This is a genomic window from Algoriphagus sp. SE2 (assembly GCF_039563885.1).
GTDB lineage: Bacteria > Bacteroidota > Bacteroidia > Cytophagales > Cyclobacteriaceae > Algoriphagus.
In genome coordinates, this window is record NZ_JBCLWJ010000003.1 from 288,358 (window position 1) to 403,700 (window position 115,343).

General features: G+C 37.0%; 95 protein-coding genes (2 of these 95 only partly in view). 35 read left to right on the forward strand and 60 right to left on the reverse strand.

The window, feature by feature from the left end; genetic code table 11:
• Together ftsH and rsfS are read right to left on the reverse strand one after the other, a co-directional pair.
• Positions 1 to 1,386 carry the 5' portion of an ATP-dependent zinc metalloprotease FtsH gene (gene ftsH / locus AAGF08_RS05320; protein WP_343510055.1) on the reverse strand. The gene continues 681 nt to the left of window position 1, outside the view, so the window shows 1,386 of its 2,067 coding nt (coding positions 1-1,386); it begins with the start codon at positions 1,384 to 1,386; the stop codon falls past the left edge of the window.
• A 65-nt stretch (positions 1,387 to 1,451) separates the two neighbouring features.
• A complete protein-coding gene (rsfS, locus tag AAGF08_RS05325) occupies positions 1,452 to 1,799 on the reverse strand; it encodes a ribosome silencing factor (protein ID WP_343510057.1) in 348 nt (115 codons plus the stop codon).
• Between the two features lie 59 nt (positions 1,800 to 1,858).
• On the opposite strand from rsfS, the gene AAGF08_RS05330 reads away from it, so the two are divergent.
• Together AAGF08_RS05330 and ahcY are read left to right on the forward strand one after the other, a co-directional pair.
• The gene (locus AAGF08_RS05330) at positions 1,859 to 2,620 is read left to right on the forward strand and encodes a biotin--[acetyl-CoA-carboxylase] ligase (protein ID WP_343510058.1); all 762 of its coding nucleotides are present in this window, start codon (positions 1,859 to 1,861) and stop codon (positions 2,618 to 2,620) included.
• 81 nt (positions 2,621 to 2,701) lie between these two features.
• A complete protein-coding gene (gene ahcY / locus AAGF08_RS05335; protein ID WP_343510059.1) occupies positions 2,702 to 4,021 on the forward strand; it encodes an adenosylhomocysteinase in 1,320 nt (439 codons plus the stop codon).
• Between the two features lie 46 nt (positions 4,022 to 4,067).
• Here ahcY and AAGF08_RS05340 read toward each other — a convergent pair whose 3' ends face one another.
• A complete protein-coding gene (locus AAGF08_RS05340) occupies positions 4,068 to 4,868 on the reverse strand; it encodes a hypothetical protein (protein ID WP_343510060.1) in 801 nt (266 codons plus the stop codon).
• Between the two features lie 102 nt (positions 4,869 to 4,970).
• Between AAGF08_RS05340 and AAGF08_RS05345 the strand changes: the two genes are divergently transcribed.
• On the forward strand, positions 4,971 to 5,843 hold the full coding sequence (locus AAGF08_RS05345) for an SDR family oxidoreductase (protein WP_343510061.1): 873 nt from the start codon (positions 4,971 to 4,973) through the stop codon (positions 5,841 to 5,843).
• A gap of 69 nt (positions 5,844 to 5,912) precedes the next feature.
• Here AAGF08_RS05345 and AAGF08_RS05350 read toward each other — a convergent pair whose 3' ends face one another.
• Positions 5,913 to 6,986: a PAS domain-containing protein gene (locus AAGF08_RS05350; RefSeq protein WP_343510063.1), complete on the reverse strand. Its 1,074-nt coding sequence runs from the start codon at positions 6,984 to 6,986 to the stop codon at positions 5,913 to 5,915.
• Between the two features lie 44 nt (positions 6,987 to 7,030).
• Between AAGF08_RS05350 and AAGF08_RS05355 the strand changes: the two genes are divergently transcribed.
• The 3 genes from AAGF08_RS05355 to AAGF08_RS05365 are packed head-to-tail and all read left to right on the forward strand — an operon-like array spanning position 7,031 to position 9,450.
• Entirely contained in the window at positions 7,031 to 7,651 is a 621-nt protein-coding gene (locus tag AAGF08_RS05355; RefSeq protein WP_343510064.1) for an HD domain-containing protein, read from the forward strand.
• A 52-nt stretch (positions 7,652 to 7,703) separates the two neighbouring features.
• Positions 7,704 to 8,432, forward strand: a complete 729-nt coding sequence (locus AAGF08_RS05360) for a DUF2092 domain-containing protein (protein ID WP_343510065.1) — start codon at positions 7,704 to 7,706, stop codon at positions 8,430 to 8,432.
• A gap of 19 nt (positions 8,433 to 8,451) precedes the next feature.
• A complete protein-coding gene (locus tag AAGF08_RS05365; protein ID WP_343510066.1) occupies positions 8,452 to 9,450 on the forward strand; it encodes a DUF6515 family protein in 999 nt (332 codons plus the stop codon).
• Between the two features lie 40 nt (positions 9,451 to 9,490).
• On the opposite strand, the gene AAGF08_RS05370 is transcribed toward AAGF08_RS05365, so the two are convergent.
• Positions 9,491 to 9,988, reverse strand: coding sequence for a DUF4494 domain-containing protein (locus AAGF08_RS05370; protein WP_343510067.1), 498 nt, complete (start codon positions 9,986 to 9,988; stop codon positions 9,491 to 9,493).
• Positions 9,989 to 10,205: 217 nt separating this feature from the next.
• Between AAGF08_RS05370 and AAGF08_RS05375 the strand changes: the two genes are divergently transcribed.
• Complete coding sequence (locus tag AAGF08_RS05375; protein ID WP_343510068.1) at positions 10,206 to 12,491, forward strand: patatin-like phospholipase family protein; 2,286 nt, start codon at positions 10,206 to 10,208, stop codon at positions 12,489 to 12,491.
• Here AAGF08_RS05375 and AAGF08_RS05380 read toward each other — a convergent pair.
• On the reverse strand, positions 12,485 to 12,964 hold the full coding sequence (locus tag AAGF08_RS05380; RefSeq protein ID WP_343510070.1) for an Mpo1-like protein: 480 nt from the start codon (positions 12,962 to 12,964) through the stop codon (positions 12,485 to 12,487). The genes AAGF08_RS05375 and AAGF08_RS05380 overlap by 7 nt on opposite strands.
• A gap of 76 nt (positions 12,965 to 13,040) precedes the next feature.
• Here AAGF08_RS05380 and AAGF08_RS05385 point away from each other — a divergent pair, with 76 nt between their 5' ends.
• The 3 genes from AAGF08_RS05385 to AAGF08_RS05395 are packed head-to-tail and all read left to right on the forward strand — an operon-like array spanning position 13,041 to position 16,276.
• Positions 13,041 to 14,168: an FAD-binding oxidoreductase gene (locus AAGF08_RS05385; RefSeq protein WP_343510071.1), complete on the forward strand. Its 1,128-nt coding sequence runs from the start codon at positions 13,041 to 13,043 to the stop codon at positions 14,166 to 14,168.
• A 51-nt stretch (positions 14,169 to 14,219) separates the two neighbouring features.
• Positions 14,220 to 15,677 carry a Na+/H+ antiporter NhaC gene (gene nhaC, locus AAGF08_RS05390; RefSeq protein ID WP_343510072.1) on the forward strand — a complete coding sequence of 486 codons (1,458 nt, stop codon included), beginning with the start codon at positions 14,220 to 14,222 and terminating at the stop codon, positions 15,675 to 15,677.
• Positions 15,674 to 16,276: a 3'-5' exonuclease gene (locus tag AAGF08_RS05395; RefSeq protein WP_343510073.1), complete on the forward strand. Its 603-nt coding sequence runs from the start codon at positions 15,674 to 15,676 to the stop codon at positions 16,274 to 16,276. The genes nhaC and AAGF08_RS05395 overlap by 4 nt, the downstream gene beginning before the upstream one ends.
• Here the strand turns inward: AAGF08_RS05395 and AAGF08_RS05400 are convergent.
• Positions 16,269 to 16,880 carry a YigZ family protein gene (locus AAGF08_RS05400; RefSeq protein ID WP_343510074.1) on the reverse strand — a complete coding sequence of 204 codons (612 nt, stop codon included), beginning with the start codon at positions 16,878 to 16,880 and terminating at the stop codon, positions 16,269 to 16,271. The genes AAGF08_RS05395 and AAGF08_RS05400 overlap by 8 nt on opposite strands.
• A 116-nt stretch (positions 16,881 to 16,996) precedes the next feature.
• Here AAGF08_RS05400 and AAGF08_RS05405 point away from each other — a divergent pair, with 116 nt between their 5' ends.
• From AAGF08_RS05405 to AAGF08_RS05415, 3 genes are read left to right on the forward strand one after another with little or no spacing between them, the layout of a single operon-like run.
• On the forward strand, positions 16,997 to 17,422 hold the full coding sequence (locus tag AAGF08_RS05405; RefSeq protein WP_343510075.1) for an FdtA/QdtA family cupin domain-containing protein: 426 nt from the start codon (positions 16,997 to 16,999) through the stop codon (positions 17,420 to 17,422).
• The gene (locus AAGF08_RS05410; protein ID WP_343510076.1) at positions 17,394 to 18,326 is read left to right on the forward strand and encodes a hypothetical protein; all 933 of its coding nucleotides are present in this window, start codon (positions 17,394 to 17,396) and stop codon (positions 18,324 to 18,326) included. Before AAGF08_RS05405 ends, AAGF08_RS05410 begins: the two co-directional genes overlap by 29 nt.
• Entirely contained in the window at positions 18,323 to 19,273 is a 951-nt protein-coding gene (locus tag AAGF08_RS05415; protein ID WP_343510077.1) for a glycosyltransferase, read from the forward strand. The genes AAGF08_RS05410 and AAGF08_RS05415 overlap by 4 nt, the downstream gene beginning before the upstream one ends.
• Here AAGF08_RS05415 and AAGF08_RS05420 read toward each other — a convergent pair whose 3' ends face one another.
• Genes AAGF08_RS05420 through AAGF08_RS05440 form a run of 5 tightly spaced genes read right to left on the reverse strand, consistent with a single transcriptional unit; the run spans position 19,274 to position 26,349 of the window.
• Positions 19,274 to 20,545, reverse strand: a complete 1,272-nt coding sequence (locus tag AAGF08_RS05420; protein WP_343510079.1) for an insulinase family protein — start codon at positions 20,543 to 20,545, stop codon at positions 19,274 to 19,276.
• Positions 20,545 to 21,759: a type IX secretion system outer membrane channel protein PorV gene (porV, locus tag AAGF08_RS05425; protein ID WP_343510080.1), complete on the reverse strand. Its 1,215-nt coding sequence runs from the start codon at positions 21,757 to 21,759 to the stop codon at positions 20,545 to 20,547. Before porV ends, AAGF08_RS05420 begins: the two co-directional genes overlap by 1 nt.
• The gene (gene porU, locus AAGF08_RS05430) at positions 21,756 to 25,010 is read right to left on the reverse strand and encodes a type IX secretion system sortase PorU (RefSeq protein WP_343510081.1); all 3,255 of its coding nucleotides are present in this window, start codon (positions 25,008 to 25,010) and stop codon (positions 21,756 to 21,758) included. Before porU ends, porV begins: the two co-directional genes overlap by 4 nt.
• Positions 25,007 to 25,699, reverse strand: a complete 693-nt coding sequence (gene pssA, locus AAGF08_RS05435; RefSeq protein ID WP_343510082.1) for a CDP-diacylglycerol--serine O-phosphatidyltransferase — start codon at positions 25,697 to 25,699, stop codon at positions 25,007 to 25,009. The genes porU and pssA overlap by 4 nt, the downstream gene beginning before the upstream one ends.
• A complete protein-coding gene (locus AAGF08_RS05440) occupies positions 25,696 to 26,349 on the reverse strand; it encodes an MBL fold metallo-hydrolase (protein ID WP_343510083.1) in 654 nt (217 codons plus the stop codon). Before AAGF08_RS05440 ends, pssA begins: the two co-directional genes overlap by 4 nt.
• A gap of 55 nt (positions 26,350 to 26,404) precedes the next feature.
• Here AAGF08_RS05440 and AAGF08_RS05445 point away from each other — a divergent pair, with 55 nt between their 5' ends.
• Genes AAGF08_RS05445 through AAGF08_RS05455 form a run of 3 tightly spaced genes read left to right on the forward strand, consistent with a single transcriptional unit; the run spans position 26,405 to position 31,658 of the window.
• Positions 26,405 to 27,451, forward strand: a complete 1,047-nt coding sequence (locus tag AAGF08_RS05445) for an FAD-dependent oxidoreductase (RefSeq protein WP_343510084.1) — start codon at positions 26,405 to 26,407, stop codon at positions 27,449 to 27,451.
• A 22-nt stretch (positions 27,452 to 27,473) separates the two neighbouring features.
• The gene (locus tag AAGF08_RS05450; RefSeq protein WP_343510085.1) at positions 27,474 to 30,761 is read left to right on the forward strand and encodes a biopolymer transporter Tol; all 3,288 of its coding nucleotides are present in this window, start codon (positions 27,474 to 27,476) and stop codon (positions 30,759 to 30,761) included.
• A 15-nt stretch (positions 30,762 to 30,776) separates the two neighbouring features.
• Positions 30,777 to 31,658 (forward strand): YicC/YloC family endoribonuclease, encoded by an 882-nt coding sequence (locus AAGF08_RS05455; RefSeq protein WP_343510086.1) that lies wholly within the window; start codon positions 30,777 to 30,779, stop codon positions 31,656 to 31,658.
• 26 nt (positions 31,659 to 31,684) lie between these two features.
• Here AAGF08_RS05455 and AAGF08_RS05460 read toward each other — a convergent pair whose 3' ends face one another.
• The 17 genes from AAGF08_RS05460 to AAGF08_RS05540 all read right to left on the reverse strand — a co-directional run bounded on the left by AAGF08_RS05460 (position 31,685) and on the right by AAGF08_RS05540 (position 56,346).
• Positions 31,685 to 33,253, reverse strand: coding sequence for a D-aminoacylase (locus AAGF08_RS05460; RefSeq protein ID WP_343510087.1), 1,569 nt, complete (start codon positions 33,251 to 33,253; stop codon positions 31,685 to 31,687).
• 102 nt (positions 33,254 to 33,355) lie between these two features.
• Positions 33,356 to 34,027 (reverse strand): TonB family protein, encoded by a 672-nt coding sequence (locus AAGF08_RS05465; protein WP_343510088.1) that lies wholly within the window; start codon positions 34,025 to 34,027, stop codon positions 33,356 to 33,358.
• Between the two features lie 158 nt (positions 34,028 to 34,185).
• On the reverse strand, positions 34,186 to 34,860 hold the full coding sequence (locus AAGF08_RS05470; protein WP_343510089.1) for a TonB family protein: 675 nt from the start codon (positions 34,858 to 34,860) through the stop codon (positions 34,186 to 34,188).
• A 67-nt stretch (positions 34,861 to 34,927) separates the two neighbouring features.
• Complete coding sequence (locus tag AAGF08_RS05475; RefSeq protein WP_343510090.1) at positions 34,928 to 35,299, reverse strand: VanZ family protein; 372 nt, start codon at positions 35,297 to 35,299, stop codon at positions 34,928 to 34,930.
• An 11-nt stretch (positions 35,300 to 35,310) separates the two neighbouring features.
• Positions 35,311 to 35,685 (reverse strand): glycine cleavage system protein GcvH, encoded by a 375-nt coding sequence (gene gcvH, locus AAGF08_RS05480; RefSeq protein ID WP_343510091.1) that lies wholly within the window; start codon positions 35,683 to 35,685, stop codon positions 35,311 to 35,313.
• A gap of 55 nt (positions 35,686 to 35,740) precedes the next feature.
• A complete protein-coding gene (gene sprA / locus AAGF08_RS05485; protein WP_343510092.1) occupies positions 35,741 to 42,709 on the reverse strand; it encodes a cell surface protein SprA in 6,969 nt (2,322 codons plus the stop codon).
• Positions 42,710 to 42,886: 177 nt separating this feature from the next.
• Positions 42,887 to 43,486 carry a Holliday junction branch migration protein RuvA gene (ruvA, locus tag AAGF08_RS05490; protein WP_343510093.1) on the reverse strand — a complete coding sequence of 200 codons (600 nt, stop codon included), beginning with the start codon at positions 43,484 to 43,486 and terminating at the stop codon, positions 42,887 to 42,889.
• Complete coding sequence (locus tag AAGF08_RS05495; protein WP_343510094.1) at positions 43,483 to 45,753, reverse strand: NADP-dependent malic enzyme; 2,271 nt, start codon at positions 45,751 to 45,753, stop codon at positions 43,483 to 43,485. The genes ruvA and AAGF08_RS05495 overlap by 4 nt, the downstream gene beginning before the upstream one ends.
• Positions 45,754 to 45,775: 22 nt before the next feature.
• Positions 45,776 to 46,873, reverse strand: coding sequence for a DUF4837 family protein (locus AAGF08_RS05500; protein WP_343510095.1), 1,098 nt, complete (start codon positions 46,871 to 46,873; stop codon positions 45,776 to 45,778).
• 121 nt (positions 46,874 to 46,994) lie between these two features.
• On the reverse strand, positions 46,995 to 48,392 hold the full coding sequence (locus AAGF08_RS05505; protein ID WP_343510096.1) for a LysM peptidoglycan-binding domain-containing protein: 1,398 nt from the start codon (positions 48,390 to 48,392) through the stop codon (positions 46,995 to 46,997).
• A gap of 14 nt (positions 48,393 to 48,406) precedes the next feature.
• Positions 48,407 to 49,834: an Asp-tRNA(Asn)/Glu-tRNA(Gln) amidotransferase subunit GatA gene (gatA, locus tag AAGF08_RS05510; RefSeq protein WP_343510097.1), complete on the reverse strand. Its 1,428-nt coding sequence runs from the start codon at positions 49,832 to 49,834 to the stop codon at positions 48,407 to 48,409.
• Positions 49,835 to 49,852: 18 nt separating this feature from the next.
• The gene (tatA, locus tag AAGF08_RS05515; RefSeq protein WP_184492828.1) at positions 49,853 to 50,050 is read right to left on the reverse strand and encodes a twin-arginine translocase TatA/TatE family subunit; all 198 of its coding nucleotides are present in this window, start codon (positions 50,048 to 50,050) and stop codon (positions 49,853 to 49,855) included.
• 110 nt (positions 50,051 to 50,160) lie between these two features.
• Positions 50,161 to 51,408 carry a peptidoglycan DD-metalloendopeptidase family protein gene (locus AAGF08_RS05520; RefSeq protein ID WP_343510098.1) on the reverse strand — a complete coding sequence of 416 codons (1,248 nt, stop codon included), beginning with the start codon at positions 51,406 to 51,408 and terminating at the stop codon, positions 50,161 to 50,163.
• A gap of 5 nt (positions 51,409 to 51,413) precedes the next feature.
• Positions 51,414 to 52,154 carry a DUF4292 domain-containing protein gene (locus AAGF08_RS05525; RefSeq protein WP_343510099.1) on the reverse strand — a complete coding sequence of 247 codons (741 nt, stop codon included), beginning with the start codon at positions 52,152 to 52,154 and terminating at the stop codon, positions 51,414 to 51,416.
• On the reverse strand, positions 52,147 to 53,874 hold the full coding sequence (locus AAGF08_RS05530) for a tetratricopeptide repeat protein (RefSeq protein WP_343510100.1): 1,728 nt from the start codon (positions 53,872 to 53,874) through the stop codon (positions 52,147 to 52,149). Before AAGF08_RS05530 ends, AAGF08_RS05525 begins: the two co-directional genes overlap by 8 nt.
• A gap of 162 nt (positions 53,875 to 54,036) precedes the next feature.
• A complete protein-coding gene (locus tag AAGF08_RS05535; protein WP_343510101.1) occupies positions 54,037 to 55,545 on the reverse strand; it encodes a polysaccharide biosynthesis C-terminal domain-containing protein in 1,509 nt (502 codons plus the stop codon).
• A 15-nt stretch (positions 55,546 to 55,560) separates the two neighbouring features.
• Positions 55,561 to 56,346 carry an enoyl-CoA hydratase-related protein gene (locus AAGF08_RS05540; RefSeq protein WP_343510102.1) on the reverse strand — a complete coding sequence of 262 codons (786 nt, stop codon included), beginning with the start codon at positions 56,344 to 56,346 and terminating at the stop codon, positions 55,561 to 55,563.
• A gap of 213 nt (positions 56,347 to 56,559) precedes the next feature.
• On the opposite strand from AAGF08_RS05540, the gene AAGF08_RS05545 reads away from it, so the two are divergent.
• Together AAGF08_RS05545 and AAGF08_RS05550 are read left to right on the forward strand one after the other, a co-directional pair.
• A complete protein-coding gene (locus AAGF08_RS05545) occupies positions 56,560 to 58,014 on the forward strand; it encodes an NADP-dependent isocitrate dehydrogenase (RefSeq protein WP_343510103.1) in 1,455 nt (484 codons plus the stop codon).
• Between the two features lie 106 nt (positions 58,015 to 58,120).
• The gene (locus AAGF08_RS05550; protein ID WP_343510104.1) at positions 58,121 to 59,410 is read left to right on the forward strand and encodes a glycosyltransferase family 4 protein; all 1,290 of its coding nucleotides are present in this window, start codon (positions 58,121 to 58,123) and stop codon (positions 59,408 to 59,410) included.
• Positions 59,411 to 59,472: 62 nt separating this feature from the next.
• On the opposite strand, the gene AAGF08_RS05555 is transcribed toward AAGF08_RS05550, so the two are convergent.
• Positions 59,473 to 59,649, reverse strand: a complete 177-nt coding sequence (locus tag AAGF08_RS05555) for a hypothetical protein (RefSeq protein WP_343510105.1) — start codon at positions 59,647 to 59,649, stop codon at positions 59,473 to 59,475.
• Between the two features lie 11 nt (positions 59,650 to 59,660).
• Positions 59,661 to 60,503 (reverse strand): VOC family protein, encoded by an 843-nt coding sequence (locus AAGF08_RS05560; protein WP_343510106.1) that lies wholly within the window; start codon positions 60,501 to 60,503, stop codon positions 59,661 to 59,663.
• Positions 60,504 to 60,666: 163 nt separating this feature from the next.
• On the opposite strand from AAGF08_RS05560, the gene AAGF08_RS05565 reads away from it, so the two are divergent.
• The 7 genes from AAGF08_RS05565 (at position 60,667) to AAGF08_RS05595 (ending at position 68,851) form a co-directional block, all read left to right on the forward strand.
• Complete coding sequence (locus tag AAGF08_RS05565; RefSeq protein WP_343510107.1) at positions 60,667 to 61,806, forward strand: DUF819 family protein; 1,140 nt, start codon at positions 60,667 to 60,669, stop codon at positions 61,804 to 61,806.
• A 532-nt stretch (positions 61,807 to 62,338) separates the two neighbouring features.
• A complete protein-coding gene (locus AAGF08_RS05570; RefSeq protein ID WP_343510108.1) occupies positions 62,339 to 63,277 on the forward strand; it encodes an RraA family protein in 939 nt (312 codons plus the stop codon).
• Positions 63,278 to 63,302: 25 nt separating this feature from the next.
• Entirely contained in the window at positions 63,303 to 64,580 is a 1,278-nt protein-coding gene (locus AAGF08_RS05575) for a mandelate racemase/muconate lactonizing enzyme family protein (RefSeq protein WP_343510109.1), read from the forward strand.
• A 90-nt stretch (positions 64,581 to 64,670) separates the two neighbouring features.
• On the forward strand, positions 64,671 to 65,597 hold the full coding sequence (locus AAGF08_RS05580; protein ID WP_343510201.1) for an RraA family protein: 927 nt from the start codon (positions 64,671 to 64,673) through the stop codon (positions 65,595 to 65,597).
• Positions 65,598 to 65,692: 95 nt separating this feature from the next.
• A complete protein-coding gene (locus AAGF08_RS05585; protein ID WP_343510110.1) occupies positions 65,693 to 67,177 on the forward strand; it encodes a mandelate racemase/muconate lactonizing enzyme family protein in 1,485 nt (494 codons plus the stop codon).
• 95 nt (positions 67,178 to 67,272) lie between these two features.
• Complete coding sequence (locus AAGF08_RS05590) at positions 67,273 to 68,358, forward strand: bile acid:sodium symporter family protein (RefSeq protein ID WP_343510111.1); 1,086 nt, start codon at positions 67,273 to 67,275, stop codon at positions 68,356 to 68,358.
• A 70-nt stretch (positions 68,359 to 68,428) separates the two neighbouring features.
• On the forward strand, positions 68,429 to 68,851 hold the full coding sequence (locus AAGF08_RS05595) for a nuclear transport factor 2 family protein (protein ID WP_343510112.1): 423 nt from the start codon (positions 68,429 to 68,431) through the stop codon (positions 68,849 to 68,851).
• 27 nt (positions 68,852 to 68,878) lie between these two features.
• On the opposite strand, the gene AAGF08_RS05600 is transcribed toward AAGF08_RS05595, so the two are convergent.
• The 6 genes from AAGF08_RS05600 to AAGF08_RS05625 all read right to left on the reverse strand — a co-directional run bounded on the left by AAGF08_RS05600 (position 68,879) and on the right by AAGF08_RS05625 (position 76,282).
• Entirely contained in the window at positions 68,879 to 69,586 is a 708-nt protein-coding gene (locus tag AAGF08_RS05600) for a class I SAM-dependent methyltransferase (protein ID WP_343510113.1), read from the reverse strand.
• A gap of 39 nt (positions 69,587 to 69,625) precedes the next feature.
• Positions 69,626 to 70,492, reverse strand: a complete 867-nt coding sequence (locus AAGF08_RS05605; RefSeq protein ID WP_343510114.1) for a cation diffusion facilitator family transporter — start codon at positions 70,490 to 70,492, stop codon at positions 69,626 to 69,628.
• A 115-nt stretch (positions 70,493 to 70,607) separates the two neighbouring features.
• Entirely contained in the window at positions 70,608 to 71,909 is a 1,302-nt protein-coding gene (locus AAGF08_RS05610; RefSeq protein WP_343510115.1) for an APC family permease, read from the reverse strand.
• Positions 71,910 to 72,014: 105 nt separating this feature from the next.
• Entirely contained in the window at positions 72,015 to 73,781 is a 1,767-nt protein-coding gene (locus tag AAGF08_RS05615; RefSeq protein WP_343510116.1) for an arylsulfatase, read from the reverse strand.
• A 58-nt stretch (positions 73,782 to 73,839) separates the two neighbouring features.
• Positions 73,840 to 74,973 (reverse strand): DEAD/DEAH box helicase, encoded by a 1,134-nt coding sequence (locus AAGF08_RS05620; protein ID WP_343510117.1) that lies wholly within the window; start codon positions 74,971 to 74,973, stop codon positions 73,840 to 73,842.
• A gap of 73 nt (positions 74,974 to 75,046) precedes the next feature.
• Positions 75,047 to 76,282, reverse strand: a complete 1,236-nt coding sequence (locus tag AAGF08_RS05625) for a multidrug effflux MFS transporter (RefSeq protein WP_343510119.1) — start codon at positions 76,280 to 76,282, stop codon at positions 75,047 to 75,049.
• Positions 76,283 to 76,693: 411 nt separating this feature from the next.
• Here AAGF08_RS05625 and AAGF08_RS05630 point away from each other — a divergent pair, with 411 nt between their 5' ends.
• The 3 genes from AAGF08_RS05630 to AAGF08_RS05640 are packed head-to-tail and all read left to right on the forward strand — an operon-like array spanning position 76,694 to position 81,169.
• Complete coding sequence (locus AAGF08_RS05630; RefSeq protein ID WP_343510120.1) at positions 76,694 to 79,237, forward strand: c-type cytochrome; 2,544 nt, start codon at positions 76,694 to 76,696, stop codon at positions 79,235 to 79,237.
• 23 nt (positions 79,238 to 79,260) lie between these two features.
• Positions 79,261 to 80,352, forward strand: coding sequence for a sugar phosphate isomerase/epimerase (locus tag AAGF08_RS05635; RefSeq protein WP_343510121.1), 1,092 nt, complete (start codon positions 79,261 to 79,263; stop codon positions 80,350 to 80,352).
• Positions 80,353 to 80,377: 25 nt separating this feature from the next.
• Positions 80,378 to 81,169: a glucose 1-dehydrogenase gene (locus AAGF08_RS05640; protein WP_343510122.1), complete on the forward strand. Its 792-nt coding sequence runs from the start codon at positions 80,378 to 80,380 to the stop codon at positions 81,167 to 81,169.
• A gap of 1 nt (position 81,170) precedes the next feature.
• Here AAGF08_RS05640 and AAGF08_RS05645 read toward each other — a convergent pair whose 3' ends face one another.
• The 4 genes from AAGF08_RS05645 to AAGF08_RS05660 form a co-directional block, all read right to left on the reverse strand.
• Positions 81,171 to 81,704, reverse strand: a complete 534-nt coding sequence (locus tag AAGF08_RS05645; RefSeq protein ID WP_343510123.1) for a dihydrofolate reductase family protein — start codon at positions 81,702 to 81,704, stop codon at positions 81,171 to 81,173.
• 78 nt (positions 81,705 to 81,782) lie between these two features.
• On the reverse strand, positions 81,783 to 82,436 hold the full coding sequence (locus tag AAGF08_RS05650) for an SGNH/GDSL hydrolase family protein (RefSeq protein WP_343510124.1): 654 nt from the start codon (positions 82,434 to 82,436) through the stop codon (positions 81,783 to 81,785).
• A gap of 63 nt (positions 82,437 to 82,499) precedes the next feature.
• The gene (locus tag AAGF08_RS05655; protein WP_343510125.1) at positions 82,500 to 84,188 is read right to left on the reverse strand and encodes a DUF2207 domain-containing protein; all 1,689 of its coding nucleotides are present in this window, start codon (positions 84,186 to 84,188) and stop codon (positions 82,500 to 82,502) included.
• A 52-nt stretch (positions 84,189 to 84,240) separates the two neighbouring features.
• Positions 84,241 to 84,804: a LemA family protein gene (locus AAGF08_RS05660; RefSeq protein WP_343510126.1), complete on the reverse strand. Its 564-nt coding sequence runs from the start codon at positions 84,802 to 84,804 to the stop codon at positions 84,241 to 84,243.
• Positions 84,805 to 85,234: 430 nt separating this feature from the next.
• On the opposite strand from AAGF08_RS05660, the gene katG reads away from it, so the two are divergent.
• A complete protein-coding gene (gene katG, locus AAGF08_RS05665) occupies positions 85,235 to 87,487 on the forward strand; it encodes a catalase/peroxidase HPI (RefSeq protein WP_343510127.1) in 2,253 nt (750 codons plus the stop codon).
• Between the two features lie 74 nt (positions 87,488 to 87,561).
• On the opposite strand, the gene AAGF08_RS05670 is transcribed toward katG, so the two are convergent.
• Both AAGF08_RS05670 and AAGF08_RS05675 read right to left on the reverse strand, forming a co-directional pair.
• Positions 87,562 to 88,350, reverse strand: coding sequence for a polysaccharide deacetylase family protein (locus tag AAGF08_RS05670; protein ID WP_343510129.1), 789 nt, complete (start codon positions 88,348 to 88,350; stop codon positions 87,562 to 87,564).
• 25 nt (positions 88,351 to 88,375) lie between these two features.
• Positions 88,376 to 89,707, reverse strand: a complete 1,332-nt coding sequence (locus AAGF08_RS05675) for a GntP family permease (protein ID WP_343510130.1) — start codon at positions 89,705 to 89,707, stop codon at positions 88,376 to 88,378.
• 252 nt (positions 89,708 to 89,959) lie between these two features.
• On the opposite strand from AAGF08_RS05675, the gene AAGF08_RS05680 reads away from it, so the two are divergent.
• Positions 89,960 to 91,996: a family 20 glycosylhydrolase gene (locus AAGF08_RS05680; RefSeq protein ID WP_343510131.1), complete on the forward strand. Its 2,037-nt coding sequence runs from the start codon at positions 89,960 to 89,962 to the stop codon at positions 91,994 to 91,996.
• Positions 91,997 to 92,085: 89 nt separating this feature from the next.
• Positions 92,086 to 92,961, forward strand: coding sequence for a DUF808 domain-containing protein (locus tag AAGF08_RS05685; RefSeq protein ID WP_343510132.1), 876 nt, complete (start codon positions 92,086 to 92,088; stop codon positions 92,959 to 92,961).
• Between the two features lie 21 nt (positions 92,962 to 92,982).
• Here the strand turns inward: AAGF08_RS05685 and AAGF08_RS05690 are convergent, their stop codons facing one another.
• The 12 genes from AAGF08_RS05690 to AAGF08_RS05745 all read right to left on the reverse strand — a co-directional run bounded on the left by AAGF08_RS05690 (position 92,983) and on the right by AAGF08_RS05745 (position 106,370).
• Positions 92,983 to 94,527, reverse strand: a complete 1,545-nt coding sequence (locus AAGF08_RS05690; RefSeq protein WP_343510133.1) for an alpha/beta hydrolase — start codon at positions 94,525 to 94,527, stop codon at positions 92,983 to 92,985.
• Positions 94,528 to 94,619: 92 nt separating this feature from the next.
• Positions 94,620 to 95,096: an acyl-CoA thioesterase gene (locus AAGF08_RS05695; protein WP_343510134.1), complete on the reverse strand. Its 477-nt coding sequence runs from the start codon at positions 95,094 to 95,096 to the stop codon at positions 94,620 to 94,622.
• A 268-nt stretch (positions 95,097 to 95,364) separates the two neighbouring features.
• Positions 95,365 to 96,297 carry an SGNH/GDSL hydrolase family protein gene (locus tag AAGF08_RS05700; RefSeq protein WP_343510135.1) on the reverse strand — a complete coding sequence of 311 codons (933 nt, stop codon included), beginning with the start codon at positions 96,295 to 96,297 and terminating at the stop codon, positions 95,365 to 95,367.
• A 3-nt stretch (positions 96,298 to 96,300) separates the two neighbouring features.
• Positions 96,301 to 96,756: a DUF4440 domain-containing protein gene (locus tag AAGF08_RS05705; RefSeq protein ID WP_343510137.1), complete on the reverse strand. Its 456-nt coding sequence runs from the start codon at positions 96,754 to 96,756 to the stop codon at positions 96,301 to 96,303.
• An 83-nt stretch (positions 96,757 to 96,839) separates the two neighbouring features.
• A complete protein-coding gene (locus tag AAGF08_RS05710) occupies positions 96,840 to 98,399 on the reverse strand; it encodes a M81 family metallopeptidase (RefSeq protein ID WP_343510138.1) in 1,560 nt (519 codons plus the stop codon).
• Between the two features lie 149 nt (positions 98,400 to 98,548).
• Positions 98,549 to 98,890 (reverse strand): L-rhamnose mutarotase, encoded by a 342-nt coding sequence (locus AAGF08_RS05715; RefSeq protein WP_343510139.1) that lies wholly within the window; start codon positions 98,888 to 98,890, stop codon positions 98,549 to 98,551.
• 12 nt (positions 98,891 to 98,902) lie between these two features.
• On the reverse strand, positions 98,903 to 99,718 hold the full coding sequence (locus tag AAGF08_RS05720) for a sugar phosphate isomerase/epimerase family protein (protein WP_343510140.1): 816 nt from the start codon (positions 99,716 to 99,718) through the stop codon (positions 98,903 to 98,905).
• 1 nt (position 99,719) lies between these two features.
• Positions 99,720 to 100,742, reverse strand: coding sequence for a zinc-binding alcohol dehydrogenase family protein (locus AAGF08_RS05725; protein ID WP_343510142.1), 1,023 nt, complete (start codon positions 100,740 to 100,742; stop codon positions 99,720 to 99,722).
• Between the two features lie 11 nt (positions 100,743 to 100,753).
• Positions 100,754 to 101,686 carry an aldo/keto reductase gene (locus AAGF08_RS05730; protein ID WP_343510143.1) on the reverse strand — a complete coding sequence of 311 codons (933 nt, stop codon included), beginning with the start codon at positions 101,684 to 101,686 and terminating at the stop codon, positions 100,754 to 100,756.
• An 18-nt stretch (positions 101,687 to 101,704) separates the two neighbouring features.
• Positions 101,705 to 103,297 (reverse strand): sulfatase, encoded by a 1,593-nt coding sequence (locus tag AAGF08_RS05735; protein ID WP_343510144.1) that lies wholly within the window; start codon positions 103,295 to 103,297, stop codon positions 101,705 to 101,707.
• 79 nt (positions 103,298 to 103,376) lie between these two features.
• Positions 103,377 to 104,108 carry a peptidylprolyl isomerase gene (locus tag AAGF08_RS05740; protein ID WP_343510145.1) on the reverse strand — a complete coding sequence of 244 codons (732 nt, stop codon included), beginning with the start codon at positions 104,106 to 104,108 and terminating at the stop codon, positions 103,377 to 103,379.
• Between the two features lie 24 nt (positions 104,109 to 104,132).
• Positions 104,133 to 106,370: an FdhF/YdeP family oxidoreductase gene (locus AAGF08_RS05745; protein WP_343510147.1), complete on the reverse strand. Its 2,238-nt coding sequence runs from the start codon at positions 106,368 to 106,370 to the stop codon at positions 104,133 to 104,135.
• 254 nt (positions 106,371 to 106,624) lie between these two features.
• On the opposite strand from AAGF08_RS05745, the gene AAGF08_RS05750 reads away from it, so the two are divergent.
• Positions 106,625 to 107,161 (forward strand): pyridoxamine 5'-phosphate oxidase family protein, encoded by a 537-nt coding sequence (locus tag AAGF08_RS05750; protein WP_343510148.1) that lies wholly within the window; start codon positions 106,625 to 106,627, stop codon positions 107,159 to 107,161.
• A 90-nt stretch (positions 107,162 to 107,251) separates the two neighbouring features.
• Here AAGF08_RS05750 and AAGF08_RS05755 read toward each other — a convergent pair whose 3' ends face one another.
• The 4 genes from AAGF08_RS05755 to AAGF08_RS05770 all read right to left on the reverse strand — a co-directional run bounded on the left by AAGF08_RS05755 (position 107,252) and on the right by AAGF08_RS05770 (position 110,668).
• Positions 107,252 to 108,058, reverse strand: a complete 807-nt coding sequence (locus AAGF08_RS05755; RefSeq protein ID WP_343510149.1) for a metallophosphoesterase — start codon at positions 108,056 to 108,058, stop codon at positions 107,252 to 107,254.
• 173 nt (positions 108,059 to 108,231) lie between these two features.
• Positions 108,232 to 109,188, reverse strand: coding sequence for an NAD(P)-dependent alcohol dehydrogenase (locus AAGF08_RS05760; protein WP_343510150.1), 957 nt, complete (start codon positions 109,186 to 109,188; stop codon positions 108,232 to 108,234).
• Positions 109,189 to 109,317: 129 nt separating this feature from the next.
• Positions 109,318 to 110,145, reverse strand: coding sequence for a class I SAM-dependent methyltransferase (locus AAGF08_RS05765; protein ID WP_343510151.1), 828 nt, complete (start codon positions 110,143 to 110,145; stop codon positions 109,318 to 109,320).
• A gap of 10 nt (positions 110,146 to 110,155) precedes the next feature.
• A complete protein-coding gene (locus AAGF08_RS05770; protein WP_343510152.1) occupies positions 110,156 to 110,668 on the reverse strand; it encodes an OsmC family protein in 513 nt (170 codons plus the stop codon).
• Between the two features lie 369 nt (positions 110,669 to 111,037).
• Here AAGF08_RS05770 and AAGF08_RS05775 point away from each other — a divergent pair, with 369 nt between their 5' ends.
• Positions 111,038 to 111,592 (forward strand): DUF2911 domain-containing protein, encoded by a 555-nt coding sequence (locus tag AAGF08_RS05775; protein ID WP_343510153.1) that lies wholly within the window; start codon positions 111,038 to 111,040, stop codon positions 111,590 to 111,592.
• A gap of 7 nt (positions 111,593 to 111,599) precedes the next feature.
• Here the strand turns inward: AAGF08_RS05775 and AAGF08_RS05780 are convergent, their stop codons facing one another.
• Positions 111,600 to 112,886 (reverse strand): acetylxylan esterase, encoded by a 1,287-nt coding sequence (locus tag AAGF08_RS05780; protein WP_343510154.1) that lies wholly within the window; start codon positions 112,884 to 112,886, stop codon positions 111,600 to 111,602.
• A 346-nt stretch (positions 112,887 to 113,232) separates the two neighbouring features.
• Between AAGF08_RS05780 and AAGF08_RS05785 the strand changes: the two genes are divergently transcribed.
• Both AAGF08_RS05785 and AAGF08_RS05790 read left to right on the forward strand, forming a co-directional pair.
• Positions 113,233 to 113,862: a hypothetical protein gene (locus AAGF08_RS05785; RefSeq protein WP_343510155.1), complete on the forward strand. Its 630-nt coding sequence runs from the start codon at positions 113,233 to 113,235 to the stop codon at positions 113,860 to 113,862.
• 364 nt (positions 113,863 to 114,226) lie between these two features.
• Positions 114,227 to 115,343, forward strand: the 5' portion of a protein-coding gene (locus tag AAGF08_RS05790) for a dicarboxylate/amino acid:cation symporter (protein WP_343510156.1). It continues 65 nt past the right edge of the window; 1,117 of the gene's 1,182 nt are visible here — the first part of the coding sequence; the start codon lies at positions 114,227 to 114,229; the stop codon falls past the right edge of the window.

Below are 115,343 nucleotides of genomic sequence, written 5' to 3' on the forward strand. Positions count from 1 at the left end.
ATGGTAGGCAACAATTTTCTTCTCCTCTGGGGAAATAATTTTATTTCTTTTTTCAAGCCCTCCAATAGTCCTATCGATAGCATCCTGAAAATCCTGCATATCAACCGCAGTTTTATTTCTTCTTGCGGCAATCAGGGCAGCTTCATTGCAAACATTGGCGATTTCTGCACCAGCAAATCCCGGAGTTTGGGCAGCAAGTTTTTTAGGGTCGATATCTGGACTTGTTTTTATAGGTTTCAAATGAACTTTGAAAATTGCCTCTCTACCAATGATATCTGGTTTATCAATTGAGATTTGTCTATCAAATCGACCAGCTCTAAGAAGGGCACTATCCAAAACGTCTGGTCTGTTGGTAGCAGCAAGTACAATGACTCCTGAATCTGTACCAAAGCCATCCATTTCTACCAATAATGAGTTCAGCGTATTTTCTCTTTCGTCATTTGATCCGGGCATCTGCCCTTTTCCTCTTGATCTACCGATAGCATCAATTTCATCTATAAAAATGATACAAGGTGCTTTTTCTTTAGCTTGCTTAAATAAGTCTCTTACTCTGGCGGCACCAACTCCAACGAACATTTCTACAAAGTCAGAACCTGACAAGGTAAAGAATGGTACTCCCGCTTCACCAGCAACTGCTTTTGCGAGCAAAGTTTTACCAGTTCCCGGAGGTCCTACTAAAAGAGCACCTTTAGGAATTTTACCACCTAGCTTGGTGAATTTCCCAGGGTTCTTAAGAAATTCTACAATCTCTTGAATTTCTTCCTTTGCTTCATCAAGACCTGCCACATTGTCAAAAGTAATTTTAACTTTATTTTCTGCGTCAAATAATTGAGCTTTTGATTTACCGACATTAAAAATTTGACCTCCTGGACCAGATGGCCCTGCCATTCTTCTCATCATAAACCAGAAAAAGACAAATAGCAGGATTAAAAATCCAAAACTACTGAAATAGCTGGTCCAATTTTCTTCTGTAGAAACTTCTAAATCTATTCTATTCTCTGGGTCTGCTTGCTCTTTAAGCGTGTCAAAATCGTTTGCGAATTTATCTACCGATGCAACTTGAAAAGAATAATGAGGTCCGGATGGGTTGAAAAAGGTTGAATTTGATTCTAACTCATTTTTATATTTTGGTTCAGATAAGGCAGAGGGCTTAAGAGTAATATCCACTCTCTCCATATTCTTGACCATCACGACTTTAGATACATCGCCCGCCATGTACATGTCTTCAAACTTCTTTTGAGTAATGTCAATTACTGATGACCTCTGTTGTATCCAAGTTAGGCCTAAAAGCACTAGCACAGCAGCAATGATCAACCAGAGTTGAAAATTCGGCTTTTGTTGAGGTGCTTTTGGGATAAATTTTTTGTTTTTATTTTTTTCGCTCATCGCTAAATTTGTAATTCGGTAAACTTATTGTAAAACGGAATTGCTCGGGTAAAGTTTGTGACAGTTTAGCCAATTCGGGTGACTTTTGCATCTCCCCACAAATCTTCGAGTCCATAAAACTCCCGTTTGTCTTTAAGAAAGATGTGTGCTACTACGTCCACATAATCCATTAAAATCCAATTTCTGCCGCTTTTCCCTTCATTTCTCCAGGGACCTTTATCCCCTGCTTTTATCACCTGTTCCTCTATAGAGTCAGAGATAGCATCCAACTGCGTATCTGAGTTGCCAGAGCAAATCACAAAAAAATCGGTAACTGAATTCTTTATATGTCTTAGATCCATCAATAATATATCGGAAGCTTTTTTTTCTTCCATTCCTTTGATTATTACTTTGCTCAGCTCTTCTGCTGTCATATTATTATTCTAATTTTGTGAGTTGGGATTTTACTATTATTCCAACGATCCTAAAATTTATGTATAAAATTCTTGCCAATACCATTTTTTTGGGGAAAGATGTCCATTTCCTGCCAGACTGTCATTCAACTAATGATATAGCGTTGCAAATGGTCAGACAAGGAAATGTCTCGGAGGGCACAATTGTTATTTGCGACCACCAAATAAAAGGGAAAGGCCAGCGAGGAAATGTTTGGCAATCCCAAGCGGGCTTAAATTTAACTTTTTCTTTGATTCTAAAACCTGATTTTTTGGATATCACCGAACAATTTTCTCTAAATATGTGTATTTCGAATGGAATTAGAGGTTTGTTGGAAGACTATATTGCGGATGTGAAAGTAAAGTGGCCAAATGATATTAAAGTTCCCGGTTATGGTAAAATAGGTGGAGTTTTGGTTGAAAATACCTTTTCGGGAAGTAACTGGGAATATGCTATTGTTGGTATTGGACTAAATATCAATCAGAAAACGTTTTTAAATCCAGAGGCAACATCCCTAGCTTTAATAACTGAAAACAATTTCGATCTGAAGGAGCTTTTTAAGCTATCGATAAGTAGGATTGAGCAAAGTTATTTAATGTTGAAAAGGGGGAGGTTAAGAGAGATCAAAAATGAATATCTTAATCATTTATATCTAAGGAATAATAAATCACGGTTTCAATCAAATGAAGAAATATTTTACGGCGAAATAAAGGGGATTACATCTTTTGGCAAACTTCAAATTGAAACTGAAGAAGGGCAATTAAGACTTTTTGATCTTAAGGAAATTGTGTTCTTGGATTAAATATCTGATTTTCGATTCTAAACTTTAAGCGATACCTTTGCGCAAGTTTTAAGTGAATTTAATTAGTTAACAATCAATAATATGTCAGAAACTAAATCTGAAAAATACGTTAAGTTTAAAGTAAAAGATATTTCTTTAGCTGAATGGGGACGTAAAGAAATTAAATTGGCAGAAGCTGAAATGCCAGGTCTAATGTCTCTTCGTGAGGAGTTTGGAACTTCAAAACCTTTGAAAAATGCGAGAATTGCCGGATGTCTTCACATGACAATTCAAACTGCAGTTCTTATTGAAACTTTGGTTGAGCTTGGAGCAGAAGTGACTTGGTCTTCCTGTAATATTTTTTCCACTCAAGATCATGCTGCAGCTGCTATTGCTGCAGCTGGAATTTCTGTTTATGCTTGGAAAGGAATGACTGCTGAGGAATTTGATTGGTGTATTGAGCAAACATTGTTTTTCGGTGAAGATCGTCAGCCACTGAATATGATTCTGGATGATGGTGGGGATTTGACAAATATGGTTTTAGATCAATATCCTGAGCTTGTTGATGGAATCAAAGGACTTTCTGAGGAGACGACTACTGGTGTTCACAGGCTATATGAGAGAATGAAAAATGGAACGCTTCCAATGCCGGCGATCAATGTTAATGATTCTGTAACAAAGTCAAAATTTGACAATAAATATGGTTGTAAAGAATCATTGGTAGATGCTATCAGAAGGGCAACGGATGTGATGATGGCTGGTAAAGTGGCAGTAGTTGCAGGATATGGGGATGTTGGAAAAGGATCAGCTGCTTCCTTAAGAGGAGCAGGTGCAAGAGTTATTGTAACTGAAATAGACCCTATATGTGCACTTCAGGCCGCAATGGATGGATTTGCTGTTAAAAAGATGGTTGATGCAGCGAAGGAAGCTGATATTATTGTTACTGCAACTGGTAATAAGGATATTTTATCTGCAGAGCATTTTATGGCAATGAAAGATAAAGCGATTGTATGTAATATCGGTCATTTTGATAATGAGATCGATATGGCTTGGTTGAATAAGAAGTATGGCCATACCAAAAATGTAATTAAGCCCCAAGTGGATCTATATGAGCTAGAGGGCAAACAAATTATTATTTTAGCAGAAGGTAGATTGGTAAACTTAGGTTGCGCTACTGGTCATCCGTCTTTTGTAATGTCTAATTCATTTACGAATCAAGTTTTAGCGCAGTTGGAATTATGGCAGAATACGGATGAATATCAGCCAGGAGTTTATGTTCTTCCAAAACATCTGGATGAAAAAGTGGCTGCTTTACATCTCTCTAAATTAGGAGTAGAGCTAGAGACGCTTTCGCAAGAGCAGGCTGAATATATCGGAGTGACTGTAGAAGGACCATTCAAACCAGAATATTATAGATATTAATTCTGATCCAATAGAGTTTAAAAGGCAGCAATTCAGCTGCCTTTTTTTATGGATTTAGGAGAAGTTGCCTCCCATCAGGTAACAATACATTCGCTGCGACTTTGCAAGAATCAATCAATTCATATTTCAATTGATGCGTTACTTTTTTGTTTGATCCTCTTGAGATTTCCCATATTTCCGTTCCCGTAACAGGGATTAGTTCATTATTTTGGAAGCAGGTTGATAGCATTAATCTATCATTAGGAATCTCCACAGAAAATTCCCTGCCGGCAGGGTTTATCCCTGTGATATTTCCCCCGGAAATAATTCCAATAGAATTTGAAAGGCCTCTTGAATGCGTTAAATTCCCGGAAAACACAGTCGTTAAGTCCTTGGTTGTTTTGAAAGTAATGGGGTCAAAATTTTCTGTAATATCATTAGGACTGTTTCTTCTAAAGGTTCTAATCCCACGCATACTAATCCCGTTAAATGAATAGTTTTCATATTCCAAAATCCAAGTAGGTGTGATTCCTCCAGACAAGGAGAATTCAATAATCAATTTCCCTGATCTTTTTTTGGTGCCTGTTTGAAGACATTCATTTTCGTTATCAAAATCAAGGAAAACTTTTCTAGTATCGTTTTCTATTATCAAATTTGGACAACCAGGTAATGAACTTGTTGATTCTAAAGCTTGGTATTCTTCAAATGTTAATAAAGCAAAATAGAGACTCTCGCTCCAGCCTTCTGAAATGTTAAATAGTTGAGCGGCTTCTGCCGGTAAGTCTGTTCTGATAACCTTATCCGCATCTTCTTGACAGCTAGTTAATAGTACAAATAAAGAAATAAGTAAAAAGTTAATTCTTTTCATATCATTGACAATATCGTAAAATAAGCTCCTTTTTGCTTTATAATGTTCCTTTCAATTTCTGGGCCGAATGACTATCTTGGCTCATATTGAATTAAATATTTTATGAATTATTTAGATGGCATGCTTCGGGAAGGAGCATTGAAAGGAAAGAATATCCTAATCACAGGTGGAGGTACTGGTTTAGGAAAGTCAATGGGTGAATATTTTTTAGAATTGGGAGCAAATTTGGTGATTACTTCACGGAAAATTGATATTCTCAAAAATACGGCATCGGAAATGATGTTAAATAAGGGAGGTAAAGTAATCCCCGTTGCCTGTGATGTAAGGGAAATAGACCAAGTGGAAGGTATGTGGAAAGAAGCTATAAATGAACTTGGACAAATAGATGTAGTATTAAACAATGCTGCAGGTAACTTTATAAGTCCTACTGAAAGACTTTCTACCAATGCATTTAATACAGTTTTGGATATTGTTCTGAAAGGGACTTCTCAGGTTACTTTGACAGCAGGAAAAGATTGGATTGAGAAAAACCAAAAAGGTGTTTTTTTAAATATTGTCACAACGTATGCTTGGACGGGTTCGGGGTATGTAGTTCCCTCAGCAGCTGCAAAGGCAGGAGTTTTAGCAATGACAAGATCCTTGGCAGTGGAGTGGGCAAAATATAGGATTCGTTCAAATGCTATTGCCCCAGGACCATTCCCAACCGAAGGAGCATGGAGTAGATTACTACCTGGGGATTTGGTCAAGAAATTTGATCCAGCTAAAAAAGTCCCCGTAGGAAGGGTAGGGGAGCATCAAGAACTGGCAAATCTAGCGGCTTACTTAGTTTCTGATTTTTCTTCTTATGTAAATGGTGAGGTTATTACAATAGATGGTGGTGAATGGTTAAAAGGGGCTGGAGAATTCAATAATCTTGATCAAATACCGAAAGAAATGTGGGATATGATGGAAGTTTCAAGAGGAAAAAAAGTATAAGCCCCAAAATTCTTTGGGGCTATCTGAAAGCTAAATGGAAGATCAGGAATATTTAAACTCCTTTATTTGCTAAGAAAGAGAATCTGAGTCTAATTCAAAACTTTTGTTTTGTTCCACTGATTCTTTAATGCTCTTTTTTAAAGCCTGATCTAGTTGAGCAGTTTCTTTTTTTATTATCTCCATGATTCTTTTTGCTTCACCGGATTGCTGCTCGATGTCCAAAATGTCGATAAGCCCCAATATGTTGGCAACTCTAGCTCTTAGTGTATGAGATTGCTGAAAAGCTAATTCCTTTAAAAAATATTGATGTTCTTTCATCCACATATCTTGTTTCTTTTTCTCTGTAATATCTAATATTATTCCTTGGACTTTTTTAGGTAATCCATCTGAAGTCCAATTAATTGTTTTTCCGAATGCCATTACCCAAATAGTCTGTTTGCCTTTTGAGATTAATCGAAACTCTTTTTTAAAAGGTAAGTTTCCAGGAGATTTAAAATGATGGGTTAATTGCTGGGTTAACTCATGATAGTCTTCTTGGTGGATATGATTCTCCCATGAAATATTTCCTATTGATTCAATTTCATTTTCTGTATAACCTAATGTCTGAGCCAAACCTGAGCTGATGGTATTAATTTTTTCAAATGGATTAAACTCCCAAAAACCTAATAATTTATCTTCCAAAAGCGTGTCAATAATCTCAGAGGAAGAATATTCTGTATCAATGAAATCACCCAAATGAATATTATAATGTTTTAAAGAGTCAAGAGGGTGTCCAATTCCTACACAGGTTCCAAAATCTTCTGAGACAAAGAAAAATTCCCATTTAGATTTTAAGAGATTATCGGTGGGGTGGTTAATTTTTTGTAAATCAACTGAAAAAGATTGCTGATGATTGTTCCAAGCTTTTAATCTATTATTTTCATATTTGATCCAATCAGAAGAAAGGAAGCAATCAGAAAAATGCAAAGGTTTTTTTGCACTATCAAAAAGTGATGGGATGGGGCCTATTCCTGAATCTGAACTTATGACTTGTCCATTCTTATCCAAGGTCACTTGCATGAAATATTCTGATGTAATTGCCAGTTGGCTTAATATATCTAAAACTTTGACATCATTCATAATACAAGAAAAATACAAGATCATAAATTACATTAAATATTATTTAAAATACAATTAAATATACATGAATGGAAAATAAATCTTTAATTCTGGGAAGAAAAAACTTTGGTAATCCTAATAATAACGGGAATCTCATGTCAATTGAGGAAGCATTTACTCTTTTAAATGATTGGGTAAAAAATGAGAAGTTGAAAGCCCATATGATTCAGGTAGCTCATTTGATGAGGCAATTTGCTGAAAGCAAAAACTATTCGAAGGAGATTTGTCAAAAATGGTATTTGGCGGGATTGCTTCATGATGCTGATTGGGATCAATGGCCGGAACTTCATTGTAAAAAGATTATTGAAGAATTGGAATCAAGAAATATTGATCCGGAAATAATCAGGGCGATTGCATCTCATGGTCCTAGATATTTTGGGGTAGAGCCTGAAACAGAAATGGATAAAATGTTATATGCCTTTGATGAATTGAGTGGCTTTGTACATGCCTATTCATTAATGAGGCCTACAGCATATGAGGGTATGCAGGTTAAAGGAGTAAAAAAGAGGTTGAAAGATAAGACATTTGCAGCCCAAGTGAGTAGAGAGGATATTGCAGATGCCTCGGAAAGAGCCCGAATTTCAGTTGAAGACTTAATTAATTTTGTAATCATTCATCAAAAAGATGCATTGAAAGGGATAGTTTTATAAAACTAATTTAAAAGTATTGCTAGATTTAATATTAACTCTTACATAAGTTATTATGAAAAAAGTATTCTTAGGGCTTTTGTTGTTCATACCCTTATTTTCTGTTCATGCTCAAGATAAAGTTATTGATACCACTGCTGTTTTAATTTTAGACAGGATGAGTTCCATTTTTGGGGAAATGAAAGCATTGGGTTTTACATCGAACGTCTCTAAAGATGTAGTTTATGCGGAAAACTTTTTCATAAAAGTCTTCTCTCGTAGTGATGTAAAAATCAAGGGACCCAATAAGTTTATTTCGAGAGTACATGGTGAGAACAAAGAAGATCTTTATTCCTACAATGGGGAGCAAGTAGTATATTATTCCTTTAAAGATAATATTTACACAGTAGCTGATGCTCCCGATAACCTGATAGAAACAATTGATTGGCTATATAATGATTTTGGAATTGAGTTTACTTCAGCGGATTTTCTGTATCCATCTTTTTCACAGGATTTCGTAAACCAGATGGATTATATCTCATTTCTTGGAATGGCGCAAGTCGATGGAAAGCAAGCTTTTCATGTTGCTGGTAGTAACGATTTGATGACAGTTCAAATCTGGATTTCCAATGACTCATACTTTCTTCCAATCAAAACATTGATAACCTATTTTGATGGGCCTTATGCAAATCAATATCAAATCGATTTTTCAAATTGGGAAATAAATCAAGATTATCCAGACTCAATTTTTGAATTTTTGCCACCTCCCAGCGCTAAACAAATTACTTGGATGTCAGGGAAATAAGTCATTTAGAATTTAAATTATGAAAACTAGAAAAATTAAACTGTGGGTTCTTGGAGTAGGTCTATTGGGATTGCTTATTTCTACAGACTTTGCAAATGCTCAAAGAATGCGAGCTGGTGGAGCTAGGCCAGCTGCAAGACCAGCGACAACACGAACGGCACCTTCAAAGCCTATGAATACTCCAAAGGCCACTAGGCCCACAACAAGGCCTTCAAATAATAGATCCAAACCATCATCCTCAGGACAAATCTCACGACCTACTAACTCCAGTTCACGACCTACCATTAATGGAGGGTCTAATAGAGTTACAGATAAAAAAAATAATCAAGGAAGAGTTTCCAATATCAGGAATGATAATTCAAGAAATAATGTCGGCAATCGAGTTAATATCGACAATAGTAAAAATATTAATGTTAACGTCAACAATAGAAATAATGTAAACATTAGAAATAATAATGTTAGAAATTATAGACCTTATCGACCACCATATAGACCTTATCCAAGGCCGCCTTATGTTTGGGGAGGTTTTGGGTTTAGCTGGTTTAGACCTTATTACTATCATCCCTACACTCCATTTTATTGGGGACCAGTTTGGCACCCTTGGGGATTTTTTGTCGCCACGTTAGCTGTGACAGCAATTATAGTATCTGTCGATAACCAAGATTATAATTATGATGAGGGGGTTTTTTATGTTGAAACTGATAATGGTTATGTTGTAGTAGAGGCACCTCAGGGTGCAACTGTTAAAGTGATTCCAAAAGAATCAAAAGAAGTGGAGGTGTCTCCCACGATCAATAACTATTATTATGGAGGGGTTTTTTATGAAAAAAGCGATGGAGGGTATACCGTAGTTCCACCTCCTGCTGGCGCCGTAGTAGATGCTTTACCGGAAGGAGGAGAAGAAGTTAAAGTTGGAGATCAAACTTATGTTAAGATTGGAGACACGTACTATATGCCGGTCCAGGAAGATGGAAAAGAAATGTATGAAATAGTCCAGGTTGAAGAAGTGGAGGAGTAAAAAAACAAGTTATGGAAAAGGCCTCAAATGAGGCCTTTTTTTATTCTTCATTTGCTTGAATTTCTGATACTGGTTTAAAATTACCTTCTGGCAACTGTTCAGCTATTTCGTCTTTTTCGTAAGGGAATACTTCGACTATTGGACTTTCCACTATATCAGGTACTCTAAAACTCACCAACATATTGCTTAGACTCTCCTGAATCCTGTCAAAGGCATCCTTAACGTCTGATGCTGTTACAATCATATACTGTGTGACTTTTTTCTCTTTTCCACTTTCTCCGTCGGAAACAAGATATGATACTTTACATTTATACCATATGTCAGCATCCTCAAAAAAGAACACATCAACAATATTACTCTTACTTAAACCCGTGATTTGAAAATCACCTCTAATCTGTGATCCAAGACGATCATAAATTATCGCTTCAGCTTCAGTGAATGAAACAGCATCAACCAAATACTGTTCGGAGATATTTTTCAGTAACCCTTCTTCATTCTCCTTCGCATATTTTACTTTACACAAAAACCAAGTTCTCATCTTTCCATTTTATTAAATCGTGAATCTAAATCTTATCATTTGAAGAACCATGACTTTCGAGTTAAAAGTACCCATAAAACAGATCGTTTAATTGCAAGTACTTGAATATCATCTTGATTATTAGAAAAAATATTTTTTTGGAATTTTAATATTTAGAGGACACTCATTTTTGGTTCAGTTTTGATAAAAACTGTAAATTGAAAACAAATATTTAAGCATGCGCGAAAAAATCTGGTATAGTTTTCCAGTTCAACTTCTACTACTTCATTTAAGAAAAAATTTAGCTCTAATTTTTATTTGGGTATTGCTGTTGGGAATCATTCTGGAAAAATTCGGGATCATGTTGGGTATTCCATATCTCTTTTTAGATCCAGAATATTTACATCAAGTTTCTTGGATCAGTTTTATGATGGTTGGGATTGGTTTTGCGGTGCTTACAATGGCTTTTCATATGACTACCTACATCATGGATGGAAGTCAATTTAAGTTTCTAGCTGTTTTGCCAAAACCGTTTATTCATTATTGCTTGAATAATTCCATTATCCCCTTGATTTTTTACCTTATCTATTGTATTAAATTTATTCTTTTTCAACTTGCAAATGACCTGTCATCTGAATGGGTAGTCCTCAATTATTTTTTTGGTTTTGCTGTTGGAAGTGTTTTATCTTTTACCGTCATCTTTGGTTATTTTTCGTTCACCAATAAGGACTTTTTCGTTCTCTTTGCAGGTTCGCTTGACAAGAGACTAAGGAAAGTTAAATTGACAAGAGCGAATGTGATCAGTCAATATAAAGAACTGAGATCAAAACAAGATAAAGTGCTTTATTTTTTGAATTTGAGGTTCGGTTTAGAAAAAGTAAGGCCTGACATTTCTAGATTTGAGGGAACAAAGCTTTTAAAAGTATTTGATCAAAATCATTTAAATCTTTTTCTGATACAGGTTTTTTTGATTCTTTTTGTTTTGTTTCTAGGGTTTTTTAAGGAGAAACCTGTTCTTCAATTACCAGCTGCAATGAGTGCCACATTACTTTTGGCTATTTTGGTGATGCTGGTGGGCGCGGTAAGTTTCTGGCTTAGAAAATGGGCAACAGTAACAGTGATATTTGTAATATTTCTACTCAACTATTTTTCTAATTTTTCCTTTCTAAATAGACCTCACGAAGCTTTTGGAATCAATTACCAGGTAAAACCTGAGTTGTATAATCTTCAGAGACTGGATCAACTTCTTCACCCTGATACAGTCGCCAAAGATCGAAATCATACGATCAAGATTTTGAATAACTGGAAAGCAAAGTTTCCCAAAGAGACTAAACCTAAATTAGTCATGATTGCAGCAAGCGGAGGTGGCCAAAGAGCAGCATTATGGACCCTACATGTACTCCAGTCTATTTATAAGATTCAGGATGGGGATATCATAAAGCATACAGAGTTATTTACTGGAGCATCAGGTGGCGTCTTGGGAGAAGCTTTTTTTAGAGAAATTTATCTGAGATCACAGACGGACTCTAGTTTTGATCCAACTGATCCAAAGTTTCTGGATCAAATCTCTGCTGACAACTTAAATCCAATCATATTTACCCTTCTAGTAAATGACTTATTAATAAGGAACCAATATTTTGAATACAGGGGTTATCGCCATTTAAAAGACCGGGGTTTTGCTTTTGAAAACCAGTTGAATCTAAATACAAACGGTATTTTGGATAAGCCGATATTAGCCTATAGGGAACCTGAAAACGCAGCTATTATCCCAATTCTTCCTGTTACATCATTAATTACAAATGATGGTAGGAAATTGGTGATTTCTCCAAATTCTATGTCCTATTTGGGTACTTCAGTTTTGGGTAAAAGTGGAGAAGATGAAAAAAAGCAATCTATAGATTTTATCCGCTTCTTTCATGACCATGACCCATTGAATTTACGATTTCTTTCTGCTTTAAGAATGAGTGCTACTTTTCCTTTTATTACTCCAAATATTCAACTTCCATCTATTCCCGAGATGGAAACCATGGATACGGGCCTCTCAGATAATTTCGGTATTCAGGATGCGCTTCGATTTATGTATGTTTTTCAAAAATGGATTTCTGAAAATACGTCTGGTGTGGTTTTAATTACTATCCGTGACTCTGAAAAATCTACCGAAATACCCCCTACAACTCCACCGAAAATTTTTGAAAAGATTTTTACTCCTCTAAAAAACATATACTCGAATTGGGACAATATTCAAACTATCCAGAATGAAGTATTATTCAATTACATGAATGAATCCATGCCTTTTGAAATAGAAAAAATAGAATTTGAATATGCGCCGGAGAAGGTTCAGGCGCAAGAATTAAGTGAAAGCCAGGAAACAATGCAGCGGGCTTCTTTGAACTGGAGGCTTACAGCAAGAGAGAAAAAGTCAATTTTAGCCAGCATTTATACTCAAAAAAACCAGCTAAGTCTACAAAGGCTAGGTGATATTTTTGAAAAAAAAGAAGAGATGGCTAGGGATTCTATTCAATAAGCCAGCCCGATCTTTTTATATATAAAATGCATCAACCAAGCCGGTCCGATTAATAGGAATTGAATATCTTTTAGGAATGAGGGTTTTTTTCCTTCTATTTTATGTCCCCAAAATTGGGAAACCCATGCTATTACAAATATCCCTAAACTAATAAGCCAGAGTTTACCAGGAACTTCCAAGTTGATGAAATTTGCCAATGCTAAACACAAAGCTGAGAAAAAAAACATACCTAGTGCAAGGGGAGGGGAAAGAGAAACATAATATACTAAAACTATCAAAATAGCTAAGGTTGCCCAATTAGCAAATCCCTCTAAAAATGGGGCAAAATCATAAATAATATCAGCAGGAATTGAATAAATCAAGCCAACTATACTAAAGAAGATTGCTGGTACGCAAACCCAGTGAATTAACTTATTAGTTTGATTTTGATGGCTCAAACCATATTCATTCAACAAACCATCAATTTTTCTCATCGTATTTTGTGATTAAAACTCTAGATTTATTCAAATTAGCAAATCCATTTATCATTTAGAGAAAGAGAATAAAAAAATGTTTAGCTATTGGGAACAAAAGAATTTTTTAAAGTATGACTTGATTGTTATCGGTTCAGGTTTCGTCGGTCTCTCAACGGCTATTCACTTCAAAAAAAAACATCCCAAATCGAGTGTAGTAGTTTTAGAAAGGGGGATTTTTCCAAGTGGTGCAAGTTCAAAAAATGCTGGATTTGCTTGTTTTGGAAGCCTTACAGAAATCTTGGATGATTTTAGGCACATGTCCGAGGACGAAGTATTGGGACTTGTGAATAAAAGATACATGGGGCTGAAAGAGATCAAAAAAAAATTTGGAAAGAAGGAACTAGGATATAAGGACAGTAAAGGATATGAGCTATTGGAGGAGTCCCAATTATCTGCTTTGAGTGAATTGGCTCGGGTTAATAAAATGCTCAAAGGATTATTTAAAGAAGATGTGTTTTCTGAAGTAAAAGGATTCAAAAAATATGGATTTTCTGATTCAATAAAGATGGTGATCCAAAATAAATTTGAAGGAGAATTAGACCCTGCTAGGTATTTAAAGAGTCTTTGGGATTTAGCAGGGAAATTGGGAATCAGACTTTTAAATGGGGTAAATGTAAGTGAGCTAAATAAAGATACGGGACAGGTTCTAGCAAAAAATTCTTGGGACGGCAAAAGCTTTGAATTTCATGGAAGACAATTAGCAATTTGCACGAATGCATTTACTAATCAACTTTTACCTCAGGAAGATTTGAATCCTGGAAGGGGTTTGGTGATGGTATCAGAGCCTTTAGACTTTAAAATCTCATGGAAAGGGAGTTTTCATATGGATAAAGGATATGTCTATTTCCGAAAAATAGATGGAAGATTATTATTAGGGGGAGCGAGAAATGTTGATTTTGAAAATGAGGAAACTACCGATTTCATGATTAATCCCAAAATTGAATCTCATTTAGATAGGTTGGCTAATGAAGTGATTTTCCCGGGAAGGGAAATAAAATGGGATACAGTATGGACAGGAATTATGGCTTTTGGTAAAAAGAAGACGCCTATAATCCAACAAGTAGGGAATAGAGCTGTAATTGCAGTAAGGCTAGGTGGAATGGGAGTAGCTATCGGTTGGCAAGTTGGAAAAGACTTGGCTTCTCTGATTTCTGAAAAATAAAGTGGTTTTTTTTGATTAGATTCAAAAATTAAAATTACAAAACACCACTTAATGGAAGGAACTGTACGTGCCCCAAAAGTTATTGACGCCCTTATCCCTCTTATTTTTTTAATTGTACTGCTGGTATTAAATATCCAGGTTTTTGGAACAGATGGATTATCAGGTTCAAATCAAATCGTTTTAATTCTATCCGCAACTGTAGCGGCAATAGTAGCTATATTCAGACTTAAATTTAGATGGGAAACTCTCCAAGATGGCATAGTTAAAAGTATCAGCTCTGCCATGTCAAGTATATTAATTCTTTTCTTGATTGGAGCCTTAGCGGGGACATGGTTGCTAAGTGGCATAGTGCCAGCTATGATCTATTATGGACTTCAGATTTTAAATCCGACAATTTTTTTAGTTGCAGCTTGTCTTGTCAGTGGAATTGTATCCATTGCCACTGGTAGTAGTTGGACCACAGTAGCTACAGTGGGAGTGGCATTATTAGGAATCGGGAAAGCCCTTGGATTCGATGAAGGTATTATTGCTGGAGCCATAATCTCAGGAGCATATTTTGGTGATAAAATGTCTCCACTTTCTGATACTACTAATCTGGCACCTGCAATGGCTGGAACAGATTTGTTCACTCATATCAGATATATGGCCAGAACGACAGTTCCTTCTATTACTATTGCATTAATTATGTTTATCATTATTGGTTTCAATTATGAAACGAATGGTTCTGTAAACGATGTTAAGGCTATTTCTGCTGTAATACTTGAGCGATTTAATGTGAATGGATTGCTTTTTATTGTTCCATTAGTGGTTTTGATATTGATTATTAAAAAGATACCTGCAATTCCCGCCTTGTTAGCTGGAGCGTTGTTGGGAGGGGTTTTTGCATTGATTTTCCAACCTCAAATAATATCATTAATTGCAGGAGAGGATGGTTCCTATGCCTTTCAAGGGTTTAGGGCTTTAATGATGGCCATGTATGGTGAGATTAGTGTGGTGACTAGTAATGACGTGGTAAATGAATTACTAGTAACAGGAGGAATGGCTGGAATGCTAAATACTATTTGGTTGATTGTTTGTGCCATGGTTTTTGGCGGAATAATGGAAGAAAGCGGTATGCTTAAAGTATTGGCCGAAGCTGTGATCAGAAAAGTGCATAAAGTTGGATCTTTAATTGCTGCCACAGCGGCAACTTGCGTGTTTTTTAACATTACCACTTCTGATCAATATCTTGCTATTTTGGTTCCAGGAAGAATGTATGCAGACATATATAAAAAGAGAGGTCTTAAACCAGAAAACTTAAGCCGTACGTTAGAGGATTCTGCAACTGTAACTTCAGTTTTGGTTCCTTGGAATACCTGTGGTGCTACCCAGGCATCAGTTTTGGGTGTAGCCACTCTGGTCTATGCTCCGTACTGCTTTTTTAACATCATCAGCCCTTTTATGACGATTATGTATGGGTATTTTAAGATTGGTATCAAATATTACGAGAAAGAAGAAGAGTTAGCATGATTCCCTTAAGTATAAGTAAAGATGAAATAAATCAACTTCCACTTGGTCAATTTGAAGGGGAAATGTTTTTAATTGACGATTTGGAGGATGTGGATGAAGCAGCTGAATTCCTGATGAAACAAAGAATTATTGGCTTTGATACAGAAACAAAACCTGCATTTCGAAGAGGAGTTATAAACCAGGTGGCTTTACTTCAATTGTCTACTTCTACTCAGGCATTTTTATTCAGGCTTAATAATATTGGTAGTTTTCCCGAATCCTTAAGGAATGTTTTAGAAAAGGAAAATATCATTAAAGTCGGAGCAGCGGTTCATGATGATATTAAGGGCCTTGCAAAACTGACCGATTCATTTTACCCACAATCTTTTTTTGATTTGAATGACGAATTAAAAAAAGTCGGATTTCACAATGTTGGGGTAAGGAATCTTTGTGGGATGGTATTGAAGATTAGAATTTCCAAAGCAGAGCAAGTATCTAATTGGGAAGCGGAACAACTAACTGAAAAGCAAAAAAGATATGCCGCTACGGATGCTTGGGCCTGTTTGAAAATTTTTGAGAAATTGAAAGCAGAAGGCTACCTTGATTCTCTTCTTAATTAATAGTTTGAAGGGTTTCTATTTCTTCAAGGCTTTTTATCAATACATTTTCTAACCCTTTTCGAAATTCAAGTTTCATTTGGCAGTCAAGCATCATTTCCTGATCCAGGATTTTTAAATCATGTTTTTTAACTAGTTTCATTACTTCATTCATAGCGGGGTATTGGAACTTTACCCGTATCGTTTCGAGTACCATTTCCTCTACGATTTCATTTTCTTCAATCGCTAATGCGGCTGAGGATTTATAGGCATTAATAAGACCACTCATGCCTAATTTTGTTCCTCCAAAATAACGAACAACAACGATCAAGATATTGGTTAAATTGTTTGATCTAATTTGTCCCAATATTGGATCACCTGCGGAATGATTTGGCTCACCATCATCAACGGCTCTAAAAGTCTCACCATCTTTACCTAAAACATAGGCATAGCAATGGTGACGGGCACCGTAGTAAGTTTTCCTGAGTTCAAGTAACTTTTCTTTGACCTCATCCTCATTCCTGACTGGAAATGCGAAATAGAAAAATTTACTACTTCGGTCTTTAAAAAGGCCTTCACTTATTCGCTGAATTGTTAAATACGTATCATTTAGATTTTCCGAATTCATGATATTAATTGACCACGAGTTAATAGAATCACTCGCTAAATTAGAGATTTAACCATTCCATAACTGGAATACCTCTTTATTTCTGTTAATTTTAAGTGGAGAGGCAATCCTTGATTTTGAAGAAATTCATTATGGAAAATAGACCCTATTTATTAGATATTCCAGGACATTTCTCGGAGAGTGGTAATTTAAATTTTTGGGATAATGCAGACCTTTTTCCTTCTGGGATTCAAAGGTGCTTTTGGATTTCAAAAGTAAAAAAGGGAGAGACTAGAGGGAACCATGCTCATCTTGATGAATCCCAAGTTATAGTTTCTATTGCAGGAGTTTTACAAGTTAAAGTCACAACACTAGAAGGGGAGTTTTTACTATTTACCTTGGATTCCTCTTCCAAAGGTTTATTTATTCCGCCTTTAAATTGGATATCTATTAGTTTCTCTGAAGATTCCATACTTTTAGGATTATGTAATAGGGCTTTTTCAGAAGAGGATTACATTAGAGATAAAAAAGAATTTGACAACTATCAGAAAAGAAATAAGTAAGGGTCTTGAATTGCTAGTAGATCTATTTTCTTCAAGTCAGAAAGATTATTTACTTTCTAATTTCTCAATTCCGGGAGATCTACAATTACTAGACTTTTATTTACTTAAAAATGGTAAGAAAAAGGCTACTATCACTTTTTCGATTTCAAAGGAATATCAAGCTAAATCTATTCCATTAGCACCATTTGGTGGATTTTATATTTTGGATAAAATTAATTCTGCAGCCTTGGAGATCTTTATTAAAGAAACTATCTCTTACTTGAGAGAAACAGGTGTAAATCAAATTGAAATAACGAGTGCTCCAAAGCCTTATGAAGATTATCATGACTTGATTAATTACCTCCTATTTAAAAATAAATTTACAATTGAAAATCTCCTTTGCCACCAATTCTTTTTAGGTAGAAAAAAAATTAAAAAATGGGTTACTTTAGAACAATCAAAATTTCAAAAATTAATACAAAAACAAGAGATAAAAATCAAAAGTGAATCAATCAATAATTTTCATTTTCTAAATGATATCAGGCAATGGAATATGGAAAGAGGATATCAAATGAGTTATGATGAAAATAGGATCATCCTGCAAGTTTCAGAGAATCCAGAAAGATATTTCTTGATAAGTATTTTTGATTCAAAAAAACCGATTGCTCATTGTTTAGCGGTGAAGCTTTTTCCAGATACCTTGTATTATTTTCTTTCCGCAATCAATCCAAAGTCTAAATTGAAAAATGGAGGTGATATTCTCCTTCATCAGCTTTTTAAGCTAGCCAACGATGAGAAGGTAAAACTAATCGATTTTGGTTCTTCAGATTTGGGAAGAAAGGTCAACCATCCCTTAATGTTTTTTAAATCCAGATTCGCAACTGACTTTTCAAATAAGATAACCTGGATAAAAAATATATTATGAAAAGTTCAGGGCTAGTCACTATAGTATGTATTTGCTACAATCATGAATCCTGGATTCAAGAATGTCTTGAAAGTGTCAAACTTCAAGATTATCCTCAAAAAGAATTGATAATTATTGATAATGGAAGTTCCGACAACTCCCTAAGAATAATTCAAAAATGGGTTAAAGAAAATTCTGGCTCATTAAAACTGGAATTAGTTTCACACAAAGAACCGCAATCCTATTTAAAGGTTTTTAATGATGCTTTAAGGAAAAGCAAAAGCCAATATATAGTTGATCTTGCTGGGGATGATTTGTTATACCCAGATCACTTATCCCTGTCAATTGCTCGTCTGAAGCCTTCCAAAGATATAGCATTTGTTTTTTCTGATGCCTATATCCTCGATGAAGATCGGATTGTAAAAACTTTTTATGATAGAAAAAGTGGAGGAGAATTAAAAGAGGAAATTGAGTTAGGAAAAATTTATGAGACCTTGATTCAATCGTATTCTATTTGTGCGCCAACTATTGTATTTAATAGAGATATTTTGGTTCGAGAAGGGGGCTATGATGAGAATTTGAGCTATGAGGATTTTGATATTCAAGTACGTTTATCAAGAAAATATCCTTTGGTTTTTTCGGATCATGTAGGAGTTTTGAAAAGAAAACATTTAGATTCTTTATCCAGCAGTCAATATATTCCTTATTATTCTAAAATGCTTCCAAGCACACTTCTGGTTTGTCAGAAAATAAAAAAGATGAATGAGACTGAATCTGAAAATATTGCTTTGAAGAAAAGAATCTTATTTGAATTAAAGCATGCACTTTGGTCGGCTAATTTCAAAGTGGCAAGAGGCTTTATTGAACTAGGAGATGAAATCAATATTAAAAATCCTCTTTTTATGATATATAAGATATGGCTTCGATTAAAAATTGACCTCTCTTGGCTTTACACTCGATTAACTTAACTATCCTACCACTACCTCTACGAGACTTTTATCTTTATAATACGTTTCGCTCAATTTTAAAAGATCAGTTGCCTGAAAGGATTTTAGATAAGAAAGCTTATTAAAATAGTAAGAGAGATCCAATCCAGAATGGTGCACAGCTCTAAATCTATCCATGAGATCGAAGGAAGAACTAAATCGATTTAACATTTGACCAATCATGTAATTCCTTACAACCTCCAGCTCTTCAGAAGATATTGGTTCATGGACCAATTTATTTATCTCTTGATAGATTTCGTTTATTACTTCTTTATAGTAAACTTTTTGAACATCCGCAGAGATCACCCAGTATTCAGAATTTCCAATCTCAGCCAAGCTTGAAAATATTCCGTAGGTATGTCCCTTATCTTCTCTTATATTCTTAATTAATCTTGACCCGAAATAACCACCAAGAATGGTATTCAAAACCGTCAATCCAATAAAATCAGGATGTGATTTTGGAATTGAAAAACTTCCCATTCTGATACTACTTTGCATTGAATTTTCCCTAGGCTCTATTAAATTATAATTTGTTGTGATTTCAGGAATTAGAATTTGTTCTGATTCAATTCTATTTGGTAAACTTGATAAGCTTTTTTCGAGTAATTGGAATTCAAAATCTGAAAGATTTGCACTGACAAAAATCTCAATATTTTGCCAAAGCATTTCACGATAATAAAAATTTAATCGGTCTTGATTTATTTCATTGACATGACTTTCCTCTGGTTCAACACCATAAGGATGAAAAGGGCCAAATAAAGATTTCCGGAATAGTTGCCCTGCTCTTGAAGAAGTTTTTTCTTTTTCTAGTTTTTGACCTAATCGTTTTTGAGATTTTCTTTTTTCAATAGCATCAAAAGGAAATGAAGCTTCGGTAAACAATTCTACAAAAATAGGAAGGACTTGAAACAAGTGTTTTTTAGTCGTCAATAAAGCCAAACCTTCATTCGAAAAAGTCAGAATTGGGTTTACTTCACTTGCATGAAAATCGAAAAACTCAGCAATTTTCTCACCTGTTCTGTTCTTTAAGCCTTCTTGGAGCAAAGAAAGAGTGAAAGATGGGACCAAATTCTGAGAAAGAGGTAAGGATGCTTTTCTACCTTTTCCAATCACTTCGATTTTAACTACTTCTAAATTCGGAGTATTGTTGAAAAAAACCTTAGCGCCATTCTTAAGCGTGGTTTCAAAAGGACTAACGAGCTCAAAATCTTCCGGAATCCTAAATTCAGGAGCTTTCGACCTATCTAATTCCATTATAGATCCGATATTGAATAGAGTAATGAGAATCTAAGTGTTTCAGCTAATGGGTGATTTTGTTTTTGAGGCACTAAATATGAAAAGTCAAATCCAATTCTTTTAAGATCAAATCCTACACCCATGGTGAAGTATTTTCGTCCTCCTTTACTTTGGTTTTCAAAGAAGTATCCGGTTCTCAAATTAAACTTCTCCGCATAGGTATATTCTACCCCAAAGGAAACTGTAATTTCTTGCATTTCTTCAGAAAAACCTCCTGGTGCATCAGCAAATGAACCGAACATCCCTGAAATTAACGGTCTGTTTGGATCTTTTCCTTGTGCGATAATCAAGTTTCCATCTTCATCTGTAACTAAGGTTCCATCTTCATTTGTCGCATAAATAGGCGGTGTAGGCACCAAAAGCTTATTAAAATCCAAGGCAAATGTGATGGTATTCAAAGGATCTAAGTCTATAGAATAAGCTGTTCCAAGTCTTAAATTGGTTGGGATATAATCTAAATCGTCTGCACTATTATAAGTAATCTTCGGACCAATGTTTGAAATATTTACTCCCCAAGACCATGTTCCTTCTTTAGATCCAGAGAAAATTGGTTTTTGATAATAAAGCCCAACATCTGTACCTACGCTGATACCTGGTCTACTTTCATTTCCACCAGAAGAAGATATGTTTCCAGAGAGATTTGAATGGATGAATCTAGCAGAAATACCTAAAGCTAGGTTTGATGATAGCTTTCGGGAATATGTGCCTCCGATGGCAATATCTCTTGGGTTAAATTCTCCCAATTCATTTCCTTGTCCATCTGTCAATTGAATATCTCCCATATTAAAGTAACGAAGATCAAATCCGAATGCAGAGACATCATCTATTTTGACAAAACCACTTAAATAACTTAAAGACATGTCATTGACTAGTTTGCCAAGCCAAGGTGAATAAGACAATGAAAAACTCATCTTATCCTCAACAAATGCAAGTTTACCTGAATTCCAGTGGGCTGAATTTGCATCAGGAGAAGTAGCAACTCCTACATCACCCATAGCAGAATGCCTAGAGTCTGGTGCGAAGTTTAAAAAAGGCACAGCTGTAGTGATAACTCGTCTTGATGGGTCTTGACCAGATATTATAGTGCTATTCTGAGCAAAAGTTTCAAAACTAGCCAGGATGAAAATGAATAGGAGTATCGTTTTCCTGTTTCTAATGGCCATTATTTTCATTTAATAACTATTTGTCCGCTAGCCACCGCTATGGAATTATCGGTTTCTGACTGAAGCGTTAATTTGTAAATATAAGTTCCTTTTGCTGGATATTTTGTTTGGTTCTGAAAAAATATCCATGATAAATCATCTATTCGAGCAGATGCACGAATCAAACGAAATGATTCTGTAAATATTGCCTGTCCTGTAGTTTGATATACTGAAATTGTAAGTTGAAAATTTTCTCCAGGTCTATTATGCTCAATTACAAAATTACTAACTGCATCTGTGGGGTTTGGAAATGTCTTAGAATCAATGATTTTAAGCTTTTCACTACCTTCTACTAATATTTTAACAGGAAAGATACTTTGATTTCCCAAATTATCCCAAGCCTCTATTATTATTTGATTCTCACCTTCCTTTAATCCTGTAAATAATACTTCAATTTTTCCTTTTTGGTAACCATTCCCAGCTGCTACAAAATCATTATTTAAGGAAAAAGGAGTTCCTCCATTAATTTGAACACTAATTTCTTGATTGGGAATTAACCCTGAAATATCAATACCACTGATATCCTCCAGATCAATTTTTGCAAATAGAGACTTAGAAGGAAAACTATTTCCAATAGGGTTTAACCCGTTTAATAATAAACTGATTTCAGGGCCTGATATATCAGCCTCATTTTCAATGCTACCAGCAACCTTTATGATATCAGGTCCAAAGGCTTCAATTTCATTTTTCTCATCTTTTGCAATAATCCTTAGATTTCCTGAAAACTCTTCTTGGGTGATCCCTTTTGGTAAAATAAATTTTGAGCTTATTTTTCCTTCTGTCGCCACTCCTTCGCCTCTAAATAATACAATGTCTTCTTCAGTATATGGAAAGGGGCTATTTTCATTCCCTAACGTTACTTTTTGCCTTTCTTCCCCTCTAACTTCTATATGGAAGGTTCCATTAAAACTAATTTGAGTTGCACCTGTCAGCGCATCCTTGATTATGGATTCCAAAATAATTTCCTGACCGGCTTTTATTGAGCTTAAGTTATTTCCTTCTTTATCCTGAAGTGAATTAATTTCAATCTCCAATTCCGGATATGCAAGTTTAAGACTGGGGTCGCCTAAAAGAGAGAAGTTGCGGTTGAGAGCACCATTCAAGCTATTATTTTTTGTGTTTTTGAAGATTGTTCCTAAGTCTTGATAGTCACCATTCTCGGTTTTAAACAACTCCTCTGTAAATGCCTCATTTATGGTAAAATTGACACTAGAGAATACAGGCCTCCCTGTACTTAATAGGCCTATTGCCCCTTTTCCCTTTGCAATAATTAATTCTTCTGCTGCTGACCTCAAAAATGGACTATCATGCCTCCCAAACTCGCAGGTAGCAGTCATCCATAAAGCCATTTTTTTTTGTTTGGGCCAATTGTCAATATCTGAAACTAAAAAAATTTCTTCTGCAGCAAGCGTTGTTTCATTTCCATGTCCTATATAGTTTAGAACCAACGTTCCTCTTTCAAGAGTTTCTTCTAATGCTTTTTTTGCATCGGGAGATTTTTGATTTTGATCTGCTGAAGATGATATTTGTTCAAAACTATCCAGATAAAGCTTCTCTTGAATAATTTCAAAGGAATTTATTTTTAAATATTCTGAATGCCTTTCTGCATCTCGCATATGAATATTATTGTCTCCATCATCTACCAAATAGGTAATGCTTTTTTTCCAAAATCCTGATTCGTATGAAGTTTCATATTCAATGATCTTATTAACCACATTTATAGCCTCATCTATAGTCACAACCGGTAAGCGACCAATTCCAATTTGCATCAACTCATCCCCATCTTTATCTTCTTCCCATCTCCCTTGACCAAATTCCAAAAGAGCTAGAAAGTCATCTGAACTGAATGTAAAAAGCGGGTTCAAACTATTCACGCTTGAATAAATCGGCACTAGACTCGGCCGGCCTCCTAGTTTTCCTTTGTTATCAAAAGTTCCTTTTCCTAGAAGTAAAACGTTTTTCAGGCTTTTTTCAGGATGATATCGAGAAGCTAAAAAATTTCTGATGGAGACGATATCTTTATTTCCATAACCAAATGAATCATAGATGTCATCTAAAAATGCTATTTCAGTATTTATTCCCAGGGAGAGCTTGTGTGATTTAAGCTTTTCCGCTGCAAATGAGAAAATTTTAGGAGCGATAATTATAAGTTCTGAAGATCTATTTTCTGCCAAATTTCTAGTAACTAAATCGAAATCTTTTAATTCAGGAGTTTCAAATGAGTCAAAAACCACTATTCGATTACTATTAAGAGATTGACTTTTTGAGGAGTTCAGGTTAATAGGGTTAAAAAAATCGCTGATATCCCAATAATTTAAATCTGCTTTTCTTTCAATTTTAAAACTTTCATTTTCAAGATTATGGTAGATTCCTACTTGTAAATCTTCGCTCGAATGTGGGATTCCCAAAGCAATGTAATCCCAATATCCAGAGGAGTTCAAATCTGAGCTTTGAAAGCTGATTCGAATCCTTTCCAACCGATTGGATCCGGGATTATGTTCTACGGAAAAACTTTCTTCAATACCTTTTACACCATACGTAGTATTTGGGATCGGTAAGAATTCTGTTTCATAAACCGAACTATCGTCTGCCAAAACAGACAGGGTGGAGGTTGTAAAGGAACTTGACATTAAAGTTCCAAATATTTTCCAATTACCTGTGATTCCAGCATTTTCGAAAACTGAAATAGTTCTTGAACTTCCTGAAAATATGGGTTCTGAAAACCACTTTCTACCGGAATTTAAAATGTTTGTTGTTTCACCCTTATAGGCTTTCATCTGATAAAGGGTTCCAAAAGTAGTATTAGGGGCTTCCTCCGGGAGTTTATCCAGTTGTTTTGGAGGTTTCCCCACCTCTACCAAATAGCTTAAACTGTCAGAAAATAAATGATTTTGATATGCCAGTTCTGTTTGGTTATCGGCATTGAAAGTATGCGGCCCTTCTAAAAATATATATAAGACGCCATCTTGAATTGAGCTTGGGATTTCCTGTAATTCCAGTTGCTGTTCTTTGAGAATTTGAGGAAGCATTCCGGGATAGCCATATACTGAAATCTCTGAAATTGAGTTGGCACCTAGTTTTCGTGCCATCGATTCTGTTAGTTTATAAACTCCGGATTCAGGAACTTTGAAAGTGTAGAATTTAGTTTGGGAAAAGGAATTCCAATAAATCGAAAGACTTAGAATTAAAATAAAGAAGTTCTTTCTTTTGCTGGGTTTCATTCACTTCCTATTGCGTTTTCTACCACAGATAAACCAATGTAAGAAAGGATAATCAAAGGAATTCCAGCTAATCCAAATCCTATAAAAATCAATAAACTCAAGCCCACCAACGCATATCTGAAAACATTCTTTTTGAAAGCAAAAGACTTAAATTTCAAAGCAATCAAGGGTATTTCTGAAATTAGCAAAATGGAAAGCGTGAAGGCTATTGCTATAAGAAAGAACGGAGAAGTAATTACTGTTCCGATTTTGGGCCATTGAATAGCAAAATGAAGTAAGGTGCTTACAAAGAGTGCAGCGGCAGGAGTTGGAACTCCAATAAATCGATCTGTCTGACGCGTGTCTAAATTAAATTTGGCTAATCTCAAAGCTGAAAATAATGGAAGGATTAAAGTCAAATAGGGTAACCATTCTAATTGAGAATTAGTTTTTGCCATAGCAAACAGGATCATGCCTGGAAGAACTCCAAATGAGACCATGTCTGCTAAGGAATCCAGCTGCTTACCCAATTCACCCTGAACTTTGAGTAATCGTGCAGCGAATCCGTCTATAAAATCTAAGAATGCTGAAATTAATATAAACCACGCTCCTGAGATTATATATCCATCCAATACCCAAATAATTCCAATTATTCCTGAAAGTAAATTCAGTAAAGTGACAGAGTTGGGAATATGTGATTTGATTTTCAAGACCTTGCTTTTAGCCCCACAAAAGGGTTGTTTATTTTTTCGAAACCTATCGTAGTTTTCGGTCCATGGCCTGGATAAGCTACCGTCTCTTCAGGTAGAGAAAACAACTCAGATTTAATTTTGGCAATTAAAAGGTTATGATTTCCTCCAGGCAGATCTGTTCTTCCTATACTGCCTTTAAAAATAGTGTCTCCTGAAATTAATTGTTTTGATTCTTTATGGTAAAAAACCACATGCCCCGGTGAATGTCCTGGTACAGATAGAATTTTTAAAGATTCACTTCCCACATTAATATACTCACCCTCCTTAAGATAGTCATCAGGTTCTGTACCTTCATACATTTTGAATCCATAATTGGGGGCGTAGGCTTCAACTGATTTCAGAACAGGCAATTCTGCTTTGTGAATAAATAAAGGAATTCCGAAAGTTTTCTTTGCCCAAGCATTCCCTAAAACATGATCTATATGACAATGCGTGTTAAGAAGTTGAAAGATATTAATAGCATTTTCTTCAGTAAAATTTTTCAATTCCTTTTTTTCAAAATCTTCATAGCAGCCAGGGTCAATTAATACTCCCTCACCGTTTTCATCATAGAGCAGGTAGGTGTTTTCCTGAAAAGGGTTAAATGTAAAAGTCTTTATGTTAAGCATTGGAATTGTCAGTACGAAGTCAACAAAATAAAGAATTATACCTTTAATTTGAGGTATGAAAATTGATTTTTTGCTAATCGGTCAAGGGATTGCGGGAACCGCACTTGGATACCGCTTAAAGCAAGCAGGGAAAATTATTAGAATAATTGATCAACCTTCAGGGAATCAGTCGAGTAGGGTTGCTGCTGGGTTATTTAATCCAATAACTGGAAGAAAAATGGTGAAAACTTGGTTTGCTGATTTTCTTTTTCCAGAAATAATACCATTCTATAAGGATTTAGAGAAACTGACTGGAGAATCATTTTTTCATGAAAAGCCTATCTATCGACCATTCCTTACCATTGAAGAGCAAAATGAATGGATGGGGCATAGTGCAGAAGAAGGGTTTCAATTGTATCTGGATTCTATTTTTACAGAAAGCCAAAGTGAAAAATTATGTGATTCATTTGGCGGAGTAATGTTGAAGAAGTCTGGGTGGCTCGAAATAAATATATTTCTTGATGCTATGCAGAAATATTTTTCTGAGGAATTGATTCAGGAATATTTTTCAGAAGATGAATTGAAAAGAGAAGGGGACCTTTGGGTATATAAAGGGATCAAAGCAAAATCTTTGATTTTTTGTAATGGTTTAGGTGCAATGAAGTCTTCCTTCTTTGAATATCTACCTTTTGCTCCGGTCAAAGGTGAAATTTTAGAATTGAAACAAGATTTTTGCCCTGACTATATTGTAAATAGGGGGGTATTTCGAGTTTACTTAGGAAATGGCATTCATCGAGTAGGATCTACTTATTCCAAACACGATTTGGAAATTGGGGCCACTGAAGAAGCCAAAAATGAGATTTTGACAAAATTAAATGGTTTAGTTGATTTGCCAGTAAATGAAATAATCTCTCATAAAACTGGAATCAGACCTGCAACAAGAGATAGAAAACCATTTTTGGGAAAACATCCTAAGGCTAAGAGCGTTTACATATTCGATGGTTTTGGAGCGAAAGGTGTTTCCTTGGTTCCATATTTCAGTAAAATTATGCGTGACTATTTATTGGGAAATACATCCATAAGCAAAGAAGTAGACATAGCTCGGTATTTTAATTATATTTAAAGAACATCTTTCAGTAAAACTAATGCGATATCACCTGTTCCGAATATTGATTTTTGCTGGTTTATGGTTGAATTCATTTTTAGTTCTTGGTCAATTTGATCAGGATAGATTCGGTAAAAACAGAGTTCAGCACCAGCAATTTGAATGGTATTTTTATACTTCAAACAATTTTGAGGTTTATTACTATGACCGAGGTGGTGCCAATGCTAAAATGGCAATTGAATTTTTGGAATCCGAATTTAATCGGCTGACTCAAATGATTGGTTATGTCGCTTATACAAAGCCGAAAATCTACATTTATAATTCTCCCGAGGAATTGCTGCAGAGCAATCTTAATCTAAATAAGAAAGAGCTCTACGAAGAAGGTCAGATGGATTTCAATCGATTAATTGCAGAGGTTTCTTATAAAGGAGAGGTAGATAAATTCAAAAAAGATTTACTCTACGCGACCTCCAAAGTAATTATCCAAGAGATGCTATATGGTTCTTCTGTTGCGGATGCATTTCAGTCTAATTTAGGAAATGCCTTTCCTGAATGGTATGTCGACGGAATCGCATTGTATCTTGCCTCAGGCTGGAGTTTGGAAATGGATGATTTTGTAAGGCACTATTTGAAAGAAGAGGATAATCCAAAAATTTTAAAGTTAAAAGAAAGAGAAGCAGCACTAGTTGGTCAATCCGTGTGGAATTATATTGCTGAGAGATATGGTAGAAGGTATATCTCAAGTATTTTAAATCTTTCAAGAATTAATCGGAATGAAGAAAATAGTATTGCTAACACGGTTGGTCTTAATTACGAAACTTTTAAGACCGAGTGGAGAAAATACTACACAACTATCAATGATCAGGTTCATTCAAATTTTAAAGATGTAAGTCGTTCAAATGAAATTGCTTCAACATCTCCCCGGGTCATTGGAAAAATAAATGACATTAAATTCAGTCCTGATGGTTTGAATCTTGCCTACGTGATCAATAATGGAGGTAAATATAAGGTTCAAATAAGAGAAATCAGTTCTGGCAATGAGCGGACTATTTTTCAAGGCGGAGCGGTCTATCAGGACCAACAACCAAACTTTTCAAGTCCAGTGATTGCTTGGAAAGATTCAGCGAATTTGGCTATTGCATCATTCAAAAGAGGTTTTACCACGTTGAGACTTAGGTCAATTGATGGTACAAGTCAGGATAAGATCTTCTTGAGAAATATTACCCAAATATTGAGTCTTGATTTTAATGAGTCAGGTAGAAATATGGTTCTATCTGCCATTTCGAATGGGAAATCCGATATTTATACATTAAACACGAGAGGTCAAGGAAAAAGGCTAACCAATGATTTGTTTGACGATTTAACCCCTATGTTTTTAAATGATTCTACGATCATTTATTCCACAAACTTTACTGAATTGTCAGATTCTGTTGAAGTAAAAGATTTAGAACTGAGAAGTCTTCCTGATGCTTACAACCTTTATTTAATGGAAGTAGGTGATTCAATTGTAACCAAGAAATTAACTAATACGGATAGTAAGAATATCCTGCCTAGAAAATTAAACGGTAATAATTTAGTATTTCTTAGTGATCTAAGTGGGATATTCAATTTGATGAGAATGAGCATTGGCTCTCAAATTTCGAATCAGATTTCAGGGAATAATAAAAGCATAGAAGTTTTCGATGTTAATAGTCGAATGAATAAAATTGCTTATGCTGTAAGGGATGGAAGAGAAGCCTTTCTTAAAATCGAAAATTATTCAAGTGTTGATCAATTTACACCAAGTACCCCAAGAGTTCAATTACAACAAGCAAAATCTTTAAATGAAAGAATTGCAGCAAGAAGGCTTTTGGAAGAGAAAGAAACTCCTGAAGTTAATCCTATTCAGAATTTACAAAAGAGGGATAGTGTGGTTGTTAAAATGGATACAACCAATAAAAATACAGTTACTTCGATCAATCTCGATAGATTGAGATTTGAACCAAAGAATGGGTTAAATACAGATAATTATACTTTTGATTCCCTGCCTAATCCAGTTCTAGAGCGTGAAAACAACACTTCTGGCCAAAGTAACAAAATTAATTTGTTGGATAACTTCAGGAAACAGAGTCTTCAAAAGCGCATTTCTGGGCCAAGAAGAATGGAACCCCAATTTTTAACAAATAGTATCAACACACGATTAGTCGTCGATCCATTGAGAGGCTGGGGATTTAGTTTGTCTGGTCATATGACTGACCTTTTGGATAACCACTCGTTTTATGGAGGTATTATGACCACGTTGGATTTTAGATCAGGTGGTGATATATTCTTTGAGTATGAATACTTAAAAAGTAGAATTGATTTTAGAGCAAGATTGGATAGAAAAACGATTAGGATTGAAGAAGATATTACTTTCCAAAAATATGTATTGACAAAAATTGAAGCTGGTTTCTCCTACCCATTCAATATTAATTCACGATTTACATTAGCACCCTTCATTGCAAAAACGCAGTACTTCAATTTGAATTCAGATTCTTTGATTTTGGGCCAAGATCCCGATCAAAACAGATTTGATGTCAATTATATTGGTGGCCGTGCTGAATTTGTAATTGATAAAACAGAGGCCATCGGATTATATTCTCAATCAGGATTTAAAGGTAAGATTGGATATATGCAATATCAATCTTTAAATAATTCTTCACGGTCTTTTGGAAACATATATTTGGATTTGAGAAACTATCAAAAAATACATAAGAATATTATTCTGGCTTCAAAGCTTTACGCAGGCTCATATGTAGGAAATAACCCTCAAACATATATTGTGGGAGGTATGGATAATTGGCTATTTAACGAGTTTTATAGGCCACCTTCCAATAGACCAGAGGCTTCACCGATCCGAAACCCGGATGGGGTAGAGAATTCCAATATATTGTTTGCGGATTTTGTTGATTTAAGAGGATATGATTATGATGAAATAAGAGGTAGAAATGTTATTTCATTCACTACTGAATTAAGAATACCAATTTTCTCATATTTGACTAGAGGAAATATAACTTCCAACTTTATCAGAAACTTCCAATTGGTTGGTTTTTATGATATAGCATCAGCTTGGAATGATTCTGCTCCCTGGGAAAAAGTAAATGACCAAAATACTGAAGTAATCAATACAGAAGGATCACCATTTACCATAGTTTTAAATAATTTCAATAATCCTTGGCTACAAAGTTATGGTGCAGGACTTAGAACTGTCCTTTTGAATTATTATGTCAAATTCGATGTGGCACAGCCAGTTCGAAATTATAAAAATGAAGACCTGAAATTCTATGTAACTTTGGGAATCAATTTCTAATATTCAAAACTTACTATGATCAAATCGATGACCGGCTATGGAAATGCCGGATTCGAGAATGAGAAGATGATGATCCATGTGGAGGTCAAATCTCTCAACTCAAAATTTTTGGACCTTTCTATTCGTAGTCCAAGACAATTTTCAGATAAGGAACACGAAATCAGAAATGTTGTTCAGCGCGTTTTAGATAGGGGTAAAGTAAGTGTGTCAATAGAGTTTTTATCAAAGAGTTCGAAGGATTTACCAGTTTCTATTAATGATGAACTTTTTGAAACTTTTTATAAAAAGTTTAAAGAAATGGCGCAATCAGTTGGAGATGAGACAAATGATATTTTCAAGTTGGCTCTACAAGCACCAAATGTGATTAATAATGTGACTTCTGAAGAAAAGGATGAGGAACAAGAATGGGGGATGATCAAAAAAGTTTTAGCTGAGGCTTTAAAAAATTGTGATGATTTCAGAGTTGACGAAGGTGCCTCGTTGGAGGAGAAATTGAAAGGAAATATTGAGACTATCGCCAAGGGACTTTCTGATATAGTCAAAGAAGAGGGGCAAAGAAAGGATAGGATTAAGCAAAAAATCAGAAATCATTTTACTGAATGGCTGGATGAAAATTCATTTGACGCCAACAGATTCGAACAAGAATTGATTTATTATTTTGAAAAGCTAGACATTACCGAAGAATTGGTGAGGCTTGATACTCATTTGAAGTACTTCTCCAAAATCATGAATGAGGATAAAAATCAAGGTAAAAAACTAGGGTTTATAAGTCAGGAGATCGGTCGAGAGATCAATACGATTGGATCTAAAGCCAATGATGCAGCAATTCAGAAATATGTCATTTTGATGAAAGATGAACTTGAAAAAATCAAAGAGCAATCCATGAATGTACTATAAAAAGAGGGGCAATGACGCCCCTCTTTTTATTGCTGGTTTTTTCTGATGACCTTCCCATTAGCAATCCCCGTGACTTCTCCGTTTTTAACGACTAATTTCCCATTTACAAGAACATATTCAATTCCTTCAGGATATTGATGAGGATCTGTAAATGTAGATTTATCAATGACTGTCTTAGGATTGAAAATTGTGATGTCTGCATAAAAACCTTCTTTTAAAAATCCTCTTTCTTTTAGTCCTAATCTCTTTGCAGAAAGTCCTGTCATTTTATGAATGGCTTCTGGAAGAGATAAAACTTGCTTTTCCCTTACGTAATAGCCTAATACCCTAGGGAATGTTCCATATGCCCTGGGATGTGGATGTCCGTCTCTAGGTGAAGAAAGTCTGCCGTCAGATCCAATCATGGTCATAGGATGCTTCATGATATTTTCTACATCATTTTCATCCATAGCATGATAAATTGTACCTGTTCCCCCATTCAGTTGAGCTTGAATTACTAGTTCTGCTCCATTTTCAATCGTTTGTTCCATTCCTTCCATTTCCAGCCAATCTTGTAATGTTTTTCCCTCTAGTTCTTTTTTCCAGCTCACTCTTGAAAATTGAATCCTTCTCAAATCACTTCCCCCACGATCATTCAGAATATTGAAAATTATTCCTGATTTGATGCTATCCTTTAGTTCGGGATTTTTCACTCTTTCTGCAAATCCATTTCCTTCTAAAGCCCAACTCGGAATTAAAACACTAATCCCAGTATGGCTTGCGGCATAAGGATATTGATCCATCATTATATCAAGGCCTACATTTCTTGCTGAATCAACCATTTCTAAGGTTTTAGAGCTCTTTCCCCACATTTTTACTCCAATTGCTTTATGATGTGTTAAAACAACCGGTATGGAAGCTTCTTTTGAAATGGTTATTGCTTCCTGAACGGCTTCAAGTAGCCCTAAACCTTCTTCACGAAGATGCGATGTATAAATTCCTCCTTGGTCGCTGGCCTCTTTAGATAATGCTATTACTTCATCGACTTCCGAAAATGTGCCTGGTAAATATTTAAGTCCCGTAGAAATGCCAAATGCCCCTTCTTTCATAGCAATATTAATGTAGGATTTCATTTGAGACATTTCTTCCTCGGAAGGCTTTCTGTCTTCCATTCCCATTACTTCTCTTCGAATCGTATTATGGCCAATTAGGTAACCTACATTTGGACCTAGCTTCATGTTATCAAGGCTGTCCAAATAACTTCCAAAGGGCCAAGGACCACCTCCGTCGGGGCCTCCTAATGCGAAAGTGACTCCTTGTCTTAATAAGCTTTCTGACATAGGTAAATCCATCAGTGGCTCTAAATGAGTATGCATATCAATAAAACCTGGTGATACGGCCAATCCACTAGCATTTATTGTTTCGATCCCTTCTGATTCCTCAATTTCCCCAATCTTGATAATTTTATTGCCAATGATTCCTATGTCTCCAATATAAGGTTCACCTCCTTCTCCATTGTAGATTTCACCATTGATGATTACTATGTCATATTTTTTTGTGTCTTGGGAACAGGAAAACAGAAATGACAAGGCTAAACAGAGAAGAAGTTTATTCATAGTTTGGTGTTCTTTTAATAGTGAATAATCTTTCTGAATTTATAGATAAAAAAAGAAAGCTTACAACAAATGTGTAAGCTTTCCTCATTTAGAAAAAAAAAATTAATTTAATCTGAATTTAATGGGGATGGTCATTCGTGATCTTACAGCTTTTCCATTTACTCTCCCGGGATTCCAATTGGGCGAATTTTTGATTACATCTAAAGCAACTTCATCACATCCTCCTCCAATAGTTCGGACTATTTCAACATCCTGAATACTTCCATCAGTATTTACAACGAATCGTACGATGGCAGTACCTTCGGTTCCCATTCTCCTGGCTTGAGTAGGGTATATAAGATTTTCTTTTAGGTATAGATACCATTTTTCCATACCTCCAACAAAAGAAGCTTGAACCTCTACAAAATCCTTAATCTCATCTGGATTTTCAATTATAGGCGGTCCTATAGGGGCAACTTCAGCGGGAATAGGGTCCTGTTCTACACTAAAATCAATAATTGCATCAATTTTATCCACAATTACTTCATCTGGAATTACTTCTATTTGCGGTTGCTGTAAAACAGGTGGAGGGGAAGGAGGCTCTTGAATGGTGCTAGGAATATCCAAAATTTCCCAATCATTATCCACGTTTAAAATAGACTTAATTTGATAATCTTCATAAGCCTTCCATTCGAAGGCCACCAATACAGCTCCAACGCTGAGCATTAATCCTAGGTTAAAAATCATACTGGAACATCTGCCGAGGTCCGAATTGGGATTCTTTTTGTTTTCCATGGCTCTTATTTGATTAGGTAAAAATTATACCTAAGAAGTTAACTTCTTCAAAAACAAGAACCTATAGCACTAACAAATTTTAACTAAATAAAAAGTTATAAATAAAAAGGCAAAAAAAAGACCCGATTCTTCGGGTCTAATATTTTTATTTCAGATTATTAGCTCAGCTTAAATCTGATTGGAAGTCTCATTCTAGTACGAACTGGTCTACCTCTTTGTTTACCTGGCTCCCACTTAGGAGCGTTAGATACCACTCGGATTGCTTCTTCATCGCAACCGCCGCCAATACCTCTCAAAACATCAACGTCTTGAATAGAACCATCAGTGTTAACAACGAAAACTACAATTACAGTACCTTCGATACCCATACGTCTAGCTTGAGTTGGGTATTTTAAGTTCTTACTTAAATATTGATTCCAACCTGACATTCCACCTGGAGGGTTTGGCTGAGTTTCCACAACGTCAAAGATTTCATCAGCTTTTTCCTCTACAGGAGCTTCAGCAATAACAACTTCTTTGATTACAGTTTCTTCCTTAACATCCACGTCAAAGTTTACTTCGATTTTTTCTTCGATTTCTACTTCATCCGGGATTTCCTCAATGATCGGCTGCTCAACTGGTGGCGGCGGTGGTGGTGGCTGCTCTGTGATAGGAATATCAATTAGCTCTTCGAAATTGTCAGTCACCTGGCCAAGGTCCTTAAGAGCACCGTCGTCAAATGACTTCCATTCAAATGCAGCAAGAGTAGCACCTACAGCAATTGCCAAACCAAGATTCAGGAACATACCTGACTTTTTGGTTAGATCAGCCTTAGGAGTCTTTTTTGCTTCCATGGTGAATTGGTTTATACAGGTTAAATTTTTTCTAAATTGGAATAACAAGTCTAAGAATTTAGGATGATTATTCCAAGTTGTTTTTTGTGATTGGTATCTTAAAATATGCAAAGAATCCTGCAATTCCACCTATTTCATTAACTACCATATCTAAGTAATCAAACGTCCTAAAGGGGATGAATAGTTGCATGGATTCAAGAATAATTCCTATTAAAATACCGAAAATCAAGAAGTTAACCAATAATCTCTTACTAAATTTTCCTTTTTCTTCAGGTTTTATTCCTACTCCACACCAGAGATAACTTAAAATACTGAAGCACATAAAGTGGATGAATTTATCCTGAAAAGAAAAGACTTCCACCTCTGGCAAACTATCTCCCGGAGTTAAAATTGCTATTGATACAATTAAAAGCCAGGCAATACTTAAAGACAATCTCAAATCTTTGAACTTTAGGCTCCAACTAATTCTGCATATTCCTCTGCAGATAATAAGCCTGATGCATCTCCGGAAATTTTTACTTTTACCATCCAGCCATCACCATAGGGATCAGAATTTACCAGTTCTGGTTCATCTGCCAACTTTTCGTTCAATTCCGTAACCTCACCAGAAACTGGCATGAATAAGTCAGAAACTGTTTTAACTGCTTCTACAGTTCCAAAAACTTCTTCAGCATTCAAAGTTTCACCAACTGTTTCAACTTCCACATATACAATGTCACCAAGTTCTGACTGTGCGAAATCAGTTACTCCGATAGTTGCGATATCATCTTCAATTCTAACCCACTCGTGGTCTTTTGTGTACTTTAATTCTTGTGGAATATTCATATTTGAATTTTTTAATATTGAGTTTCAAAAGTAAAAGAAACAAGCTAAATAAAATCTATTGAGACAAATTAAATCTTAATTGACCACCAAATGCTGTTGAAGATCTTCTATAAGCAGTAGTAACCCTTGGATCATTAATTGTTCTATCAAAATAAAGTGTAATACTTAGGTTTTGATTAATTAAATAGCCAACAGTAGGTCTTATTTGAATATTAAGATTCCCGTTCGTGATGGTACTTCCTTCTTCTATTTTTCTTTGGACTTGTCTTGTGTCCACTACCTTGGTGTCTAATCTAAATGTCAGGTCATTTTTAAGTACTTTTTGTTGACCTCCAATTTTAAATGGAATTTTTACTCCCGCTTTTGTATAACCAATATTTACTCCAAAATCATTACTTCTTTGTTCAGTGACTTGGGAGTTAGAAAAATTCAATCCGAGATTCCGTTCCTTATTATATTGTATCGCTATGTTTAAGCGATCCTTTGTCAAAAGATCCAAACCAATTAAAGGAGAAAACCTTTCTGTCAAAACAACTTGATTCAACACATAAATAGGAATGAATTGTCCATCGTCATTCGTGATATTCGGGGTAGGGATTCTTTGTAAATTATTATAGAGTTCTAATCCCTGTTGATACTGGAGAGAATTAGAGAAGTTGCTCGCATCGTAGGTCGAAGTATATCCATGTAAAATATTAATACTACTAAATAATTCACTCAAACCTTTTAACCTAGAAAGTCCACGATATTCAATTCTCCAATTAGGAAGCGGTGTCTTTGGGAATGGATTTAAGTTTGATTCAGTTGGGTTTTTACCTCTATATGCTGCTAAAAATGAAGGAATTAAAACATCCTGACCGTTTATGGGGTACTCACCCCTTGAAAGATTTGCAGCATCCAACCTACTTTTTATAATTGATCTGTTATTTTCAAAATCAGCAAACAAAGGAGAATTATTTTCAACATCATCCATTGCGAAGGAGGTTCCAATCATAATGGTAGTGATACTATATGCACCAAGTCTGTTAGGGCTGATCGATGTGTATTCATCGGGATTTTCTGTAGAAGTCCTGAAAATCTCCTGATAGTTACCAGTCTCGCGTTTAGTTGCCGTCAGTGTAATTCTAAAATCGGGGAAGGGTTCAATTAAACTTCCAAGTCTCAAATTCATAGCCCGATTTTGGGTGAAAGGCTGGGTGAGTTCTGTACTTGGGGCCATCAAGCCACTATTGGCTAAATTGTACCGAATCATGGGATCTTGACTTCCGAATAGGAATGCTAGTCCGGGATTTTCAAATGCCCTGTCCATTCCCAACAAGCCGGTATTTGGTAGATATCCTGGCAAGAAAGTACCTTCCACCACGCCATAATTAAATGTGATTTCTTTTACCATCATCAACATTTTAAAGAGCTTATTGGTAAAGGGGGTTCCAATCGTGTCCTCGGCAGAAAGACTTTCCCTTCCTGGTATCGAAGGTCTCTTTGGGGCATTTAGTACGGCTAACCTTTTATTTTTATTATAGAGTTTGATTAAATCCAGTTTTCCAGTAATGGATTGATCTCTAGTGTTTTGGATTACATTACCCAGTGTGTCTTTTTGACCGATTGCTCCAGTTTGCCAAGTGTAAGTAGCACCATATTTGTAATCTGCCCTTATCCAGTCTGTAATAGGCGATTTGTCAAAAGGAATGGTATAGTTTAGATTAATGGAATGATTGTAGTTAGTTTTTCTCCCAAATCTCCAAAAATTACTTTTCACAGAGTCTTGCTTTGCCTCTGTATCTAAATCTCCCTCTGGTTCATCAATTACAGCCATAATTCTGGAGGAGTAGTCAACCCTAAGGTTTCTGGTAAGATCCCAGTTCAATGTATAGAATCGATTCATGAAGTAGCTCTTCTGGAAAAGAGGATCTACACCTGCAGTACTAAGCTGATCATTTCTGTATTGAGACCGAAGGAATCTTCTGTCAATATCTACTCTTGCCAAAACCAAAGTAGGGGCAAGGTTTAGATTGAAATCTTTAATTAATCTTAAATGGGGCGAGTCAAGCCATTTACTATTTTTAAATGGTTCAATGGATAAGGGTTCAGGCTGATAACTGTAAGTAATATTGCCCTTATAGGTCTTGAAATTATAATCCTGAATTTGAGCATTGGTTTGCTTAACAGTTCCGTAAGCGTAAGAGAATGATAAATTGCTCAAATCATAAAATTTACTTTTTGCGTCAGGGTTAGTTTTTAATTTTCTAACATTATTGAAGCTTATATTTTTTCGATTTAATTGATCTAGCGCAATATTTCGGTATGCATCTCTTTCTGCATTGGTTTCAAATTTCCCCAAAGCCACCTCAAAGGGCACATCGGGATTCAAAGGGTCATATTCAGGTCTTGTAGATGAATTTTCAACACTGAAATACATAGGAATACTTACACCCAAAGCAGCAGGTAAAAGTTTATGCACATCTACATTGGTGGATATATCATATTGGGTTGTAGATTGACGCGCTCTTTCAGAGAGTCTTGTTTCTAATCCCCCAAAACCGATAGAGTTATGTCTGATTGATGCTGAAACTACGGCTACGTCTGCAATTTTAGCATTTAACAAAGCATTTGCTGCCCAGCCATTTGATTTTGTGAATCCAGTAACTCTTAACTCATTCGCCCAAATGCATATACTTTTGCTAGACCCTCCAGTTTCACCCGGGTTTCTCGCACCTATCATCATTCCTTGTATGAGGCTTAGCTCTGGCCTACCTACCACTGTAACTTTATATTGCCTGATTTGCTGAGAAAAAGGAAGATTAAGAGGAACTTGGTTATTATCTCTTTCTACTTTTACGCCTACGATTTCTTGAATGGCAATATCAATTTCATTTTCAAGAGGCCAAATTTGCCTTGGGTCTCTGGTCCCTTTAGGAGTGATGATAAGGGGAACTTCAATCTCATAATAATTGTCTGTGTAGTCCGTCCCCATTCTTAAAAACGCGGTGATTTCTCCGTCCATTGCATCCTCTGAATCGGCATGAAGAAACATTTTAATTCTTTCAAATTGAACCAAATCTTGAGTGATATTTCTGAAGACTCCTCTGGCGTCATGGGAAGCTAGATCTTCTACACAAATCCGAAGTGATTGTTCGTTTAATCTTCTTTCTACTGTAGAGGTATTATCCCGGTCTCTATTTATCCCTGGTGGTAAAACATAAGGACTTTGTGTCGCACTTCCTTGACTATTTTGTTCTATGCCGACCACATCTACTTTTACATTTGATATATCTGGTTCTGGAATTTCAAAAAGCCCTCGATCATAAAGTGATTCCTGAAAAACCCTCCATTGACTACCTATCATTCTGAAGTTTGCCATTCTCAATACGACAGGTTGCTCGAATTCAGTCAAATAAGTTCTCATCCACCTGATAGATTTGAAACCTGAAATATCTCCCTGAACCCGATCAGGTTGTCTTACAGGAATTCTAAATAGGTACCAATCAACACTCTCACCTGCTTCATTGTGTGTTACTTTATCAACGATATAGTTTTGACCAACTATTAAATTTCCTGGTTTTAAATCTATCTCATATTCATAATAATTTTCCAGCTCATTGATAGTGTTATCAGTGTTAAGATCTTCATTATCAGGGTTATTTGAGCCAGAAGGCGTATAAGGTAGGTTTTGGTTGGCAGTTACCGGAGTATTCCTCTCCATACCATTAAATTTTTTGTATCTCTCTAGGATTTTAGCATCCTCTTGATCAAAATTCTCATCTAAATAATATTGGAAGAAGTCTGCCGAAACATCTTGCTCAATTCTATTTCTTGCTTCTGGAGATACATTTAACCTATCCAAAAATCTTGACTCAAAAAACTGAGCTTCCAGGTCATTCCTTAAGCCGTCTAAACCTACATCTTGATTTTCTCTAGAAGATTCTGAGTTATCAAATGCCGGTAATAAATATTGTTCCCGAGTGATCCTACCCCATTCATTTGTGGATGTTTCAGCAGGGTCTCCATCGGCAGGGAGACCATTTTCAAATGCATGCCGCCCGTCTTTCATAACATCCTCAGAGATATCCCCTAAGTTTAAAAACAGTTTACCTCCTGTGGTATTGTTTTCATTGAAAATCCCATCTAAAACTCTACCGTTTTCACCTTCAATAAAAGGGTCTAAAAGCCAAAATTCAATGTATTCTATGTTTGTCCTGTCAAAATCAACTTCTGTAGTAATCGCCCTGGTAACACCTCCATAATTTAATTTTGGGTTGGGTAATAACCCATTGAAAGTAAGGTTGGTATTATAATTATACATTCCTCTTTCACTTGGAAAATAAGCTAGCTCGAATAAAGGCTCTGGTGTTATTATTACAGTTCGATCTTGCTGAGGGAAAATTTCCTGGGGAACGACACGACGTACATAATGATTTCGTCTATCTTCTCTAGTAATGTTAGAAGGTACACCTGGACCGCTTTCTCTATAGAAGATATTATCGATATTATACCAAGCCAGCCGGGCTCTTCTGTAAGTTGAACCCAATAAATCTTCTGTTTGGTTACTTAAATCAAATCGATTATCATCTGTGGTGGGAGTTGAAGCTAATTTCCAATTTTGATTTGCTGCTCCACCTAAATTAAATGGCGTTACAGCTGCCTCAAAATCATCGATGTATGATGCCTGATCTCCATCAACTTGGTTGGAAGTTCCCGGAATCAAATGAGCAAACTCACCACTCATCTGAATCACGGATGTTTCTTTGGTGTCTGTAAAAGGAAGGGCGTCAGCCAGTTTTGTCAACCATCTTGATTCATCTGCGAAATTTGCATCAAGACCCCAAAGACTATTTCTCAACGTTTCATTTCCCGTAGCTATTCTGGTTACGTTTGGTCTTTCATTCAAGTATAAAAATGTTCCTCCAAGGTTAAATTTGTCACTGAACAAATAATCTAATCTTGTTCCTAAAAGACTTCTTGTTTGAAATGAGACCAAATCGGCTTTTTCAAAACTGACTGAAATTTGTTTTCCAGATTGAAGAATCGCATCATTAATAATTACGAGTCTCCCAACATTGTAGTCAATTGTAAAATCAACACCTTCGGTTAATGGAATATTTCCAGCTTGTACAATTACTGATCCTGGCGAAATATTTAATCCGGGTAATTGAATTTCAGAAGCAGATCCAGCTGTTAGCCTTCCTTTGATAAAATATTTATTTAGCCTAGTTACCAATTCTGCGTCAGCCTGTGTGGTGCGGTATAGCGTGTCATACACGTATTTGTCTTTTAGGACTATTTCGCCAGGCAAAAAGTTCTTTTCCAAATTAGAACCAAACGGCTCTAAAACCGGAAAAACTAACAAGCCTCGATCAGAGAGAATAGTTAATCCTTCGACATAGTCAAAGTTACCATCAGGTGCCGGGTCATTTTGGGGGTTTAAATTATCTAAACCTGTCAATCTAATTAAGGGCTTGTCTTTAACATTTTCTCCCTCAAGTAGGGAGGGATTGTCTAAGCCAGTCCGATCATCTCTATAAATGACTTGGAGTTGGAAACCTTCTCTTAATAATTGATTGGCGTTCAGATTGTAAACGTTTTTCATCATCAAATCCCAAGTAGGAACTCTTGGATTGATTCTGGCTGGGCGTAATAGCTTCAGGAAAATCAACTCATCTTCCTGACGGTTTTGATAATCTTCTGTGAGTTCACCTACTTTATAAACTTGACCATTATAGGTATACTCGAAAGAAACAGCAAGAACTTCATCGTTTTGGAGTTTTCTGAAAAGTGAGAGATAACCTAATTGAGCATTAAAATAGAACTCAGTTGGATTGAGTTTCCTTGAACCATTAATTTGTTCAAAATCTACTCCTTTTCTTATTCCAAGACTCGATTCCATCGCCCTAGAACCTGTATCAAATGGCCTAAAGCTTGGATTGGAGGAAATATTGCCAAACAGATTATTAGCATCATTTGAAGCAGGAGCTCCTGGAGTTCCCTGTCCAATGTTCGGGTTACTGGGGTTTAATAGAACCTGTCCTTCCCCTAAATCCATGAATGCAGCAAAATTCCTTAAGGTTTCAGTATTTGAAGCTCGGTTCATGATATAAACCTCAATTCGGGTCACATTCACTCCCGATAATACTTGTGGTAAGCCTCGGAGCCATCTTTCATAATTATCGCGAAAGAAATGAGCTAAAAAGAAATGTCTATTTTCATCATATTTGGAAGCTTGAATATCAAATGAACGTCCTTGGCCGTTAGCATCGATGATTAATTGATCTCTTCTTCCCCTCTGGGTTGAAGCGACAGCCGTAACATTCATTTTCCCAAATTGCATCTGGGTTTTTACACCAAAAAGATTTTGTGCTCCTTGGATTAACCTATTTTGGACAGGCATACTGACATTACCTATTTCAATAGATTTTATGATGTCCTCTTCGAATCCGTTATATTCTACTTTAAGCTGATTCTGAAAGTCAAATGAATTATTTGAATCAAAGTTCGCCCCAATTTTCATTTTCTCTCCCAGAGATCCATTGACCGCCATTTGTATTTGTTGATCAAAGTTAAACCCTCCATTTTGCTGCTGACGAATAGGTAAAGTCGGATTATCAATCCTTCTAAAAATTGCACCGAAATCCAAATTTACATATCCCGTGGGGACAATATTTATTTCGCTTCCACCAAAAATCCGATCAAAAGAGGGGCTTACCGTCAAAGGGGGTATTAGTCCCCTACCTTCAACAGCACTTTCCCCATCTGCACCTCTTGATCGACTCCTCCAATATTCTTGCCTTACTTTATATTCTTGGATTTTAGAAAACTCCTCAAAATCGTACTCTTGCTCGTTACCTACTCTTGTGCTGTCTAGTTGCTCTACTATGTTATATCTAAGAGTAGAATCAACTAAAACCTCTACATTTTGATTCGTAAGGGGGGTAGGTAAGAAGGGGGATGTTGGGGCGACAAATGGGTTTCGGAAAGGGTATAGCGGATTCGTCTTCATATTTTGCCAAAGCAAAAATGAAGGTGCCATTCTCCTTTTATTAAGAGAATCGATTCGCAATTGGAGGCTATCAGTGACGGTTTGTTGTGCCTGGGAAGTAGAAAAGGCAAAAATAAACCCAAACAGAAACAAGTATTTGGGCAAACCACCGAAATACCTCCTCCTGCAAAAAGTCAGTAACTTCCGAAAGTTCAATGCAGCTTCAAATTATGGTGTCTTTAAAGATGCTTTAATTAATTCTTCTAAAGAAATTTCTCCTGTGGTTTTTTTCATGACAGCGGTGATGTTTTTTTCTGCGGCTGCTTTTGGAAAACCGAGAGTTATTAAAGCTTTCAACGCTTCTTCACGAACTTTATTGTCGGACCTTAGGAAACCAAATTGAGAATTGGAGGAGTCAGAACCTGAGGTTTTTCCAACTTTATCTTTCAACTCCAATATAATACGCTGTGCAGTTTTTGCACCTATTCCTTTGACACGCTGAATGGTGGCTACGTCTCCAGACAAAATAGCATGCTCAATTTCTTCAGCACTTAAAGAAGATAAGATCATCAGTCCAGTATTTGGACCCACCCCATTAATGGATATTAAAAGTAAAAAAAGCCTTTTTTCATCTTCTTCTTTAAATCCATAAAGGGTATGTGCATCCTCTTTAATATGGAGAAAGGTGAGGAGTTTGATCTGCTCCTCATCCTTTATTTTACTGTAAGTCTGAAGTGATATTTTTACATGGTAACCAATTCCTCCAACATCAATAATGACATAAGTAGGATCTTTAAATACTAATTTTCCACTTAGATAGTCTATCATAAATTTTGGGCAGATTGAGCGTCAACAACAGCTACAGCTACCATATTAACGATTTCTCTTATGGAACTTCCTAATTGAAGAATATGAACGGGTTTATTCATTCCCAACAAGATTGGGCCTATAGCTTCAGCATTCCCCAGTTCAGCGAGTAATTTATATGCAATATTTCCGGAACTCAAATCAGGGAAAATAAGTGTGTTAGCTCTTTTGTTTATCAGTTTTGAAAAAGGATACATTTCCTTTTGAATTCCATCATTGAGGGCAACATTAGCTTGCATTTCTCCCTCGATAATCAAATCAGGATATTTTGCTTTTGCCATAGCTGTTGCTCTTGCCATTTTATCAGGAATATCTCCTTTTGCAGATCCAAAATTTGAATAGGAAAGAACAGCTATTCTAGGTTCAATATTAAAGAATTTTACAGCTTCAGCGGTAAGCCCGATAATCTCCACTAATTCTTCAGCCGTTGGATTCAGGTTGACTGTAGCATCGGCAAAAAAGTAGGGCCCTTTATCAGTATTCATAATGTACATACCAGTTACACGTTTTGTTCCTGGTCTTACACCAATAGTATGTAGAGATGGTAATACAGTTTTAGGATAATCTCTAGTGAGTCCTGAAATGAATGCATCAGCAAGTCCGGTCTCTACCATCATTGCACCAAAATAGTTACGCTGGGTTACTAACCTTTCAGCGTCTCCATAAGTCATACCTTTTCTTTGACGTTTTTTGAATAGAATTCCTGCAAATTGAGAAAGTTTTTGAGTGTCTTCAAGAGGATCAATGATCGATACATTGTGAAGATCCAAGGAGTTTTCTTCAATTAAGGTTAAAATTCTTTCCTTGTTTCCAAGCAGAATTGGGATAGCTATTTTTTCGTCTTTTATGATCTGGGCAGCCTTTAATATTTTTCTATTGTCGGCTTCTGCAAATACCACCCGCTTTGGATCTTTCTTCGCTCTGGCAATTACCACAGACATCAGTCTTTGATCAATTCCTATTCTTTCCTGAAGTTCTAGTTCATACGCATCCCAATCCAAGATAGGCTTTTTAGCTACACCAGATTCCATCGCAGCTTTGGCGACAGCAGGTGCTATAGTCGTAATTAATCTTGGATCTAATGGTTTTGGAATTAAATAAAATCTCCCGAAGCCTAGCTTATCCTCTCCATAGGCTTTGTTAACAATATCTGGTACAGGTTCCTTTGCAAGTTTTGCGATAGCATGAGCAGCTGCAAGCTTCATTTCTTCCGTAATAGCAGTTGCTCGCACATCCAAAGCTCCTCTGAAAATATAAGGAAAGCCCAAAACATTATTTACTTGATTAGGGTGATCAGAGCGGCCAGTTGCCATAATAAGATCTTCTCTTGCCTCAATTGCTTGATCATATCCTATTTCTGGATCTGGGTTTGCTAAGGCAAAAACAATTGGGTTTTTTGCCATTAATCGTAATTGATCTTGGCTTACAATATTCCCTGCGGAAAGTCCTAAAAATACGTCAGCTCCGGCCATTGCGTCACTAAGAGTGTATAAGTCTCTATCTGTACAAAACTCTCTTCTGATATCATCTAAGTCAGTTCTGTCTGACCTTAAGATCCCGTCTTTGTCGCAGAGGACAATGTTTTCTTTTTTGATACCCAGAGAAACATAAAATCTAGTACAAGATATTGCTGCCGCCCCTGCGCCATTTACTACAAGAGAAATTTCGCTAATATCTTTGTTTACTAATTCAAGCGCATTTAATAAGGCTGCACCTGAAATAATAGCCGTGCCATGCTGGTCATCATGCATGACAGGAATTTTCATTTCCCTTTTTAAAGTCTCTTCAATTTCAAAACATTCAGGTGCTTTGATATCTTCAAGATTGATTCCTCCAAAAGTAGGTTCCAGAGACTTGATGATCTGAATTAATTTTTTGGGATCTTTTTCGTTGATCTCAACATCAAAAACATCAATGCCTGCGAATTTTTTAAATAGAACACCTTTTCCCTCCATTACAGGTTTAGATGCTTCAGGGCCAATATCCCCAAGTCCCAAAACAGCGGTACCGTTGGAAATAACTCCTACCAGATTACCTTTTGCAGTATATTTATATACATTTTCTACATCAGCTGATATTTCTTTACAGGGCTCAGCTACTCCCGGTGAATAGGCGAGTGCCAAATCCATTTGACTGGAAAGAGGCTTGGTTGGAATCACTTCAATTTTGCCGGGTGTACCTTGTGTGTGATAATTGAGTGCGTCCTCTTTGCGAATTTTAATTGCCATAAAAGCTCTAAGTTAGTTTGGGTCAGGACCCCTGCTCTTCTGTCCAACTAACATCAGTATTTAAAAGGATAGTTTCTACTTCTCGAAGTGCGTCTCTATGAACTTCATTTGGATAGAATACAAAACCTTCCATGTAATACAATTTTCCTTTCTTTTCATCGACCATGATGTACCCCAAATAGGTGCCTCCCATGCTCAAATTGTTAGTTTTCCAGGAGCCCCTAATTTCTGTCGTAAAATTATCATTTATCACCATGTTTCGGAAAGCTGGAGGGATTTGTTTTTCGGAAACCATAAAAGAACTTGGATCATCGGGATCTCCGAAGATCTCTTCTTTAGTGATTTCATCTCTTAACTTTACAATGTTTTCAGGGAAAGTTTGTTCCTCGCTGGTGTAATCAGTTTCATAAAAAAATAAGCTTATATCCGCTCTATTAGCAGTAGGAGTAGGTTGTCTTAACCATACAAAGCCAGGTTTACTTTTAGCTACCTGATAAGAAGCCGGTACATTTACATCAATTCCAAGGTTCTTTTTTGTTTCCGCTGATGCAGCAGAATTTTTTCTAGCTAGGATTATTTTTTCTAATCTTCCTCGCTCTCTAACTTCAAAAAGATTAATTAGTCGAGCCTTGTTCTTCTTAAGGTTAGCAACAAGCTCTTCTTCATTATTTCCGAAAAGATATAGGACCTCTTGCCCAATAGCATATTCATCCTCCATACGTAAGGTATAAAGAGAAGGGTCAGCCTGGGCTTTTTCTTTCGATTCCTTAGAAAATTGTGAATTTATAACTTGGCTTGCAGCCCCCTTATCGTCAAAAGTTGTTACGTAAATCAGGTTAGTGGACATTTTGAGCATGCGGGTCATTGCTCTTGGATCAACTCGATTTACCTTGAATCTCGACTCAGATCGTATCATTCCTGGAAGATCTGCTTCAAATATGTCTTTTAATTCCTCTCCAACAGGCCCCGCCCATTTTGCAGAGTCAATCACAAGTATAATTTCACCTATTGTACCTCTTGCTTTAGGTTTAGAACTGTCTGGTCTATTCGGATCATTTTCACAGGAAGTAAGGTAAAAACCAAGACTAATTAGTAAGAAAATATATTTTAGAGCTCTCATATTCGAATGAAAATTATTTTGTAATTCACTTGTCAAACTTAAAAATAAGGATTCTGATTTACTTAAAAATTTAAAATGAGTTAAAATCCCATTTATAAAAATATCAAAACAAACTAGAGATTTAACCAATAATTAGCTTTTGTCCCGGTTTAATATTGTTGCTATTTAAATTATTAAGCCTTTTTATTTGCTCTATAGTAAGACCCGCATGTTTTCTGGAAATAATCCAAAGTGAATCCCCGGGCTGAACGATATAGAGTAGTTGCCCGGAAGAATTTGTCCTTGTTTCGCCAAGGGCTTGCGTGTTTCCAGAATAGATCGTTAAGTTTTGTCCTACCCGAATTAAGTTTGAATAAAGGTTATTCCAGGATTTTAACTGGGATACCGTTACACCATGTCTTGATGCTATTTTACCCAACACATCTCCAGACCGGACTTTATAAGTGATTGCATTTAATTCAACTTCCTCTTTTTGACTTTCTAAAGGTTCTAAAACAAGTTTACCATTATCTGTGAGATAGGTAGTAGGGGTATTATTCAAAGAATCACTTAGCCAAGCTAAGTTTTGTTTTATGAAAGAAGCTTTAGACTTTGGGATATTTAGTGCAATACTTTTATTGCTTTCAGAAACTTTTCCACGTCTGATTGAAGGATTTAAGGCTTCCAAATCTTTGACACACAGGTCAGTCAATTCTGCTAATTTTGTAAGGTTTAAAGCTCTATCAAATCTGATTTTTTCAGAGACTTGATAATATGTTGGATCCTCTAAATTCAAGTTATGTTCTTCTAAATGACTTAAAATATAAAGCATCGCTTGTACTTGGGGAACATAGCTCCTAGTTTCTCTTGGAAGATAATTATAAATTCCCCAGAAAGTCTTCTTACCTCCAGATCTTCGAATTGCCTTTCTGACATTACCGGGGCCACAATTATAAGCTGCCATGGCAACTTCCCAGTCACCAAACATGCGATAAAGAGATTTCAAATATTTAGCTGCTGCATCAGTAGATTTTTCGGGATCCATTCGATCATCTATCTCATTGTTAACATACATATTGTACATTCTTCCTGTAGCAGGCATAAATTGCCATAAACCAACAGCTCCCACTCGAGATCTAATCTGAGGGTCCAATCCAGATTCAATAATTGAAAGATATTTTATTTCTACTGGCATTTCATGCTTCTTGAGCGTTTCATCAAAAAGATCAAAAAAGAGATCTTTTCGTGCCAAAACCATCCTGGTATAGTCTCTATTTCTAACAGTGAAATATTGAATAAATGAAAAAATCCGATCGTTTAGTTCAAAAGCCAATTCGGAATCCATTTTGGAAATCCGTTCTTCTACCTCAGCATATGTAAAATCAGGGATATATTCATAGTGATAATTAGGGATTACTTCCTCTTGAGAAAAAGAATTACTTACTAAAATCTGGTCGTCCTCCTGCGAAAGAGCCTGAGACAAGGGTATCAAACTGGCAAAGATTACGAGTATGAAAGATATGTTCCAGATTTTATTCATAGGTAGATAACTTTTTAAGAGGTGAAATCACGTAAGTAATTACTGAATGCAAATAATTCTGCTTCTTTAAATGAGTTGCAGATTACCTGTAAGCCTATTGGCATTCCATCTTGATCTTTTCCGTTAGGAATTGAAATCGAAGGCACTCCCGATACGGATGCTTGAACTGTGAATAAATCCTCCAAGTACATTGCAACCGGATCACCGCTATGATCCCCAAACTTAAACGCTGTAGATGGTGTAGTTGGCATTATAATATAATCAAAATCATTTAAAAGATTTTCAGTAAAATCTTTAATTAACCTTCTGACCTTTTGAGCTTTTGTAAAATAAGCATCATAGTAGCTTGCACTCAAAACAAAAGTTCCAAGCATTATTCTTCGCTTAACTTCTTCTCCAAATCCCTCACTTCTTGTTAGCTTATACATGCTTTCCAAATTATGAGCATTTGGGCTTCTATACCCATATTTAACTCCATCAAAACGTGATAAGTTTGAAGAAGCTTCAGCGGTAGTCAGAATATAATAGGTAGGTAGAATATAATCAAGTAACGGGAAATCCACTTCTTCAACTTCATGTCCTTCATTTTTAAGCTTTTCCAAAACTGAAAGCGTATTGGTTCTAATTTCCGCTTGCAATGAATTTGATTCAATTGTTTCTTTTAAATAGGCAATCTTGGCCTTTTTTTCAAAATTAAGAAGTTGGCTAAATGGAAGAACGGGCTTCCTTGAAGATGTACTGTCAAATTCGTCATGACCTGCCATTATTTCCAATAATAAAGCGGCATCTTCTATATTTCTGGTAAATGTACCTATGGTGTCAAAAGAGGATGCATATGCTATTAATCCCCATCTGGAAATCCTAGAGTAAGTAGGTTTCATTCCAATTACTCCAGTAAAAGCTGCAGGTTGTCTAACGGAACCTCCTGTATCAGTTCCTAATGAAGCAGTGCAAAGATTTGCCTGAACGGCGACAGCGGAACCTCCAGAAGACCCTCCTGGTACGCGGTTTTCATCTAAAGCATTTAATACTTTGCCATGAGCGGAATTTTCATTAGAACTGCCCATGCCGAATTCATCGCAATTAAGTCTGCCGATAATTATCGCATCTTCATCAATCAGTCTTTTAATTGCTGTAGTGGTGAACTGTGACTCGAAACCTGAAAGAATTTTTGAAGAGGCATTGGATTCATGACCAGAATAGCAAAGAACATCTTTAATTCCGACTACCATTCCAGCTAGCTTTCCTGCTTTTCCTTCTGAAATTTTTTGATCAACAATATCTGCTTGTTCAAAAGCAGATTGCTCATAAACTTCAACGAAGGCGTTTAAATGCGCCTTCGTCTTAATGTTTTGAAGATAGTGATTGACGATTTCTCGACAATTAGCTTCCCTTTTTTCGAGCGATTTTTTGATTTCGTCGAATGAAATAAATTTTTCCAAAGCTATTGGCTTAAGGGATTACTTTTTCTTGTCCTTCAGTCCTTCTTCGAGATCGTTCTGAATATCTTTCGTTGCGTCTTTAAATTCTCTGATACCACGGCCTAAACCGCGCGCTAATTCAGGTATTCTCTTAGCACCAAATAAAAGGAGGATGACAAGTATTATCAATACTATTGAACCACCGCCCATATTTTGAATGAAACCCAATGTAGTCATGATGATTTATGTTTAAGGGTAAATGTGTTACAAAGATATAACTGTCTTCTGCTTACACAAAGTAAACGGTCTAGAGTTATTCTTTATTTATAAATATACGATAATTTAAACTATTTGGACGTAATCCAAGTCGCCGGATCCATTACGTTCAATCCTTTCCATGTTTGAAAATGAACCTCAGCTTGTCCATCTGGACCCGTAGCAACCTGACCAATAACGTCTTTTGACCTGATAGATTGTCCTGATTTTACAGAGATGGTTTTAAGCTTACTATACATGGTATAATATTCGCCATGTTTGATAATTACTGTTCCTCCAAAACCAGGCATTGTAGTGATTTTAGTGACAGTACCATCAAAAACAGACCTTACGTTTGAATTAGGCTGGGTTCGAATGTCAATCCCATCGCTATCCATTGTAATTCCTTTTAAGGTAGGGTGGGGGTAAGTTCCGAAACCCTGTGCTATGAATCCAGTCTCTACAGGCCAAGGGAGTCTGCCTTTATTTCCTGCAAATGAACTGGACAGAGCAGCAACTTCTGGCGTCATCGGCATGCTATTTCCCGCACTTTTTGTTGTATTACTATTTGTTTTTTTAGCAGCTGCTTCAGCAAGCCTGATCTCTTCTTCGATCACCTGCTTTATCATACGGTTTAGTTGGTCCTGTTGTTTTTTTGTTTCGGCAATTTGTTTTTGAATATCCTTTTCTTTTTTCGAAAGATTATTTACAATGCCCTGTTGCTCTTTTCTCGCTTGGTCAAGTGCTAATTTTTCTAATCTCTCTTCTTCAAGAACTTTCTCTTTTTCGGCTCGCTTTTCATCCAAAGAAACCTGCTCTTGAGCAAGTTGGACACTGACTTTTTCTATTTGTTCTGCCTGTTGTTTCCGGTTATCAGTATACTGCTTCAAATATTTTAACCGCATATATAGCTGATTAAAACTACCAGAACTGAAGACAAAAGAAACTATGGATAGTCCTCGATTTAGCTTGGAAGTGTTATAGATCATTCTTGCATATTCTGATTTCAAATCTTTTAATTCCTGCTCAAGTTTCTTGATTTTGGATTCTGTTTCCCGGATTTCTTGATCCAATAGTTTTATTTCCCGATCAAGTGTATTCACTAATCTTGACTGAGTCTGTACTTTCTTAATTACAGCATTCAGTTCTCCAATAGAATTCTTTTTTATTGCTGTAGTTTGTCTTAGGATTTTGTCAAACTCTTTCAGTCGTTCCTGAACCTCAGCTTTTTCACGCTCTAAATGCTCTCTTGTCTTTTTCGTTTGAGCTGGAAGTTCAGAGAAAATAAGGCAAAAGAAAGAAAAGATTACTGTTGAAATAATAAAGAATTTCCTACTCATTGAGATCAAAATCTGAATGGGAAAGATAATGGACCAGAATTAGGGTCAATCGAATTCCATTCAATGTTAATAATTGTGTTTTGCCCGCCTTCCGGTAATTGATAGGCTAATTTGTATAAAACCTCAAAAGGAAATGGCTGTGAATTCACCTCCTGAAAATTGGGGAAACTTGCTAATAAGGATCCTCGATCATTTAGAGAATTACTAACCAATTCTGAAACTTTTCTAGTACCAACATCTACTTTACTGAAGTATCTAACCTTGTCTCTCACTTGAGTAAGCTCAAAAGCTTTACCAACTCTCACCAGTCTGTCTTTATAATCAAATGGAAGTGGAGGATTTGCCCAAAGTATATTTTGAAATAAATCAAGAGATAATTTCAAACCGTAAATGGTTTCAAACTCTTGAAAAGTAAGATTAACATCCTCTTTTCCTATTCTATCTTTTATCTGAATTTTTTCCTGAGTAATTAAACCTCTAACAGCTTCCATTCCTAAACCTGGTGAAATCGTAAACCACAAAATACTGTCTTTTTTGGCACGCAAATTCAACGAACCACGAGTGACTTTTCCGGACTCTTCCTCAATAACGATTTTAGCTTTTGCTGATAAAAATCCATAGTCATTGTAAATAGGTGAAAAGTCCTCCATTTTTCCATTGCTTTGGTACACTACATTTTTTTTAGCGCAGCCTGATAAAAATCCAAAGACTAACAGAACTGTAAATCCTGCAAAAAGCTTATTCATGATATTTTCCTTCTTTAATTTTTTGTGGAAGTTTATCTGACGCTTCCGGACTATTTTCAGCCTTTTTCCAATAACTGAGCGCCTCAGACTTTCTTCCTAAATGGTATAAAATATCTCCATAATGTTCCAGCATTATCCCGCTTGGCTCAGCTTCATTCTCCAGTGCGAGATCCATATATTTCTTTGCACCTTCATAATCCCCAATTTGAAATAATACCCACGCATGTGTATCAAGGAAAGTGCCATTATTTGGAAATCTTTTAACAACTTTTTCTGACATGGATTTGGCTTTCTCCAAATCACGTTTTTCTATTGATAGAAAATAGGCATAGTTATTTAAAACTTGCTCATCATTCGGATTCAGTTTGATAGCATTATCAAAGTTTTCGAATGCTTTATCCTTCATTCCAAGGTTGTAGTAAGCATTTCCTAAAGCTCCATAAATAGCCTGATCAAGCCCCAGGTTTTTTCCTGCATTCAACTCCATAGATTTCTCAAGTGAAACTACTGCTGAGGAATCCTTTTTACTTGCATTTTTTATAACACCGTCATAAAACCAGAATTCTGGTCTTTCTGGGAATTCATCAACACCCATGATTGTGAATTTTTCAACCTCAGAAAAGTCTGCACTTTCACCAAAAGAATTCGTAATTACCTGTTCTAATAATTCTGCATTGCTTGGGTTAATCATCAACGATTCCTTGAAGTACTCCAAAGCCTCTTCTTTTTCACCATTTTTCAGTCTCCTTTTGCCTAACACAGAAAAAACAGAAGCATCTTGAGGATGATTCTTGAGCATTAAAAACTCTAGTTTATCCAACAAAGAATCTCTCTCAGAAGTCTGCATTTCATTAATAATAGACTCAAATGCTTTTGCTTCTACCACGGGGTCTAAATCCGGGTTTGAAAATGCGGTAATAATTGAGTTTTCAGAAGCTTTGCGATTCCCTTGCTCTTTTAATAATGTGTAGGCGGCCATGTGAAGCTCAGGCTGATTTGGGAACTTCTTGCTTTCACTTTGAACAAGGCTTAAAGCCTCGTCCAACCTGTTGTTATTATATAGGATTTCTACAAGATTGATTACATAATCAGGGGTTCCTGATTTAGCTTCTATCAAGCGTTTTCCTTCTTCAATTGCTTTATCAAGATTGTTTTTTCTTAGATAAATTCGTTGTTTTTGAGTTGTGATAGGTTCCATTACTCCATAATAATCCTCAGCTCGATCCAAAACCACAAGAGCCTTATCAAACTCTCCAGCATTTAAATAAATGGATGCTAAATCAAGATTATATTGCTGATTATTTTCCCCATCAGAGGTTAATCTATCTAGTATTTCCGCGGCTTTCAAAGGTTGCTTCAGATCTGAATAGATTTCAGCTACCATTAAAGCATAGTATTTATTCTCAATTTCTAAGTTTGTCGCTTTTTCGGCGTATGGAAGTGCTTTCTCAGGTTTATTACCTCGTAATAACACTTCAGCGATTTTGTAGTTGATCGCAGGCTCTTCCGGTGAAAATTCCAAGGCCTTTTGTAGATAAAAATAGGCTTTATCTAATTCACCAAGAACCAGATATTTCTCGCCTTCAATGAAATAACGGGTGCCTTTTGCCTCAGTCTCCTGAGCCTTTCTCTCTTTCTTGGAAAGTTTTTCCTGTGCTATCCCAACAAATGAGGTTAAAAACAGGAAAATCGATATAATAAGGAATTTATTGAAAATCACAGGTAATAAGGGGCTTCGTCAAACGGGTACAAACATAATGCCTTTTATGCAATTTGGCAGGTAAATGAGGTAAGGATATAACTCAAATGACTTTCTGTCTATTTGAATATTAAAAGAATAACGACTTTCTGTCAAAATTGATCCCAATAGATGAAAAAAAATCTACCTCGGCTCAGAGTTAGATTTAAAATAAGTTTTAAGTTGGTCTTTTTCCAAGACCCAAATAATTCCCATAAATAATAGAATCAAGCTGTTTTTTAATAAAAAACTAAGCATGGGACTCCCTAATTCTAAATAAAACCCTGCATAACTAATTAAAAATGCCAAAATAAGGAAAAAGATATCCTTACCTGTTTGATAAGGAATCGGATAAAATTTTTGTCCATATGAGTAACATAAAACGCACATGATTAAATAACACCCTAAGGTACTTAAAGATGCTCCGAAAAAGCCCCAAATAGGAACTAGAGCCCAGATTATTGCTATTGAAACCAATGCCCCAATTAGAGTAATCCAGAAGCTGTATTTAGTCTGATCTGTGATTTTGAACCAAATGGATAGGTTGAAATAAACACCTAATAAAAGATAGCCCATCAATAAAATTGGTACAATAAACAGCCCCTCTTCATATCCTGGTCTCCTGAGAAATAAAGGACCTATCCAATGAAGATTAACTGAAATGGCAATCATTAGAATAGTACAGAAAAGAATAAATGCATGCATCACTTTAGCGTACAGGATGGGTGAGTTTTTATCCGATGATTTTTTAAAGAAAAAAGGTTCTGCAGCATATTTAAATGCTTGAATTACCAAATTCATTAAGATTGCCAATTTAAAATTAGCCCCAAAAACCCCTGCTGCTTCCCGGCTTGAAAGTCCACTAAAGTAATTTTCGGGAAGTAGGTATTCAAATAATAATCGAGAAATAAGTTCGTTTGTGACGCCTGCCAAACCCATGAAAAGAAGAGGCAATGAGTATTTCCACATGGGGCGAATGATGGTACTGTTTAATTGGTATTGAAACATTCCAGCTTTCCACCAAACCCATGGTACTATCAATCCATTTGCAAAAAGATTTGCTAATAAAATGTATTCAACTCCCCAATCATTCCGGTAACCCCAAAACCCATCTTGAATGAAATCATTGCTGATCAAATAAGGGATTAGAATGATGAATATTAGATTGAATCCTACATTCAACAAGATGTTTAGGATTTTTGCCCCAGCAAAAGTAAATGCTTTATTATCTAGACGAAGTTTTGCGAAAGGAATCGCTAAAATTGCGTCAAAAGTCAATAATAATGCTGACCACCTGAATAAATAGGCTTGACCCGGATAGTCCATCCAATCCGCTAAAAGTGGAGCTCCCAAATAAAGGAATGATCCTAAAATAAGAGAACTCGTTAATAGTAATGATTGAGAATTGTTATAAACTTTTTTTGGATCTAGGTTTTTTCCTGTGGAAAATCTGAAAAATGCCGTCTCCATCCCATAGGTGAAGATGATATTCAAAAAACCAATTAAGGCATAGATACCCGTAAAAGCTCCTAAATCCTCTTTACTCAGGTAGGCTGTGTAAACAATAATAAGTAAAAAGTTGATGGACCTTCCCAGAATACTGCTAAGTCCGTAAACTGCAGTTTGGCTGGCAAGGTTTTTAAGATTACTCATAAGAGAGAATCGGATTTATTCTCCCTTGAAATTTGGTTTTCTTTTTTCAAGGAATGCAGTTGTCCCTTCTTTATAGTCTCCTGACTTGACACATCTGGCAAAGCTGTTCGCTTCAGTTTGGAATCCATTTTCATCTGATAAGTAAGCAGCATTAACACAATCTATAATCATGCCGATTGCCAAAGGTGCTTTACTTCCTATTTTTTTAACAAGTTCCTCTGCTTTATCCAGCGCATCTGATTTGGTAGGTAGCACATGATTTACCAAACCGAGTGAAAGTGCTTCATTTGCATCTATCATATCACCGGTCATCATAAGTTCATTAGCCTTTCCTCGGCCGATCAAAATAGTCAATCTCTGAGTACCTCCATATCCGGGGATGATTCCAAGATTTACTTCCGGTTGACCAAATTTAGCATTGGCTGTAGCAATTCTCATATGACATGCCATGGCTAATTCACAACCTCCTCCGAGCGCAAACCCGTTAGTTACTGCTACTACTGGTTTATGAAGGTTTTCAATCATACTGAAAATTTCCTGACCATTCTCAGCAAATTTCCGAGCATTTACCTCATTTAATTCAGCAATTTCACTGATATCGGCTCCTGCCACAAAAGCTCGTTCACCGGCCCCTGTGATAATAACTGCTTTTATTGATTTGCTGTCAGCAACTTCCTCGAATATTGCTTTTAACTCCTCCAGTGTAGCAAAATTTAATGCATTCATTTTCTCCTCCCGATTCACGGTCAAATAGAGAATGCTTTCCTTTACTTCGGTCAGAATATTATTGTACTCAGCCATAAAACGTAGATCTGTTTAAAACAAATATACAAGCAGGGTAGTCAATCCCAAATTTTGTGACTTAGAAAAATAATAGAATTAATGGTAACTGCCTGAATATATTTGTTTTACACCTATTAAATCATCTAAATTTTTCAATCCCAAAATTCCCTTCACCATTTTTATTACTTTTGTGAAAAATCAGTTTTAACTATATCCACTATTATATATACTATGTCTTCAAAAAGAAAAATCACAGTGGCCTATGGTGACGGGATCGGACCCGAAATCATGAAAGCTACATTGGCAATCCTCGAGGCTGCTGGAGCTCAATTGGAATACGATGTTATCGAAATTGGGGAACAAGTTTACCTGAAGGGTATTTCTTCAGGAATGGATCCAAACGCGTTTAAATCTCTCAGAGAGACCAAAGTATTTTTAAAATCACCTATTACAACGCCCCAGGGTGGAGGATTCAAATCCCTGAATGTAACTACTCGAAAGTCTTTTGGCCTTTTTGCGAATGTGCGTCCTTGTCGGGCATTTTCTCCTTTTGTGCGCACTCATTTCCCAAAGACTGATATGGTTATCGTAAGAGAGAATGAGGAAGATCTTTACGCCGGAATTGAACATAGACAAACCCAAGAAGTCTACCAGACTTTGAAATTGATTTCTGAACCTGGATCAGAAAAAATTATCCGATATGCTTTTGAGTATGCCAAGAAAAACGGTAGAAAGAAAGTGACTTGTATGACCAAGGATAATATCATGAAATTGGCTGATGGACTTTTCCATAAGAAATTTGATGAAATTGCTAAGGAATATCCTGAAATCGAAAATGACCATAAAATCATTGATATTGGAACAGCTCTGATAGCTGAAAGACCTGAAATTTTTGATGTGATCGTAACATTGAACCTTTATGGAGATATCATTTCTGATGTCGCCGCTCAAGTTACTGGATCAGTTGGTTTGGGAGGTTCTGCGAATGTTGGAGAGGAAGTAGCTATGTTTGAAGCTATTCATGGATCAGCTCCTGACATCGCAGGAATGGGTATTGCAAACCCATCTGGATTATTAAACGGTGCCGTTATGATGCTCGTGCACATTGGTATGCCGGAAATGGCCGAGAAAATCTCAAATGCCTGGATGAAAACTTTGGAAGATGGAATACATACAGGTGATATTTATCAGGAGGGATTATCCTCAAAAAAGGTAGGAACTGAAGAGTTTGCTCAAGCTGTAATTGATAGATTGGGACAAAAGCCTACAAAAATGACTCCAGTAGTCTATGATAAAGAGGATACTGAACCAATGAAAATCACCCTATCTCCAAAGAAAAAAGAAAAGAAAGAACTAATAGGTGTTGATGTTTTCATCGATTGGGATGAGAATAATAGGGATTTCAATGTAATTGGTGAAAGATTAAGAAAGGCCAATGTAGATGGGCTACAATTACAATTGATCACCAATAGAGGAGTAAAGGTTTTTCCAGAAGGCATGAGAGAGACTTTCTGTACAGATCACTGGAGATGTAGATTTAAAACAGCTGATCAAAAGGTGATTACCCATGACATGGTTTTAGCTCTACTAAAGCAAATTCAAGAACTTGGCTTTGATTTTATTAAAACAGAGCATCTCTATACATTTGATGGTGTGAGAGGATATTCTTTAGCACAAGGAGAATAACTTGAAAAGGATATATTAGAAAGGGATTTGGGAGACCATTTCCCTTTTTTCTTTTCTTTTTTGGAATGTTAGTTCATTCATTGTTCTTATTATCTTGTCTATTTCTATGTCAAAAAGAGTTTTAATTATCACATATTACTGGCCCCCAAGTGGAGGGAGTGGTGTTCAGCGGTGGCTGAAATTTGCTAAATACCTTCCTGAATCAGGATGGGAACCAGTCATATTTACTCCTGAAAACCCTGATTTTGACTTGAGAGATGAAACTCTTTTAGATGAGGTTTCTCCGCATTTAGAGGTGATCAAGTTTCCGATTTGGGAACCCTACCAACTTCTGAATAAAATTCGGGGAAAAAAGAAAACACATCCAGGTAGGGTTTTGGAGCAGAAAGAGCAAGGTTGGATTGAAAAGGCTGCAATATGGCTCAGAGCAAATCTGATTATTCCTGACCCAAGAGTTTTTTGGGTTAAACCATCCGTGAAATTCTTGATGGATTTGGTGAAAAGTGGACAGTTTCAGGCAATCATTACTACCGGGCCTCCTCATAGCATGCATTTAATAGGAAGAGATCTGAAGCGAAAAACAGGCATAAGTTGGTTGGCTGATTTCCGTGACCCTTGGTCTCAATGGGAATTTTTAGATAAGCTTCCCATGCAAGCCATTGTAAGAAAAAGGCATTCCGATCTGGAAAAAACGGTATTGAAAGAAGCTGATGTTATTACCACCATTTCACCTACTTTTCAAAAAGATTTAAAGAAAATCGTTCCTAGGAAAATTGAACTTTTGACAAATGGATTTGACCCTTCAGATATTCCTGAAGGCTTTAAACCAGTGAAAAAGAAGCCTCGACAATTAAATCTTGTATACTCAGGGATCATAGATTCTATCCGAAATCCAATGCCTTTGTTAAAAGCGATGAAGGAGGAATTTAAGCCTCGTAAGGAGAATGTGTCTTTTACTTTTGTGGGCAGGGTAAGTGATTCTGTCCAAGAACAAATAGCGGCCGATTCTTGGTTAAAGCAACATGTTCATTTGGTTGGATATGTTTCCCATGAAGAAGTTTTTGGTTTTTATGAAAAAGCAGACGCTTTAGTTTTAATTCTAACCAATACTAAAAATGCTCAAGGGAATATTCCGGGGAAGTTGTTTGAATATCTAGCTACGGGGATTCCTGTTATTGCGTTAGGTGATCCGAACGGAGATTCTTCTGATATATTAGAGAAATGTGGAGCCGAAAAAGTAATTTCTCATCATAACCATGTGGAAATTCAAGTTCGCCTCAGAAAATTATTTGAAGGTGAAGACAAAGCTTCAAATTCTACTAGAATTAATGAATATTCCAGGAATAATCTCAGTCTACAATTAGCCAAATTGCTCGATGCAAATTCCCTTTCTTGATCTTTCCCGGATGGATTCTGAGTTGAAGGAAGTTTTGAAAAAGAAGTTTAATCAAAATGGTCCTACCAACGGTAACCTCCTCCATACAATCCAACATTCATAGATGGGGTTACTTTTACTCCGTAAGGTCCTCCTGAAAAATTCATCCCCACTCCGCCTGACAAATGCATGTTTGAACAGCTATGAAGAAATAGAGCCATACAAATAATTGAAGCTATAATTAATGTTTTTTTGAACATGGTTTCTAGATTTAAGGGTTATAAACTTGGACAGCTAAAGGAGCACCTGTAGGGTCCAAAAGCAAAGCGACAGAACCATTTCTTATATCGGGGCTAGGACTTATTAGTACTTGAGCTCCAGCACTTTTGGCTTTTTCTACTGTTGCATTTACATCGGCAACTCTGATGTAGGGTACCCAATGAGAACGTACGTTGGATGCTGGGTTTTGAAGCATTCCAGCACAATTTTGATCACCGTATTTAAAAATTGTGTAATCAATTTTTGCATTATTTGCCTTACTAGTAGTGTATCCAAAGACCGACGTGTAAAAATCTGCTGAATTACTTGGCTCATTAGACCATAGTTCTTGGCCTAAGAACGTATTCAATTCAGCGGGTTTATTTTCAGGGTCTCCGTTCGTTAATTTAATAAGTGAAATATGAGCTCCTTGTGGGTCTTGAATAAATGAAATAACTCCGCGGTTATCCACGTTGGTTGCTTTTTTCAAGATTTTGCCCCCATTGTTTTTGGCAGTCATTGATGCTTGTTCCACGTCTGGAACAGAAATGGCACCGATCCATTCACCAGTACTATTTTCACTTTTATAATATGCCATTAAAGCAACGGGTTTTTCACCTTTTCTAAATACCCAGACTTTATCATTTCCTTCCCCAAAAGGAACAGCATCCCAGTCAAAAACTGATTTATAAAATCTTGCAGATGATTCGGGATCAGGTGAAGCTAAGTCATGCCATACAATCTTCCCGGGAGTATACTTAGAAGTGGAGATTTCGGATGAAATGGGAGGTGAAACTCCTGGAGTACATGCAAATAAGAAAACTGAAAGCAGTGTAATTAAAAAAAGGTTTTTCATTTTAAAAGAGTATTTGGATAGTTCATACTTAAATTCCTAGATCCAATAATTTCAATAAAATCACTGATCGGAACAGTCTGTTACTTTTAAAGCTTTCATTCAATTTAAATATATTTTAGACTTGGAATTCAATCTCGGACTGTTTTTTTATCTATTTTCCGTGATGACATGGATTAATGACCCAATATACGTGAGTGGGATGCTCTGTATGACAGTACTTTTTTCAGTATGGTTAGCTAAGTTTAAAGCAGGTAGAACTTTGGGAACTCCTATTTTAGTCATTATTATCACTGCCATCATAGCAAACCTTGGGGTCATTCCAACTGCTACTGCTGGGCATCCTATTTACGATAGCGTTTTCATATATATAGCGCCAATGGGGATTTTTATAGCACTTTTGGATGTGGATCTTAAAAGTGTGAAAAATGCTGGTTTTCCGATTTTATTGATGTTTGCAATTGGTGCATTGGGAACTATACTAGGTGTTTTGATAGCTTGGTTTGTCGTTCATCCGGAAATAAAAATTGGTCCATTGGCAAATGCAATAGCAGGAATGTACACAGGGACATATATTGGGGGAAGTATCAATTTTAATGCAGTGGCTCTTTCCTATCAAGTCAATGAAAATGCTGATTTGTTTGCAGCCACAACGGTAGTAGATAATCTTATTGGGACTCCTTGGATCGTGATTACCTTACTTTTGCCTAAATACCTTCAAAAGTTTTTGCCTAGAAAAAAGATTTTACCACCCAGTGGAGAAATAGGAGAGATAAAAACACAAGAGTCAATATCAATAGGATCATTGGCTACAATTTTTGGTATGGCATTTTTAGCAATTTCGATCTCAAAAGCTTTGAGTTATTATGTTCCCCAGATCCCTGAAATAATCACTTTGACCACATTAGCACTGATTTTGGCTCAATTTCCTATGATTCAAAAGGTCAAAGGAACACATACCATTGGTTTCTTTTTGATTCTTATTTTTTTAGCTGTTATCGGAACACTCTGTGATTTTAAAACTTTATCTGGAATTGGTGATCTAGCTGGTACGCTGATACTTTTTGTCAGTATTTTAATGCTAATCCATGGTTTGGTCATTTATGGTTTGGGAGCAATTTTAAAAATTGATTGGGATGTAATAACAGTTGCATCTCAAGCGAATGTTGGAGGAAATACAACTGCCCTAGCAGCAGCAGAGAGTTTAAATAGACCTGACTTACTAATTCCTGGAATTTTGGTTGGTAGTTTGGGAAATGCCTTAGGTACCTATGCAGGATTCTTTATTGCAGGGGCTTTAGGGTAATTGGGTTACTAATAATCATAAATCTTTGCAAAGTATGTACTTCCGAATATGGATTAAGTTTAGGTTGTATTTAAGAATTAGTCGCTTATCAATAGAATAGATCAGAGCCATTTTCTAAAATTGAAACTGTAAAGCATTTTTTATTAAGCCTTTTTGTCAGAGATCGAAACAGAAAAAAGGTTTCTCACAAACCTTGAAGTGAATTATGAAAATTATTCAGGCTAAAATTTTATCGAGAATATAATTATTGAACAGGAAATTTCTAGCCTAAAATAGGGCCATAGGTATTTGCAAAATGTCATAGATCTGATTTTCCAATTTTGATTCCCAGTTCTTTTACTTGAAAGTAGGTAGACTATATTAACAGATTGACTTACCCAAATTCAGAAAATTCAGTAAATTCAAAAAACTTAGGAGCCGGGATCTTTTCTCAAGGCCCTGATAACCTAGCTTCTAAAGTTTGGTGAAAAAGAAAGTGTTCTGATGGGTTTGGTCTATACTAAGCCTCATTTTATTAAAAAAAAGCATGATTATGATCAAGAATTTTACAATTACTCTTTCCTTATGCCTTTTTGTATTTTTTGGTGTAGTTGCTCAGCAAATTTCTAAAGAGGAGATGCTCTTTTTGACCCAAAAGTGGACCGGTGATAGATTTGAAGATGGTCGACCAAGAGTCTCTGATGATATCCTTAGGAGGATGAAAGAAGTAACTCATGATGAAGCATGGGCAGTGATGAAAAATGAAGGGTATCGTTATCAATATGCCGATGGTTGGGGACTGACAATCAATCCCGATAGTATATTGGTAGGAAGAGCATTGACGGCAACTTTTATGCCTGGGCGACCAGATATTCATGATGCTATCGATGAACGTGGTAAAAAAGAAGGTAAGAGAGGCCAAAATTCATGGCCGGTTGATTTATTACAACCCGGAGATGTGTATGTGGTGGATCAGTTTGGGATTCATAATGGAGGACCTACTATTGGAGATAATGTAGGAAATGCAATCTATGCCAAATCCGGAAACGGAATAGTTTACGATGGAGCAATCCGGGATATTGTTGGACTTAAAGAAATTGGGTCTTTTACTTCCTATGTTTCCAGTTATCATCCATCCCACCATAATCAGCCTGGGGATTTGAACACCATGTTGATTGGGATCAATAAACCGACTAGAATCCACCAAGTAACTGTAATGGCTGGAGACGTAGTACTAGGTAGAGATGGTGGAGTATCCTTTATTCCTGTTCATTTAGCTGAGAAAGTTGTAGTTACTTCAGAGGTAGTACGACTGAGAGATATGTTTGGTCACGAGAGAATAAGAGAAGGGAAATACACTGCTGGGCAAATTGATACCCGTTGGTCCGATGAAATAGAAAAAGATTTTTCACAATGGCTAAATGATCATATCGATGAATTACCGATTGCTAGAGAGCAGATACAGGAAATCTTAAAGAAAAGAACCTGGTAAGCATCAAATAAACTCAACTTCTATTATGGACAATAAAAAATCAAGAAGATCTTTTTTACAAAAAGGAGCAGCTTTAGGGCTAACCGGAGCTGGTCTTTTAACAAATTTTGGCTCAGGATTACAGGCAGCAGTTCAAAGACAAAATAATTATTCCAATCCCACAGATCTTAAAATCACAGATGTTAAATGCGGATTTGTACGTGGCGCTGTCTATGTAAAAGTATATACCAACCAAGATGTTTGGGGATGCGGGGAAGCAGTGGATGCTATCCATGGTTCATATTACTTAGTTAAAAGATTAGGAAATCAGCTTAAAGGTCAAAATCCACTAAATCCAAACCGATTAGCTGAGCAGCTAAGAAAAGGATCCTTTTTTGCAGGTGCCCAGTCCGGTGTTTTTGTAGCTGTATTGACAGCCATTGAAACAGCACTCTGGGATATTACTGGAAAAGTTTTCAATGTTCCGGTTTATCAACTTCTGGGAGGAAAATTCCGGGATAAAATCCGTGTTTACTGCGATACCGCCCTTTATACTTCTAGAAATCCAACACCTGAAAACTATGCTACAGCGGCAAGAGATGCTGTTTCTCGGGGATATAATGCGGTAAAATTTGATGTAGATGATGGAAGAGATCCCAACAAATATGATCGCTTTAACTGGACCGCTAGCCCTGCCGAGATAGATCGAATGTACAATGCAATCGCAGCAGTAAGGGAGGAAGTTGGGTCGAACATTGATATCTGCGTGGATATGCATGGCAGGTATGATGCGGTAACCGGAATGAAAATGGCGAAAATGTACGAGCCTTTGAATTTAATGTGGTTGGAAGAACCAGTGCCAGCAGATAACCCTGAAGTATATAAGCATATCACACAAGAAACGAGTACACCGATTTGTGCAGGCGAAAATATCTATCTCGCTTACGGATTTACCAAATTGCTTTCCGACGGTGCTTTGGATATTATCATGCCTGATTTACAAAAAGCAGGTGGATTAGGGGAAGCACAGCGAATTGCAAATTTAGCAAACCTTTATTATGTGCCTTTTTCTCCTCATATGGTTGCTTCGTTTTTGGGAGCCATGGCCAGTTGCCATGTTTGTGCTTCAGTTCCCAATTTCCAAATCATGGAATGGCAGATCTATATGGATAAGGATGATCTTTGGAAAGACATCGTGACTTACGATGGGCCAAGAACTGAAAATAGTTTTATCACCCTTTCAGAAAAGCCGGGAATTGGAGTCGAGATCAACGAGGAAGGCATGAAAAAATATGCAGTTCCAGAGATCCCATTCTTTGAATAATGAATACACCCCTAATCTTAGTTAGGAAAATTAATCAATAAACCTATCATACCCATGAACCCTAGAACTCTACAAAAATCATCTTTTTGTATGCTGTTTTTTACCTGTTTGTTTTTGTTTTCTTCGGGTAAAATAAAGGCTCAAAATGTTGGAGCCTCTCCAGAATACATCAAAGCACTGACATCTCAATGGACAGGAGAGAGATTTCCTGATGGAAGGCCAAAAGTTTCCGATTCTATTTTGGAACGATTGAAAAACATTTCCATAGAAGAAGCTTGGGGTGTTTTACGTAATAAAGGCTATCAAAACCAATACGAAGGAAACTGGCAAATCATGATTCCAGAGGAGACGATGACAGGCCGCGTTGTGACGGCTCAATACATGCCCCTAAGACCGGATCTGGAAAAGCAGGTCAAAGATCAAGGAGTGGAAAAAGAAGGAAGGTCACCGAATGGTGGAACTAATTCCTGGCCGATTGATATCCTGACGAATGGAGATGTTTATGTAGCAGATGGTTATGGGAAAATTGTCGATGGAACTCTGATAGGTGATAATCTTGGAAATGCAATTTTTGCGAAATCTCAGCGCGGGGTAGTTTTCAATGGTTCAGTAAGGGATCAAGAAGGTCTTTCTGAAATCGAGGGGTTCAATGCATGGATTAAAGGACAAGATCCTTCTTACATACAGCAGATGATGCTTACCTCAATCAATAACCCAATTAGAATTGGTCGAGCAACAGTGCTGCCAGGAGATATAGTATTGGCCAAAAAGTATGGAGTAATATTTATTCCGGCCTATTTGGTGGAGGAGCTGGTTTTGACCTCTGAAGTCACTGGGTTGAGAGATGAGTTTGGTCACCAAAGACTTCGTGAAGGTAAATATCTGGCAGGCCAAATAGATAGCCAATGGACTGAAGAGATCAAAAAAGACTTTCTGGATTGGTTGAATAACTATCCAGGAAAACTTCCAATGACAAAAGAAGAGTTGGATAACTATCTGAAAGAAAGAAATTATTGAGTTTAAAGAAGCTTTTTGGCTTTTGTAAACCCCTTTTAATCAGCTTGGATTTTCAGATATTCTAAAATTTTTGAGAAACAATTACCCAAGAAACTATGAAAAGTACCCTACAAAATCTGATTGAAAAAAATAAAATCCGCGAGCAGCAATACATCGCTCAACGCCAAGCGGAAATAGACAATCCCTTGACCAAGGATAATAGAAGGGATTTTTTAAAGAAAACTGCCTTAGGTGGTTTGAGTTTAACCGCTTTAATGGGACTTGGTATAGAAGATACAATTGCTGAGACAACTAAAAATGTACGCCGGGCCTCAGCACCATCGGACTTAAAAATTACAGATTTACGTTATGCGCATACTGCTGTAATGGGTGGAACTGCTATACTTCGAATTGATACAAATCAAGGAGTTTATGGGCTAGGAGAGGTAAGAGATGGGGCAGATCCTAAGTACGCCCTGATGCTGAAAAGCCGAATTTTGGGAGAGAATCCTTGTAACGTGGAGAAGATTTTTAAAATCATCAAGCAGTTTGGGGGGCAATCCCGTCAGGCAGGAGGAGTTTGTGGGGTAGAAATGGCTTTATGGGATCTTTGTGGGAAAGCATACAATATTCCCGCTTGGCAATTGTTGGGTGGAAGATACAGAGACTCTGTCAGGTTATATGCAGATACACCGGAAGCAAGTTCGCCTGAGGAGCAGATGAAGCTGATCAAATATAGAACAGAAGAGCAGGGTTATACCTGGCTAAAAATGGATGTTTCCATAGGTGAAATCATGGATATTCCAGGCTGTATTGTCAACCAAGAAATTTTTAAACAAGGGAAAAGTCAATGGCAAGGAGGCTATATGTCTTATGCAAATACAGCGCATCCATTCACTGGTGTTCAAATCACAGAAAAAGGGCTAGATGAACTTGCCAAGATTGTGGATCATGTGAGGGGAATGGTGGGATATGAAATTCCTCTTTCTACAGACCATTACGGACATTTTGATCTAAATAATTGCATCAGATTGGGCCAAGCCCTGGATAAATACAGGCTAGCTTGGTTGGAGGATATGGTGCCTTGGCAAATGTGGGAGCAACATAAAACCATTACCACAGCACTAAATACGCCAACTACCACGGGAGAGGATATTTATTTGCTTCAGTATTTCAAAGATTTGATCGATAATCATGCTGTAGATATTGTGCATCCTGACTTAGCTTCTTCAGGAGGTCTTTTAGAGACCAAGAAAATCGCAGATTATGCGGAAGAAAAAGGAATTGCAATGGCAATGCATCAAGCAGGAACACCAGTTTCTTTTATGGCAAATGTTCACTGCGCTGCAGCTACGCAAAATTTCCTTGCGCTGGAGCATCATTCAGTAGATGTTCCTTGGTGGGAAGATTTGGTGACAATGACTGGTGGAGGAAAAATGATTGATAAAGGATATGCACCGGTTCCTTTGGATGCACCTGGCCTAGGAATTGAATTAAATGAGGAGGTAGTAAAGGCTCATTTGCATCCTTCGGACCAATCTTATTTTGCACCTACTGATATGTGGAACGAAAAACGTTCACACGACAGAACTTACAGTTAAAGACCTATTTTACCTGTTGTTGACCCGAGAACTTGTTTAATAGCTAGTTTTCGGGTTATTTTCAAAAAAAAGCTTTTATCAAAAACACAGATATTTTGAATCCAAAAATTACTAAAACCTTATCCATATTGTCTGTAGTCCTATTCATCGCAGCTTTAGCTGTGAGTCTTTTCTCAGACATTTCACAAGCTGGATTTCTGTGGATAGGTTTCTTCTTTATTTGTGCAATCGCATTTTTGGGAACCCCGAAACTGAAGGGTTATGCCTATTCTATGATGATCTTTGGATCAGTGACTCTTGCATTATATTTCCCTCAATACTTTATAGAATACAAAGATTTTAAATTCAGTGAGTTGATAGTTCCTTTGATTCAGGTGATCATGTTTGGAATGGGGACTTCCATGAGTGTGAAGGATTTTTTGGGGGTAGTCAAAATGCCCAAGGGAGTATTAATAGGGGTTTTTTGTCAGTTTTCAATTATGCCATTTATAGGATTTGCTTTGGCCAAACTAAGTGGGTTTCCTCCTGAAATTGCTGCTGGAATGATTTTAATCGGGTGCTCCCCAAGTGGGATGGCTTCCAATGTTATGAGCTATTTGGCAAAAGCGAATCTCGCTCTTTCTATCACTGTAACTTCGATTACTACTTTATTGGCTCCTTTGGTTACTCCCTTTTTAATGGGATGGCTTGCCGGAGAATTTATTGCGATTGATGTGGTAGATATGATGTTTAGCATCGTGAAAATGGTTATTATTCCAATTGGTGCGGGTTTGATTTTTAATTATTTCTTGCAAGGGAAGTCCAAATGGCTGGATGATTTAATGCCAATTATTTCAATGGCTGCAATTGCATTGATTTTGGTGATAATCGTGGCAGCTGGAAGAGATAGCTTGCTGGATATTGGGCCGATTCTGATAATTATGGTTATCTCACATAATCTTGCCGGTTATGTACTTGGCTATTGGGCAAGTAGATTATTCAAACTTAGCGAGCGGGATTGTAGAACTATTGCTATAGAGGTAGGAATGCAAAATGGAGGCCTTGCCTCTGGAATTGCCAAAGAAATGGGGAAAATCGCAACTGTAGGTTTAGCACCTGCGGTATTCGGTCCATTTATGAATGTCAGCGGATCTATTTTGGCTTCTTATTGGCATAAAAAACCAATCGAAAATGAAAATTAAGAGTGCCTCAAAGTCAACTTGAAATAAGTTTAAACGCATATAATTAACTGAAGAATTAAAGACTTTAATCATGATGAAATTCTTATTAACCTTTATATTTTTTCTATCTGTCTTTGCGATTTATGCCCAATCTGAAAAAGACCTTGAATTGCAAGTTGAAAAACTTAGACTGGCACTTGTTGACCCGACAGAAGATGAACTAAAAGAACTGAGTTCAACATCATTGACCTATGGACATTCAGGTGGCCTGATTGAAAACCAAGAAGAATTTATTGATGCGCTTGTTTCAGGTAAATCTGACTTTGCTTCAGCTAGTTTTGAAAACCAAGAAATTATGGTCGATAAAAATGTGGGGATTGTCCGCCATTACTTAGTTGCAAATCTAGTAGATGGCGATAAAGTGAATCCCATAAAAATAGGTGTGATGTTAGTTTGGAAGAAAGAAAAAGGAAAATGGAAACTATTAGCCAGACAAGCCTACAAGCTTCCATGATTGTTTATTATTAAAAGTTCATACTACTTATTTAATCCCCCCAAATGCACCGAAACACATGTTTTTGTGCAGGATTTCGGTGCTGCTAAATCCAACTTTTTTCATCAAATTTAATTGAAAGCTCATAGACCTTGGTGAATCTTCCTTGGCTATATAGTCTAATACCTTCTGACTATACTCTTCTCCACCTAATTTCTTCAGATAATCACGATAGCGTTCCCAGATATACTGATCCAAAATAGGATTCTCCTGGGTGATTAAGTCTGAAATCATTAAACATCCTCCAGGCTTTAAGAGATAATAAAGCTTTGTGAATGTCTCTTCCCAGTCTTCATCATCCCGTAGGTGATGTAAAACTGCTCCTGCTAAGATGATGTCAAATCCATGATCCTCTAATTTTGCCTTTCGGATATCTTGCTGAACGATTCTGATTTTACCCATCGCTATTTCACCTACTCGAGCTTTTGCTTTTTGTAACATTGGAAGACTTAGGTCTAGCAGCGTGCAGTTTAGTGTGGGTAGTTTTGAAAGCATTTTTAACGTATAGTTTCCAGCTCCACAACCAACGTCCAAAAGATTTGTGGCATTTGGAGTTAACCTTTTAGCCGCTTCTGTAATCAATTCTAAAGAAATCTGAGCATCGATGGTACTTAACTGGCCAGTTTCCAAATTGGAAAATCGTTCAACATCTTGATCAAAACGTGCTCTTATTTCATCTACTGTGGATTTTTCCATGTGTAGAAGGGATTTTCAAAATTCAACAAAAAACTAGACTTAGTAGGGTTCGATATGGATTAATAAATGCCCGATTTCAGGCATTTCTTTTTGTAAACGATCTTTTAAAACATGCGAAATATCATGTCCTTCTGTCACAGTAAGATTCCCATCAACTAAAGCATGTAAATCTACATGATAATCCATCCCTGCTTTTCTTATGTAACACTTTTCTGTTCCTTTCACCCCTTTCACCTGAATAGAAATATCCCGGATTTTATTGATCATTTCTTCATGGTTATTTTCATCCATTACTTCTGCCAATGCAGGTCTAAAGATTTTGTAACAGTTATAAACAATGAAAAATACGGCGACTAATGCCGCATAGTCATCTGCTACTTCATAACCTTTTCCAAAGTAAAGAGCAATGGAAATTCCTATGAATGCTGCCACTGAGGTAATAGCATCACTCCTATGATGCCAAGCTTCTGCTTTCAAAGAATCGGAATTAGTTTTTTTGCTTCTTCGAATTACAATCTGATAGGATGTTTCTTTCCAAATGATAATCGCTCCTAAAACCCATAATGTGAATGTTTTAGGGGTTTCATGAGGAATTCTGATATGCTGAATCGCTTGAAAAGCAATAGTAGCAGCGGAAACAATTAAAAAAGCAACCACTAAAAAAGTGATTAGGGGCTCTGCTTTTCCATGGCCATAAGGATGGTTTTCATCAGCAGGTCTGTTTGCATAGCGAAGTCCAATAAGAACTAAAATTGATGCGAAAACATCTACTACGGATTCGATTCCATCCGCTATCAAAGCATAGGAATTTCCGAAAATTCCAGCCAAAAACTTAATACTTGCCAATGCGACATTACCCAGCATGCTGAAAATTACTGTTCGTATGGCAAGGTTTTGATTGGTCATTAGTTATCGCGAAATAGAAAACCCGAAAGAATTAAAACTTCTAAGGAAGTTTGGGATGACTTCAAAGGTCAAATGTTCATTTTAGAAAGAGAAATATTTAGTAGGAATAGCATGCTTATTTTTCTTGATCTTTCCCAAACCAATATAATACTGAACCAAGTATAATTAGAACTGCTGTCAACCAAACCGAAGTCCAACTAACCTGTATCATCAACCACAAACAAGCCAAAATTCCTAAAACTGGGACAAGATAACCACCTTTGAGTATGAATGGACTTTGTTCCTTAAATCTCGGCCTTAGAACTGGAATGGCGGCACAGCTCATGATATATAAAAACAACCTCGACAAAACTGTCATGGCAGCTAGAAAAGTGAAACTTCCAAATGCGGCCAAAGTAAATGCTACAATCCCAAAAAATATGACAGAATTGGAGGGTGTAAGGAATTTGGTGTGAACTTCACCAAACCATTTCGGTAGAGATTTTTCCAAGGCTAAAGCATAGGTGATTCTGGTAGCTGAAAACATAGAGCCAATTAAATTAGCTATTACGGATGTGGCAACTCCAATCATAAGTATTACAGCTCCAGCACTACCAAATAAGGAAGAGGATGCATCCAAAAGCGGTGTAGTACTTTCAGATAAATTTGGAACTGCAGCCTGCGTTACTAATTGAATCAACATGTATAATACTGCAACAATTACTAAACCTAATAATAAACCAAAAGGCATATCTCTCTCAGGTCTTTTTGCTTCCCCAGCAGGAACAACTGCTCCCTCAAACCCAACAAACGCATAAATTAATAAAAGTGCAGCAGCACCTAAATTAGAGCTTTCTGGCAAAGGACTTTGGAATGATGGTAACACATCTGGTCCTAAAATTGCAAATCCTCCAAAAACTAATCCTAATAAAACAGAGAATTTGATGATCGTAAAAATCGTCATTGACCGAATTGATTCGACAGAACCTAAAATATTTATTAAGCTTAATGCTCCACAAGTAATGGCTAAGGAAATAAGTCTTCCTGAACCTACTGATGCAATTGGAAGGAAGTAGCCTATGCTATCGGTTAATAGTACGGTATTGGCAGCAAAAGAAATAAGTCTCGCTAGGTAATAAAGCCATCCTCCCTGAAAACCCACAAATGACCCAAATGCTAATTTCCCATACCGAATTGGTCCTCCTGTACCTCGGAAATAGCTTCCTAATTCCGCAAAACACAAGATGACAGGTAGAATCAATAAGGCACAAAAAGCATAGATCAATACACTATATTCTCCAGCTAATCTTGCTGCTCCTGATGGTAATCCGAATATTCCTGCTCCAATTAAACCATTCACTACCAGCATCCAAACTCCCCAAAGGCCTAAATTTCTAGGTAATTTTTCTTGAATTTCAGGACTTGTATTTGCGGGCATGTACTCTGCGATTATGAGGTTTTTCAGTCAAAAAGATAAGCTAAAATATGAATCTATTGAATCTGATTTATAGTTAAAAAAAATTTAATGATGGAAGGCAAAGGATTATCTTTTTGAGACTTCTACCCAAAAAGGAAAAATCTGTTTCCCCTTCACTTGGTAAAAAGGAATTATTTCGGTTTCCATTTCAGATAATTTCACGCCTTTCATCTCTATTATATCAATTTCCCCCTCTGAATTATCTGTATGTAGGTTAACAACAGTCCCTGATTCTAAATACATATTTCCTTTTGCAGGCACTGGTTTTACGAATTTGAATTTAAAATCATAAGTGCCTGGAGCAATCTTCACATTCCAATATCCATAAATCTCTTCCTGAGCCCAAATACCTCTTTGCCCAGCCGCATCGTTTCTATTCAAAAAAGTTGGATTTTCATCGCCATATCCAATATGGATTCTTGGTGGGTCGGTTAGATTTTTTTCCTGAATCAATTCCTCAAAGATCAAATCCATTTCTGCCTTGAGTTCAAGACTCTTTTCTTTGTTTTGAGCAATTAAGTTGCTTTGCTCAAAAGGGTCTTCTGTTAGATAGTACAATTGAAACTCCTCGATTGAAGCATCATAATCTGTTTTCCCAACTAATTTCCAACCAGATTTTTGAATGGATATATTATTGTATCGCTCTGGATATTTCCTGTTCCAATAAGAGAAAAAGCTCCTGTTTTCAAAGTTGCTAGCATCACCTCCAATTAAGGAGATAAGACTTTTCCCATCTATTTTTCTATCGTTTGGAACTGAAATCCCTGTTAGTTCCGCAATCGTGGGAAGTATATCTAAATGAGCTGTTAATGCATTGATTTTTTTATTTTCTGGAAACTTTTCTGGATAATGAATTAATAAGGGAGCTCTGACTCCTCCTTGATACACATTTCCTTTTAGACCCCGGAGACCCGCCACATATCGTTGTTGCTGGGGTCCGTTGTCCGTCAAAAAAATTACAAGCGTATTGTCTGCTATTTCAAGTTCCTCAAGTTTATCAAAAAGCTTTTTCAGGTTGTCATCGATATTTTCCACCATCGCATAAACCTTTCTGGCATCTTCTTTTTGAGATTCATTCATGGCATAGAACGGCTTTCCGTCCGCTCCAAAGCCATCCGAAGGATCTAAATCCTTGTATTTTTGATAATATTCGTCCGGAACTTGAAGAGGTGTATGGGGTGCATTAAATGACAAATAGGTGAAAAATGGTTTGTCCTTATTTTTCTCAATAAACTTAATTGCTTCTCCTGCAAAAATATCGGAGCAATAACCTAAATAAGATTCCTGCTTGTTATTGTGCCAAAGTATCGGGTCAAAATAGCTTCGATCTCTTTGATAGTAAGTGGTGAAATCTCCTACCTGTCCCATTCCACCAGATAAGTGAATCAGAGACTCATCAAATCCCTGGTCACTTGGTCTCATAGGATAATTATCTCCTAAGTGCCATTTTCCAAATATTCCTGTGGTGTAGTCCTTTTCTTTCAGTAACTCGGCAATTGTGATTTCATCGGTGGACATCATGGCTCCGCCATTGTAAGTATCTCTAATTCCGGTCCGAAGAGAATAACGACCAGTTAATAAACTTGATCTAGTAGGAGCGCAGACTGGTGAAACATAAAAGTTGGTAAACTCAATGCTTTTCTTGGCAAGATTATCCATTGTTGGTGTAGAAACGTGAGGATTTCCAGTAAATCCAAAATCTCCGTAGCCTTGATCATCCGTAATTATTAGGATGATATTTGGAGATGATTGGCTTAAAGCGGAATGCCTAAAACTGAATAATTGAAAAATTAGCAATACATAAAAAATAGATCTGATTTTTGATGGAAGCATTTTTTTGAGATTGAGTAGAAACAAAAGTTCCTCTAAAAAAATGAAAATTCAAACTCTCTTAGAGGTCGAAGTCATCTGAACTTCTCAACTGTATATGTTTTTTCATCTTTTTTTGGATGATTTTAAAATGATGTAAATCTTCTTCGGTAATTAAAGATATTGCCTCTCCAGTTGCTCCGGCTCTTCCTGTCCTTCCGATTCGGTGTACGTAGTCTTTTGGAGAGCGTGGTAATTCAAAATTTATTACCAAGGGTAAAAATTGAATGTCTATTCCTCTTCCGGCTAGATCCGTTGCGACAAGTACGCGTGTCTTTCCAGATTTGAATTTATCCAACGCTTCCGTTCTTGCTCCTTGACTTTTGTCCCCATGAAAAGCGATTGCATCGATTCCATTTTTCACCAGTTTATTGACCACATTATTAGCGGTTCTAATAGAGGAAGTAAAGACTAAAATCTGACTCCAATCACCAGAATTGATAATATACCTTAACAAAGGCCCTTTTTTTTCTGGACTTACACGATAGGCATATTGCTCTATTAGGTCTACCTCAACTTCGGCTGGTTTCACGGAAATCCGTTTAGGATTATTCAAAAGAGATGTAATTATTTTCTCTAAAGCCTCATCCATAGTCGCAGAAAAAAGTATGTTTTGACGCTTTTTTGAAAGATCAGAAAGAATTTGATTGACTTCCTCCCTAAAACCCATATTCAAAACTTTATCCATTTCATCCAAGACGAGCACCTCGACTTCTGATAGAGAGAGAGAGTTTTTGGAAAGTAAATCCAATAATCTTCCTGGGGTAGCTACTAAGATATCTGTTCCATTCATCTTCATCATTTGTGGATTGATCGAAACCCCACCAAAAACAGCAACTGTCTTAACTCTCCTCTTTAAGTATCTTGAAAAGTTTTCTGCCACTTGGGCCACCTGAGATGCGAGTTCTCTTGTAGGAACCAAAACCAATACAGGTATATTTCTACTTCTGTTTTCTTTTTTTCCTTGTAAAATCTGAAGAATAGGAAGAATATAAGATGCTGTTTTCCCAGAACCTGTTGGTGCAATTCCCAATATATCCTGATGATCTAAGATTGCTGGAATTGCTTCTATTTGAATTGGATAAGGGTCTATGTAATTGGCTTTTTCAATTGCGGTAAGCAATTCTTTATTCAGTCCTAGTTTGGAAAAATTCATCTCTTATTAGTTTCCACAAAGGTAGGGATGTTCTGCGATTGAGTTTCGCCAAATACTTATTGCTTTATATTTTTTACCCAGCTAGTACTTCCTTCCTATGGACTTTACTGATAGTCCCATTAATATTTTGGTCTAATTTCAAAACAATAAATCCAAAGACCACAGAAACGGCCATCACCGATACCATAGGAAGAGAAGTGCCGTCGTGAAAAAAGCTGACACAAGCTGAAGCAATTCCTCCGAAAGCCATCCGAATACTTCCCAGTAAAGCAGAAGCACTACCGGCATTTTTGGAGAAAGGTGCCATGGATAAGGCTGCCGTATTCGGGCTGTTTAAGCCATGTGCTGTCAGGAAGATGAACATAAAAAATAGCAAAGAGCTGATTCCAAATATTTGAAAATAGATTCCTGAAATCAGTAAAATCCCAACGATTAATTGGTAATGAATCGAAAAATGAATGATTTGCTGGCTTGAAAATCTTCTTAGAAGCAAGTGGTTTAGTTGGGTTGACCCGATCATGGCAAAAGCTAAAAGAGCGAAGATCCAACCATATTGGGTTTCACTTACCCCATAGATATTCATAAAAACATCAGCTGAACCAGCTATATATGCAAATGGAGCAGCCCCTGCCAAACTACCTACCATCATATACACCAAAAACTGTCGGTTTTGAAGTACAGCAATATAGTTTTTCCAAACCTGACTGGGTTTCAATGAAACAAGCTTGTCTGGATCTGCACCTTCTGGTAAAATATAAATCACTGATATCCAAATGATAATCGTTAGCAAAGCCAGAATGATAAAAATCCAATGCCAGTGATAATAAGCCGTAACAAATCCTCCCAAAGTAGGAGCAATCATTGGGGATACGGAAATAACCAGAATCAATAATGCTAAAACTTGGGCTGTTTTGGTAATGGGAAAAATATCTCTGACCAAAGCCTGTGCTGCGACCATACCCGCACATCCTCCAATTGCTTGTAGGAAACGCATGATAATTAGGTTTTCAACTGATCCGGAAAGTGCACAACCCATAGAGGCAAGGACATAAATACCTAGACCGGCATAAAGGGGCTTTTTCCTCCCGTATTTATCGAGGAGAGGGCCATAAAATAATTGACCGATAGCTATACCAACCAAATAGGCTGTTAAGGAAAGTTGCACATTGGAAATAGAAGTATCTAAATCTTTTGCCATCGCTGGAAATCCCGGCAAATACATATCTATTGAAAATGGGCTGATCGTGCATAGTGCACCTAATACCAAGACAATTTTAAAGTACTCCTTTTTTGAAATGTGCTTCTCCAATAAAAAATTGATTTAAACTCAAATTATGGTATTGAGTCAAACAGGCTAATTGCTTTATGAGTTCGTAAAATTCACCTATTTATTTAATAATAAATTTGTAAGTCAAAGTGTGTTTTAAAGATAGTGATATTCGGGGTTTAGGGGAGAGGTTCTGTTTTTAAAAATTGCCTTTAATTGGTCAATAGTGAGTTTAATTTTGAATATATCTTAAGATCAATAAAAGCTTCTAAGGGAATTAAAAAATGATTTCGGGGATATTTCAAATGAGTAAAAAGTCAAAAATAAATGAACCGTTTAGTGAAATAAGCTTGTGTATCAATTGAATAAGTATCAAATTAGGAAGTCTGCCCTTTTTATAAAATCGACTATTCAATGCATAAATAGGGCAAATGAAAAACCCAAGAATTACCTATGTCAATTAACCGCTTCACAAGCATCAGTCTATTGATGCTGTTGATTATTTCTTGCTCTAATCCCCCCAAAGATGATCCAAATGCCATTTCTCCACCGAGATCACCGGAAGATGAGCGTGAGTCATTTCAATTAGAACCAGGGTTTGAGATTCAGTTGGTGGCTGCCGAGCCTATGGTACAGGAACCTGTAGCCATCCAATTTGATGAGGACGGTAGGCTTTGGGTCGTGGAAATGCGTGGGTATATGACAGATATCCAAGGAAGTGATGAAGACAAGCCGATCGGCAGAATCTCAATTTTGGAGGATATGAATGGCGATGGGGAAATGGATAAGTCTACTATTTATCTGGATAGTTTGATCATGCCCCGATCATTAGGGTTGTTTTCAGGAGGAGCCCTAGTTGCCGAAAATAATGCCTTGTGGGTGACTAAAGATCTGGACGGAGATTTGAAGGCAGATTCTAAGGTTTTACTAGATTCTACTTACTCGAGTAACGGGGTGGTGGAGCATACAGATAATGGCTTTGTGCGAAACATAGACAATTGGTATTACAGTGCTAAGTCCAGACTTAGGTATAGATTGGTGGGAGACGAGTGGATAAGAGACAGTACTGAATTCAGAGGACAATGGGGTATTTCCCAAGATGATAAAGGGCGTTTGATTTATAATTACAATTGGTCACAGCTTCATGGAGATTTAGTCCCTGCAAACTACCTATCGCGGAACCCAAACCATACAGCTTCTACAGGGATAGACCATGGGTTAACTATCGATAGGAGAATTTACCCGATTAGATCAAATCTTGCTATAAACAGAGGGTATATCCCGGGAACGTTGGATGATCAGGGGAGGCTTTTAGAATTTACTTCTGCGTGTTCTCCAATCGTTTACAGAGGCAAGTTATTTCCCGAAGAATATGCGGGTAATATTTTTGTGATGGAAAATGCCGGGAATCTAGTAAAACGGAATTTAGTAAATGAAAATGGCAATTATCTAGAAGCAAATGATCCTAACCCTGGTCGAGAGTTTTTGGCTTCCACCGATGAAAGATTTAGACCAGTTCATGGGTCCACTGGTCCGGATGGTGCTTTATACATTGTGGATATGTACCATGGCATTGTCCAGCACATCGCTTATATGACTGAGTATTTGAAGGAGCAAACCATCAGTAGAAAACTTGATGCTCCAGTGCATATGGGAAGGATTTGGAGAATTTTTCCAGAAAATAGGAGCCGAGGAAAAATTGAAAAGCTTTCTGAAAAATCCAGTTCTGAATTGGTAGGATATTTATCCCACAAAGATGGTTGGTATCGAGACTTGGCACAACGGCTTCTTGTTGAGAAACAAGATCTATCAATCATACCGGAATTAAAGGAACTAGCACTGAATTCCTCTTATGAATTAGGCTCATTTCATGCGCTTTGGACTTTGGAAGGAATGGGGCAATCAGATAGTGAATTCCTTTTTGAGCTTTTGAATCATGATAGCGAGCTTATCCAGAGTTCGGCTTTAAGAATATTAGATGAGCAGGCAGAAAACAATCTTGATCTTAAAGACAAATTTGGTAAACAAATGGTCCAATTAGTTGAAAATGCAGGTGAAGCACTAGACCTACAATTAGCCTTGAGTTCTTTCGCTTTAAGTACTCAGGATGCACAAATGGTTTTGTCTAATTTATTAAGAAAGCGTGGACAAGATCCATTAATTCGAGATGCTATGATGAGTAGTTTAGCCAATCGGGAGTTCGATTTTCTTCAAGCTATTTGGCAGACAGATGACTGGGGGAGCAACCAATCTGATCAAGAGATATTTTTGGAAATGCTGACAGCTGCTATAGTGAAAAAAGCGAACAAAAAAGAAATAAAAGAGCTACTTGTTTTAGCTGATCAACCTGAAATGGGATGGAAGGAACAAGCAGTATTGGCATCTTTAGCTATTCAATCAGCAAATTCACCGGAGAAGGGTTTTGTATCATTCAATTCGGAACCTGCTATTTTCCAAAGACAAGATCTACCCTTGGAAAATAATAGAATAGAGATGTTGAAAAGTATGTTTTCTTGGCCCGGATTTAATCCAAAGGAAGCTGCTATTTCTTCAGGAACTTTGGATGAAGAGTCCATGAAGCAGTTTGCAGAAGGAAGACAGAAGTTTCTGGTTAGCTGTGCAAGTTGCCATGGAGCAAATGGACGAGGTGCGAATAGAATGGGGCCCCCACTTGTAAATTCAGAATGGGTTTTAGGAGATGAAAAACGGCTTTCACTGATTTTGCTACATGGCCTTGAAGGTCCAATAGAAGTGGACGGAAAGAAATATGATGCCCCGGAAATTCTTCCTGTTATGCCCTCTCATTCCACAATGGATGATGCAAGCATTGCAGCAATTTTAACCTACATTAGGAATGAGTGGGGAAATCAGGCTACTCCAGTTTCCAGAAGGACGGTAGGTGGTATGCGTGTCATGACACAAGGGAGAGTTTACCCTTGGTCCGCACCAGAATTAAATGAGCATATAGAAAATTTGGAGGCAAGTGCTTCTAATTAGCAATAAACCCAACCCAGCATTTTATGAAAAATAAAACTTTAATATCGAATGTAGGGAGGAGGGATTTTCTTCGAAAGGCAAGTTTAGGAGCTGTAGCAATGAGCTTTCCATTTCCAGAAATGCCCCATTTCCTCGATGGATTTCCCATGGGAGTAGTAGTCCATTCTTATGGTGCGAGATGGCACTCTAAAGCTGGAAGTTCTGCCTACCCGGCTTTTGAAACTGCTGTTGATTTGATTGCCCACTGCGAAAAAATTGGAGCAGGAGGAGTTCAGGTAGGTGTAAATGGTTGGGCTTCAGATTTTGCAAAGAAGGTAAGAGATATTCGTGAAAAGTCAGGTTTATATTTAGAAGGGAGTATATCCCTTCCGAAATCAGCTTCGGATATAGCGGATTTTGAAAAAGAAGTTTTAGCGGCAAAAGAAGCAGGTGCCGAAGTTTTAAGAACTGTATGTTTAAATGGCAGGAGGTATGAAAATTTCCATTCAGAAAAAGAATTTCTCGATTTTAAAGCAAAGGCTTTAGCTTCCTTGGGGATGGCTGAGACTATCGTAAGAAAACATAAAATGAAATTGGCGGTAGAAAACCATAAGGATTGGAAAGCTGCTGAATTGGCTGAAATTATCCATGGTTTAGGAAGTGAATGGGTAGGAGTAACAGTGGATTTTGGGAATAATATGGCATTGTTGGAAGATCCCAATGAGGTGATAGAAACCTTGGCTCCAATGGCTTTCTCTACGCATGTGAAGGATATGGGAATAAAAGAATACGACCATGGATTTTTACTTTCCGAGGTTCCACTTGGAGAAGGAATTGTAGATTTGAAAGCTGGGGTGGAGCTTTGTAAAAAATTTAACCCGAAAATAAATTTCAGTCTGGAAATGATTACCCGCGACCCCTTGGAGATCCCAATTCTAGATGAAGCATATTGGGGTACCTTTCCGGATTCATCTGCTTTGGAATTGGCTAAAACATTGAGAATGGTGAAGGAAAGTAGCTTTGAAAAAGGTCTACCTAAAGTTTCCAATTTGACTCCGGAAGAACGCCTCGCCTTTGAAGAAAATAATGTAATTGCCTGTCTGAATTTCAGTGAAAAGAAATTGGGATTAGGATAAAAAAACAATAATTAAACAAAACATAATGAGCAATACGATTAGTGAATTACCAGGAATAAAACTTTTTGATCTTACAGGAAAGTCAGCAATCATCACCGGGGGCTCTAAAGGTCTTGGTCAAGCTATGGCAGCGGGACTTGCAAGCGCGGGTGCTAATGTAATGTTGGTAAGCAGAAATCTTAAGGAAGGAGAAAAAGCGGCTTCAGAGATAGCACAAGCTTTTGGAGTCAAAGCTATTGCTTTTCAGGCAGATGTGGTTAGAGAAGATCAGACCATTGCCATGGCAAAAGCGGCGATGGATGCTTTTGGAAGAATTGACATTTTGATCAACTCGGCAGGCATAAATATCCGTGGAGCAATTGATGAATTGACGTTGGAAGATTTTCAAAAGGTAATGGATATTAATGTGACCGGAACCTGGCTATGTTGCCGAGCAGTCACTCCTTATATGAAAGCTGCGAAAAACGGAAGTATTATCAACCTGGCCAGTACGCTGGGATTGGTTGGTTTATCCAACCGAACCCCTTACACCTCCAGTAAAGGCGCAGTAGTGCAGATGACACGGGCCTTAGGATTAGAGTTTGCCCCTTTCAATATCAATGTGAATGCAATTTGTCCCGGACCATTTTTAACTGAAATGAACCTTCCTATTGCAGATACCGAAGAAGGTAAAAAATTTATTGTGGGTGCTACTGCATTGGCTAGATGGGGGGAACTAAAAGAAATCCAAGGAGCGGCAATCTTCCTTGCTTCCGATGCCAGCAATTATATGGTAGGATCGATGGTCACAGTTGATGGGGGATGGACAGCAAGCTAAATTATCTAGCTCTGACGAAATGATTTTGAACCACCTTATCAAAAAATAAGGTGGTTTTTTTACATTCAAAAACAAGTTGTTTCGGAAGGTTTGCAAAAAGAGGAATTCCTTCTCCCAGTAAAACAGGGATGGTTGTAATAATCATTTCATCTATCAGATCCTCCTTCAGAAAACTTTGGATAGTTGTTCCTCCATCAATATATAAATTCAAAAATCCCTTTTCATGGATATGAGAAAGGACTTCTCTCAAAGCACCTTTCACTAAAAATGCTTTTCCTCTGTAATTTTCAGGAATTTCTGAAAGAGAATTGCTCAGGACAAATACCGGTTTTTGATAAGGCCAATCCCCATCAAAAGCACAAACTACTTCAAATGTATTTCTACCCATTAGTAGTGCATCGATATTTGCTGTGAAATCATGATAGCCGGTGTCCACTTGATCGATTTCAGGGAAAGTAGATAACCATTCAAGACTATCATTCTTTCCTGCAATTAATCCGTCCAAACTTGTAGCTATAAAGACACTATTTTTCATTTGTGATTTCCTGTATTAAAAATTGGTGGGAATAGAATGCTAATTAAACAAATTCTAATTAGGTATTATCTGCCTCGATTATTGAATTTCTTTTTCTAAAAACTCAGAGATAATCTGACCTAATTGCTCATAGCCTTCTGTCGTATAATGGACATCATTGTTACCGATTCCATTCTTTTTATGAATGGATACAGATGGCTTGAAAAGGTCATTTACAATTACTCCGTGATTTTTCATGACCTTTTTGGCAACACGATTATATTTTTTAGGATCTTTTTTAAATCTTCCAGCTTCGTTTTCAGGAACGTAGGTAGTAGTTACAAAAATTAATTTGGCATCTGATAGCTTTTGGATTTTTGTAACCAAGATATCTAGATTTGACTGATATTCTTCCAAGGAAAATGTGAGTGTACCATTCACTTTGTCCCGATTTCCGTACTCTTTGGAATCCGGGTGCCGATAACATAAATCCCATAATCCCCAATTGAATTGAATGATATCCCAATCTTCTTCTCCTATCCAATCTTCAATTTTTTCCAGCCCCGTTCCTGTATGCTGTGCGTTTCCAGGATTGTGCCTGACGATTGCTTGGTCATCAAATTTTTCCTGAACAAAAGGAGTATACCCTATTGAAATCGAATCACCTATTATCAGGATCTTCGGTTTTTCTTTAATAGGAGAAAAGAGGGATAATAAGAGAAAAAGAAAAGTGAGAGAAATGGATTTTATCATGTATTAAATAAAGGTCAAACTAACTACCGAGAAAGGTATCACACAGTAAAATCGAATTCGATTCTACCAGCTACCGCCGCCACCGCCACCAAAACCACCACCGGATGAACCGCCGCCGGAACTTCCCGAACTAGAAGGAGAACTGACCATAGTAGATTGTGCAGAATTGATGGAACTAGAAAAAGATTTGGAAAAATGATTCATAGTCATCATTCTTCCCGAAGTAGAAGTATACCAAGTTGGTGGAGGAATATGCAATGCGTCGAATTTTTTTGCCCATTTGTCGAATAGCCCAAAAGCGAGAGCATAACTCATCGTACTTTCAAAATAGTTAGGGTCCTCTTTCAAAAGCATTTTTAATTTGTTCTCTTCCGCGACTTTAATAAACTGTTTGAAGCCCTTTAATTCCGTCAGGATTTGGTTTCCTTCTTTATTCTTTTTGATCATAAACTGGCTCATAATCAAAAGGAAAACGCAAGAAATTACTGAAGCAATTGCAGCTCCTATTCCCCAAAAGAAAAGTAAAAGGGGAGTGAGAACGAACATCAAAAGAATAAGAACACCGATCGTATAGTTTCTAATTTTACGGGATTTATTCACGTAATAGATCTGGGCATCTTTTTTCAAATCTTCCTTCGCTTTTCCCATCGTGGTGTAAAATTTATCCTTTAAACTACTCACTAATACTTCATCATGGGTTCCATATTTTGAAAAAAGTCCAAGGAATAATTTTTTTTGATAGGCAGGTGCATTGTCTTCAATGTGATTTAGTTTAGTGAGTTTAATATCGTCCTTTGCAAACCATCCTTTTTTGTCGATCTCCTCGATTTTGAGATATCCTTTTGAGGCCCAAAAAGGAATCAGCGAAATCAAATCGACATTATCTCCTGAATCATCGATAAGAAAACCTACCATCGCAGGATCCATACCTTTGGGTGGATAATAGCTAGTAGTGGTTGTGACCCGGTCATCTTTTCCATGTTTCTGCCACACCCTGTAAAAACCGAAATAAACTGCTCCTATAAAAAATAGCCACCCGTAATCCGACCAGAAAGGCCAGAGAGGTTTGATTTCTTTAATGCTATTGGCAGGAAGCTTTAGAAGTACAGTGACACTTTCTCCTGAATATGAAATAAAGCCTTCTTGACTTTTTCCTGAGAAAACCCCAATTGAATAGCTTGTAGTAAAATCGCTACTTGGTTCTGAATTGTCCAATCTGCCGGAGTAGATAAAATAGTCGCCTTGATTTAAATCGATACTCTCTGGAACTTGAATATTGAATTCAATATTTTCAAATCCGGGATCCCAATTCATCGGCTTTAAATTCCAATAAAATTGAACTTGATCTTCATCGTGGATGAAGGCATTATAGACTCGGTACCTGATTTCATAAAGTTGCCGACCTTCAATCGTATAATCAGCATCCCCGATCTTAATCTGGGCATTTCCACTAAGCCGCTGCTCAAAGCTCGAACTCTTTTCAAATTTATAATCTGGGACTTCTATATTGGTTATTTCAATTTCTCTTTTTTCAAGTCTTCCCTCCGGTGTTTGAAAATCATATTTTGTCTGAATATCTCTGTAAATACCGTGCTTGGGGACTTCAAAAAAGAGATCATATTTTTCAATGACATCGAAATAACCATCTTTGGATAGCGTGATATCAACAGTATAGGAATTGACTCGAAAACCCTGACCAAAAAGGTTTAAATTGAAGGTGATAAGAGAAAGTAAGAAAAATAACTTTTTCAAAGTAATGAATTTCAAATGTTTGCTAAATGCTCCATGCAAAAGAAGTAAGATTCTATTTTGAGAAATCAATTTTCACATTTTCACGACTTTCTGGTTCGGCTTCGAAATATTCAAAGTGCTGATAGCTAAACATTCCTGCAAACAAAACCCCGGGAAAGCTTTCGCCATAGGTGTTGTTTTCCCGAACTGTTCCATTGTAGTATCTTCTGGCTCTTTCTAGATTTTCCTCAATTTCATTGAGTTTATCCTGGAGTTGAAGGAAGTTAGTATTTGCTTTTAAATCAGGATACGCTTCGCTTAATGCGAAAATACTTCTTAGAGTTTTTTGCAATTCATTTTCGGCATCAATTTGTTTGTTTATGTCTCCAGAAGGAACAGCCATTGCAGCATTTCTTGCTTGAATTACTTTTTCAAGCGTTTCTTTTTCATGAGAAGCATAACCTTTCACTGTTTCAACTAAGTTTGGAATCAGATCATATCTCCTTTTTAAAGCCACGTCAATATTACTCCAGGCATCTTTAACGGTGTTTTTATTTTTGACAAAGGAATTGTAGATGTTCATGATCACAAGCCCTATAAACAAGACTATTGCGAGCGCGATAAAAAATGGAATCATAATTTTAGATTAAGTTTTTAACGAGAATGATAAATTTGAAAAGACTCATTCAATCAAATAAATAGTACTTCAAAATACTACCTTTTATCCAAAACTCAATATGCTCTGAAAATTGAAACTTTAGGACATGATATTTTGAAATAATTTGAGCTTTGGATTTTAATACTTAGTCAATTTTCGAGGCCTATCATTTATTTGAGAATTATGGCATTCATTTAATCAGGTTTTAGAGTATTGCTTCTTAGATGATTTTAATCAGTTTAGAGAAAAACAATTGATCCGATTGGCTCATTTTTATTAAATTACTGAATCTCAACTGGGGATTGACTAGATAAAATACTCATAGGTTTTATCTATTGAATTTTATATTTAATAAATAATATTTTTGATATCTTCACGGTAGAAATTTAAAACTAAAACCCTAATATATATGGATAACCCTCATAATCATTCTTCATCTAACGGAAATAGCTACGGCGTAAACGAAAAGGCAGGAAAATGTCCTTTTACTGGCGGTACTATGAAAGAAGTTGCAGGTGGAGGAATGCGAAATCGCGATTGGTGGCCAAATCAACTAAAGCTGAATATCCTTCGTCAGCATTCTTCTTTATCAAATCCAATGGATGGGTCTTTCGATTATTCTGAAGCATTCAAATCACTTGATTTGAAAGAAGTGAAGAAGGATATCTTCGAATTGATGGAAACATCACAAGATTGGTGGCCTGCAGATTTTGGTCATTATGGTCCTTTCTTTATCAGAATGGCATGGCATAGTGCAGGAACTTATAGAATTCAAGATGGTAGAGGTGGAGGAGGATCTGGCACGCAAAGGTTTGCCCCTTTGAATAGTTGGCCAGATAATGCCAACCTTGACAAAGCCAGGCTTTTGCTTTGGCCAATCAAACAGAAATATGGCAAAAAGCTCTCGTGGGCTGATTTGATGATCCTAACTGGTAACTGTGCGCTTGAGTCCATGGGATTAAAAACCTTTGGTTTCGGTGGAGGTCGTGAGGATGTATGGGAGCCCGAGGAGGACGTTTACTGGGGATCAGAAGGTCAATGGATGGGTGATGAAGATCGCTACAGCGGAGACCGTGTTCTTGAAAATCCATTAGGGGCTACCCATATGGGATTGATTTATGTGAATCCTGAAGGACCAAAAGGTCAACCAGATCCTGTGGGAGCAGCAAGAGATATTCGTGAGACATTTGGCCGAATGGCTATGAATGATTACGAAACTGTTGCTTTGATTGCAGGAGGTCATACCTTCGGAAAAACCCATGGTGCAGCAGATCCAACCAAATATGTTGGGGCAGAGCCTGCAGGTGCATCCATTGAAGAAATGGGAATGGGTTGGAAAAACACTTTTGGAAAGGGAAATGCTGAAGATACTATTACCAGTGGCATTGAAGTAACTTGGACTACTACCCCAACTAAATGGAGCAATAATTATTTTGAAAACTTATTTAGCTACGATTGGGAATTGACGAAAAGCCCAGGAGGAGCTTACCAATGGACTCCAAAAGGTGGTGCAGGAGCAGGAACTGTCCCTGATGCTTTTGATCCAGCTAAGAAACATGCTCCAGCAATGTTGACTACAGATATTGCTTTGAAAATGGATCCTGAATACGAGAAAATTTCAAGACATTTCTACGAAAACCCTGAAGAATTCGCAGATGCATTTGCTAGAGCTTGGTTCAAATTGACTCATAGAGATATGGGACCGATAAGCAGATATTTGGGTCCAGAAGTTCCAAGTGAAGAGTTGATTTGGCAAGACCCGATTCCTACAGTAAATCACAAATTAGTGGATGAAGCTGATGTGGAAGATTTAAAAGCTAAAATTCTTGCTTCTGGTCTTTCTGCTTCAGAATTGGTTTCTACTGCTTGGGCTTCAGCTTCGACTTTCAGAGGTTCAGACAAAAGAGGTGGCGCTAATGGTGCAAGAGTGAGATTAGCTCCTCAGAAAAATTGGGAAGTAAATAATCCTCCTCAGTTATCTAAAGTTCTTGAGGTATTGGAAGGAATCCAAAAGGAATTCAATGAAAGCCAAACCGATGGGAAGCAAATTTCCATTGCGGATACAATTGTATTGGCAGGTTGTGCAGGAGTAGAGAAAGCGGCAAAGGATGCTGGATATGATGTGAAAGTTCCCTTCACGCCAGGAAGAGGAGATGCTTCTCAAGAGCAAACTGACATTGAATCATTTGAAGCATTAGAGCCAGCAGCGGATGGTTTTAGAAATTATTACGCTCCAAAACACAAGGCTTCAGCAGAGGAAATGTTGGTTGATAAAGCTCAATTAATGACATTGACTGCTCCTGAAATGACTGTTTTAGTTGGTGGAATGAGAGTATTGAACACAAACTATAATGGAGCAAAACATGGTGTGTTTACCGATAGACCTGGAGTTTTAACAAACGATTACTTCGTAAATTTGCTAGATCTTGGAACCACTTGGAATGGTACTACCGATGCGCAAAATGTGTTTGTTGGAAGTGACAGAACTACTGGTGAACCAAAGTGGACTGGTACAAGAGTTGATTTGATCTTTGGTTCAAATTCTGAGCTTAGAGCTATCGCAGAAGTTTATGGATGTACTGATTCAGGCGAAAAATTTGTAAACGACTTTGTAGCCGCTTGGGATAAAGTAATGAACCTTGACAGGTTTGATCTGAAATAATAAAATCAAGTTTATAAGAATAGAAAAGGTGATCTGATTTCAGATCACCTTTTTTTATTGCCATATGCTAAAACTTAATTGCTTAGGTTTTTAGTAAAATCAGGTTTGATTTTTTCTTTGGCCTCGGAGAAATTGATATAATTCTCTAAATCATTAATTGATATAACCTGGAAATCATTCTCTTTTAAAAGTTTAAGGTATTCTTTGAATAACTCAGGTGGAGTATTAACCCAAGGATGTTCCAAATCAGGCACACCATGGATTGTGAGGACTACAATTTTTCCATTTGTAGCTTGATCAAAAGCGTCGATAATATCTTCTTTATTTGTTTCGTCAGTTGCCCAACTTGGAATCAAATAAGGATGGTCAGCCAATGGGTCATAGGCTCTGCTTCCACCAGCTCTTGCGGTTTTATAATTCAAGCCGGCTAAAAATTCCAATGCCTCAGCATTTAACCCATAACCTGGATAGGCGAAGTTGATTGGTTTTGGGATTGCAAGGGAATCACATTTATCTTCAATATAACCAAGCTGTGAATTAAAATCGTTTTGGCTGAGTTTGCTCACATTGGCGTGGGTATGTGTATGATTTGCCACTTCAAACCCCATTTTATGTAAGGATTGAATTTGTCTCCAATTCATATACAATGTGCTGTCTTTGGAATTCGGAGGAAATTCACAAACATAGAACGTTGCACCAAAATCAAATTCTTTCAATAAGGGTGCAACCACCGAATAGTGACTTGCCGGAGCATCATCAAATGTCAAGACTACCAATTTATCAGGGATTGGTTGTTTTAAAATTTGAGATATTCCAAAATGGATAATAGAAAAAGTATATAAAAAGAGAAGTAGTTTTTTCATTTTAAATACTGATAATTACTTCTTCCTAGTTCAGGAAAAGAGTAATAAGATAAATCATAGTAATCGCAGTAATTGACATAATGAAAGTACCCAAGCTATGTGATTTATTTCCTTGCTTGATTGAAAGTCCTGAAAGCTGTGTCACTGCCCAGAAGAAACTATCATTGGCATGGGAAACAGCCATCGCTCCTGCGCCAGTTGCCAACACCGCAAATACTCTCATGGTGTCGGAATCAAGTCCCAAAGTAGCTAACAAAGGAGCAATGATAGAAGCTGTGGTGATCATTGCCACGGTAGAAGAACCTTGGGCAGTATTTAGAGAGAATGCAATCAAGAAAGGAAGAAATATCCCCCAACTGGCACTGCTTAAACTTGCGCTAACCAGATCCCCAATTCCTGAGTTTTGAAGCATTTTTCCAAATACTCCTCCGGCACCTGTGATCAAAATTACCGGTGCAGCTATTAAAATTGCCTCACCGATCCATCCACTGGCGCTAAGTAATCTCTTATCGAATTTTGGTGGTAAAGAAAAAGATAGAAAAGCACCTAAAAGCAAAGCGATCACTGGACTTCCCAAAAATAAAATTACTTGGGTAAAGCCACTATCACCAAAAGGTTTTGTTGGGTATTTTGCAATGGAAGCCATAACTATTAATACCAAAGGAATAACGATAGGGAGAAACGATTTCAGAGCAGTTGGAGATTTTTTCAGCTCTTTTTCTGGATTTTCTACCGCAAACTTAGGTTCCAAAGGTATTTTAGAAACGAAGTTTTTTATAAAAAAATAACTTGGTATCAAGGTGACTAAACTAACTATCAAACCCCAGAAAATAACCATTCCTAAATCAGCTTCATAAATGCCGGCGGTAGCGATTGGCCCTGGAGTTGGAGGAACTAGCGAGTGAGAGGCCGTGGCTCCAAGCGCTACAGCAATTGTGGTGGCTGCGTAAGGGACTTTTCCTTTAAGAGATAGCGATTTGCTGATTGGATTCATCATGATAAATGTGCTATCTCCAAATACAGGAATTGAAAGAATATATCCGCTAAACATCATTGCTGAGGTAACCCTTTTTTCACCGATCCATGAAAGGATCTTTTGGGCAATCACAAGAGCTCCTCCAGTTTTTTCTAGAAATGTACCAATCATTACTCCAAGCAAGATCAAAAGACCTATGCTTCCCAAAACTCCTCCAAAACCATCTGAAACTGACTTTAATATAAGTTCTGTAGACATCCCGGATAGCAGTCCATAAAAAATAGCACCAACGAAAAGTGCCAAGAAGGGGTGTATATCAAATTTGACAATAGCGACCATTATGAAAGCAAGGGCCACCAGAATAATTAAGATGGTAAGCATGTAGTTACTGGGTTAATTTTGGGTTGATGGTATAATTTACCACAGGTTTAATCTAAAAATTAAAGAAAAATGCCCAATAAAAAAGACCAATCATGTATTTAGTTCTTTATCACTAAGATTTTACCAAAATATCATCATGATTTCTATTGCTGTCGCTCATTTTATATTGATCAAAGGGTTGGTAGGAATAATTTTTCATATTTTCGAGTAAATCTATTTCTGGTTTTTTGATTTTCAATTTCAATCCTCAATATGAAAAACTGTTCTCTTTTAGTTCTGGTATTGTCAATTCTAGTCTTTGGATCATGCAATCCAAAACTCAGTGAGGAGGCAAACTACCAATTACTCCCGCTTCCAAAACAGGTTTCTTGGAATGGTTCTTCAGGAATTAATCCAGCTTCCATTGTTCCTTCCTTGCAAAAAGCTAAGAAAGAATTTACCTCAGGAAATAAATTAGAAGGGTTTGATGAGTCGGGATTAGAATTGGATTTAGTATCTGATTTGAATCTTAAAAATCAAGGGTATGAACTTACCATTGAGGGAAATCAAATCTTGATAAAATCAAATACAGAAGAAGGACTTTGGTATGGCTTAATGACATTAGACCAGATAACTCAAGATGCCCTTGATCAAAATGCCTTTATGCCTTTGACAGAAATAAAAGATGAACCTGCTTTGGACTTTAGGGCAGTGCACTTAGACGTTAAGCACCATTTAGAGAAAAAGGAATATTACTATGAGTTAATGGATCGATTGGCAGCTATGAAAATCAATGCGATCATTATTGAAATAGAAGATAAATTAGGGTACCAGTTACAGCCTAAAGTTGCTGCTCCCGATGCCTATTCGATTGAGGACTGGAAAGCAATTTCAGACTATGCAATGGCTAGAAATATCCGGATTTCACCTCTTGTGCAAGGTCTTGGACATGCGTCTTTTATATTAAAACATCCGGAATATATTCCTGTAAGAGATGACCCTGAAAGTGATTGGGCTTTTAATCCATTGGATGAAAAGACCTATGAAGTTCAGTTTGACTTGTACACAGATGCTTTAAAGGCATTTACTCATGCCAATTACCTTCATGTAGGTGGGGATGAAGTTCATACGACGGGAAGGAATAGTGGAAAATCAGCATTGGAACTCCAATTAATTTGGCTGAATAAAGTGAGTCAATACGCTGAAGAAAAAGGATTGACTCCGATTTTTTGGGATGATATGCCCTTGCAAAATGCCGGCTTGTATAGATCTATCTACAACCCAAATTTAAATGAAGCACAAATTGATAGTATTTGGTCTATTAATGAGTCGAAGCTCAACGAGTTTGTCGATATGTTTCCAAAGAACTGTGTTTACATGCGATGGAATTATAGTATGCCTGAGTCGCCAGGAAATAAAAGAGCGATCCAGTGGTTTATACAAAATGGGTTTAATGTAATGGGTGCTACCGCAGGACAAACTCGGTGGAATTTGATGCCCTTAGAAAATAGTAATACCGCAAACATTCGGGATTTTGCTTTGAGTTCGATTGATCTTAATACTGATGGTTTATTATTGACACTTTGGGATGATGATTCACCACTGTTTGAATTGTACCAACGAGGGATTGCGACTTTTGCAGAATATACTTGGTCTGGTCAACAAAGATCCGAAGATAAAATACATACAGCTTTTCGTCAGCGAATGTTTGGACCGGAACTGGCTTCTGGGGAATATGCATTTGTGGAAAGTCTGGAAGGTCCTGTTGCTTTTTGGAAGAATGCATTGCTAGATGGAAGGGATAGAAATAGATTGAGAAATCTTGCTGATCCAATCAATCAGGCACTAATAGAATTGCCGAATTTTGATTCGGCTGGTACTTGGACAGAAAAGTATCAAGACCGGATATCCAAAGCCGAAGAAAATCTGATTCTAGTTGAAGAAATACTCTCTAAAATTGAGGATTCAAAAAAACTGGCATTGAGAAATACGTATAATTTGGAGGCTTATGAGCAGGTTGCGAAAGTTGTTCAGTTTACAAACCAAGCCCTAATTACATTGGCTAAGCTTGATCATCCCAGTGGGGAAGAAAGAAATATTGCAAAAGCAGAATTAGCTGGAATGGAAGCAAAATGGAATTCTATCGAATCTGGTTTGGAGGAAGTTTATGGTAGAACCAGAATCTTGAATAAACCAGATGACTATATTTTAGACCAAGATCATCATGTCCATTTGGCAAACCAAGGAAAGAAATTTTCTGATTGGCAATTTTATGTTGAAGACTTGTTTTTAGAAAAGATCAAAGAATAACCTTTGAAGAAATTTAGTTAAGTATATCTTCACGGAATTATTAAGCATATACACAAAAAGGTGACTTTCTAAAGATTAGATTGAAAATTATGGCATCAGGATTATTTGCTTTGCTCGATGATATCGCCACATTGATGGATGATGTAGCAGTGATGAGTAAGGTTGCAGCAAAGAAAACTGCAGGGTTATTGGGGGATGACTTGGCTGTAAACGCTGAAAAGGCCTCCGGTTTTGTTTCTGATAGGGAGTTGCCAGTGCTTTGGGCAATTACAAAAGGCTCGCTTCTCAATAAGTTGATCATTCTTCCATTAGCATTTTTGCTTAGTGCTTTCTTGCCTTTTGCCGTGACAATTATTTTGCTGATTGGAGGGGTGTATTTGGCTTTTGAAGGAGCTGAGAAAATCTATGAATATCTGGTTCCGCATGAGAAAGAAAATAAAATCGAGCTGGCAGAAAAACTCACTGAAAAAGAGATTTTGAAACGTGAAAAGGAGAAGGTGAAATCCGCTATTCTTACTGATTTCATTCTTTCGGTTGAGATTGTCATTATCGCATTGGGAACTGTTGTAGGCTCGCCAATTTCAACTCAAATTTTTGTGGTTAGTATCATCGCTCTTTTGGCAACGGTTGGTGTTTATGGTATTGTTGCTTTAATAGTGAGAATGGATGAAATTGGATTCAAATTGATCGCAATGAATGAAGAAGATAACAGCTTTTCTGATAAAGTAGGAAGAATACTTGTCAATGCCTTACCGAAGATTATCAAAGGAATGGGAATAATTGGGACGATTGCATTAATCTTGGTATCGGGAGGGATTTTTGCACATAACATTGAGTTCTTCCATCATTTTCTGGAATCCTGGCCATCCATTCTCAAAGAAATCCTGCTAGGATTAGTAATAGGTTTTGCAGCTTTTGGGGTTTTTGAGTTGTTTCAAAAATTAGTTTTTAAAAAGGCTCATTAAAGACTAGATCCTCAAAATCAATTATTGGTTCGATTCTCCAAATCGTTTTATAATAGATTTTGCCCCCTCATTTTGTGGGTTTAGATCCAGGGATTTTCGATAATTTAGGACTGCTTTTGTCGTATCTCCTTTGTATAGATACGCCTCTCCAAGGCTATCAAAAAGGTTGGCAGAATTGGGGTAGATTTTAGTGGCAAATTCAAATACGCGAATACTCTTTTCTGTTGTTTCTTTATTATAAAGCAATTGTAAGCCAAGGGTATTCAGGTTGCCTTCGGGGAGTTCTAAATCTGGATAAATTGATTTTAACGAATCATACTTTTTATTCATGGAAGTATAATTATCGACTCTCGTTTCGTCATTGAATTCGTTAAAATCAAACCTTACTTTCTTGCGAATTTGATTTCTCTTTAGAGACAAGAAGCCTGTTTCTATGTTATTTTTTTCTGGTGAATTATTCATAAAATCAATAGCCTCATCTTGATTCTTTAGATAAGCATCCAGAAAGTTTAATGTATAGTTGGCAACTAATTCATAGGATTCCATGATTAAGGAATCGGCATGATCTTGTCTAGGATCTCGAGTAGTAAATAGTACCCCAAAGGTGCTGAAGTAGGGATGAGTAAGGTGTTGCATTTTGACCTGATAGGCATCATTTTGATCCAATTCATCAAAAAACAAGAATTCAGAATTTAAGGAGGGATCAATGTTGTCTGATTCGAGAACTTCTTTAGGAATGTCCTTTTGAGCCAGATGAATAAAGGGAACATTGACATTCTTTAGCTCAAAAAATGGGGAAGATAATAAGGTTGAATAAGCATATTTAACAGTTCCATCAAGGCTTACCAAAGCTTTAATACGATTATCTCTAGTTTGGCTAAGCACATTTGACATTCCTCCAAAGCTAAATCCCATAGATGTTATTTTTTCGGAATCGACCTCAGGAATTTGAAGCGCCAAGCCTATGAGAAATTCAATATCTCTAGCTTGAGTCTCTAAATCTTTGGTCATTCCACCCTCAAGAAAACGAGTGTCTGCACCTCTACTTGGACTTGAGATGACGACATAGCCATGGCTTGCGAGATATTCACAGAGAGCAAAATTTTCAGTTGAAGATGCTTGGTAGCTCGGAGAATAGATTATAGTTGGGAAGCGCCCTTTACTCCATTTTAAATCGTAATAGGAATGACTTTTTTCGCTTAGGTATTTCTCATTTTTTGGGGTATTCGGGATGTCTTGGAACCAGTTTAAAAGGTGATAATCGGGTAAATGCTCCCATTCTTGCTCTTCAGCTTGGATCCGTACATAATCTTTGACGGTCAAAGGAGGTAAGTCTTTTATTTCCTGCTCGGATGGGTACCAAATGCTAATAGGAATAGGTCTGGGTATTTTTTCGTTAGAATAATCAAATATGCGGCTGTATACTCTTGTACTGTCATAGGATGTATAATGCGAGAAACCCACATTGTAAGGGCCAAATGGTAATCCGATTTTTTCGAGTGAAGTTTGTGCAAAAAGTGGATTGAAAACTAAAAATAATAGGATACTTATTACTTGTTTTTTCATTTTGAAAATTAGCTGATACTTAAGTAGATGCCATTAATCCATTTTAAGTTGCATACCTCACAGTAATCCGACTATGATAATTTGAATTAGAATTATTCATTAAAGAATGGCTTCATCTCATTGTGGATATTTTCTCTGAGTGTTTTGAGTCGGATCGCGTATTCCTCCAGCTTTTTTTCTTGATCTGACTGAGGGATCCAAGGTTTTACTTTTTTTGGATTTCCATGTTCGTCAACGGCTACAAATATGATGATACAATGCGTCTTTTTCTCAAACTCATGTTCTGAAAAATCTCTGGAATATACCTCTACCATAATATGGATGCTAGAGTTTCCGGTATAAATTACTGCCGCATCCACCTTGATAACTTCACCGATATTGATGGGTTTATAGAACCGTATGCCTCCGACATAAACAGTGACACAATAACTTTCTGCCCAAGTTCTCGCGCAGGTATAGGCTGCTTGATCAATCCACTTCATTACCACACCACCATGGACTTTTCCACCAAAATTGATGTCTGATGGTTCACTGATAAATTGGAATGAGGTTTTATGAAGATTTTCCATTAGGACTTTTTTAAAGGGTGTGTGAATACAATTAATGAAAAAATCACTGCAAATACAGCATAGAAAGCCGCTAAAATCAAAAGTAGGATGTTGTTAAATTGATTGGAGAGGTATTTCAACAAGGCCAAAGTTCCAATGTCATAGGAGCAAAGTTGTTTTTAACCATCCAGCCCATTTTAAGAGGCACTTTGGTCTGCAGAACCATTTAGGTGATGACTATTGCCAAAAACTAATTATTGAATGATTCAAATCTTCCTTTTTGGATTTGTTAGTTCAATAATTTTTGAATTTTTTCCTCTATTTTTTCCACTTGGACTTTTGCTTCTTTAAGGGATAAACCTTCTGCTAATCCCGGCCTTAAATGTCCAGTAGATCGAAGCCATGCATCTCTAAGTATTGCCTGCTTTTGTGTAATTAGAATTAATAATTCTATGGCGTTTTCTTCGGATTCAACTGCTTCTTCAAAAGTATCAAAACCATCTACTGATTCTCCAAAATATTCAAGAATCGGTTTAGCCATCAACCAATGACCAATTTCTCCCGGATGTATGCCATCTTTTGCCAAGTAGTACCTTGGGTTGGTGGAGCGTTTTTCTTCTAAAAATTTCCGCATTGGCCAGTGCAAGTCGATGACTTTCCAATAATCCGTATACCTTTTACTAATCAACCAATCTGAATAAATATCCAAAACGTTTGCATAGGCCTCTCCTTTTATTGGGTCGAATACCGGGGGAGTAACAAATACTGCAGCAGCAGCGATTGAATCAATCTTTCGGTTTAGCCATTCAATTCCTGATTTATAGGATGTAAAACGATTGTCGTCCAGAGGCAGGTAAATTCCATCGTTCATCCCATAATTAACAAAAACGATATCAGGTTGAATTTGCTGAAAAATTCGATCTAACCTTTCGTGCAGATCTGGCCTTGGAAAAGCTCCGCCGGCATGACCTTCTTCAGAAAGCCCCGAAACTGTCTCACTTGGTAATCCTAAATTTAGCCATTCAGTGGACGAACTAGGGTGTTTTAATCGGTAGTAAGTTTCTACAAAAGCGATATACTGACCTGAATAGGTGATGCTATTTCCTAGGAATAAAATCTGTTTGGTATCGGTAGAAGTATTAAAGTTTTCTTGTGCCAAAGAAACTTTATAAAGTAAAAAGCAACTGATTAAAATTGCAAAAACAGTGAGCTTGAAACGCATGACTTATTCTTTTTTAGCAGGAAAGCTGTGAAGGTTTTTTATCCGCCAACCCTCAGTCGTTCTGACCGCAATTACACTTTCTATCCAATGAATTTCACGATTGATTTGCCCATTGGCAGAAAAGGTGGCATAATTATGATAGATGGTATAACCCATATTTTGATCGACATGCGTTTCAATAAAATCAAATTTGTTGACACGCTCACTTGCTCCTCTTTTTTTTGCATCCTCTAAAATTCCTTTAATGATATCCATATCCCAGATTTCACCATTTTCCAAAATTTTGATGTCAGGTGTATAAAATTGATCAATTTGATTGAGATCATAAGTAGAAAACAATACCTCAAATGATTCCTGTACCAAATTTTGGATTTGGACTTCGTCTGAAAGAAGTTTCTCCTGTGCGAAAGAGGCAAAGCCTGTTACTAAAAAAAGGAAGGGATAAATTAGTTTTTTCATGATTTGTTGGGAGTATCTGGAATGAAGATAAAAAAATGCTGCTCCTTTTGAATACAGCATTTTAAATTAATTTTTTAAAGAGTTTATTTCAATTGATCGGAAGCAGGGATGAACTGTGTACCTAAGTCTGGATCAGGCATGTCTTTATCCAATGGAAACATCGGCCTTTTGATTCGCTTATATCCTAATCTTTCCAAATCCTGGTCTACACCACCCGGAGTCAAAGCCATGACCCAATCGCCTCTCATATCATACAACTCGGGCACCAAATAGCCTATCTTCACCACCACGATATCTGCTTCTCTTGGCTTCAGTCCGAGATCGGTAAAATCACTTTCGTTATGGTAGGGCTTTCGTTTTTTGGTGACAATAACATGTACTGAACCAATTTTTACTACGACTTCTACTTCAGCTGCTCCATCTCCTTCTTTGATAGCTTCTACAGTTCCTTTTAGTAAAACTGGAGGAGCAAAACGATCATCTACTGCAGCACCAGCAGTTCCTTCTACCATGCCGCCGACTCCTACCTCCATTACTTTTTCGACAAATTCAGGTCCAGGAATAGATGCATAGATTAAAGTTGGTCCATTCTCAGATTTAAACTCTGGCCTTTTTAGGATTTCGGTTATCGTCCAAGTAACATCCCCTGCACCTCCTGCAGTAGGGTTATCACCCATGTCACTGATCATGTAAGGCTTTTTATCACTGGCCAAAGCCATTTTCAGACTTTCGTCCAATGTTGCTACGGGTGCCACAAACTCAAATTCATTTCTCACATCCCAAAAGCTATTTGCCAGGTATTCAGCAGATTCCGAAACTGCTTTTTCATCGTCTCCAGTGACCATTACCACCGCATGATTTCTTGGTTCGTCTGCCCAGGCATAACCAATCCAAATAGCAGCATCAATTACTCCTTCCTTTTCTGTCTGGCTAGGAATTTTGGCGTAGAGGCTCTTTCCAGGATCAATTCGAGTACTGGTTTTTTCTCCAGGAAGTAGGATAGGAACAGGAATCCAAGCTTTATAAGCTGGTTTACCATTACCACTTTCCAATCTATCCAGCATATTTTCCACAGCTCTTTGTTTTGACTCCAACGCATCTTCGTGGGGAGCCATTCGGTAACAGGTGATTAAATCTGTGTGTTTAGCTAGTCTTTCTGAAACATTACCATGTAAATCCATCGAGGTAGAAATCAACGTTTCTGTTCCCACCACCTCGCGTACTTTGGCAATAAAATCTCCTTCGGGATCATCTAGTCCCACCACGCTCATCGCTCCATGGATATCAAAAAATAATCCATCGTATGGTAAGTTTTCTTTGAGCATTTCCAAAGTAACCCCAACTAAAGAGTCATAAGCCTCTCTGGTTACTATGCCTCCTGGGATTGCATGTCCTCTTAAGGTAGGAAACCATTTAGCACGTGCCCGATCCACGGAACCAGAATCCAAAAATGGATAGTAGCTGAATATTTCTTCTCCTACTCGGGTACGAAATGCAGCAGCATCACTTTGGGCAGGGGAAAAGGTACTGGATTCAATTGCCAATCCTGCGATAGCAATCTTTGGAAGTTTTTCTGAATCTTCAGGATTGCTACATCCAAAAGCAAGAAACATAGCCAAAAGGCCAAAAATTGAAATTCTCATAAAATTAGTGTTGGGTGTTTGAAATGTAGTAAATACAGATCATTTGGGCTTATGCAAGTATGAAGGATTTTCCTGAGTTTTTAAATATTCCAGTCTAATTGAACCTATGATATTTCAGTTTCATTAAATTTGGATATTTGAAGAATGAGTTATTCCCCAGACTTAAAAATTCTCTTCATCAAAACCCATTTTTCACCTGGTTTCGCCCAAGGAATTGGTTGCTGATATTTCCACATTAGGTTTTCCCATTTTTGAATAATTGGGTTGTCCGCATCTTTTTTCGCCTTTTCTTCGAAAGTGAAGTCGTCAACTGTTTCCAAAATCATAAACATTCGATTTCCGGTTCTGAAAATCTCAATATTTGTCACACCGCAATCAATGTCATGTTGGGTAACCTCTGGCCAGGCATTTCCGGCGGCATGATATTCTTCATATTCTTTGATGGAATCCGGGTCATCTATAAGGTCTAAGGTTAAGCAAAATCGCTGCATAATTTTTCTGTTTTAGCGAAAGTATTTTTTAAATGATTCAATGGTTTTTTCTGCTGCTTTATCTGAATTTGGTTCAGGAAAGGCTTCGGCAGAGATGTAGTGGGAATAGTTGATTTCCTTGATAGCTGAAGCAATTGAATCCATTTCAGTATGTCCCATCCCAATGGGTTTTCTATTGCTGTCTGCAAAATGAATATGGCCAATATGAGATCCTGCTGATCGAATACTTTCAGCCATATCCGCCTCTTCAATGTTCATATGAAAAAGATCTGCCAGTAGTTTTACCTGCTTTGTCTTGAGTTTTTCCAGTAATTCAACTCCGGATTTTAGGGTATTCATCAAGTTGGTTTCATACCGATTGAGCGGTTCATATATCAAGAAGCTCCCTGCTTCGGCAGCTTTTTCTCCTAGGATTTCCAAAGCATCAGCAAGCCAGGAAAGTGTTTTTTCGCGGTCATTTCCTGGTAATACATTTCCTTGCATGGATCCAATGATGGCAGGGGCACCAAAGGCAGCTCCAAAAGTGATCATATCAGAAATAAATGCAATCGCTTTTTCCCTGATTTCGGGATCCGGATCAGTTAAAGTCAATCCATGAATTACTTTTCCAGCTCCAGTGCCCACGGCAGATAGTTCTAGGTTGAATTTTTTCAAAAGCTGCTCTAAATGCGCAATCTCTAAGCTATCTGATGCAGGTGTAAATAACTCTATCGCATCAAAACCGAGATTGGAAGCTTTCTCCATTCCTTTTTCCAAGTCATGCCAATAGATCCAAGGTCCATAAGTTATTTGAGGTACGAGGGCTATGGTAGTACTAGATTTAATCATTTTAAGCTTGGTCAAAGTCTATCATTATTTTTGTTATTCCGACAGGATTTGCATCCCAATCGATCATTGTTTGGGGAGCTTCGTCAATGGTGACTACTTTACTGATCACATCATCTACAGGGAATTTGCCGGCTTCGAGATATTTGATAACTGTCGGAAAATCTCCCAGACAATTTCTGGAACCCAGAATCTCTATTTCTTTTTGGACAAAAAGTGAGGTGTTGAAATCCACCTCTTTTTTAGCATAGCCAATACAAACCACACGACCTGTAAAGGCAACTTCCTCAACAGCAGCTCGGTAAGTTGCGGGACTTCCCACTGCTTCAATGATTACATCAGGCCCGTCGTTATTGGAATATTTCTGAAGATTCTTGTGCAGGTTTTCTTTACTTGGGTTGATCGTATGAGCTACTCCGATTTTCTTGGCGATTGCCAGCTTATTATCATCTAAATCAATTGCTATTACTTTTGCCCCTCTTTCCACAGCTGAAGCAATGGCTCCCATCCCTACTATTCCGCAGCCTAAAACGGCTACAATATCTTCAGCAGAAATTCTTCCTCGTTCTGCCGCATGAAATCCAACAGTCAGGGGCTCTGCCAGAGCCAATTCCCGAAGCGATAGTTTTTCGGAAGGGAATGTGTCCTGATAGGGAACAGAGATGTACCTAGTCATGGCTCCAGGGCGTCTGACCCCCATGGTTTTATTGGTTTTGCAAGCATTTGGTCTTCCTTTTCTACAGGCTTTACATGTTCCGCAATTTTGATAAGGATAAATTGTCACATTGGTGCCAACTTTTATAGAATCAGGAACATCAGGACCAATTTCTTCAATCGTTCCACCTACTTCATGACCTAAAATATTTGGGTATTCCTGTAATGGGAAAAGCCCTCTAAAACTATTAAGATCTCCTCCACAGAAGCCCACCATTCCGACGCGGACCAAGACTTCTCCTTTACCTACTTTGGGCTTTTCTACTTCCTGGACCTCTGTCTTTCCAACTTCAGTAATTACAAGTGCTTTCATTTCAATAGATTTTATAGGTTGTTTTCTGGTTTTCCTTCAAACCACATTTTGTTTTTTACTGGGGCCAATAAGGAAGTTATTCCTTGCAAGAGCGATGCTGGGATTTCAAAATCAACGGCTTTCACGTTCTGCTTAATGATTTCCGGTTTATTCATTCCAACAATCGTCGTGGAGATATCAGGATGATCCATCGCGTATCGTAACGCAACATCGCTTAATTGTACGCCATGGTTTTTACACATGTCCAATAAAATTGGCTGCATGGCTTTCACTTCATCTGGTGAACGATGCCATTCAGGAATCGGAGCATCAGAAAGTATTCTTTGCATTAACGGTGCAGCATTCATCAATCCAAATCCTTTTTCTTTTGAAAGCGGAACCAGTTCATCATTAATTTCATCCTCCAACAAGTTGTAATGAGCCCATGAAAGGACGGTGTCGAGTTCCACTTCTCTTGCTATTTGAGCGAGGTACCTGACAGGCAATCCTGTGATGCCAATAAACCTGGCTTTGCCGCTTTTTTTAATTTCTTCAATTGCTGGAATCGCCTCTTCAATAATCTGTTTTTTGTCAACAAATTCTATGTCATGTAATTGGAAGAGATCCACATAATCAGTTTTCAGCCGACTTAAGGATTCATCAATGCTTTTAAAGATTCTTTCCTTTGAAAAATCAAACTCCTGAAGATCATATCGACCACATTTAGTAGCTAAAATGATGTCTTTTCTTTTTCCTTCCAAAGCTTTTCCCAATCGCTCTTCTGCCAAAGTCAAGCCATAAAAGGGAGAAACATCGAAGAAATTGACACCATGATCCAGAGCGTAGTGAACAGTTCTTTTGGCTTCTTCCAAGGTACATTCATCAAAGACATTTCCCAGGGGAGAAGCTCCAAAACCAAGAATGGAAACATCTAAATTAGTCTTTCCTAAGCGACGGTATTTCATGAGTTGATTATTGATTTATCAGTCTATGGTCTTACTTCCCCACCAATCTTTATTGGGTTGAAAATCCTTTGACAACATGGCTTTGCGCTGGTTTTCCAATCGATCTATCAAGGTAGTTCTATAGTTTTGGTTGACAATTGCTGCAGAATCCGGATTATATAAAGGGTCTTCTCTGGCCATATTTGCATTTCTTTCTGATAACCAAGTCAGTAATTCCTTCGACAATTCCGAGGTTTTAGTTGGGTTTTCGGAAGCTAAGTCATGCTCCTCACCCAAATCATTGGATAGATTATATAGCTCATTATGCCCATCTTCCCAATAGTGGATCAATTTCCAGTCTCCTTTTCGAATAGTGGAATTAGGTTCTCCTCCTTGATTACCATAATGCGGATAATGCCAATATAGGGTTCTTTCTTCCAGATTTCCTCCCTCTAAAAGTGGACGAATGCTTGTTCCGTCTAAAGTCTCATTGGCAGGGCTGATTCCGGCAAAGTCTAGGATAGTCGGATAAAAATCTATACCGCTCACTGGCGCATTGTTTTTTGCTCCATTGTTATTCAACCAAGGCACATATATAAGATATGGAATTCGTGTTCCTCCTTCAAATTGGTATCCTTTCCCGCCTCTGAGGGGATCAAGATTTGTGGAATAATTATCTCCAGAAACCACACCGCCATTATCTGATGTAAACATAATGATGGTATTCTCTTCCAATCCAAGTTCTTCAAGTTTTGATAATACTGCTCCAACAGCCTCATCCATTTGTTCGATCAATCCTGCATAAACCGGATTATCCTGATGTTTTCTTGCAGGTAAAACCCGCTCCATTTCAAACCCCGCACTATCAATTCCCATGGCTTCAGCCTTTTCTCTATACCTAGCCCATTTTTCCTCTGAAGTTTGGATGGGTGCATGCACTGCATAAAATGAGAGGTAAGCGAGAAATTTATCTTGTTGATGCTGCTCGATGAACAAGTTGGTTTCTTTGGCCAATTTCATGGATAGGCTCATTCCTTTTTCTTCAGGAAAGTCTTCCATAAATGGATTTTCGAAAGGAGAGAAGTAACCGCCAGAATAAGGGCCTCCTACATGATAACCACCTTTATTGATATCAAACCCATGATCTGTAGGAAGTGACTTTTCCTCCGCTGAACCCAAATGCCATTTTCCCGCAAAAAAAGTAGCATAGCCAGACTCTTTCAATGCCTCAGGAAGTGTGGTCATTTCCTTTGGAAGCTGGTGCTCGTAATCTGCCGGAAGTAATTTTGAATAACGTTTATAATTTCTCCAAGCCTCACCTGCCGGAGCTCCTATCCAATCTGTAATTCCATGATTTGCAGTGAACTTACCTGTCATGATACTTGCTCTGGAAGGACTACAAACTGCACTGTTGGCATAGCCATTTGTGAAAATCATGCTTTTAGAAGCAAGTTTGTCAAGATTTGGAGTTTCGTAAAACTCGCTTCCCATAAACCCCACATCATTGTAACCTAAATCATCCACAAGGATAAATACGATATTAGGTTTAGGAGTAGAATCACCCTTGGGGCTACATGAAAAAAGATAAATGCATGAGAGCCATAGGAGGGCCAAGGTTTTTAGGGTTTTCATTAAATGAGTTTAGGTTTTTGATCAAAAAGCGTATTCTTAGGGGTAAAACTATGAGTTCAGATCGGGAAATCAAATTTCATTACTTCAGCTTTTTTGGCTCATTTAGTAAGTACATTTTCATTCTGATAGGATTTATGGGTTCGTCCCTTTCACCGGTTTCGGTAGTCGCAATTTTATCCAATACCTCGTAGCCTATTTCCAATTCCCCGAAAACCGTATAGCCACCATCTAAATGTGGAGTACCCCCTACAGTTGTATAGAGTGTTTTTTGGGCCTCATTGATTGTAAGATTTCTCTCTTTGATATGTTCTTCTAAATCACTCTCTGAATAGGGTTTTCGATGCACTATATAGAACTGAGTACTACTGCTTGCTTTCTCAGGATTATTGTTTCTTGCCGCTGCTAAAGCACCTCTTCGATGGTAAATCCCTTGTTCAGTTCTGAATTCAGCCGGAATAAGTTCACCAGAAAATGGGTTTGGTTCTTCGTTTTCTGTTGGATTTGGTCTTCCACCTTGGATCATGAAATCATTGATGACTCGGTGAAATTCCAAGCTGTCATAATAATTTGATTTTACCTTCGCTACAAAATTATCTCGATGCAGAGGAGTTTGATTGTACAATTTCACCATCATATCACCTTTGCTTGTAGCGATCAAAATGTGGTAAAGACTGTCTTTTTTTGGAATTAGGGACTGAAAGGATTTAATTTTTTCAAGTTCCTGACCTGAATATTCAGAATTGATTTTACTTGATTGACAGGAGGTGATTCCAATGAATAAGAGTAGACCTAAATAAAGTTGACTTTTCATGCTTAATTAATTCAAAAGGTGATACTAGTTTTGGAGGATTTTTACCTTGACGGATTTACTTGCAGGGGTATTGCTTTTTCTTGCTTTTAATTGCAGCGGAACAAGCTCATTGCATTCGGGAAAATAGGTCGCGATGCACTTTGAAGGAATATCATAAGGAACTATTGTCAAACCTTTTACTTCCCTCAATTTACCTTCATATTCATTGTATAGAATTATAGGTTTTTGGATGTCAAGTTTAAAATGGGAAATATCATCTTTATTCATCAAAACTACCGTTCTGGTTCCATAGATTCCTCTGTATCGATCATCCATACCATAGATAGTGGTATTGAATTGATCATGACTTCTAATGGTCATCATCATCACTTCATCTTCTTCCAATTGGTAATCAGGTAGGGAATTAATTGTAAAACGGGCTTTTCCGATGTCATTGGTAAATTTACCCTCCCTTGGACCATTAGGCAATTCCAGAATGGACCTCTTATTTAATCTTTCATTAAATGACTCAAACCCTTTGACTGACTTGGCGATCAAATCCCGTATTTTGTCATAATTGTCTATCAAGGAATACCAATCTACAATTTTATTCCCCACTGTTCTTGAAGCGATTTGAGAGATAATATGAGGCTCGCTCAATAGATATTCTGACCTGGATGGTATGTTGCCCTGGGTACTATGAACCATCCCCATGGAATTTTCAACAGTTAGTTTTTGGACACCTGATTTTTCTTGAATAATATCAGTTCGGCCAAGACAAGGAAGGATAAAGCCAATTTCACCAGGATGTAAATGCGATCGGTTAAGTTTTGTGGAAATGTGAATTGTCATCGCACAATTTTCCAACGCTTGGGTGGTAACACTGGTGTCTGGGGCGGCAGAAAGTAGATTTCCACCCATGGACATAAATACTTTTCCGGGTTCGTTATGCATCAATTTAATTGCTCCCACGACATCTACCCCATGTTTTCTTGGTGGCTCAAAATGGAAAGTGGAGGCTAATGTATCCAGAAACTCTTTACTAGGACGTTCCCATATTCCCATGGTTCTGTCTCCCTGTACATTGCTGTGCCCTCTTACCGGACAGGTCCCAGCTCCTGGTTTGCCGATGCTTCCTTTCAGCAAAAGCAGATTAACGATTTCCTGGATGTTATCTACAGCATTTACATGTTGAGTTAATCCCATCGCCCAGCAAGCAATGATTTTATTCCTTTTGGAAACCAAATCGACAAATTCTTCAATTTGATTAGCTTCTAATCCCGTTCTGCCAACTAACGCTTCGGCATCTAATTCTTCCAAAGAATTTTTATAGACTTCAAAACCATCTGTTTTAGCTTGGATGAACTCTTGATCAATGACTGACGGATCCTTTTTAGCTTGTTCCAATAACTTTTTTGCAACAGTTTGAACTAAAGCTACGTCTTCGTTGATCCTGATTTGTAAGTAAAGATCTGCCAGAGTCGCTCCTATTCCTAAAATACCTGAAACAGTCTGAGGGTCTTCAAAACTCAGTAATCCTGCTTCTTTAAGAGGATTAATGACTACGATTTTTGCACCTTGTTCTTTTGCTTTTTTTAGAGAAGAAAGCATTCTGGGATGGTTGGTACCCGGATTCTGCCCAAAAATTAAAATCAATTCGGAATGATAGAAGTCTTCCAGAATTACGGAGCCCTTTCCGATTCCCAGTGTATGATTCAGCGCAACGCCACTGGATTCATGACACATGTTGGAGCAGTCAGGCATGTTATTGGTTCCGAAAATCCTTACAAAAAGTTGGTAGAGAAAAGCTGCTTCGTTGCTTGTTCTTCCTGATGTATAAAAGATGCCATCATCCGGTGTGGTTAGGCTTTTTAATTTGTTCCCGATCGTTTCAAAAACAGTATCCCATTCTACCGGGGAGTAATTTTTTTCTCCTTTTCGGATCATCATCGGTTGCGTCAATCGACCTTGATGCCCAAGCCAATAATCGCTTTGCTCCCGCATTTGAAAAATTGAATGTTTAGAAAAGAAGTTTGCATCAGCATTGCGATCGATTGCTTCTTCGGCGATTGCTTTTACACCGTTTTCACAGTATTCTCCAAGTTTGGATCGATGGGCAGGATCTGGCCAGGCACAACCCGGACAATCGACCCCATCTTTTTGATTCAATCTCCCGAGAATCTTGAAAGTCTTGTTGACTTTCATGGACTGAAAAGCCTTTTGCATCGCATGATAGACCGCTTTTGGCCCTGCTGCTGAAGTTGCGGGTTTACCTATTTTCATTGGGTTTTTGATTCGATGATTAAAAATACAATAAATAGGTAAAGGAACCTGATATAAATTTTCACCTCATTTTGGGGAATTTTTGCGAATCAGGATGTTTTCAAAGCCTATTTTTTGACTTATGGGATTTTAAAAAAAAAAATACTAATCAGGCTTTTAATGCAGTTTTAAGAGTGTTTTGAAATTTTGAAACAAAAATGGGCTGAAAGGCAAGAACTTTGCGCTTTTAAACTTACTAATTAAAAAAGAATATTATGGAAACTATAAATAAAGAAACAGAACATTCAAATGTGGAAAATCTCAAAGGAAAAGAAGCTATAAGCAAAATACGCGAGATGGTGGACTCCTCCAGTTTGTGCTTTTTCCAAACAGAAGTTTCATTTGATGAAAACCAATCCGCAAGACCAATGAGTATTCAAAAATCTGATGATGATGGAACACTTTGGTTTTTGAGTGCTGTAGATAGTGCAAAAAATGCAGAAATAAATAGCAATCCCAGAGCAAGACTTTTCTTTCAGAAAACGAGTGCCATGGAGTTTTTAGAACTTCAGGGAAATGCGGAGATCACTCAGGATAAAAAAATGATCTATGAACTTTGGGACGCAATGGCCAAAAATTGGTTCCCTCAAGGAAAAGATGATCCTAGAATTTCAGTGATTAAATTTACTCCACAAGCTGGTCATTATTGGGATACCAAACATGGTGCAGGGCTAGCAGGTGCTAAAATGCTGTTTGGGATCATTACCGGAAAGAAAGTCAACGTAGGCTTAGAAGGAGAATTGAAAATTTGAGATAAGGATCAGGGATATAAACTCTTAACATAATCACAATTCCTTATATGATAAAAAAATCCGATAGATATCGGATTTTTTTATGTTTAATTAAAGAGAATGTCCATTGAGTACGGTTCCGTCTTTCACAGTTTTTAGATAGGTAATGGTTTTACCATCTTCGAGAATCTCAACTACACGGTAAGTGTGAAATGGATTACCCCAGCTTCCTCCAAAATGCCCATCCCATAAATAGGGCTTGCCTCGGTTAATCATGATACCATCTACATCGTGGTCGTGTCCATGAAATACTGCCTTTACGTTTTTATGCTGAGCAATAACTTCCATGAGCTCATCACATTTTATTCCATGCCTGGTCCAGTCGTTTTGGGAAATATGGATGAAAACAAAGACATGTGAGAGACTATTAAAGTCCTCCAATTTTGATTTTAAAAAAGGGACATCTCCACAAAGGTATTCACCTGCTTCATTTGAACAGTTGAGCAAAATTACACCAGATCCATCTTTGGCCTTAAAAGAATGATTTTCAGGATAACCCCAAATTTTTTCCCATTCACCAGTTGCCACGCGGTCATGATTTCCTCGAGTGACGTAATAAGGAGGTTTTAAAGAGTCATAAAATGTTTTCACTTGAGGTAAAAATATTGGGTTATCGTGAACCAAATCACCGTTAAAAACCACGAAATCCACTTGTTCTTCTGCATTGATAGATTCCATTAAATTTTTATGTGTGCCTGTGAAATCAGTTTCCGGCTGTCCGAAATGCCCATCAGAGGCTACTATAAATCGTAGATTTTTTGGCTCTTCTTTTATTGTTTTGCCTAGACTATCCAGAGGTAAAGCCATTACCGCTGAGGAAAAAAGGGTGATTTTTTGAAGGAATGGACGTCGTTTCATATGCCTTTTGTACTTTCAGTCCCTCAATTTCAAAAAATAATTCGAAAATGGAATGTGCGTGAGAATTTATTAACTCTTGAAGAATTTTTATTCAATGGCTGTTTTTTATGAAATAACGGTGTGATTTGATCTTACTGCGAAAGAAATATCTTTGGATAATTAGAGTTGATTACTTAATAATTCACAACCACGTTTCCGGTTTTTTGACCAGAGAGTACATATTTATAAGCTTCAGAAATTTGATCTAAAGAATATTCTCTATCAATTACAGGTTTGAATTTACCGGTACTTAGCAAATCAATAATATAGGGCATTGTCTTTTTTAGGCTGAATGGAATTGGGAAAATGACTTTTTTATTTTGGATAATTTTTGTAGTTAAATCGAACCAGATATTTTCAGCATTAGGGCCAAGTTCGGAAGAAATATATACCCCTTTTTCTTTTAAGATTGGCTTACACGCACCAAAGGTACTTTTGCCTACTGTATCAAAAATAAAGTCAAACGAATTGCCAGTTTTTGTAAAGTCCTCTTTTGTGAAATCAATAATTTTATCGGCTCCTAAAGACTGCATCAATCCATTATTTTTGGAATTTGACGTGACGGTTATATCCACGTCAAATAACCGCACAAATTGCAAAAGAGCAGAACCAATAGCTCCCGTGGCTCCATTAATCAGGATTTCATTTCCAGGTTGAATGGCTACATAGTGAATGAAAGAATAAGCATAATGAGCGCCTTCCAAACTTGCTGCCGCTTGTTTGAAATCTATATTTTCAGGTATATTCAATAAAGAATTTTCCTTAATAGAAACTAGTTCCGACTGAGATTCCAGCCCCATATCCAAAAAGCTAAATACCCGATCTCCCTTCTTGAAAGAGGTTACATTTTTACCTGTCTCAATCACTTCACCTGCAAAATCAGTCCCTAAAATTATCTTTCTTGGCTTTGGAAAACCTAACATCACTTTCATGATAAAAGGCTTACCAGTAAGATTCGCACAGTCTGTTCTGTTGACAGTCGTTGACTTCACTTGTACAAGTACTTCGTCTTCCTTTGGAATAGGATCTTCTATTTCTTGAATAGTAATCGCATCGTGCGAGCCATAGGTTCTTCTGATTGCTGCCTTCAAATCTTATATATTAAAATTAGATAATGTTCTTTACCACTACTTAGACTCAATAACTTATTTAAGATTGAAAATCACCAGTTTTGATTTAAAAAATACTCTAAAGCTAGATTAAAATTAAATTCTGAAATCTTAAGCTAGAATAGGTTTGTATCCGAAGGAAACTACGAACTCACCTGGTATATCGTATCCGGATTTTGTTTTGAATGATTCAATAGACGCTCTAAACTCTTGTTGAGCCTCATTTCTTGTTTTTTCATCAAATCTTGAATAAGCCATTGCCACTGGGCCTCCCAAAAATGAAGCTTGACAGGCCTCATCAGCTGTGTTGTAATGGAGGTTTGTAGAGATTTTTTTAAGTGTAAAATTCTCAAAACCTGCTTTCTTGAAAGGGTAGTTAAGGTTTTCTCCTTCACCCAACTGAAAAAACATAGGGCAAACATCTGAACTTACGCGAGCATCCACGATCGGGAAAATTTCCGCCCAACCACATCGTTTTCTAGACCCCCAAACTACCACCACCACCTTTCCACCCGGTTTAAGGACTCGATACATTTCTTGCAAAGCTCGGTCGGGATCGGGTAAATACATCAGACCTAAAGAACAAGTAACCATATCAAAACTAGAATTCTTGAATGAAAGGATTTCTGCATCCATCTGTTTAAATTCTACATTAGAAAAGCGATTGGATTGGGCAGTAGCCGTTCCAATTTTAATCATTTCATCAGATATATCTGTTGCTATAATTCTACCTGAAGGACCCAAAAGTTTAGCCATCTGAAAAGTGATAAGCCCCGTGCCAGCTGCAATATCTAAAATGGAGTCGCCCGGTTTAATTTCCACATTTTCCAATAATAGATCATGGGCAGGTTTTAGTTGTGTTTGCCAGCTATTTTCATAAAACTTGGCAGCCTTATCCCAACCATATCTCTGTACTCTTCGCTGTAATTCGGGCTTCATTTTTAAGTAATTAAGATTCCTCTAATTCAACTTTTCTAATGCATTTCTGAGCTCTCGAAAAAACGTCAAGATAGGGGCTGTGTTTATCCCCTTCATCTAAAACTTTGTCAATGTCCATTTTGCTTGCAGGACTTTTAATTTTAACTATATACCGGATTTCTGAATACCCAGGAGGCGAATCTGATGTGTCAAATAGAGCTCCGTCATCATAATCTGCCTCGATTTGAACTTCTAAACTGTCTATTATGACATTTAATCTTGAAGCCCACATCATATACCCCATTGCTAGACAACTCCCTAATGCCGCTCTTCCTAAAACTCCAGGAGTAGGTCCTGTTCCATTTCCCCCGACTTGGCTGGGCATATCTGTATGAAAGACGTACTCACCTTCTTGGCTTTTGCATGATAAACCTGAGAGGATACGAGTCTTGGAGATCCCTATACCTAAGCCTAGTGCCGGTTTTAATCGTAAGGCTTTTTGGGTTCTCAGAAATTTTGTTTTGATTACTTCTTGTTCATTCATGGTTGACTGCTAATGCATTTAAATAGGTAAGGTAAATTAATCACCTGATCACATTTGGAATATTTATTGGATTATTTCAGTTTGAGTATACCAATTAATGAGCAAATTCTACCCTCCAGAAGATAATCCGCTTTTTAAAACGATACTGTTTAGTAGAACTGGAAATAGTAAAATGTAACTTAGTTTTTGAATAATACTTAAGTTATCCATTAATAATGAAGCATCCAAGGTTTGATTATTTGGAGCATATTTCATTAAAATACTGACATTTAAATTGTTATGTAATATTGATAGTTGAGATTTATCCTCACTGATGATAAATTTGGAATAAATGAATAATTTCAAAAATTATAACTAAAACCAAAATGCATGAAAAAGTATATTCTTTCTTTTGTTCTACTTTTAGGAATAGGATTGTCCACATTTGCACAATCTTTTAGAGGGCCTGATAAAAGTCCAATGGATGTTGCCTATTTGCCGGATAATTTTGCTCATGATCGTAAAGCTGGAGAGGAGGCAATTGCTAAAGCCTATTATAGCAGACCAAATAAGGCAGATAGAATAGTTTTTGGAGGGATTGTTCCTTTTGGCAAAGTTTGGCGATTAGGTGCAAATGAAGCGGTAGAGTTTAAGGCTTTTAAAGACCTTACCATAGGGGGAAAGAGTCTTAAAGCAGGAACCTACTCTATGTTTGCTATTCCGGGTGAAAGCGAATGGACTATTATTATTAATTCAGATTTGGATTATTGGGGCGCTTTCAAATACGATGAAAGCAAGGATGTAATTCGGTTTACAGTTGACTCAAAATCCAGTCCAGAAGTAGTAGAATCTTTCTCCATTCGATTTGAAGATCTTGGAAATAACACAGCGGTTATGCGTTTGGGTTGGGACCAGACTATGGTTGAAATCCCGATTGCTTATTAGATTAAAATCATAAAAATTTATTCATAAATCGGATAAAAACGGGGTAGTCAGAAGGAATAGTGCCATGACCACCTTCGTGCATGTAATAGCCTAATTTATTCTCAATCAATGAAGTGTCTCCAGGCAGAGGCATTTCATTGCTTTGGGGACCTTCTTCACCAAAGAGCTCATAAACTTTTTTCGCTTCCTGAGTTGCTAAAAATTCACCTTTAGGGTCTGACCAATAGTCTGTATTTCCGGTTTGAAGTAACAAAGGCCTTGGGGCAATCATGGCAACAAGAGCATGTGCATCAAAGGGGAAATCTTCTACATGCGTGGAATACGCATGATAATTTGGAGCGAACTGATACCCATATCTGGAAGAGTCAGACATATGCTTGATGTTTTCACCATAATCTCTTCTGGCAAGTGCGGCTCCTCCTTCTCCTGAGCAACTCGCAATGATCATTTTAAATCGCGTATCTCTAATTCCAGTCCAAAGCACTGTTTTTCCTAATCGAGAAACTCCCATCAATGCAATTCGATCTTCATCAATCTGATCGTCTTTTTCAAAATAATCCATGGCTCTGCTAAGTCCCCAAGACCATGCTGAAATTGTTCCCCACTCATCATCTTTAGGCTTAGTTTCACCTGGTTTTAGAAATTCCTTTCTGATACCATGTTCAAAACCCTCTTTAAAATCCGGATCTATGTCACCATAATAAACTGTAGCAAAACCATAGCCTTCATCTATGAATTGTTCCGCATTTGTAGGCCTAAACCTACTCGGCTGATCAGCTTTTACTTTTTGACCTTCTCTATTCCAGATCTCTCCAATTCTAACTTCTGGATCATCCACTGTTTGTGAATTTGCAGTGAAAGAAATCGTGAAGAATATTGGAGTTTTATTAGATGAATTTTTAGGTAAGTAAATCAGTAAATCCATAGGATGAGGTTTGCTGTTTTCTGTTAAATAAATTCTTACCTGCTTTCTAATCGCCTTTCCATTAAATGCTTCACCTTTCTTTTCATAAATATCATATTTGATCGATTTTGGGGCAGGAGGAGTTTTTCCATATTGAAGTTCAGCTACAGCTTTCAAAAGTTCAGGTCTTTTTTCATTAAACCAGGTTTCTGCATCAGTTACTTTCTGTCCATTTTTTAAAGTAAATAGATCAGGTAGCGTATAAGGTGGAATCGCATTTTCGTCATAATTGACGGGAAATCCAGCCACTACTGATGGAGGGGCTTGAGTTTGCTTTGCTATGCAAAGTTTAACTGAGAGAAGGAAGATAATAGTCAAAAGACCTTTCATACAGAAAAATAAAATTTATGAATCGTATTATTATAATCTTGTTTTTTAGAGAATTAAAATAAAAAATAAGTATTGATAAATGAAATAATTAGGTATTTGTTAGATTATTTTTTTGCTCTTTATTACTCAAAATTTTAAATAAAATATTGTAATAATTTTATTTATTAATATTCTAAATTCTTTTTTAGATAAATGCTTGAGTTTTTTATTCTTCAATCAATAGATAAAATTGATAAATAAATCCCTCTTTTTGTATTTCATTAGATAAAAATTAGATTTTGTATAACGATAAATGGATTTTAATAGTACATTCACCAATATTCTTTAAACATTTAAATTCAACCAAATGAAAAATTTTAAACTTGCATTTCTCTTGTTAGCAATGGTTTCTTATTCCTGTAGCAATGTAGATTTTGTTAATGATGATGTAAATGCTGATTCGGAAGTTTTATCAGCAGAAAGTGACTTTTCTCTAAAGTCAAAAGACATACTTATTTCAGGAAATTCCTTGAGACTTCGTAATGGAACACAAGAAATTAATGATCAACAAACTGATCCTAGTCTGATAAGGGGGGAAAGTGTCAGAATACCAGCCCTTTCTGGAGAAGATGTACCTGTTGAAGTCCCAATGGGATCTTGGGTGACTATAAATTTCACCCTCCAAGCTGAAATTAATGAAGGTGAATGTCCAGAGAGCTTATCAGAAGAGCAGATAAATTCCATCTTAGCTGATGCTGAAAATTTTATTGAATCTGTTGGACTTTCAATAGAGTTTAACGGTGAAGAAATTGATGTTTTTTCAAATTTAAGATCTGATAGAATTAGACTTGTAATAAATAATAGTGGAAATTGTCAGTATATCCTTCCTTTTAGATATTACTTAAACCCACAAGCTAAAGGAGATTATACCCTTATTTCTATGTTTGGAGGAGTCGAGTACTCTAGAACTATCTCGTGGGTCCCAGAGGAAGAGTAAATAACATTTTGTTAGTTCTCTAGTATTTTTGTAAAGACGGATTATTCTTAAGTCTTAAACTCAATTATTAGATTTGATTTCGAGAAAGCGGTGTGTGTCTAAAAAAGGCATACACCGCTTTTTTTATTTGTTCTATTGCTCTAAGATTTAAAGTTCTGCTTTATGGAAAACATGATGTTTGAATTCTTTTTCTCAAATGTCTATTCCATCAATAGTGACTTATTTGATTCCAAATAAGAATATGAAGTAGAGATTCGTCAATAAATTCTAACGCATTAGTCTCATCACTGACATTCCTTCTATCTTAGTAATTTAAAAATTCAAAGATGCTGCTTAAAGCTGATTTAGAATCAAAGTCTAAAAAATGAAAAAACTATTCTCTAATCTCCTTTTTAAAGTTTTTGTTGCCATTGTACTTGGGATCATTTTTGGTCTTTATTTACCGGAGTCTATCAACAGAATCTTCGCGACCTTCAATGCGTTTTTTGGGCAATTCCTAAATTTTGCTATCCCTCTGATCATTTTGGGATTAATTATGCCTTCGATTTCGGACCTTGGTAAAGGTGCGGGTAAACTTTTACTGATTACTGCCGCAATAGCTTATGGGTCAACGATCTTTTCAGGCTTTATGAGTTATTTTACCTCTTCCACAATTTTTCCCTCACTGCTATCTTCTCATATAAATGAATCAACTGAGATCACTGAGAGTGGGAGGGATTTAGAGCCATATTTCAGTATTACTATTCCTGCAGTGATAGATGTGATGTCAGCATTGGTCTTAGCTTTTGTAATTGGTTTGGGGCTTTCATATCAAGAGGATTCTGCGCTGAAAAAAGTGGTAAAGAATTTTGAAACGATCATTATGCAACTCATAGAGAATGTCATCGTTCCTTTATTGCCTCTTTTCATCTTAGGTATTTTTGCCAATATGGCATTTAGCGGTCAGGTATATTCAATCCTCTCTGTATTCCTAAATATCATTGGTGTGATCTTCGCAATGCATATTTTCTTGTTGATTTTGCAATATGTAATTACAGGTGCAATTGTGAAGAAAAACCCAATTAAGCTTTTGATAACTATGATGCCAGCCTATTTTACCGCTTTGGGTACGCAATCTTCAGCTGCTACAATTCCAGTAACATTAGAGCAAGCAGAAAAAAATGGTGTTTCACCAAAAATTGCTGGTTTTGTAATACCTCTATGCGCAACTATTCATCTTTCAGGAAGTATCATGAAAATCACTGCTTGCGCAATGGCCTTAATGATTTTGGAAGAAGTTCCTTTTGATTTCGGAATGTTTGCTGGATTTATTTTCATGCTAGGAATAGCGATGGTCGCGGCACCTGGGGTTCCGGGAGGAGCAATAATGGCAGCTATTGGTGTCCTTCAATCCATACTAGGATTTAATGAAGAAATGATCGGATTGATGATTGCCCTTTACATTGCGATGGACAGTTTTGGGACTGCATGTAACGTGACAG

What these genes read in the sequence shown, in the direction of transcription:
- rsfS (WP_343510057.1), bottom strand. Translation starts at nt 1,799, where the DNA reads ATGACAGCAGAAGAGCTGAGCAAAGTAATAATCAAAGGAATGGAAGAA.
- AAGF08_RS05330 (WP_343510058.1), top strand. Translation starts at nt 1,859, where the DNA reads ATGTATAAAATTCTTGCCAATACCATTTTTTTGGGGAAAGATGTCCAT.
- ahcY (WP_343510059.1), top strand. Translation starts at nt 2,702, where the DNA reads ATGTCAGAAACTAAATCTGAAAAATACGTTAAGTTTAAAGTAAAAGAT.
- AAGF08_RS05340 (WP_343510060.1), bottom strand. Translation starts at nt 4,868, where the DNA reads ATGAAAAGAATTAACTTTTTACTTATTTCTTTATTTGTACTATTAACT.
- AAGF08_RS05345 (WP_343510061.1), top strand. Translation starts at nt 4,971, where the DNA reads ATGAATTATTTAGATGGCATGCTTCGGGAAGGAGCATTGAAAGGAAAG.
- AAGF08_RS05350 (WP_343510063.1), bottom strand. Translation starts at nt 6,986, where the DNA reads ATGATCTTGTATTTTTCTTGTATTATGAATGATGTCAAAGTTTTAGAT.
- AAGF08_RS05355 (WP_343510064.1), top strand. Translation starts at nt 7,031, where the DNA reads ATGGAAAATAAATCTTTAATTCTGGGAAGAAAAAACTTTGGTAATCCT.
- AAGF08_RS05360 (WP_343510065.1), top strand. Translation starts at nt 7,704, where the DNA reads ATGAAAAAAGTATTCTTAGGGCTTTTGTTGTTCATACCCTTATTTTCT.
- AAGF08_RS05365 (WP_343510066.1), top strand. Translation starts at nt 8,452, where the DNA reads ATGAAAACTAGAAAAATTAAACTGTGGGTTCTTGGAGTAGGTCTATTG.
- AAGF08_RS05370 (WP_343510067.1), bottom strand. Translation starts at nt 9,988, where the DNA reads ATGAGAACTTGGTTTTTGTGTAAAGTAAAATATGCGAAGGAGAATGAA.
- AAGF08_RS05375 (WP_343510068.1), top strand. Translation starts at nt 10,206, where the DNA reads ATGCGCGAAAAAATCTGGTATAGTTTTCCAGTTCAACTTCTACTACTT.
- AAGF08_RS05380 (WP_343510070.1), bottom strand. Translation starts at nt 12,964, where the DNA reads ATGAGAAAAATTGATGGTTTGTTGAATGAATATGGTTTGAGCCATCAA.
- AAGF08_RS05385 (WP_343510071.1), top strand. Translation starts at nt 13,041, where the DNA reads ATGTTTAGCTATTGGGAACAAAAGAATTTTTTAAAGTATGACTTGATT.
- nhaC (WP_343510072.1), top strand. Translation starts at nt 14,220, where the DNA reads ATGGAAGGAACTGTACGTGCCCCAAAAGTTATTGACGCCCTTATCCCT.
- AAGF08_RS05395 (WP_343510073.1), top strand. Translation starts at nt 15,674, where the DNA reads ATGATTCCCTTAAGTATAAGTAAAGATGAAATAAATCAACTTCCACTT.
- AAGF08_RS05400 (WP_343510074.1), bottom strand. Translation starts at nt 16,880, where the DNA reads ATGAATTCGGAAAATCTAAATGATACGTATTTAACAATTCAGCGAATA.
- AAGF08_RS05415 (WP_343510077.1), top strand. Translation starts at nt 18,323, where the DNA reads ATGAAAAGTTCAGGGCTAGTCACTATAGTATGTATTTGCTACAATCAT.
- AAGF08_RS05420 (WP_343510079.1), bottom strand. Translation starts at nt 20,545, where the DNA reads ATGGAATTAGATAGGTCGAAAGCTCCTGAATTTAGGATTCCGGAAGAT.
- porV (WP_343510080.1), bottom strand. Translation starts at nt 21,759, where the DNA reads ATGAAAATAATGGCCATTAGAAACAGGAAAACGATACTCCTATTCATT.
- porU (WP_343510081.1), bottom strand. Translation starts at nt 25,010, where the DNA reads ATGAAACCCAGCAAAAGAAAGAACTTCTTTATTTTAATTCTAAGTCTT.
- AAGF08_RS05440 (WP_343510083.1), bottom strand. Translation starts at nt 26,349, where the DNA reads ATGCTTAACATAAAGACTTTTACATTTAACCCTTTTCAGGAAAACACC.
- AAGF08_RS05445 (WP_343510084.1), top strand. Translation starts at nt 26,405, where the DNA reads ATGAAAATTGATTTTTTGCTAATCGGTCAAGGGATTGCGGGAACCGCA.
- AAGF08_RS05450 (WP_343510085.1), top strand. Translation starts at nt 27,474, where the DNA reads ATGCGATATCACCTGTTCCGAATATTGATTTTTGCTGGTTTATGGTTG.
- AAGF08_RS05455 (WP_343510086.1), top strand. Translation starts at nt 30,777, where the DNA reads ATGATCAAATCGATGACCGGCTATGGAAATGCCGGATTCGAGAATGAG.
- AAGF08_RS05460 (WP_343510087.1), bottom strand. Translation starts at nt 33,253, where the DNA reads ATGAATAAACTTCTTCTCTGTTTAGCCTTGTCATTTCTGTTTTCCTGT.
- AAGF08_RS05465 (WP_343510088.1), bottom strand. Translation starts at nt 34,027, where the DNA reads ATGGAAAACAAAAAGAATCCCAATTCGGACCTCGGCAGATGTTCCAGT.
- AAGF08_RS05470 (WP_343510089.1), bottom strand. Translation starts at nt 34,860, where the DNA reads ATGGAAGCAAAAAAGACTCCTAAGGCTGATCTAACCAAAAAGTCAGGT.
- gcvH (WP_343510091.1), bottom strand. Translation starts at nt 35,685, where the DNA reads ATGAATATTCCACAAGAATTAAAGTACACAAAAGACCACGAGTGGGTT.
- sprA (WP_343510092.1), bottom strand. Translation starts at nt 42,709, where the DNA reads ATGGCACCTTCATTTTTGCTTTGGCAAAATATGAAGACGAATCCGCTA.
- ruvA (WP_343510093.1), bottom strand. Translation starts at nt 43,486, where the DNA reads ATGATAGACTATCTAAGTGGAAAATTAGTATTTAAAGATCCTACTTAT.
- AAGF08_RS05495 (WP_343510094.1), bottom strand. Translation starts at nt 45,753, where the DNA reads ATGGCAATTAAAATTCGCAAAGAGGACGCACTCAATTATCACACACAA.
- AAGF08_RS05500 (WP_343510095.1), bottom strand. Translation starts at nt 46,873, where the DNA reads ATGAGAGCTCTAAAATATATTTTCTTACTAATTAGTCTTGGTTTTTAC.
- AAGF08_RS05505 (WP_343510096.1), bottom strand. Translation starts at nt 48,392, where the DNA reads ATGAATAAAATCTGGAACATATCTTTCATACTCGTAATCTTTGCCAGT.
- tatA (WP_184492828.1), bottom strand. Translation starts at nt 50,050, where the DNA reads ATGACTACATTGGGTTTCATTCAAAATATGGGCGGTGGTTCAATAGTA.
- AAGF08_RS05520 (WP_343510098.1), bottom strand. Translation starts at nt 51,408, where the DNA reads ATGAGTAGGAAATTCTTTATTATTTCAACAGTAATCTTTTCTTTCTTT.
- AAGF08_RS05525 (WP_343510099.1), bottom strand. Translation starts at nt 52,154, where the DNA reads ATGAATAAGCTTTTTGCAGGATTTACAGTTCTGTTAGTCTTTGGATTT.
- AAGF08_RS05535 (WP_343510101.1), bottom strand. Translation starts at nt 55,545, where the DNA reads ATGAGTAATCTTAAAAACCTTGCCAGCCAAACTGCAGTTTACGGACTT.
- AAGF08_RS05540 (WP_343510102.1), bottom strand. Translation starts at nt 56,346, where the DNA reads ATGGCTGAGTACAATAATATTCTGACCGAAGTAAAGGAAAGCATTCTC.
- AAGF08_RS05545 (WP_343510103.1), top strand. Translation starts at nt 56,560, where the DNA reads ATGTCTTCAAAAAGAAAAATCACAGTGGCCTATGGTGACGGGATCGGA.
- AAGF08_RS05550 (WP_343510104.1), top strand. Translation starts at nt 58,121, where the DNA reads ATGTCAAAAAGAGTTTTAATTATCACATATTACTGGCCCCCAAGTGGA.
- AAGF08_RS05555 (WP_343510105.1), bottom strand. Translation starts at nt 59,649, where the DNA reads ATGTTCAAAAAAACATTAATTATAGCTTCAATTATTTGTATGGCTCTA.
- AAGF08_RS05560 (WP_343510106.1), bottom strand. Translation starts at nt 60,503, where the DNA reads ATGAAAAACCTTTTTTTAATTACACTGCTTTCAGTTTTCTTATTTGCA.
- AAGF08_RS05565 (WP_343510107.1), top strand. Translation starts at nt 60,667, where the DNA reads ATGACATGGATTAATGACCCAATATACGTGAGTGGGATGCTCTGTATG.
- AAGF08_RS05570 (WP_343510108.1), top strand. Translation starts at nt 62,339, where the DNA reads ATGATCAAGAATTTTACAATTACTCTTTCCTTATGCCTTTTTGTATTT.
- AAGF08_RS05575 (WP_343510109.1), top strand. Translation starts at nt 63,303, where the DNA reads ATGGACAATAAAAAATCAAGAAGATCTTTTTTACAAAAAGGAGCAGCT.
- AAGF08_RS05580 (WP_343510201.1), top strand. Translation starts at nt 64,671, where the DNA reads ATGCTGTTTTTTACCTGTTTGTTTTTGTTTTCTTCGGGTAAAATAAAG.
- AAGF08_RS05585 (WP_343510110.1), top strand. Translation starts at nt 65,693, where the DNA reads ATGAAAAGTACCCTACAAAATCTGATTGAAAAAAATAAAATCCGCGAG.
- AAGF08_RS05595 (WP_343510112.1), top strand. Translation starts at nt 68,429, where the DNA reads ATGATGAAATTCTTATTAACCTTTATATTTTTTCTATCTGTCTTTGCG.
- AAGF08_RS05600 (WP_343510113.1), bottom strand. Translation starts at nt 69,586, where the DNA reads ATGGAAAAATCCACAGTAGATGAAATAAGAGCACGTTTTGATCAAGAT.
- AAGF08_RS05605 (WP_343510114.1), bottom strand. Translation starts at nt 70,492, where the DNA reads ATGACCAATCAAAACCTTGCCATACGAACAGTAATTTTCAGCATGCTG.
- AAGF08_RS05610 (WP_343510115.1), bottom strand. Translation starts at nt 71,909, where the DNA reads ATGCCCGCAAATACAAGTCCTGAAATTCAAGAAAAATTACCTAGAAAT.
- AAGF08_RS05615 (WP_343510116.1), bottom strand. Translation starts at nt 73,781, where the DNA reads ATGCTTCCATCAAAAATCAGATCTATTTTTTATGTATTGCTAATTTTT.
- AAGF08_RS05620 (WP_343510117.1), bottom strand. Translation starts at nt 74,973, where the DNA reads ATGAATTTTTCCAAACTAGGACTGAATAAAGAATTGCTTACCGCAATT.
- AAGF08_RS05630 (WP_343510120.1), top strand. Translation starts at nt 76,694, where the DNA reads ATGTCAATTAACCGCTTCACAAGCATCAGTCTATTGATGCTGTTGATT.
- AAGF08_RS05635 (WP_343510121.1), top strand. Translation starts at nt 79,261, where the DNA reads ATGAAAAATAAAACTTTAATATCGAATGTAGGGAGGAGGGATTTTCTT.
- AAGF08_RS05640 (WP_343510122.1), top strand. Translation starts at nt 80,378, where the DNA reads ATGAGCAATACGATTAGTGAATTACCAGGAATAAAACTTTTTGATCTT.
- AAGF08_RS05645 (WP_343510123.1), bottom strand. Translation starts at nt 81,704, where the DNA reads ATGAAAAATAGTGTCTTTATAGCTACAAGTTTGGACGGATTAATTGCA.
- AAGF08_RS05650 (WP_343510124.1), bottom strand. Translation starts at nt 82,436, where the DNA reads ATGATAAAATCCATTTCTCTCACTTTTCTTTTTCTCTTATTATCCCTC.
- AAGF08_RS05660 (WP_343510126.1), bottom strand. Translation starts at nt 84,804, where the DNA reads ATGATTCCATTTTTTATCGCGCTCGCAATAGTCTTGTTTATAGGGCTT.
- katG (WP_343510127.1), top strand. Translation starts at nt 85,235, where the DNA reads ATGGATAACCCTCATAATCATTCTTCATCTAACGGAAATAGCTACGGC.
- AAGF08_RS05670 (WP_343510129.1), bottom strand. Translation starts at nt 88,350, where the DNA reads ATGAAAAAACTACTTCTCTTTTTATATACTTTTTCTATTATCCATTTT.
- AAGF08_RS05675 (WP_343510130.1), bottom strand. Translation starts at nt 89,707, where the DNA reads ATGCTTACCATCTTAATTATTCTGGTGGCCCTTGCTTTCATAATGGTC.
- AAGF08_RS05680 (WP_343510131.1), top strand. Translation starts at nt 89,960, where the DNA reads ATGAAAAACTGTTCTCTTTTAGTTCTGGTATTGTCAATTCTAGTCTTT.
- AAGF08_RS05685 (WP_343510132.1), top strand. Translation starts at nt 92,086, where the DNA reads ATGGCATCAGGATTATTTGCTTTGCTCGATGATATCGCCACATTGATG.
- AAGF08_RS05690 (WP_343510133.1), bottom strand. Translation starts at nt 94,527, where the DNA reads ATGAAAAAACAAGTAATAAGTATCCTATTATTTTTAGTTTTCAATCCA.
- AAGF08_RS05695 (WP_343510134.1), bottom strand. Translation starts at nt 95,096, where the DNA reads ATGGAAAATCTTCATAAAACCTCATTCCAATTTATCAGTGAACCATCA.
- AAGF08_RS05700 (WP_343510135.1), bottom strand. Translation starts at nt 96,297, where the DNA reads ATGCGTTTCAAGCTCACTGTTTTTGCAATTTTAATCAGTTGCTTTTTA.
- AAGF08_RS05705 (WP_343510137.1), bottom strand. Translation starts at nt 96,756, where the DNA reads ATGAAAAAACTAATTTATCCCTTCCTTTTTTTAGTAACAGGCTTTGCC.
- AAGF08_RS05710 (WP_343510138.1), bottom strand. Translation starts at nt 98,399, where the DNA reads ATGAGAATTTCAATTTTTGGCCTTTTGGCTATGTTTCTTGCTTTTGGA.
- AAGF08_RS05715 (WP_343510139.1), bottom strand. Translation starts at nt 98,890, where the DNA reads ATGCAGCGATTTTGCTTAACCTTAGACCTTATAGATGACCCGGATTCC.
- AAGF08_RS05720 (WP_343510140.1), bottom strand. Translation starts at nt 99,718, where the DNA reads ATGATTAAATCTAGTACTACCATAGCCCTCGTACCTCAAATAACTTAT.
- AAGF08_RS05725 (WP_343510142.1), bottom strand. Translation starts at nt 100,742, where the DNA reads ATGAAAGCACTTGTAATTACTGAAGTTGGAAAGACAGAGGTCCAGGAA.
- AAGF08_RS05730 (WP_343510143.1), bottom strand. Translation starts at nt 101,686, where the DNA reads ATGAAATACCGTCGCTTAGGAAAGACTAATTTAGATGTTTCCATTCTT.
- AAGF08_RS05735 (WP_343510144.1), bottom strand. Translation starts at nt 103,297, where the DNA reads ATGAAAACCCTAAAAACCTTGGCCCTCCTATGGCTCTCATGCATTTAT.
- AAGF08_RS05740 (WP_343510145.1), bottom strand. Translation starts at nt 104,108, where the DNA reads ATGAAAAGTCAACTTTATTTAGGTCTACTCTTATTCATTGGAATCACC.
- AAGF08_RS05745 (WP_343510147.1), bottom strand. Translation starts at nt 106,370, where the DNA reads ATGAAAATAGGTAAACCCGCAACTTCAGCAGCAGGGCCAAAAGCGGTC.
- AAGF08_RS05750 (WP_343510148.1), top strand. Translation starts at nt 106,625, where the DNA reads ATGGAAACTATAAATAAAGAAACAGAACATTCAAATGTGGAAAATCTC.
- AAGF08_RS05755 (WP_343510149.1), bottom strand. Translation starts at nt 108,058, where the DNA reads ATGAAACGACGTCCATTCCTTCAAAAAATCACCCTTTTTTCCTCAGCG.
- AAGF08_RS05765 (WP_343510151.1), bottom strand. Translation starts at nt 110,145, where the DNA reads ATGAAGCCCGAATTACAGCGAAGAGTACAGAGATATGGTTGGGATAAG.
- AAGF08_RS05770 (WP_343510152.1), bottom strand. Translation starts at nt 110,668, where the DNA reads ATGAATGAACAAGAAGTAATCAAAACAAAATTTCTGAGAACCCAAAAA.
- AAGF08_RS05775 (WP_343510153.1), top strand. Translation starts at nt 111,038, where the DNA reads ATGAAAAAGTATATTCTTTCTTTTGTTCTACTTTTAGGAATAGGATTG.
- AAGF08_RS05780 (WP_343510154.1), bottom strand. Translation starts at nt 112,886, where the DNA reads ATGAAAGGTCTTTTGACTATTATCTTCCTTCTCTCAGTTAAACTTTGC.
- AAGF08_RS05785 (WP_343510155.1), top strand. Translation starts at nt 113,233, where the DNA reads ATGAAAAATTTTAAACTTGCATTTCTCTTGTTAGCAATGGTTTCTTAT.